The following is a 113,355-nucleotide window of genomic DNA, read 5'->3' as shown; positions in this document are numbered from 1 at the left end:
GTGCATATCGCGAACAAATCACCTGCGTTCAGCACAGATTGTGAAGATGCGGGTCGCGTTCACATCGCCAATAAATCGCCTGCGTTCGACATTGCTGCGTAATTACCGCAATGCATGACGGTCAAAAGACCACTGACACCAGCGTGCTGCCTGACAGCGCGCTGGCGACGTTTTACAGGATGGTGCCAAGCGCCAGCCAGCCTGTACCAGCCGATCAGGCGGCCGGTGGCACGTTGCCACTGCGTGCCTATCGTTACTGCGAACCGATCCGGGTTGCGTCTGGTTTGGGATGGTATGTTTTTCCACCTATTGATTTTTCCCTGACCTGGGACGGAACACAAATTTTCTGGACCTATGATGGCGCATCAGACTGGATGCCCTTGGATGCTGCTCAGTTCCCAAAGTTTGCGGCCGAGTTTGACGCCAATTGTCCCGAAGATATTCGCGGGTATTCCCCACCCTTTCTGGCATCCGTTCTACAACCGGGGGTATTGCAGATTTGGTCCGGTCTGATCGCGCGTACAGCACCAGATTGGTGCCTTTTGATCCGCGAACCTGCCAACCTTCCAAAGAATCAGCACTTCCAGGGATTCGAAGGCGTGGTTGAGACAGATCGCTGGTTTGGCCCTCTTTTCACAAACATACGGCTGACAAAAACCGATACCCGCGTTGACTTTAAGCGCGATCACCCACTTTTTACGATTCAACCCTTGCATCGCAGCCATCTTAATCCGAAAATCAACCAAAGCGTGAATAAGGTTGGCGCAATGAGTGAACTTTCAGAGGAAGACTGGAATGATTATCGCGCGACCATAGTTGAGCGCGTGGGTGATAAACGCGTGCCGGGTGATTATGCCAAGACCGCGCGCAAAAGACGAAAGAGCGATCCAAGTGCGCCTTAATGGTATTCCAGCTTACGGCATCATGCTGGCCAGCATTGCCTATGTGATCGAAATCACCACCTTTCCGATGATTTTGAATGGTATGGCCGCGTCCATTGGTGTTGATGAAAATACAGCGCCTTGGTTGGTCAGCGTTTACAGTGTTGCCCTTGTCATATCTGTTGTCATCGGCGGATGGCTTGGCGATAAACTGTCACGCGAAGTTGTCTTTGCGATCGGGACGTCATTGTTTTGCGGTTCTGCAATTGCCGTGCTGTTTGCCCAGACAATGGACCAGGCATTGATATTCAGGATCATGCAAGGCGTGGGTGCAGGACTGTTTTCACCTATGGTGCCTGCCCTTTTGGCCGCACGAAAGCCGAATGATCCAATTGCCGCCTTAGGGTTTTGGGGCATGCTAACGGGTGCGGCAGCAGCCTGCTATCCCTTTATCGCGTCGCTTTTAACGGAAGAGTTCAGCTGGCACGTTGGCTGGATGATGGTTCCGGCTGCGGCTGCATTGGCCTTGTTTGGGCTGCCATCACCACGCGATGTGACAGATTATAGTTTGGTCAAAGACACTGTGGCCGAGACAAAAGAAAAGCCGCGTAAGATGGGCCCAAAGGTATGGGCCATTATGGTTTATGTCTTTTTGAATTACGGAATGACAACGTGGTTTATCGTGGCGCTGTCTTTAACGTTTGATGGCGAAAGCGGCAGTTTCACCACGCTTGGATTCATCCTGTTTCTTTTGTGGGCTGTCTTTAGCTTTGGAAATTATATCATCTCACGTATCGGGCGTCGCACGAATATCGCGGCGTTTCTGAATATTGGCGTGATTTCCAATCTGATCGGCATTGTTATCTTTTGCGGATTTGATGCATCTGTCATGACCGACGCATTGGCTGCGATTTTCATCGGTGCGGGCATGGCATTGAACAATGCACCCACAACAGACTTTGCATTTCGTCTAAGCCACAAGGCCCAGCACGGTCGCATCGCAAGCATGGACATTATTGCAGCCCGTCTTGGCGGTGCCTTGTTTATTCTTGTTATTCCAGCGTCCGGACTAACCGGATTTTACGCGGCAATTGTCGCAACAGTGCTGTCACTTTTATTGACAGCCTACTGCGTTAGGCCTCGCAAGAAATCATCCATAGTAACACTGCAGACAGATCAGGCGTACGCGGGCAGATAATCCGACGCAGCAATCGTTTGATAATCTGCTGCGGGGAACGGATCTTTCTTCTTTTTCAGGATTGGAAAGCGCGCTTGGATTTCTCGTCGTGCGTCTTCATCGACGTGCGATAGAGCTTCGACTGTTGGATGGAACGTTTCCACCGGCAGGCCGTTGGCAAAAATGATCTCGTGACAATCAAACACCAGATTATAGAACTCAATCTTTGTTTTGCTATTGTCGTAAAACGCGTCCTTGCTGCATCCTGCCAGACCGCTTGCCGCAAGCAAAGATCCCTGATCGGTTACAGAACTGGCCACCAGATAAGATGGTACCAAAACCTTGTGATCCGGCGCCAACACAAGACTACGAGATGGCATCATAGGACCAATGGCACGGGTGTTCAGGCAAACCGGCACACGTGGTTTTTCAGTTGGATGCTGGACATCTTCCAGACAATAGCTCCAGACCATTCGAACAGGTTGCAATCCACGATCACGGGTGATGATCAAATCGCCCGGCCGTATGAATTCGATCCGGCGTGGACCACAAGGTGTCCGCACCTGTGCATCCGATGACAGCCCCGGAAGTAGTCTGTTTGATGTCAACTCAATTTTAGACATATGCATTATGTCATGCCCCCACTTATCCCCAGTGGAATCAACGTTACCATAGATTAAGGCAAAATCAGGGAGAAGGCTTGGCAATTGCTTACTTATTTTGATCCGATCATCCGATATCGACACGAATTGTTGCGTTTTTGGGGTCATATGGGCTGTCTTCTGCCACTTCTGCGTCCCAAAGCTGGTCAAACATCTTAACCTTCATCCTGGTGCCAGGTACGGCCAGATCCGGTGTGACATAGCCCATCCCGATGGATTTACCGAAATGCACCGAATACCCTCCCGAGGTCAGGCGCCCGACGCGCGTGTCGCCATGATAAAGCGCCTCACGCCCCCAGGGGTCCGCATCCGATCGGCCATCAATCAGGAACGTCGCGCATTTGAACCGTACCCCGATGTCCAGCATCGCCTGCTTGCCGTGGTAGTCCTTGTCCAGATCCACAAAGCGGTCCAAGCCAGCCTCAAGCGGCGTCGCGTCGCGGCCCAGTTCTGTACCAAAAGCGCGATAGCTTTTTTCCTGCCGCAACCAGTTTTGCGCCCGCGCGCCCACCAGCTTCAGCCCATGGGGTTCGCCTGCGGCCATCAGCTGATCCCAAAGATAGTTCTGCATCTCGATCGGGTGATGCAGTTCCCACCCCAACTCGCCCGTATAGGCCACACGAACCGCACGCACCGGGCACATACCCAGTTCGATGTTGCGCATAGACAGCCATGGGAAGCGCTTGTTGCTTAACACAGTTTCGGGGTCAGCATCCCTGACCAGGCTTTGCAGCACATCCCGCGACTTTGGCCCTGCAATTGCGAAGACGCCCCATTGGGTCGTCACGTCCTCTTCGTTGATGCGGCCGAACTCGGGTTCCTTATCCATGATCGCGTTATAGAGATAATCCTGATCATAGGCATGCCATGCGCCTGCGGAAATCAGGTAATAATCATCCTCCGCAACCCGCACGATGGTATATTCAGTGCGGGTCGTGCCATGACTGGTCAGCGCATAGGTCAGGTTGATCCGCCCGACCTTGGGCAGACGGTTGCAGGTGAACCAATCCAGAAACGCCGTCGCGCCCGGGCCGCTGATGCGATGTTTGGCAAAGGCCGTGGCATCGATCAGACCAACACCGCTGCGGATCGCTTTCGCCTCGTCCACAGCATATTGCCACCACCCGCCGCGGCGGAAGCTGCGGCTGTCGTGGTCATTGAACCCGTCAGGTGCATAATAATTCGGCCGTTCCCATCCGTTGACCTGCCCGAACTGAGCCCCCGCCGCTTTTTGCCGGTCATAGGCCGGGCTGGTGCGCAGGGGGCGACAGGCCGGGCGTTCTTCGTCCGGATGGTGCAGGATATAGACGTGCTCATACGCCTCTTCATTCTTGCGGGCGGCGTATTCGGTGGTCATCCAGGGCCCATAGCGTTTGGGATCAAGGCTGGCCATGTCAATCTCGGCCTCGCCCTCGACCATCAGTTGCGCAAGGTAATGCCCTGCCCCACCCGCGGCAGTGATGCCAAAACTGAACCCCTCGGCCAGCCACATGTTCTGCAGCCCCGGCGCAGGCCCCAGCAAGGGATTGCCGTCGGGCGTATAGCAGATCGGACCGTTATAGTCGTCCTTCAGCCCCACGGTTTCCGAGGATGGAATACGGTGGATCATGCTTAGGTATTCTTCCTCGATCCGCTCAAGGTCCAGCGGGAACAGATCGGCGCGGAAGCTATCGGGCACAGCATATTCAAACCGCGCAGGGGCATTGCGTTCATAAGGGCCCAGGATCCAGCCGCCGCGTTCTTCACGTACGTACCACTTGGCGTCGGCGTCCCGCAGCACAGGGTGTTCAGGGTTGGATTTGCGCCACTCAACCAGCGCCGGATCGGGTTCGGTGACGATATATTGATGCTCAACCGGAATGGCCGGGATTTTCAAACCCAAAAGCTGCGCCGTCCGCTGCGCATGGTTACCCGTGGCCGTGACCACATGTTCGGCGGTGATAACCGTCTGCTCGTCCGAGGGCACAAGGTTGCCGCCCTTTTCCACCATCTTCGTGACCGTCACCCGCCACTCAGACCCGGTCCAGTCATAGCCATCCACCTGCCATTTGCGTTCAATCACCGCGCCGTGCTGCCGCACGCCCTTGGCCATGGCCATGGTCACATCGGCGGGATTGATATAGCCGTCGGTCGGATGATAGATCGCGCCTTTCAAGTCCTCGGTCCGGACCAGCGGATAGCGATCCTTGATCTGCGCAGGTGACAGCCATTCATATGGCACACCGCATGTTTCAGCCGTGGACGCATAAAGCATATATTCATCCATCCGCGCGTCGGTTTGGGCCATCCGCAGGTTGCCCACGACATAGAAACCGGCGTTCAGACCGGTCTCAGACTCAAGCCCTTTATAAAACTTGATCGAATAATCGTGGATGTGGGTCGTCGCATAAGACATATTGAAATACGGCAAAAGCCCCGCCGCATGCCAGGTCGACCCGCTGGTCAGCTCATCCCGTTCCAGCAGCATCGTGTCCCAACCTGCGCGGGCCAGATGATAGGCAATCGAGGTCCCCACAGCGCCCCCACCGACAACCAGGGCTTTGACATGTGTTTTCATGGGACGACTCCGCTTTATGTTTTTCACAGTTTGGCGCAATTCCAGAGGGTAAGACCAGTCTATCCGACATAAAACGATATGAAACCGACCAGGCCATCGAACAAAAATGAAAAATCAATGAAGAACCCATGAACCATACTGATATTCGACCTCACAAACCATAGATCATAATCGGGTATTTCGCCCCTCTTAACTGGAAAGGACTATTGATGAAAATATCGCTTCATTTCCTTGTGTTCGGATTGTTTGTTTCCACTGTTCCCGCCATTGCCACATCTTGGAGCTATGAAGGCGACACTGGCCCGGACAAATGGGGACATATTCATGAGGATTTCAACGTTTGTGCAGACGGTCGGCAACAGTCGCCTATTGATCTGCACAGCGCCGTATCGACCGATCTGGGTGAGATCACGCTGAACTGGACGCCCGCTGATTGGATCGTTAAGGACAAGGGCTATACTCTACAGCTTGAAACGGACAACGCAGGCGGCATTCAAATCGCAGGCGTAGACTATAGTCTGGTACAATTTCATTTCCATACGCCATCCGAACACGCCATCGAAGGGGAACGTTTCCCGATGGAGGTGCATTTTGTCCATCAGGCTGAAAACGGAAACTTGGCTGTGATCGGTGTGATGATGACAGGTGGTGGCGAAGCTGGGGTGTTCGACACAATCTTGCAGCGGTCGCTTGAAAAAGACAGCCCGATTCAAATGGACGCAACAGATGCATCCAGCCTGTTGCCGGCCGATACATCCCACTGGCGTTATCAAGGGTCGCTGACGACGCCACCCTGTTCAGAAATCGTTCTGTGGTCTGTTATGGAAAAGCCAGTCGCCGTCTCGGATGCGGCACTTGCGGCATATCAGGATCGTTTCCCGGAAACAGCACGCCCTTTGCAGGATCACAATCGTAGGTTCATCCTGACGCAATGATGTCTGCACCCGGCGGGTTGCTTGCCGCCCGCCGGAATGCCCGCTAAACCATGGCGGCACAGAATAAGACAAGGACAGCAGATGCAGATCTGCCGAACGATTTCAGATATCCGTCAAGCTATCACGGATTTCCGTACAAATGGCGAAAGCGTTGGGCTGGTCCCCACTATGGGATTTTTGCACGCAGGTCACATGTCGCTTGTGAACCGGGCCACGCAAAACGCAGACCGCGTCATTGTAACTATCTTTGTGAACCCCACCCAATTTGGTCAAGCCGCCGATCTGGATGCTTATCCCCGCGATGAAGCACGCGACCTGGATATGCTGCGCGCGGCCGGTGTGGATGCGGTGCTGATCCCCGAGGTCGCCGATGTCTACCCCGAGGGCGATGAAACAATTGTCGAAACCACCCGCATGGCCAATATGCTGCACGGGCAGGTCCGCCCCGGCCATTTTCGCGGGGTGACAACCGTTGTCGCGCGGCTGTTTAACATGGTGCAGCCCGATATCGCTGTGTTCGGCGAAAAGGACTATCAGCAACTGCAGATCATCAAACGAATGGTCCGCGACCTGCATTTTCCGATCCGGATCATCGGCGTGCCAACGATGCGCGAAGCGGGTGGCTTGGCGATGTCATCGCGCAACGTGCGCCTGTCAGACCCGGACCGCGCTGCGGCGACCGTCTTGTCGTGCGCTTTGGATGCGGCCGAAAACACCGATACTATAGAAGCAGCCGAAAAAACGATCCGCGACACCATCTCCGCTGAACCACGCGCCACACTCAAAGGTCTTGATATCGTCCACGCCGAAACGCTGGCCCCTCTGTCAGGTCCGCTGTCACATCCCACCGCCATCATGCTGTCGGCCGAATTCGGCGGCATTCTGTTAATCGATCAAAGGGTCATCACACCATGAGCGTCCAGAACAAAATCCGCCGCAACACCGTTCCCCAGATTGCCGCGCGCAAGGGGGGTGATCCAATTGTCTCGCTCACGTCCTATCACGCCCACACCGCGGCAATTGTCGATAAATATGCCGATTTCATCCTTGTGGGTGACAGTCTGGGTATGGTGATGCACGGGATGGAAACCACCGTGGGCGTGCCGCTTGATCTGATGATCATGCATGGCAAGGCCGTGGTGCGCGGCACGCAGAAAGCGCTGATCGTCGTGGACATGCCCTTTGGCACCTATGAGGAAAGCCCGAACATCGCCTTCCGCAACGCGGCCCGCATCATGAAGGAAACCGGCTGCGGTGCGGTCAAGCTGGAAGGCGGCGAACGGATGGCTGAAACGATCCACTTCCTGACCGAACGCGGCATTCCGGTGATGGCGCACACCGGCCTGACGCCGCAATCCAGTCACGTGATGGGCGGCTTCAAGACCCAAGGTCGTCAGGAAGACACCTGGCCCGCCCATGAAGCCGACGCCAAAGCCGTGGCCGAAGCGGGTGCCTTTGCCGTTGTGCTGGAAGGTATGGTTGAACCCCTGGCCGCGAAAATCACCAAACAGATCGATATCCCCACCATCGGCATCGGCGCCAGTGCCGACTGCGACGGCCAGATCCTGGTGCTGGAGGATATGCTGGGCATGAACCCCTGGACCCCGAAGTTCGTCAAGGTCTACGGCACCCTGGGCCCGATGATCGAAAAAGCCGTCAGCGACTACGCCGATGAGGTCAAATCGCGCAGCTTCCCCGGCGAAGATCAGGTCTATCGCTGATCTGTTATCAACACTAAGACTGCAGTTAAACCATACGCAAACCTCCTTGAAATACAGGTGGTTTGCGACTCGTCACGTAATCACGTGACAGGATAGGTAAGGCATTCCATACTATTTACACGGACCTCAAAGCGCTTTGAATTTAATAATGTTGCGTGGAGCTGCATTAACGAATTATTAAAGTTTCGTGACAGTATGTTTGACGCGGCGTAACCTTTACCTAGACGTCAACAAAGGTTGCCAGAATGGGTCGTGATCCGCATTTCACGATCATTACCGAAACAATGTGAAGAGTGAATGTTATGACCGAAGCAACCATGAATATTCGCGAAATGTGTGATGCGTTTCAAGTGACACCTCGTACCCTGCGCTTCTATGAAGCCAAAGAATTGCTGTTCCCGATCCGTGAAGGCCAGAAGCGTCTGTTCACACGTCGTGATCGCGCCCGTCTGAAATTGATCCTGCGCGGCAAGCGCTTTGGATTTAGCCTGGAAGAAATCCGTCAACTGTTGGATCTGTATGATATAGACGACCAGCAGCAGACCCAACTGACCAAGACCCAAGAGATCGCTCAGAAGCATCTTGTGGACATGGAACGTCAGAAAAGCGAGTTAGAGCTGGCGATTTGTGACCTAAGGGAACAACTTGTTTGGGTTGATCAGATGGTTGATTCCCTGCAAAAACCTTCGGCAGCTTAGGTGACAATACTTTAGGGAGAGAGAAATGCCCCATTACACTGCCCCGACCAAAGACATGCAGTTCGTACTTCATGATGTACTGAAAGTGTCTGAACAGAAAACCCCCGGCTATGATGAGTTGGACCGCGACTTTACAAACGCGATCCTCGAAGAAGCTGGCAAGGTCTCGGTCGAGGTACTGGCACCGCTCAATCCCGTGGGCGATGAAGAAGGCTGTCATCTGGAAAATGGCGTTGTGCGTACGCCCAAAGGGTTCAAAGCCGCCTATGACCAGATGCGCGAAGGTGGCTGGATGGGACTGGACGCCGATCCCGAATACGGTGGTCAGGGGATGCCGTTCGTGATGGGATCGGCCGTAAGTGAAATGTTTTCGGCCGCTAATATGGCCTTTAACATGTACCCCGGCCTAACCCATGGTGCCTACTCCGCGATCCATGAACATGGGTCAGAGGACCAAAAAGCAATGTATCTGCCCAATATGATCGAAGGATCATGGACCGGTACGATGAACCTGACCGAACCGCACTGCGGCACTGATCTGGGTTTGATCCGCACCAAGGCGGAACCACAGGATGATGGCACCTATAAGATTTCAGGTCAAAAGATCTGGATATCGGCGGGCGAACATGACATGTCTGACAACATTATCCACCTGGTTCTGGCAAAAATTCCGGGCGGCCCTGATGGTGTCAAAGGTATATCGCTGTTTATCGTGCCAAAATTCATGGTGAACGAGGACGGCAGTCTGGGGGATCGCAATGCATTGTCTTGCGGTGGCCTTGAGAAGAAAATGGGCATCCACGGCAACGCCACTTGCGTGATGAACTATGACGGCGCGACCGGCTTTTTGATCGGTGAAATGCACAAAGGCATGCGTGCGATGTTCACAATGATGAACGAAGCCCGTATCGGTGTTGGTATTCAGGGGTATTCTCAGGGTGTCGTCGCCTATCAAAACGCGCTTGCATTTGCGCAAGACCGCCTGCAAGGGCGTGCTGTCACGGGCACTGTTGCCGAAGACAAACCCGCCGATCCGATCATCGTGCACCCCGATGTACGCCGCAATCTGATGGATCAAAAATCCTTTATCGAAGGGGCACGCGCTTTTGCATTCTGGTCGGCCAATCTAATTGACAAAGCCCGACGCGATGAAGACAAAGCATCCGATGATTTGGTGTCTTTGTTGACACCGATTGTAAAAGGTTTCCTGACCGACAAGGGTTTTGAAACCACCGTGCTGGCCCAACAAACTCTGGGCGGCAGTGGCTTTACCCAGGAATGGGGCCTGGAACAGTTTGTGCGCGACAGCCGGATCACCATGATCTACGAAGGGACAAACGGCATTCAATCGCTTGACCTTGTGGGTCGCAAACTGGCGATGAATGGCGGCCAGACCTTCATGGGCTTTTTTGAGATGATCAAGACGTTCATCAAGGAAAGCGAAGGGAACGACACACTGAAAGCTGATTTCCTTGAGCCGCTGAAAAAAGCATCGAAAGATCTGCAGGCAGCTGGCATGTATTTCATGCAAAACGGTATGGCGAACCCCAATAACGCGCTGTCTGGCAGCTATGATTTTATGCATCTGTTTGGTCAGACCTGCATGGGCTATATCTGGGCACGTATGGCCAAGGCATCTTATGAAGCACTGGACGCAGGAGCGTCGGACAAAGAGTTTTATGAGACGAAGATCGCGACGGGGAAATACTATATGGCTCGCCAACTGCCCGCGACGGCCCTGCACTTAAGCCGCATCGAAAGCGGCGGTGATCCGGTGATGCAACTGGATGCCGCGAACTTTTAATCAGTATGGTTTAATTGAGTTTCAGGCGCCCGCAAAACCGGGCGCCTTTTTATATGGTTTTAAGTGCGCGTTTATGACGATTATTGATCATAAGACCACATAATGCACCTTATTCTTCTGATTTCGATTTATTGTAAAGATTGACCAGCCAATCAGGTGACTCGGCCTTGAGAGACTTCCGATCTGCATCAGAGCATTTGTATTCTGCTGGATCAAAACCAGATAAATGCCCATTCAACCTAGTGCTACTTACGCCATAGAACGTGTTTCCGGCAAAACGCCGACCCACATCATCATCCGGTGCAAATTCGTGAGAGTGACGGAAAGTGATAACACAACTCACCCCCATGAAATTCTCTGTTTCATAATAGATGCTACAGCGTACATCCCGGTTTACGGTGAGAAATGCGAGAGTTGCTGGAGGCACGTCAAGGCCTGCTATCCTTGCTCGAACCAACCCTTTTTCAGGATCTTCATTTGGTAATCTTTCAGGGGTGCCTTCTGGCCGGATCAACATGGTGCCATCGGCAGTGACATACATCACACGACCTTCAAGTTGCGGATAAGGTGACGGGATTGCTTTAGCCATCGACTGGTTAGCTACGCAAAATAAAGCTGTAAGTGCCAAAAATGCACTAAGACCACTATTCATTTGCTTGCACTCCTCACGTTTCTTCTGAATACACCTGCAGGTTCTGCAACATGCTTTATAAACACTGGCTGCCGAAACGATACATTTTTATCATGTGCCTCGAATCTAACAGCACGCCTGATATCATTATTCTCAGATCAATGATTTTGAGTGGTGGGTGATGAGAGACTCGAACTCCCGACATCTTCGGTGTAAACGAAGCGCTCTACCAACTGAGCTAATCACCCGACTGGCGTGCTTCTAATAGAAATCAGTGGGAAGATGCAAGAGCTAATCCAAGATATCGTGATGTCCGTTTTGGACGTGGTAAACGATCCCCTGCCCACCTGGCAAATCGGCCATATCCTGAACATCGCGCCCCATTGCAATGCACCGCAAAAAGCGTGACGTGATGCCGTGGGTGACAAGAACGGCGGGTGTTTCCAACGCATCCAGAAACGATCTGCATCGCGCCTCAAGTCCGGCGAAGCCTTCCCCACCGGGGGCTTTGTCATACCAATCAAAGGGTCGGGTGTCGTCAAACAGATCAGGGTGTGAAATCTTTATTTTGTCACGCAGTTCCCCGTTGAAGTTCCCCACATCAATTTCGCAAAGCCGCGCGTCGGTCTCTATGGTTTGAAAAAGCGCCTCAAGCGCGAGTGCGGCGGTATGAAGCGCACGCACTTGCGGACTTGCGATCGCGTTAAATCCATTCAAATCCTGTCTTTGCAAAATCATGCCTTGCGCGATGGCTTGGGCTTTGCCCACTGCGGTCAAGGGCGAATTCAAACGGCCCTGCATCCGATCAGCTGCATTCCATTCAGTCTGACCATGACGCAAAATGTAAAGGGGTGGATACACGCCCCTAGGACGCTGAACCGTCGATCACACGGCGCCGGCGTAGCTTACAAATATAGATATCAGCGTTATCAAGGTGTTTTTCGCGGTTGATTTTCAGCTTGCCAAAGGGCGGAAGGTTCAATTCATCCCCGCGGGCAATCGCATCACCCAGCAAGGCCAACATCGTTTCAACGACAGGCTTGGCATCTTTCTTTTTAATGCCTGATTGTTCGACAACTTCATTCAGAAAATCGCGTTTACGCAGTACTGTCGCAATTTTTTCGGGGGTGCTGATCTCTTTTTCTTCAGGGGTAGCAGTCTTTTTCATCGAAACCACTTTAGGCTTTGCTGTGGTCTTTTTCGGGGGGGTGGTTGTATTTTTGGCCATTGTTACCTTACCTTTTGTCAAGTTGCTGGCATTCTAATCGTGAATGGTATGACTGACCAGCACCATAAGCCCTTGCCCCCGGCATTCATTCAGGCAATCTGACAGGCATGCAAAGCCTTAGCCAATCGCCATCCGATCCTGACTTCGTTCAAAATCCTTACGATTTCTATAATCGTGCCCGTCAGACGGGGCCGATCTTTTTCTGGCAAGAGTATGATATACCTTGCATTTTATCCTATGCAATGGTGTCTGCCGTCCTGCGCGACAAACGCTTTGGCCGCGAAACCCCTGATGATAAACGTGTGCGACACCCCGGTCATCAGGCGGCATTTTGGGCGGTCGAGGATCATTCCATGCTGGAACTTGAACCACCCCGGCATACGCGGTTGCGCACATTAGTTCTGCGCGCTTTTACAAGCCGCCGCGTCACCGCCTTGCGTCCTGATATTGAAGCCCTGGCCAACAACCTGATTGATCGGATTGAAACCAGCACCTTTGATCTTATCCACGCGTTTGCACAACCCCTGCCCGTCATTATCATTGCCCGCCTTCTGGGGCTGCCGGATGAAGACGCCGATCAGCTTTTAGGATGGTCCAACGCGATGGTCGGTATGTATCAGGCCAACCGTACCCACAAGACCGAGGTCACAGCCGCCCAAGCGGCACAGGCGTTCAGCGATTATCTGCAGCAGCATATCAAGTACCGCCAGAAACACCCCGGGGATGATTTGATAACACATCTGATCAATGCCCAGGATCAAGATGACCAGCTAACCTTGGCCGAGATCACATCAACCTGCATCCTGCTTTTGAACGCCGGGCACGAAGCCACCGTTCATACCACTGGCAACGGGGTAAAGGCACTGCTGGATCATAACCTTCAGATCATCCCTGACAACACTCAAGCCACCGTCGAAGAAATCCTGCGGTATGATCCGCCTTTGCATATGTTTACCCGTTGGGCATACGAAAACGTTGAATTAGGCCGTCATACGATTGCCAAAGGCACCAAAGTTGGTCTGCTTTTGGGCGCCGCCAACCGTGACCCTGACCGGTGGGATGCGTCTGACAGGTTCGATCCCGATCGACCTCAGGCTGTCAATACCAGCTTTGGCGCCGGGCTGCATTTCTGCCTTGGCGCACCGCTCGCCCGGTTGGAACTTCAGACCGCCCTGCCCATTCTGTTTGATCGCTTTCCAAATCTGCAGTTTGAAAAACAGCCTGAATATGCGAATATTTACCATTTTCACGGACTGAAAAACCTTTGGCTCACGCGCTGACATATTCATTATTCTCGAAAACACTCTCGCCAAAGGCCTCGCGGTTATCTACCGAAAACCTCGATCTGCGGTAATCCACCCAAAGGCGCTTCCAGCACACGCATCGCGGCTAACGACAACAGACTGCCAGCCGTTTTGGGTCCATCCATGGGACGCAGTTCAACAACAGCGGATTTGCCAGTCACATCATATAACACGCGACCCGCACGCGCTTTATCCACCAAAGGCGTTTCAAGCCAGAAGCCCGGATCAGATGGATCGCCAAGAGATGCAATGGTGACACCCAGGCTTTGTTCTGCTGTCTGCTGATTTGCGGCAGCCACAACCTTGGCCCGGTCTTGGGCTGTTGTGGTATCAAACTGATCCACCGTGCGTGCATTGGATGACGGTACAGGTGCTGCGGGTACATTCAAATCAACAGGGCGGGTTTGCGGCCGCTTTTCAGAACCCTGCTTCATTGCGCCGGGAAATATATCAGCACAGGCTGACAGGCTTAGAAACAAAATGCAGACTGTAACAGCTTTGATCACGCCGGTTTTCCCTTCTTGCAATCACTATTCAACATATGGCTTACTAAGCAAGCGATGCAATGCGTTAGACACCGGTGCTGTATTTCAGCACACCAGCAATTCACGACTTGCTGCGCGCTGCACAAACACTTACCTTCCTAATTATGAAAACGCCCCTGATTGATCCGTTCCAACGCGCCATCAGCTATCTGCGTGTGTCTGTCACAGACCGCTGCGATTTCCGCTGTGTCTATTGCATGTCTGAAAACATGACCTTTCTGCCCAAGAAAGAGCTGCTGACGCTGGAAGAACTGGACCGGCTTTGTACGAATTTTATCCGCCTTGGGGTGGAAAAGCTGCGGATCACGGGGGGTGAACCCCTGGTGCGACGCGGGATCATGACGTTCTTTAACGCCATGACGCGCCATCTGGACAGCGGCGATCTAAAGGAGCTGACGCTGACAACCAACGGCAGCCAGCTGGAAAAATACGCGGGCGATCTTTACGCGGCGGGCGTGCGGCGGATCAATATTTCAATCGATACGCTGGATGAAGGTAAATTCGCCGAAATCACCCGCTGGGGGCGGTTGCCTCAGGTCCTGCGCGGTCTGGATGCGGCACAAAACGCCGGACTGCGGGTCAAGATCAACACCGTCGCGCTGAAGGATTTCAACGAGGATGAGCTGTTCACCCTGACCCAATTCTGCGCCGACCGCGGCATGGACCTGACGTTTATCGAGGTCATGCCGATGGGCGATATCGGCAACGAAAACCGTCTGGGGCAATACTGGTCACTGAAAGACTTGCGCACGCGGTTGGCCGAGGAATACACCGTCACCGATCTGGCCGAGCGCACCGGCGGCCCCGCGCGCTATGTGCGGCTGGAAGAAACCGGGCAGAAGATCGGGTTTATCACGCCGCTGACCCATAATTTCTGCGAAAGCTGCAACCGGGTGCGGATCACCTGCACCGGTGAAATCTATACCTGTCTGGGGCAAGAGGGCAAATCCGACCTGCGCGCCCCCCTGCGTGCCCATACCGATGACGATGCCCCGCTGGAAGACGCCATCCGCGCCGCGATTGCCCTGAAACCCAAGGGCCACGATTTCGATTATTCGCGTCAGGAGTTGGGCGGCCAGATGTCCCGCCATATGAGCCATACGGGTGGGTGAGTTATTTAGGGTAATGTCCTAAAAACTCTGCAGTATATTCATGAGTGCTAAGGGCAGCGCCGACCCGAGGGTGGCGCAAACGCGCCGCCGTCGTGCTGTAAGCACGCCTTTGGCGTGACGGGGGCGGGTCGGGCGCTGCCCGGTGGTGCCCACCGGGCGGTATAGATGGATGCAGTGTTACAGATTATTATGACGTCGCCTGGCTTTACGGCATACGCTCAAAGCTTGGTATGCCCTCATCGATATGATGATAGGGCTGGCGGTCTATTGTAAAGATCGCGATTTTGGGGCCGCGAAAGCGCGCGGGATCATCCAAAGTCCCGATTTTCAGAACGACATCCGTCATATCAGAGCGGCGTGTCAGAATATGCGTGCCGCAGGTTTTGCAGAACTCGCGAACGACCGCGTTTTCCAGATCATCCCGTTGAAAGAACGCCGGCTGGCCGACCGTATAGTGAAATCCATCCGCAGGCATCAACATGAATAGATTGGGCGCACCACCCGAGGTATACTGGCATTCGCGACAGTGACACTGCCCTTTGACCCGGGGTTTCCCGGCAGCCTTATACCTGAGCGCCCCGCAATAGCATCCACCTTCAAAAACCAGGGCATCTGTCATCATCTGTTCCTCTTTGACAAGAAATCTGAAACATCTTGCCGCGCCTGATTATGCGGACAGCGAATATTCTACCTATAAACAATACGTCCAGCGAGGCACACACAAAACCATTGCAACATAGTGCTCTTCAATCTGATGGTGTTGCAAGGGTATGCATTAAAAGCACCAGAACAAGAATAGACAGAAACAGCCAGGGCAGCACAAATATCCATCCTGAGTTTGTCACAAAGCCATCAAATGGCACCTGTGACGCGAAATCTCCCAATAAACCGGGGCAGATTTCTGAGCCGAGAAAGACGCTGATTAAGCTAAGGCTTTTCCACAGACCAAACAGCCCCCAAATGACACGACGCAGAAGTTTGGACTGGTCACGCAACAATATCCAGATGACGACAAAACTTCCGACAAGTGTGACGGCCCAATCTTCCAGTTCAGCCCAGCTTCTATGCTGTGTGCCAAACCCCAAACGGCTGATTTCACGGCAGGTATCGTCCCATTCAAGCGGCCTAAATCCAAAGACGACTGGCAGGATCATTACGAATAAAACCGTAGACACCGCCAGTAAAACATTTGAAACCAGAGCGTTTACAGATTTCATAGCTATTTCGCGTGTCGTTTGGATAAAAAGGCCGACACTTCCGTTTTGGCTTCATCACTATCCCACCGCTGCACCAGCGCCCGGATCGTATCATCAATCACCCCGTAATCCACCACCGGCCCCAATCGCGCGATCAGTGCTTTGGTGTCGGCCACGGCGCCCGGCAGAGCGTGCAGATGCGCCACGACCTCGGCCTCGACCGCTGCATCCAGATCATCTGACACGCGGGCCAGCAGGCCCATTGCGACGGCCTCATCCGCCTCAAAAAGCCGCCCTGACAGCATGACGCGCCGGGCGTGCGCGGCCCCCATGCGTGCCACGACATAGGGTCCGATGGTGGCAGGGATCAGACCCAGACGCACCTCGGTCAGGCCCATCTTCAGCCCCGACACCCCAATCGCGATATCGCAAACCGCGGCCAGCCCGACCCCGCCCCCAAAGGCATTGCCCTGCAGCCGCCCGATCAGCGGTTTCGGCATGTCGTTCAGCGCTTTCAACATCAGCGCCAGTTTGCGCGCCTCGGTAAACCGCGTGTCGGCATCCGCGGCCATCTGCGCCTGCATCCAGGCCAGATCACCGCCCGCACAAAAGCTTTTGCCCTGCCCCGTCAGCACCACCACGCGCACCGCCGGATCAGCGCCCAGATCCCCCGCCGCCTGCGTCAGGTCCGCAATCATCTGCGCCGACATCGCGTTGTGCTTGTCGGGGCGCGCCAGCGTCAGTGTCGCGACACCCCTCGCATCGGTCTGTACCTTGATCGTCTGAAAACTCATGTCGTCCCTATCCCCGGAATCGGTTGGCCCTGCCGCACCCAGCCGTCATGGAGCCACACCATTCGATCACAAAACCACGCCTTGGGCAGGATCGCCAGAGCCGTGCCGAACAGCGCGGCCTCCCACCATAAAACCACCAGGCCCCAGATCATCAGGATCGCGCCGGGGATGCTGAGCAGACTGAGCAGTTTTCCGGCGGTGACATGGTGCGCGGCAATATCGGCGCGGTGTTCCAGAAAGATACGCTCGCCCAGGACCGCGCGGCTCATCCAATGGTCAAGGCGCTCGGGTTCGGGAAACAGGCGCGGGTTCAGCCAGATCCAGATCGCCGCCAGGCCGATGGGGATCAGCGCCCACCAGCCCAGCCACACACGGCTCCAGATCGCCAGAACCAACAGCGGCAGAACCGTGCCAAATCGCGTGATCCCCGACCACGGGTTGGCGTGACGTCGCCAGGTACAGTCGTCCATGGCCAACAGCCGCTCGGCGCCTTTGAAGATATCCACCCTAGTCCCCCCGCATCGCAAGCGCCATTTGCGCGGCGTGGGCCAATACACTTGCATCCAGACCAGTATCATAACCCAGTTGGACCAGCCGCGCATGCACCGCCTCGGTCGCGACATTGCCCGCGGCACCGGGCGCATAGGGGCAACCGCCCAGGCCACCCACAGCCGCATCAAAGACCCGCAGACCGTGATCCAGCGACACCTCGATATTTTCCAAGGCACGCCCGCCTGTGTCGTGATAATGCCCCGCCAATCGATCCGGCACCGCCACGTCCAGCACGGCCTTCAACATGGCCTTGATCCCGTCGGGCGTGGCGCGACCAATCGTGTCGCCCAACGATACCTCATAACATCCCATATCGAACAAGGCCTTCACCACCCGCGCCACATCACCGGGCGCGACCGCGCCGTCATAGGGGCATTCGACCACACAAGACACATAGCCGCGTACGGGCAAGTCCACCGCGCGCGCGGCGTTCATCACGGGGCCGAAACGGTCCAGACTTTCGGCGACCGAACAGTTGATATTGGCCTGTGAAAACACTTCTGACGCGCTGGCAAAAACCGCAATCTCATCAGCCTCCGCCGCTACAGCGCCTTCAAACCCACGCATATTCGGTACAAGCGCGGCATAGCGCACACCGGGTGCGCGGGTGATCCCGGCCAAAACCTGGGCCCCGTCGGCCATCTGGGGCACCCACTTGGGGCTGACAAAACTGGCCACCTCAATCCGGTCAAAGCCCGCCTGACTGAGACAATCGACCAAGGCAATCTTCTCGGCCGCCGGAATGATCCGCGCCTCATTCTGAAGCCCATCCCTTGGTCCGACCTCGAATATTCTGACCCGCTCGCCCATCTTTATTGTTCCCTAAATACTCACGATCCCGCTGGCTGATCCCAGGCGGGATAAAACGGCTTCTCGTAAAGTCCCACCGCATCCTCAGGTGGCAAGGACGCTTTGAAAGCAAGGCGTTCCGTGATGCGCTGATACCACGCGCTGACCTGCTCAAACGGCTCAATCTGCGCAAAATGCCGCGCCATATAGATGGCCTGCCCCACACTGATGTCAGCCGCCGAAAACCCGCTGGTCAGGATGTAATCGCGCGCCTCAACAGGCGGGCTAAGACGGGCCTCTAACGCCGCATAGCATTTTTCAAGCCGCTTCGCTTCCAGCTTCATGACAATGGGGCTGCGCATGTGGTCCGCATAAAGCGCGACATGTTGCTGCGTCAGCGCGGCAGAGTGCTGGCTGATGGTTTCGGCAAAATGGACCCAGACCAGCCAGTCCATGCGGTCCATGTCGCCCGGCATCCGGCCCAAACCGCGTTCGGGGAAGCGTTCACACAGGTATTCGGTGATCGCACCGGTTTCGAACATGACCTCGCCATCGATTTCCAGCGCGGGCACGCGGCCGGCGGGGTTCAGCGTCAGATAGGCGTCGCTGCGCAGCGTCTTGTCAAAGGGATAGACGGCCAGTTCGAATTCGATTTCCAGCTCATTCAGCAGCCAGAGCGTGCGCATGGACCGGGTCTGGTGACAGTGATGCAAGCGGATCATGCGTCTTCCTCTAGCCGGATCAGCGCCTGCCCGGCCTCGACCTGGGTGCCCTCGGTCACTAGAACCTCGGCCACTTTACCTGACCTTGGGGCGGTCATGCTGTGTTCCATTTTCATCGCCTCCAGAATGGCCAGTCGGTCGCCCTCAGACACGTCGGCCCCTACGGTGACGCCGACCATTTTCACGAGGCCCGGCATGGGGGCTTCGATCACGTTACCGCCTGCCCCAGCCGCCGTGTCGCGGGCCAAGGGGTCGATCAGGTCGAAGGTATAGCCGTTACCCCAGAAGACACTGACGTGACTGTCGTGGGTTATGACGTCGGCGCGAACCGACTGACCGTCAATGCGCCAGCCTTCGGCGGTCTGCTCAATATGGTGGGTTATCTCACCGATAGTGACATCAAATACCCCGCCCGGTGTGAAACACCGGACAGCGCCCGACCCGCCCCCCAAGGCGGGCGCTTCTCGCCCACCCTCGGGCCGGGCGCTGCCCTTTGTCTTTATTATAGCAACTATTTGCCTGTCCTGATGGCCAAACTCCACCGTCTGCGCCACCGGTCCCCACAGCGAAAAGCCTGCAAACTCAGGCACGCCCTGATGCAACCCCATCGCACCCAAAGCGGCCAGCGACTGCGCGCGGCTGCAGGGTTCGGGCTGCACCGACAGCGCCTCAAGATCACGATCAATCAGCCCCGTGTCGACATCCCCCGCCTTGAAACCCTGATGCCGCGTCAGCGCACGCAAGAAGGCCAGATTGGTCACCGTGCCGCCTACCTGCGTCTGCGACAACGCGCGGTCCAGCTTTGCCAGTGCCACGTCGCGCGTGTCACCCCAGACGATCAGCTTGGCGATCATCGGGTCGTAATAGGGCGAGATCACATCGCCCGCCCGCACCCCGGTATCGGCGCGCGTGCCCGACGGAAACTGCAGATGTTCCAGCGTACCCGTGGCGGGCAGAAAACCCTTGGGCACGTCCTCGGCATAAAGGCGGGCCTCAAACGCATGACCGGTCAACGTCAGATCGTCCTGAGCGACCGGCAGCGGCTCCCCCGCCGCCACGCGCAATTGCCAGGCCACCAGATCGATGCCCGTGACATATTCTGTCACGGGGTGTTCGACCTGCAATCGCGTGTTCATCTCCATAAAGTAAAACCGGTCGGGGCGCAGACCCTGGCTGCCATCGACGATGAACTCAACCGTGCCTGCACCGGAATAGCCAATCGCCTCGGCGGCGCGGACGGCGGCCTGACCCATGGCCGCGCGCATGTCGTCGGTCATGCCGGGTGCCGGCGCTTCCTCGATCACCTTCTGATGGCGGCGTTGCAGCGAACAGTCGCGTTCGAACAGATGCACCGCACGGGTGCCATCACCAAAGACCTGAACCTCGATATGCCGGGGCTGGCTGACGAATTTTTCGATCAGAACGGCGTCATTGCCGAAAGCACCCTTGGCCTCGGCCCGTGCGCTGGCAAGGGCGGCCTGAAAATCGGCCGGGCGGTCCACTTTGCGCATCCCCTTGCCACCACCGCCCGCGACGGCCTTGATCAGCACCGGATAGCCAATCGTGTCAGCCGCGCCGGACAGATGTTCAGGATCCTGATTGTCACCGTGATAACCCGGCACGACGGGCACGCCCGCCTGCTCCATCAGCGCTTTGGCAGCATCTTTCAGACCCATCGCGCGGATCGCATCGGCGGATGGCCCGATAAAGACCAGGCCTGCGTCCTGTACCGCCTGCACGAAATCGGGGTTTTCCGACAGAAACCCATAGCCCGGATGGATCGCCTGCGCACCGGTGTCGAGTGCTGCCTGAATGATCCGATCACCGCGCAGATAACTGTCGGCCGGGGCCGCACCGCCAATATGCACGGCCTGATCAGCCACCTGCACATGCAAGGCGTCGGCATCGGCATCGGAATAAATCGCCACCGTGCGCACACCCATGTCCGCCGCCGTCCGCGCCACCCGCACCGCAATTTCCCCGCGGTTCGCAATCAGGATTTTGTCAAACATTTTCGCCCCTTGCGCCCTGAACCCAACCGTTGTCCGGATCATAGGTAAACGGCGCAAAGTCCCGCACCTTAATCTGTTCATCCGTTAAATGCAGATAATCAAATCCATACCCAGACATTATGATTTGAAGTCGATTATGCGTTTTCTGTATATTGAACCCATGGCAAAGGCTGGAAAACTGAACCGTCAATTTACCATTATTATAGACCTTGAAATCTGCCTGCCCCGCGCCTTGGCAATTTGTACCAGTAGGCCAGTTTCGAAACCCAGTCTGCACCAAAACGACAGAAGCGGAATCGCAATCTGCTAATATGTAAGGTTGTTCAAAATCTTCGATATCCGTTCGTAATGGCGTGCCGCCACGTCCCCCGGGGAAATCGGGGCGCAAACGATGCGATGATACACCAACTGTCGCAGAACAATCTTCCAGCACTGGGTCGCATTGCGTTATGATCATACGATCCCGATCTTGCGGAAAGATGATGTCCGCATGAATCGCGACAAAGGGCAACATCGCAAAAATCGAAGCCACAAAAAATATAAGATATCTGAAATTTGTCATTCATCACCCTTTTTGAAACTGCGATAGCGGTGGCGGTAGATCAGGTTGGGACGGTCGCCGTCGAGGATGTAGAAGATGATTAGAATATGAATGGCGGCCAGAAAAACAGTCACAATATCAGCACTCATCATTAGTAACAAAATCTGAAGACCCCCGGAAACTGTAACCAGCCAAACGCTGACAGGGGCGCGCAAAACAAGCGCCACAGCCGTCAAAAGATAAAGAAAAAACAGTGCCAGAAAAAGAAATGAAAAGCCAAGCGTAAACAGAAAACCCAACTGCCCCATCGCGCCAAGCGCAAACCACGCGGCAATCAGATAGATCAACAGCCCCGGTTTACCCAAAGGATGTGCGCGCGCCATCTCGGGCGTTACGTTGACCCATTGCGCACCGGTTTCCTTGTCGTACTGTCCACGCTCTGCGCCCTCTGGCAGGTCGTCGTCATCCATTTTTCAAATCCTCGATCAGTTTGAACCGTTCGCAGACCAGCTCCATATCTGGTGCAAAACCTCCGTTCCGTTCAAAATAGGTCTGATGATCGCGCCGCCAGCCGTCAAGGCTGTCATTTTCGCCCTCTGCCAGTGCAAAGTCTGCAGTAACGTCGCAAAAGCGGGTGATTGTGACGTCGACGGTTTCGATGACCAGGGCCGGTGCGCCATCCCATTCCAGCGCGATGTCCTGCCGACCGACTACGGGCATCGCGTCACCCCCTGGCCCAAAATCCCGCAACGCGCCGCAGGTGGCGGTTTTCTGACCGGCACGGACCAGCGCCAGCAGGTCATCACAAAGCGCTTTTCTATCACCGAAGGTGAAGCTTTCGGCGCCGGGGTATTGAGAAAGGCAGTCGTCAAGGGTCATTGGTTATTCTGCACTACAGCGGTGAGGGCAGCGACCGGCCCGAGGGTGGGCGAGAAGCGCCCGCCCTGGGGGGCGGGTCGGGCGCTGCCCGGTGGTGCCCACCGGGCGGGATGTACTGATCGAAACGACGGAAAAATCTGTTGAGTTCTCTTCATGACCGTTGCTGCCCTACATCCTGAACACGCCAAAGCGTGTTTCTTCGATGGGTGCGTTCAGTGCGGCAGAAAGCGACAGCTCCAGCACGTCGCGGGTTTTGCGGGGGTCGATGATACCATCGTCCCACAGGCGCGCGCTGGCGTAAAGCGGGTGGGATTGGCGGTCGAACATCTCGATCGTGGGGCGTTTGAAGTCGGCCTCGTCCTGGTCGGACCAGCTTTCGCCCGCCTTTTCCATCGCCGCCCGCTTGACCGTGGCCAGCACGCCCGCGGCCTGTTCGCCGCCCATAACACTGATGCGGGAATTGGGCCAGCTGAACATGAAGCGCGGCTGATAGGCGCGACCTGACATCCCGTAGTTGCCCGCGCCGAAAGACCCGCCGATGACCATGGTGATCTTGGGCACGCTGGTTGTGGCGACCGCTGTCACCATCTTGGCCCCATGCCGCGCGATACCTTCGTTTTCGTACTTTCGCCCGACCATAAAGCCGGTGATATTCTGCAGGAAAACCAAAGGTATACGGCGCTGAGAACACAGTTCCACAAAATGCGCGCCCTTGATCGCGCTTTCGGAAAACAGCACGCCGTTGTTGCCGATGATCCCGATGGGGCAACCGTTAACATGGGCGAAACCGGTGACCAGCGTTTCGCCAAACCGGGGCTTGAATTCGTCAAAGCGCGACCCGTCGACCACCCGCGCGATCACCTCACGAATGTCATAGGGCGTGCGCAGGTCGGCGGGGACGACGCCCAGCAATTCCTCGGGGTCATAGGCGGGGGCCTGCGGCGTTTCCCACTGCACGGTCGGGGGCTTCGCGCGATTGAATGACCCAACCGCCCGCCGCGCCAAAGCCAGCGCATGGGCGTCATCTTCGGCTAGGTAATCAGCCACACCGGACAGGCGCGTGTGAACATCGCCGCCGCCTAGGTCTTCGGCCGTCACGACCTCGCCCGTTGCGGCCTTGACCAGGGGCGGACCGGCCAGAAAGATCGTGCCCTGTTCCTTGACGATGATCGTGACATCCGACATCGCGGGCACATAGGCGCCGCCCGCGGTACACGACCCCATGACAACGGCGATCTGCGGGATGCCCTTGGCCGACATCCGCGCCTGATTATAGAAGATGCGGCCAAAGTGATCCCGGTCGGGAAAGACCTCGTCCTGATTGGGCAGGTTCGCACCACCGCTATCGACCAGATAAATGCAGGGCAGATGGCATTCCTCGGCGATTTCCTGGGCGCGCAGGTGCTTTTTGACGGTCATCGGATAATAGGTGCCGCCCTTGACCGTGGCGTCGTTGCAGATGACCATGACGTCCTGCCCTTGAACCTGCCCCACGCCTGCGATGACGCCTGCGCAGGGGGCGGCCCCGTCATACATCCCATGCGCGGCCGTCGCGCCGACCTCAAGGAATGGGGACCCCGGATCCAGCACATTCGCCACCCGGTCCCGCGGCAACATCTTGCCCCGGCTTAGGTGCCTGTCCCGCGCCCGCTGACCACCCCCCGCCGCGGCCTGAGTGGCAACCTCTTGAACAGCGGCCAACGCTGCCAAATGCGCCTCGCGGTTCTGGCGGGCCTGATCGGAATTGGCGATAAAGGCAGAGTTTAGTTTCATGGATGACCTGCTATAGGGCTATATTTCATTGGGCTGTCATTTCTGAACTGATAATTTTATCGCGGAAATCTTCGGCACTGGACCAGAAAAATATCGCCGTAATTGCTTGACAATGCAGGTTATCGGGAATGGCCAAAGCTTTTTCTACAGCTGAATATAATGACGAGCAAAATGTTGGATCATAGAAGTCATCATTGAATGAGTCATTTAATAACTCGTGTTCTTGGAAGAGATTATTCTTGGTTAAATTTCCCAAACCCATTGCCGCCGCGCTGACACGGTCGGCATCAATATCTACAGCGATACCCTCGCGAAGATCCAAAAGTGTTTGGGTGAAATTGCCAAGACACCCCTCAATATCACTGCTTACAATGCATCTTTCCATCTGATCTTGCCCACAACTCAACCGAATAAACGAATAAAGAAATGAAGGATCACCGATAATTTTTTCAGTATTGCAGCTTTCACTTTCGCCACACATTAAAAATCCATGATACCGCGCGCGTCCTTCCAATTCCGTGCCGATACAGGCATGAAATTCATCAAATTCCTGCGCATAGGCAGCGTTTACAAAGAACAAACTAGCGATGAAAAAGATGTGCCTCATCATAGGTTTACCTTTCGAAGGTAGTGTTTTAAAAACATAAAAATCACGTAAAACCTTGCCTGATTATAAAGTCCGTATTGCATGATCTTTAAGGCATCTTTCGCAATGCAATCACACGCTCAACAGTGGTTTCAAGAAGGCAATAGACCTCAGATGGCCCCTCACCCGACCCGCCGAACATAGATTTCATAACCGCGTGACATTGCGCATCACGATAGGCTTCCCAAGCGGTTTGCGAATTCAATACGGCCTGTGTAAAACTGTACTCCAGCGGCGTTTCCTTTTCCATTTCAGTGCCATAGCCGGCCACCTTAATGACGTCCTGCGCCATGACGCCGTTCCAATATTCCAACTCACGCGAGGCGCATATAACGAACGGTTCTTCGGCCTCACATTCGCGCGTCGACAACAGGAAACAGTCGCGCAGTTTTGTGGGATTCGCATCCAGCCCAGAGTGTTGCTGAACGCAGCTTTGAGTGGCTAGCGGGAATGGCGGGGGTAGGTCGGCTTGTGCAGAGTGCCCAATAAGAATTCCAACGCTCAAAAAGATGCTAAAGAATCTCATGTTTTAATTCTTTATTCCGAGACTGATTGCAACCCGACGTAGATAAATCAGTTCTTTTGCTAACTTATGATCATTACAGTTTGCGTAATGCGTCCCGTGGAGTTCACACACTATTTTTGTTTGAGACATCGTGAATCGAGCTTCAAAGCGATCAAATGTATCACGACGAAAGTCCGTCGTTCTGTTTTGCCATTTAACTTTTTCGCGCAGTACAGAAACTTCGTTATGCATATAATCGAACACATCGTGCTTGCAGCGATTGACCATAACCAACTCTGTCACGCCATCAGTATCTTCACAAACTTGCGAAGCCCCTTCTATACATTGAAGCTGAAGAAGATGAACCAAATCTGGGTGATTATTAGGTACGGAGTGGTCAAAACATTCTTTAAGCCAAGGAACGACATTTGCGCTACCTTGCATAAAAACTTCAGTACGACCGGTCGTCGCCACACAGGTCACAAGGACGAAGTATAACGCGAATACAGCTCTCACACCATCGCCCCCATCAGCTCGCGGCCAATCAACATACGGCGGATCTCAGACGTGCCGGCGCCGATTTCCATCAGTTTGGCGTCTCTGAAAAGGCGGCTGACGGGGGTATCGTTCATGAAACCGGCGCCGCCCATGGCCTGAACGGCCTGATGGGCCTGTTTCATCGCCTCTTCACTGGAATAAAGCACACAAGCTGCTGCGTCCTGGCGGGTGACCTGCCCACGGTCGCAGGCTTTGGCGACCTCATACACATAAGCGCGGGCGGTGTTCATTGCGGTGTACATATCGGCGATCTTGCCCTGCATAAGTTGGAAGCTGCCGATGGGTTTGCCGAACTGTTTGCGTTCAGCCATATAGGGCATAATCTCGTCCAGACAGGCGGCCATGATGCCGGTGCCGATGCCCGCCAGCACGACGCGTTCATAATCCAGCCCCGACATCAGCACCTGAACGCCGCGGCCTTCCTCGCCCAACACATTTTCAAAGGGAACCTCAACGTCTTCAAACACCAGTTCAGCCGTGTTTGACCCGCGCATGCCCAGTTTGTCGAAATGGGGGCTGGTGCTGAAGCCCTTCATGGTTTTTTCGACAATAAAGGCGGTGATGCCTTTGGACCCCGCATCGGGGTCAGTCTTGGCGTAGACGACAAGCGTGTCGGCGTCGGGGCCATTGGTGATCCAATATTTCGTGCCGTTCAGGCGATAGTGATCGTTGCGCTTTTCGGCACGCATTTTCATGCTGACGACATCGCTGCCAGCGCCAGCTTCGCTCATCGCTAATGCACCCACGTGGTCACCGCTGATCAGACCGGGCAGATATTTTTGCTTTTGTGCATCACTGCCGTTCAGTTTGATTTGGTTCACACACAGATTGGAATGCGCCCCATACGATAGCGAAACCGAGGCGGAGGCCCGCGCGATTTCTTCAACGGCGATCGTATGGGCCAGATATCCCATACCCGCGCCGCCGTGTTCTTCGTCGACGGTGATGCCAAGCAGGCCCAGATCACCCATTTCGCGCCACAGCTCGGGCGGAAAGCTGTTGGTTTTGTCGATATCAGAGGCAATGGGTTTCACACGGTCTTGCGCCCAACGGTGGACCATATCGCGCAGAGCATTGACGTCCTCGCCCAAATCAAATTGCATGGATGAATTGAACATTGGCCCTTCGCCCCTTTATTGAACACTTGTTCAATATTTAGCGAAAGCAATGACAGCTGTCGAGTCTGATATAGCAGTAATCGCTTTCAGAAAGAAAAGCTAAGCCCGACCAAACCGCTGAAAATCTGATCGTCTTCGACGATTGGGCTGTCGGTGATTTCATCGCCCAGAAATTCCGCTTTGACCGACGCAATCACACGTGACGTGTCGGACAATGGAAACCCCGAAGATACACTGAAATATGGAGTTAATGTGCTGTCCAGATCATATTCGGGCCGATCAGATCTGGCCTCGCCCGATGTGACGCCAAACATATAGCTACTTAGTTCTTCACTTTTCCAGCTAAGACCTGTACCAAAAATCAACGGCACTGGCCCAAAATTGGTGCGATTGGACAATTCCAGCAGAAACTCCTGACCGTCATGTTCGCCCGTAATCTCTTGTAAAAGCGTGGCGGACAGATTTGACCGATCTGTCAACGAATAGCTCAGCTTGCCGCCTGCGTCCAAAGTGACTTCACGATCGATACCATCCAACTCATCCGCATCCGGATCCCGCAATGCGGTAAAACGGGGACGTGCCAGAAGCTCAAACCGCAATGCATCAAGGGAATAAGCCGTCACCGTCGCACCATCTGCGCCAAGCGAAAACCCATCGCCTTTATAGCGAATTAGAGGAACGGCAGAAAAAGAAGTATCTTCGCCCTCATAAGGATTTGTCGAAAACCCTGCCCCAAGACCAAGCGAAAACCCTGTTTGTTCATCCTGAGCATATCCCATCGATGCGATGGAAACAGCTGCGCACCCAATTGCAAAAAAGATCGCAGATTTCATACGACTATACGCCCTTACCAACTACGCCAGATATTTTACGACTTCGATCAGCAACAACAAAAGCTGCCAAATACAAAATCAAAAAATGTCTGAAGTTCCCCAATATATGGATCACTAAAGCGGAACTTCTACAGTTTGGATAGAATTAAAATTAACCTCGATCGGATAACGCCTTGCAACGGCGTAAAACGCGCAATTTTCCGCTTAAGGTTGTGCGTTCATGCAACAGTTAAAAAGCTGCAAAAGCTATTCTTGCACAGTTTCAGGGCTATGGATCAAGAATCAGGCGGTCAAAGCATCCACAGTTGCGCCGTACCCGCCCTCTTGGATAAAGGCCATTTCTGGCGCAGTGCTTGTGCGATCCAAAGCTTCATTACGAAATGGAAACCGTCCAAAGCGACGAATGACTTCTCGGTGGGCTTTGGCATGCAACAGATTGCTTGCGCCCGTCTCTGGCATCCGTGTCAGAATCAAGCGCACGGCGCGTTCCTGATCGCACAGATTTTCCGAATGCATCATCGGAAGATAGAAAAACTGCCGGGCTGGTTCGTCGATCTTCATATCCCAACCGCGGTCCACAGCAACCTTTGCCGCGGCCAGCGCGGGTTTATCACTGGAAAACGCCTTGGCCGTATCACGAAACATGTTGCGAGGGAATTGATCTGTCAGAATGATATAAGCCAGCATACCAGTTGGATAGGTCAGCCAAAGGCCGAAATTACCCTCCATCGCCTCATGCCACATCGGTTCAAAGCGGTTGCGAATATCTGTATCAAGATCATCACTGGATGTGTACCAGGCCGACGGATCAACCTCGTCCAACCAATAGGACAATACATCTTCTGGTCTAGCCATAAATTGGCCTCCTTAACTCAGCTTACCCCAGTGCACATAGGAAGCGTTACAGAAGACGAAAAGGCACGCAACTGGTTTGCGTTAACACGTTTGCAATATTCATGCCTGTGTTTCATTTTCGCTTATTTCATCCTCAAGCGATGTTTCGATGAACACTTCTTGGGCAACTTCAACAGCCACGGGCGACGCCCCCGGTGTGATTTGCGCATAGGATGTCGTTTCTTCGATCGTGATGCTGCTGGCCCGCTGTGTCATGCGGTAAATGGCATAACCCGCCATGCCGATCATCAAAAGCGCGACATACGCAAAGAAGCCTTCGGGACCGATCACTTGCATCATCCACCCAGTAATCAACGGCCCCGCAATAGCCCCCAGACCATTGATGAAAATCAACCCCCCCGACGCCGCCGCCATATCCTCATATTCCAGGAAATCATTCGTATAAGCTATCAGCAATGCATACAGTGGCGTCGACGTCCCGCCGATCAGAAATGCCGATGTTAAAAGCAGTGGGTAATACCCGCCAAACATGAACCCAACACACCCCCCGAAACCACCAATCGCGGATATAACAAAGATCAGTTTTCGCCGATCCACTCGGTCTGAAATCCACCCGATGGGGTACTGTAAAACCAAAGCGCCGATATAAAACGTCGACACCAGAATTGAGATCTGTGTCAGCGATAATCCCGACAACGTGCCGTAAACGGCAGACATCCCGAACTGTGCCGCAAACACCCCGCCCAACAGGAACATACCCATACAACCAAGCGGTGATGTTTTAATAAGTTTCCTTATTGTCATGGGCTTAGAAGTATCAAACGCAGGTGTCGGGCTGATCGACAGCAAAATCGGCGCAAATGAAATTGAGACTAAAACTGACGGGATCACAAACAGCAAATAGCCGGAATTGTCTGGTAAAATCAGCAGCCCTTGCGCTGCGACGACGCCTGCCATTTGCACGATCATATAAAGCGATAACGCCTTGCCGCGGTTTTCATTGGTGACCGCATTGTTCAGCCAGCTTTCCGCTGTGACATAGACCCCCGAAAAGCAGAACCCGATGATCACCCGGCCAAGGCTCCAACTGGCCAGATAAGGCAAGGTGGGATATAGGATCAGAACGGCCGAAATGAACGATCCAAGGGCTGCAAAAACACGCACGTGTCCCACACGGCGGATCATTTCGGGGGCCAGTTTGGAGCCCCCCAAAAAGCCTAGAAAATAGGATGACATGATGATCGACATTTCAAATGTCGAAAGACCTGCCGCAGGCCCACGGATACCTAACAGCGAACTTTGCAGCCCGTTGCCCACCATCAAAAGCATAACGCCAAGCAGCAATGCCCACGAGCTTCTTAAAACCTGAATCATCGCAGCCTCCTACTGTATGTTTTGGATACAGGACAGGAAGTCAGCATTTTTTACAACGCCCAAGGGCGACGCAATCAGGTCGTTATCGACCTTTCGGTATCAGCAACGAAGAATCTCCGTACGAAAAAAAACGGTAACATTTGTGAACAGCATGGGCGTAAATCTGCCGGATTTCATCCACCCCCATCAGGGCCGAGACCAGCATCATCAGGGTGGATTTGGGCAAATGGAAGTTTGTCATCAATGCATCGGTCACACGAAATCGGTATCCGGGTGTGATGAAAATATCGGTATTCCCCTGCCACGTCTGCATCGTCCCATCTTCGCAGGCGGCACTTTCGATCAGGCGCAGCGCAGTTGTACCCACAGGAATGATACGACCACCTGCAGCTTTGGTGTCGTTAATTTCATCTGCGGCCCGCTGTGATACCTCACCCCATTCGGCGTGCATCTTATGATCACGGATATCATCGACCTTAACGGGCAAAAACGTCCCCGCACCAACATGCAGCGTGACATGTGTAAATTGCACACCTTTTGCAGCAATCTGATCCAGCAAATCCCGATCGAAATGCAGGGATGCCGTGGGCGCCGCAACAGCCCCGCTTCGTTCTGCAAAGACGGTCTGATAATCGTGACGGTCCTGGTCATCAGCCTTGCGCATCGCCTCAATATAAGGCGGTAAAGGCATGGCGCCGGCATCGGCCAGAGCTGCGTCAAAATCATCCCCCGTCAGATTGAACCGCAACATGGCCTGCCCATCTTGACGACTTTCGACAGTGGCACTTAAACCAGCGGCGCACACAATGGTTTCGCCATCCTGCACCTTACGCAAAGGCTTAATCAACGCAGCCCAAGTCCCATCAGTTTGAGGGGTCAGCAATGTGATTTCAATCTTGGCCGTGACATTCCCCTGTCCGATCTTACGAGTCCGCACCCCGGTCAGCCGTGCTGGTATCACGCGCGTGTTGTTCAGAACCAAACGATCCCCAGGGCGCAGAATATCGGGTAGATCATAGACATAACGATCTTCGGTCCGATCCCCCTGCGCCAATAATAAGCGTGCCGACGTCCGCGGCTGCGCAGGTCGTGTTGCAATTAAATCATCTGGCAGATGGAAATCAAAATCACTTAGCTTCACTGTGGCACACTTGGTGGAGGGCGTCGGAAAATTTCACGGAACATGCCAGGGGTCAAGGCAGACAACGGATTGACGACCACACTTGGATCAGACGCCGTGCCGCGCATATTAAAGTTGAAGCCGATCAAACCTTCGCCCCGTCGCGTCAGAATGGATCCAATCGAATTGACCATATAGATTGGTGATAAAACACCCTGCATATCCATTCGACCAGTATTCAGATTGTAGATGCCATCCATTGAAATCCCCATCGAAGGGCCCACGGCACTGCTTTGCGTCAGAATGACCTGATTTGGTGTCAGAACGAAATTCGCTTCGACCTCGGAAAACAATATGCCGGAATTGGCCATCTGGTCCAACAGACCCACGATACTGACCGCGCTTAAAATACCTGCAAGGGCAGGTGCATTCTGAATACGTGTGTCTGTCACCAAAAGGCGCCCGTTATAACGGCCGTCCTGACGTGCCGGACGCAGTGTCAGGTCCAGATTTCCCCGCCGCGCCTGTTTTAGCAATCCGGCCGAGCGTAGAACGCCCCCAGCATCATCAGAAGTGACACGAATGGCCGTTCCTGCTTCACTTGGTGCCAATATACCGTTAATCGGTGCCCCACCGTTCACTTTTGCGGAAAAGCGTCCGTTAAATGCGCCTTGGGCACTGAAGTTTCCACGCAGATCGGTCAGGCTTATGCTGTCACTGACAACCAGTTCATCCAACGCCAATCGCATTGGGCCGCCTTCGCCAGTACCGCCCTGATCGCCGAATGTTGTTTTGCGCAAATCAATGCGCCCGCTGCTGATGACGATTTCAGGAACCTGCCTTACCCCACGTCCATTCAGCGTCACAGGTGCATCCAGCCAGTCTTCGACGCGGACCCGCGAAAAACGCGCGGCTGACATGGTGCCATTTTCATTCAACGCAACCGATCCACTGGCAAAAAAGCCATCGCTTTCAATCTCGATCTGATCAATTCGTGCAGGGTTTCCCAAAACACCTGCGACAGCCAGACGGCCGGAGCGATTTTGCGGTTTGCTCCAACCCAGATCACGCAATTGCAGGCCCAGTCCCTGAAGATCCGATGTGACCTGAAACTCAACCGGCCTGCCTTTTGGAATATTCAGACTGAAACGGCCCAGCCCTGCGCCATTCAGACTGCCGGCCGGCAAGGCGATACCGAATTCATCGCTGAATCTTTCTGACAATTCGACTGTACCATCCACACGGCTGCCGGCGGCGCGATTGTCGGGACCAAGCGGCAAGGCCCACGTCGCATCAACGGGTACTTGCCCCAACCGCGCACGTCCGAATACCTTTAGACTGTTGGGCGTGACTGACACTGACAGGTTTTGCGAGGCCAGAATACGGTCCTTAATCAGGTGATCCGAACGAACAGACGTCAGTGTGCCGCCTGCGCTATAGATTACATCATCAATAGTCAGCCCTTGCTTTAACCTTAGCGCAATATCGATTGCCAATTTGGCCCGCCCATCGGCAAGATCAACAGGTTGATTTGCTTTGGTCAGAAATTCGAACGGCTTTTCATCTAAAACAGCAAGGGCTGCAGTGATGGTGCTGTTCGTGCGTATCATAATATTTGCTGGGGGCTGTTTGATCCTGACATCGGGGATTTCAAAGACTGTTCCCGCCGCCGAGATCCGCCCGCCCTGGGGTGCAATCACCTGGCCCTGATCGGCAATAATGACCAGCCTGTAATCTTTCAGCGTCATGTGGCCTTTGGCATTTTGCACGACAGGCAATGTTTTCATGTATCGCAGTGATGCCTGATCATAATCACCGCTGAACGTGAAAACGCGGGCTTCGTTCGGTTTAACTCGCAAGGCCGCATGACCATCTGACAATCGCCCCGCCAGAACATTATTTTCGAACCAATTGCGTGTCTTGGGTTTAAACGATGTTGGCCAATAGCCCAGAATTTCGTCAGGTGTCAGTTGTGTCACATTGGCATCCAGCGACACCTGCCAGCCATCTTGTGCAGCCTTTGCCTGGCCATTGGCCTGAACTGTTGTGTCGCCCTTGTTCAGAACGATTTGACCGAAGTCCAAAGTAAAGGGATCAAGCTTCAGACGAAAATCCATGGCAGCGCTATCAATACCGACCATATCGTCAAATACCCCGTCCGGGTTCACACCCAGATCCGAAAAGGCAAACTGCCCCAACATGCTTTGCGGCAATCCGTTTTCAAAATCCCGCAAATAGGCTTTGCCTTCTGCCAGCGCGGAAACCGTGCTGCTTTTTACGACAACTTCATCAAAGCTGATCAGCTCTTTCGTGGGATCATAGGTGAAATAAGTCTGGGCCGTTTGAAATTTGATAGGACGCGTTTCAAGCGTGGGTTGCAATGCACCCTGCCCGATTTCTAATCGGCCAAACAACGGCCCAAGTGTCGCGTCATCATTTATATCAAACCGCATTGATCCGGAAATAGGGGCCTCAAGCGCGGATAACCATGCCAATGCTGGTGCCTGTAACGCGATATCTTGGGCGGGTGCATTTTCCAGCTGAACCCCGATCTGAGCGCCGATTGACCCCTTGCGACTTTCATAGGTCATTTCCAGACTGGTAACACTGGATCCGCCACCAAGAACCGCAAAATCTGTGCGAAGTCGCAGGTTTCGATCATTTTGCGTCAACAAAATGCGCCCGCCATCCGCAATCCAGACGCGTCCCGACCGGAAATCATCGTATCGAAGCGTCAGACCGTTTACCGCGATATGCCGGATTGAGGCATGCTGTGGCTTTTGAAACAGCGTATCTATGCGTGTCAGAAGTTCGGCCATTGTGGCCGCCTGATCAACGGCCATAGCACCGTCAGCAAAAGCCACATCAAAAGACCCATCCTGATTACGGCGCAGTTTGACCAGCAGCCCCGTGATATCAACCCGATTTATCTGCAATTGGCCTTGCATCAACGCATTACGGGACATCTGGCCCTGAATATCCTCAAGTTGTGCGATGCGTGATCCGTTCGCATCCAGCAATGTCAGATCGCTTAACCGCACGATGGGCGCAAATGCTTCTGTTATTTCAACTTCAACCCGGCCCAGGCGCAATGACCCATCTGGCAGCATGGCTGATACGCGTGCCTCAACCTCGGTCCGCACCCAATCCGGCGCTTGTACAGGTTTACCAAGCATCAAAGTCACTGTGATCACCAGTACGCCACATATGATGACCACAAGACTGGCAACATAGATACAAAACCGCCTGAAGCGGCGCTTTTTTATGGGTTTGGGTTGTGGATCAGGTGCCGGTGCGTCAGCCATTTGTATCCGTTAAGTATGGTTCGATCTTTATCTTCCTATTATCGGCACTAAAACGAAAGTCACAACAGTTTGCAGCAAGGATACAGATAAAATGACTGACATCGGCCAAGACGCTCCGGATTTCACTTTGCCACGTGATGGCGACGGCATGGTAAGCCTGTCTGATCTAAAAGGCAAAAAAGTGGTTTTGTTTTTCTATCCCAAAGATGACACCTCGGGGTGCACCAAAGAAGCCATTGCGTTTACCGACCATCTTGCCGCGTTTGAAGCTCAAGGCGCTGTCGTTCTGGGTGTCTCAAAGGATAGCGTGAAAAAACATAATAAATTCCGCGACAAGCATAATTTAAAGGTCATTTTACTGTCCGATGAAGAAAATGATGTTTGTGAACGCTATGGCACCTGGGTTGAAAAGCAGATGTATGGCAAAAAGTATATGGGCATTGAACGGTCGACATTTCTGATCGGTGCCGATGGCAAAATCGCGCAGATCTGGCGCAAGGTCAAAGTGCCCGGTCATGCCGAAGCGGTGCTGGACGCGGTCAAAAGCGCGTGACGTTATCACTGGCCCAGATGGCCTGTGCGGTGCTGGAAACGGCAGATGCACATGCCAAAACGAAACTATCGCGTAAATATGCCGCACAGTGGTTTGCAGATCGCGCCGCAGATCAAATGATCGAAATCGGCACGGCAAACCCACCTTTGCAGCCTGCACGACCAAACAAGCCAGACCTGTTATCACCGCGCGAGGTTCCAAAGCGCAAACCTGGCACACCCCAAGGCCGCATTGCCATTCTGCACGCCGTCGCACATATCGAGCTGAATGCCGTTGATCTGCATTGGGACCTGATTGCACGGTTCAGCGATGTGCCAATGCCCATTGGATTTTTCGACGACTGGGTCAAGGCGGCGGATGAAGAATCCAAGCATTTTGGCCTGATTTCTGACTGCCTGATACAGATGGACAGTCATTATGGCGCTATGCCCGCACATGCTGGAATGTGGCGTGCGGCCGAAGATACGACGCAGGATTTTATGGGCCGTCTAGCCGTTGTCCCCATGGTGCTTGAGGCGCGCGGCTTGGATGTGACGCCCGGTATGATCGACATCTTTCGCAAGGCCAAGGATGATCAGGCAGTATCAGCGATGGAAGTCATCTATAGCGAAGAAGTTCACCATGTTGCCTATGGTTCAAAATGGTTTCACTTCTTGTGTGGCCGCCATGACAAGGATCCAAAGGTTGTTTTCCATGAATTGGTCCGGCGCTACTTTCATGGGGGGCTAAAACCGCCTTTTAATGAAGAAAAACGCGCTGAAGCTGGGATTCCACCCGATTTTTACTGGCCTTTGGCAGACGAATTGACTTATAGTAAATAAGCAGGTTTCCGCCCGGCTGCAGGCGGAAATGCAACGTTACGGGAAGTAAGCAATGCTAAAATGTTGCGATATTTCCAAAGGACGGCTAAGGATCGCTATCGCTGCGTTGGGGGACGTACGACAACATGTACCGGTCTTGGTCGGTCAGTAAACAATAAGGCAGTAGACGTGAAGCCACCACTTCGAAACAGATTGAACCACGCTCTTGAGCGTATCTTTCCCGAACGGCGTCTTTTTCTAAGATCCGACTCGGATACTCGTTTTATCTTGCTTAAACCTACATCTCAGCTGCTTATTTGGGTTGGCGGATCCGCATTGATCGCATGGTCAATCATTTCCACTGCGATCCTGCTGATGGACAACATTGGCGCTGGTAATTTCCGCGAACAAGCCAAGCGCGACATGCACGTATATCAAGCCCGTCTGAATGCTTTGGCCTCTGAGCGTGATTTGCGCGCGGCGGAAGCACTTGCAGCTCAGGAACGCTTTAACGCTGCTCTTGATCAGGTCTCGCAGATGCAGACCCAGCTTTTAGTGTTGGAAGACCGACGCAAGGAACTTGAAACCGGAATGGAAGCCGTTCATGCCACACTGCGACGTGCGATGCAGGAACGTGATGAAGCCCGGTACGAAGTCAGCACGCTTACGACAGAACTTCAGGACGCTGAAGTCGGTGCAAATGGCAATGCAGGATCGCGTGAAATGGATGGCGCTGTCGGATTCCTAAGCTCGGCGCTTGAGCAGACCGCGAAAGAACGTGACACCGTTATCGCAGACGCGGCACATGCATTGAACACCGCTGATGACCTAAAACACCGCATCCAGCAAATGGAAGATCAAAACGATGCGATTTTCCGCCAGCTTGAAGAAGCCATGACCGTTTCCGTTGAACCGCTTGAGAAAATGTTCTCGGCCGCAGGTATGGATACTGACAGCCTGTTGCGTCAGGTGCGCCGGGGCTATTCTGGTCAGGGCGGCCCACTGACGCCCTTGTCATTTTCGACACGCGGTGAAGAGCACAGCGCAAATACGATCCGTGCAAACCAGATCCTGAACAAGATGGATCAGTTGAACCTGTACCGGATTGCCGCAGAAAAAGCGCCTTTTGCACAACCTGTGAAATCTGCATTTCGCTTTACAAGCCCGTTCGGCTTTCGCCGCGATCCAAAGACAGGCGGGCGGCGCATGCACAATGGTGTCGATTTTGCCGCAGGCACAGGTACGCCGCTTTATGCAACGGCTGACGGAGTTGTGACCCATGCAGGCTGGCAGTCGGGTTATGGCCGATTGGTCAAAATCAAACATGAATTCGGAATTGAGACGCGCTATGCACATTTATCCGCTCTTAACGTGAAGGTTGGCCAAAGGGTCTCGCGTGGCGACAAGATCGGTGGTATGGGAGCGTCTGGACGTGTAACGGGCGTGCACCTGCACTATGAAGTGCGCGTCGGAGGTAAACCCGTAAATCCCATGACTTATATCAAGGCAGCAAGAGATGTTTTCTAAAAGCAAAATGAACGAACCTGCACAGAAACCGGCCGATGCGCCGAAACCGACCGAAGACAAGGCTGCAAAGCCTGCGTCATCATCAGCGCCAGCGCCGGACTTTAAGCCATCAGCGCCAAAGCCAAAAGCACCAGCATCGCTGGTTTCGGCCGATCTGCATGTGAAGGGTAACATCAAGACCCCTGGCGACATTCAGATTGAAGGCCGGGTTGACGGCGACATTCGCGCGCATCTTCTGACAATCGGCGAAAGCGCAATGATCAAAGGTGAATGTATGGCGGACGACGTTGTAGTTCATGGTCATGTTGTGGGCCGCGTACGCGGCTTGAAAGTGCGCCTGACATCAACGGCCCGCGTCGAAGGTGATATCATCCACAAGACAATCGCCATTGAAAGCGGTGCGCATTTCGAAGGGTCCGTCCAACGTCAGGACGAACCACTCAGCACATCCGGGGCACCAACATCGAAAGCAGCCCCAGCAAAAGCAACGACATCTGTCGCTGATAAAAAAGCCTAAAGGTCTATTGTTTTGAATGATTCACAGGCGCCGGGGCAACCTTCGGCGCCTGTTTTCTATGAAGGGCTCTGTGATCCAAAGGCACGGCGTTTTCTGCTGATCTCGGCCATTCTTGCATCGTCGATGGGGTTCATTGACGGTACTGTCGTTGCGATTGCCCTGCCCGCGATACGCAACGGGCTTGATGCCACACTTCCACAGGCGCAATGGATTTCAAACGCTTATATGCTGACATTGTCAGCCCTGTTATTGGCGGGTGGCGCGTTCGGGGATCGCTTTGGTTTGGCGCGTGTCTTTGCAGCAGGCATTGTTATTTTTGTGCTGTCTTCCATTCTATGTGCCATCGCCATAACGCCAGAAAGCCTGATCGCCGCACGCGCGGTCCAAGGGATTGGCGCAGCTTTGATGGTGCCTGGTTCACTAGCGCTGATATCACGTGCTTATCCGCGTGAGGAACGCGGGCGGGCGATTGGCATATGGGCGGCTGCATCCGCACTGACCACAGCACTTGGCCCGATCATCGGCGGTTTGGCTCTGACCTATGGCGGGGATGCGATGTGGCGACTGATATTCGCGCTGAACCTGCCGTTGGGCATTGTGGCTTTGTGGCTTTTGTACAAAAATGTTCAGTCAGACCCATCATCCCTTAATAAAGGTATCGATATTTCTGGTGCGCTTCTTGCAACGGTTGGTCTGGGGCTTTTGGCCTATGCGCTGACACAGGCCGAAAGCAGAGGCTTGGTAAGTGTCGCGCCTTACATCGCTGCCGGGTTTGTGTGTGTCGGTCTGTTTATCTGGGTTGAAACCAGGTCCCCGCACCCGATGATGCCCCTTGACCTTTTTCGCCTGCCAGGTTTTTCCGCCGCAAACATATCATCGTTCTTTCTATATTTTGCGATGACTGCCATTTTATTTTTTCTGCCCATGACTGTGATTTCCGGTTGGGGCAAAAGTGAAATTGTCGCCAGCGCTGCCTTTGCACCGATCCCTATTTTCATGGTGATGCTTTCGACTTATGTCGGAAAACTGGCTGACCGTATCGGCGCGCTATACCCCATTGCCACGGGATCATTACTGACCGCAATCGGCTACGCCATAATAGCAGCCACCTTTCATGAACAGAACTTCTGGCTTCGTGTCTTGCCAGCCATGGCGCTAGTGGGTATCGGCATGTCTTTGGTTGTGGCGCCCTTGTCAGCGGCGATCATGGGTGTGGTCGATAATGATCAGGCCGGGGCTGCATCGGGCGTCAACAACGCAATATCCCGTATTGCAGGCCTTATGTCAGTTGCCGCAATGGGCAGCGTGTCAGCCTATGCTTACGGCACCTATGGTGGCGGCCTGAGTTTCGGTATCGAAGCAGACACACCAGGACATGTCGAAGCTATGAACCGCGCATTTGCCGTTGTCGCATGGATTTGTGCCGGGTTGGCCGGATTGTCATGTCTAACAGCCCTAGTTGGGCTGCCTCGTCATATGATCAAAGAACGGTAAAGATGCCACGTCGCGTGACCAAAGAGCGGCAAGACGATAAAAAGCCCCAAAAACGCAGGCACCAGCGCAATCAAAGTTATTACGGCGATAAAGACGGCCCACAACAACATTGGAACCGGGTTTTGGCTTACGACGTTGAAGCTCGTGATCATTGCGGTGACGAAATCGACCTCTCGGTCCAGCAACAAAGGCAATGCCACAACGGTGATTGCATAAAGCAGCAACGCGATCAGCCCGCCGACAACCGTGCCGAATCCAAGCATCATCAGACCGTTCGGGGTCAGGTAAATCTCAATCGAGCTTGAGACATTCGTCATGGTCGACAGCCCCATGAACAACGCGAAAATCAAATGGGCCAGAAAGAACCAGAACAGGAAAACGATGACGATGATTGCGCAAAGCCATGGCAGTTGGCGGTTGCGCTGCCGTATCACCACACCCAATATACCGCCCCATTCCAAAGGTGTGCCATTTTCCAACCGACGGCTGACTTCATACAGACCAACGGCCGCAAACGGACCAACCAGCGGAAACCCAATTGCCGCGAATACAAGCCAATAGGTTTGGCCCGTGATTTGCGTGATCCAGAACATGAAAAGTCCAATGGCGATGTAAACACCGGCAAAAAACAGACCAAACAGCGGGGCTTTTTTGAAATCAGACCAGCCCCGCGCAAGCGCGTTTCGAAGAACGCCAACCTGAACATCTCGAAGATCGGGTGCCCCCAGAATTGGCGTGTCTGACATTGTTTTCACTCCATATTTTTCAGTTACATATCACATGGAAACGCATTCGACATTAGCCCTTTAATAGCATCCTCCGGTAACTCTGTGCATAAAAATGCATGTAAATTTTCTTGATTTCGATCACAGTCATTGAGATTGCGCGCTTGCAGTGTTATTTTAAGACTATGCCCAGCGCCGGGGCTCTGACGGCGTCTTATCTGGAGGACAATGAACTGTCTTTTACCCCGCAAGCGACCGGTGTCGCTGAAACGGTCAGCCTAGTGGCTGGCAAGATGGATCTGACAAGCGAAGAATTGCTGTCAGCAATCCTTAAATCTCTTGATGATGATAAAGCTGAAGATGTGGTACAGATCAATCTGCGCGGCAAGTCTGAAATGGGTGACTATATGGTCATTGCATCCGGACGATCTTCGCGACAGGTTGCTTCCATGTCTGAAAAGCTTGTGGATCGTCTGAAACAGGACTTTGGACGTTTGTGCAAAGTTGAAGGCAAAGATACGGGTGACTGGGTCTTGATCGATAGTGGCGATGTCATCGTGCATATTTTCCGGCCCGAGGTGCGCGAATTCTATCAGCTTGAAAAAATGTGGCTTAGCCCCGCTGAGCAGACCAAGCAAGGATAGATGAAGGTTCAGATTTGTGCGGTGGGCCGGTTGCGGACCGGCCCCGAGAAAGATTTGCTAGATGACTATCTGACACGATTTGAACGCAGTGGCCGCGCCTTAAGCCTTGGACCATGCCAAATGCTTGAAGTCGAAGATAAAAAGGGCGGTGGAATGTCTGCCGAGGCAGAGCTTCTTGGCAGTATCATCCCAGATGGTGCGCATATTTGTGCCTTGGATGAACGTGGTAAACTGATGTCTTCCCCCGATTTTGCACAGTTTATATCGACACTACGCGATGACGGGTGTCGCGATCTGGCGTTCGTGATCGGTGGTGCTGACGGATTGACACCAAACCTGCGTAACCGCGCAAACAGTCGTCTGTCATTTGGTAAAATGGTCTGGCCCCACATGCTGGCCCGCGTGATGTTAAGCGAACAGCTTTATCGCGCAGCCTCAATTTTGGCCGGATCGCCTTATCACCGTGTGTAAGACCACTGATGGGGTTCAATCGGCTGCCATTGCAGGTTAGATAGCGCTAAAAGAATATAGGAACAGTCTTATGTCCACTCCGAAGCCTGTCGTTTTATGCATCTTGGATGGTTGGGGGTTGCGCGATACATCTGACGCGAATGCCCCTGCCTTGGCCCATACCCCTAATTTTGATCGTCTGATGGCAAATTGCCCAAATGCAAAACTGATCACGCACGGCCCGGATGTGGGTCTGCCAAGCAATCAGATGGGTAATTCCGAGGTTGGCCATACAAATATCGGCGCAGGTCGCGTGGTGGCGATGGATCTTGGTCAGATTGATCTGGCGATTGAGGATGGATCGTTCTTTGAAAACGACCAGCTAAAGCAGTTTATCACAACGCTAAAAGACAACAGGGGCCGCGCACATCTGATGGGGTTGGTGTCTGACGGCGGCGTACATGGGCACACCAGTCACATGATTGCAGCCTCAAAGACATTAACTGATGCCGGGGTGGAAGTTGTCATCCACGCGATCACAGATGGGCGCGATGTGGCGCCGAAATCTGCCGATAAGTTTATGGCTCAACTGAACGACAACCTGCCCGATGGCGTTATAATCGGCACCGTCATCGGCCGCTATTACGCCATGGATCGCGATAACAGATGGCCGCGCGTAAAAACCGCTTTTGATGCGATTGTGCACGGCCAAGGTGCAACGGCAGATACAGCGGATAAGGTTATTAAAGGTGCTTATGCCGATGGTGTCACAGATGAATTCATCAAGGCGACTGTTCTTGGCGATTATTCCGGAATTGCAGCTGGCGACGGCTTCTTTTGCCTGAATTTCCGTGCAGACCGCGCCCGTGAACTGATGCGCGCCATGGGTGAGCCAGGGTTCAAAGAATTCGACATCGGGGACATGCCTAAGCTGGCCGCACTGATGGGCATGGTACAATATTCGCAAGATCACAGCACCTATATGACAACGGTTTTTCCCAAGCGCGATATCGTCAATACGCTTGGTGAATGGGTCGCCAAACAGGGGCTGACACAGTTCCGGCTGGCGGAAACCGAGAAATACCCTCACGTCACGTTCTTTTTGAATGGCGGTAAGGAAACGCCCGAAGATGGCGAAGATCGGTTTATGCCGAAATCGCCCGATGTTGCGACCTATGATCTGCAACCCGAAATGTCTGCGCCAGAAGTCACGAAGGCTTTTGTTGGAGCGATTGAAAAGGGCTATGATCTGATCGTCACCAATTACGCCAACCCCGATATGGTCGGTCACACCGGCGATCTGGATGCTGCGATAAAAGCATGCGAAGCCGTGGATCAGGGTTTGGGTGATGTTATGGAAGCCCTGAAAGTCGCTGGTGGCGCGATGATTGTCACAGCGGATCATGGCAATTGCGAAACCATGGTTGATCCCGAAACGGGCGGGCCGCATACGGCCCATACGCTGAACCCAGTTCCTGTGATCTTGTTTGGCGGACCAGATGACGCACAACTGCGGGATGGTCGGCTGTCAGATTTGGCACCCACACTTCTTGACCTGATGGGACTAGACCAGCCGGACGAGATGACGGGGCAAAGCCTGATCTCATGATTTTACGCACGCTCTTAATCGCCACATGCCTTTTTCTGGCGGCCCCAGTTCAAGCCGATCCTGCACTTGAAGCTGAATTGGCGGCCCTTCAATTGGCCGAAGCTGCCACAGCGTTGCAAGATGCCGAAAATGCTCAGGACCGGGTAACGGCTTTGACCCGGACCGTTCAGGCTTATGAACATGGGCTTGCAGCCGTTCGGGCCAACCTCCGCGACGTTGGTCTGCGTGAACAATCCGCACAAGATAAATTTGACACTGCGCAACAAGACTTGGCCATCATATTGGGAACAATGCAACAAATGGGTCAGACGCAAAAGCCCGTCGGCTTAAGCCATGTCAATGATCCTGTGGCAACGGCCAGGGCGGGTATGTTGCTTGTTAGGCTGACACCAGGTTTACAGTCGCAGGCGGATATGCTGCGCAGTGATCTTGAACAGATATCGATCCTTCGGCAATTACAGGCCAGCGCGTTGCAAAAGCTGGAAACCGGTTTGATCGAAGTACAACAGGCGCGCACCCAGTTGGCGTTGGCCATTTCAAACCGCAACGATTTGCCAAGCCGGTTTACAGAAGATCCGGTTCGCACAGCCATCCTGCTTGATGCCAGTGAAACGCTTGATGCTTTTGCCAGCGGATTGATTGATGACGCCACTGCATCCTCGGGTTTACCCGATTTTAACGTGCGACGCGGCACCCTGCCCTTGCCTGCCACTGGGGAAATCCTGCGCGGCTTTAATGAACCTGATGCCGCAGGCGTCGTACGGCCGGGAATATTGATACAAACCGATCCGCGCGCGCTGGTCACAACGCCAACTGCAGCTACCTTGCGATATAATGGTCCATTGCTGGACTTTGGTAATGTGGTCATTCTGGAACCGGCTGCGGACACACTTTTGATTCTGGTGGGCCTGCATCAGGTCTATGGTCGCGTCGGTGATGTGCTTCCTGCAGGGGCGCCCGTTGGCTTTATGGGGGGAAATGACATATCTGGTCGCGAGAATTTGAGCCGAAATGACAAACCAAGTAGCGTCAGACGCAAAGAAACGCTTTATATAGAGTTGAGACAGGACCAAACTCCGGTTGATCCCGGTCAGTGGTTTCAAGTGGTAAAGGAATAAAAGAATGAAGAAATTTTTCATGGCAGCGGCAGTTGGTACGATTGCAGGCGCAATTTGGACCACGCAGGTTGCAGGCCCGCTTTTGGCGCAAGAAACCCAAGATAGCGTGAATGTGTATGAACAGCTTGACCTGTTCGGCGATATTTTCGAACGCATTCGCGCACAATACGTTGAAGAGGTTGACGAAGCTGAACTAATCGAAGCAGCCATTAACGGCATGCTGACATCGCTTGATCCGCATTCCAGCTATTTGTCGCCAGAAGATGCCGCAGCGATGCGCGTACAGACCCGCGGCGAATTCGGCGGTTTGGGCATCGAGGTGACGCAGGAAGAGGGCTTTGTCAAAGTCGTCTCACCCATCAGCGACACCCCCGCCGAAGCCGCAGGTATCGAATCTGGTGACTATATCACGCATGTAGATGGCGAAAGTGTTCTGGGTCTGACACTGGACGACGCAGTTAAATTGATGCGCGGCCCTGTCGGATCTGAAATTGCAATCACAGTGGTGCGCGAAGGCGAAGCGGAACCATTCGATGTCATGATCGTCCGCGATACAATCAAACTGACCGCTGTTCGTACACGAACAGAAGGTGAAACCGTTATTTTGCGGGTGAATACATTCAATGATCAAACCTATCCAAATCTTGCAGAAGGTCTGAAAGAACAGATCGAAACTGCAGGCGGCATAGATAACGTCAATGGTGTTGTTCTGGACCTGCGCAATAATCCTGGTGGTCTTTTGACCCAAGCGATCCGTGTGTCTGATGCGTTTCTTGAAAAAGGCGAAATCGTTTCGACACGCGGCCGCAATTCGGGTGACGGCGACCGTATCAACGCGACACCTGGCGATCTGATCGAAGGAAAGCCAATCGTTGTTTTGATCAACGGCGGATCTGCTTCAGCATCGGAAATTGTTGCAGGCGCGTTGCAGGATCATAAACGTGCTATCGTGATCGGTACAAAAAGCTTTGGTAAGGGATCGGTTCAAACCGTTATGCCCTTGCGTGGTGACGGGGCGATGCGTTTGACGACATCACGTTATTACACGCCATCTGGCCGGTCGATCCAAGCGCTTGGTATTTCACCAGACATCATCGTGAACCAGCCCCGCGCCGTACCTGTCACAGAAGAAGATGAAGAAGAAAATGCGCGCCCCAGCCGGTCTGAGGCTGACCTGCGCGGACGTCTGGACAATGACAGCCTGACAGAAGAGCAGCGCCGTCAGATCGAAGCAGAACGCGCCCGCGCCGAAGAGGCCGCCAAACTGCGGGACGAAGACTATCAACTGGCCTATGCCATTGATATCCTGAAAGGTCTGTCCGCACTGTCGCCTGCAGCTATGACGCAAGTTCAATAAATTCGTCATTATGACATTTAAGGGCCAGCCGAAACGCTGGCCCTTTTTGATATGAACCGCTTGTTTGGCATTGGATTACGTTTTTTCTACATTGGTACGAAGGACTTGAATGGACCATCTTCAACAATTTCATGCGCGACATGTTTTGCCTTTGCCCTTGGCGAAAGACCACGGATGGCAATTAAAAAGATACGCAATCCTTGCCAATGGACGAGATTTCGACGACCACATCGCATCCGCGGCTGTGGCAGAAGCATTCAACAGATTACCAACCCCCGGCAGTTTAAAAGATGCGACTGGCAACCATGGCGTTGGGTTTCAAATCGTTCATTTTGCAGAAATTGCCGTGGTATCGCCAGTGTTCTATTGGCAATGGGGCAGCGTTCTGTCCAACATTAGGCAAATTCGGGCAAAATGGGAAACACCGACGATATTTGAGAATGGCATAGAAGAAATCGTCGGCTGTATCTGGGAAATGGACGTTGTGAGTTTTGAAATTAATGCTTGGAAGAATACACTGTTAACCGGTGCAGGAACCCCAAAAGAAAGACTTTCGGCCTATATTGAACGCCGCTTGATCTGATATACTTTTCTTCGTCAGTTCCAAACTGGTCTCTGGTAAAGCAAACATATTTATTTGACCGATGACCATCCGTGGCTATCTGATGACTGACAACATAGGAGAGCCTGAATGACCCGGATCATTTTGACGATTGCGCTTTGTTTATCATTGATAACGACAAGTTTTGCACAAGAAACACGTGAGCCTGGCATTGAGCAGATTATCTCAAACCAACTAGAAGCGTTCAAACAAGATGATTTTGAAACGGCTTTCACCTTCGCTAGCCCCAACATTCGCAATCTTTTCCAGACGCCTCAAAACTTTGGCAGTATGGTACGCCAGGGCTATCCGATGGTGTGGCGGCCGTCTGATGTGACCTATCTTGAACGGCGCACAATCAGTGGCGCGATTTGGCAAAAAGTACAGATCAAAGATGCTGCAGGTGCGACCCATCTGTTAGATTATCAAATGGTCATGACAGAAAGCGGATGGCGCATTAACGGTGTGCAATTGTTACAAAAACCTGATGTTGGCGTCTGAATTCACACATCCGCATGATCAGCTGTTTCAATTTTAAAATATACATGACAGGCATATGATAAGCCGTCATTTCCTATAGCTAACCCGTCTGACTATACAAGAAATGTACCTGAATGACGGAGAGCCCCACATGTCCCTACTTAAGATAACCGTGGCAACATCAGCTTTATTTGCTATTTTTCTAACTGGTTTTGCAATTGCACAAGACGCCCCTGACGCCATGCCCGAGACAGCCATGGAAAAACTTGACGAGGTGATGCAGCCATCAGAAACACCACCTAGTCTAGAAGATATCGCGGCGTCCGATCCGGCATTGGCGATGCGTAAAGGGGAAGACGGCGAAGCCGATGCAATGGTCATGTTGTCAGATGTGCTGTTTGGGTTTGGAGACGCGCAACTGGAACCTGCGGCCCTGCAAACTTTGCAAACCGTGGCAGATAAACTGTCAGGCGTGGAAAAACTGGAAATCAAAGGTCATACTGACGCCATTGGCAGCGATGCCTATAATCTGGACCTTGGTCAGCAACGCGCAGATGTTGTTCGGAACTGGTTAATCGAGAATAGTGATCTGACAATTGATTCAGTTTCAGCCACGGGTGTGGGTGAAGCCGAACCAATTGCAACAAACACTAACGCCGATGGCAGCGACAATCCCACAGGCCGCGCGCAGAACCGACGGGTCGAATTTATCTTGCCTAAGTAGAGCGCGCACAAATTAATAAACCCAAGGCGGATCAGCAAAATACACTGATCTGCCTTTTTTGTAAGCATCCGGCACACAGGTCACATAGCCGCAACAATATGCGACACTTTGCAGGGCTGTAACGTGATAGTTTCGTGACACCGCCGGTTTAAGTCTCTAAACAACGCACATCACTTCAACTGGATTCGGAGCTGCCCACCTTGTCCAAGACCTTGCCCCTCGCGCATCCATTTGACGACGACAAGTTGAAAGAAGAGTGCGGCATATTTGGCGTCATTGGTGCCAGTGATGCAGCTAACTTCGTAGCCCTTGGTTTGCACGCCTTGCAGCATCGAGGTCAAGAAGCGGGGGGGATCGTATCCCACGACGCGGATCAAGGTTTCAATTCAGTGCGACGCTTCGGCTATGTCCGTGATAATTTCACCGATCAAAACGTGATGAAAACCCTGCCCGGCCTGTTGGCGATCGGGCATGTGCGCTATTCTACGACAGGGTCCAAGGGGCAGACTGCAATCCGGGACGTGCAGCCGTTTTTTGGTGAGTTTTCCATGGGCGGTGCTGCGATTGCACATAACGGTAACATCACCAATGCCGATGCGCTGCGGCGTGAACTGATTGAGCGCGGATCGATCTTTCAGTCGTCTTCCGACAGTGAGTGCATCATTCATTTGATGGCCAGATCTCTGCAGCGCAACATCCCCGAACGGATGGAGGATGCCCTGCGCCGTGTCGAAGGCGCTTTTTCCATCGTTGCCATGACCCGTACCAAACTGATCGGCGTACGTGATCCTCTTGGGGTGCGACCGCTTGTTCTGGGCAAAGTGGGTGATGGCTGGGCGCTAAGTTCGGAAACCTGCGCACTGGATATTATCGGCGCCAGCTTTGTTCGCGAGATTAAGCCAGGCGAAATGGTGGTAATCACCGAAAAAGGTGTTGAAAGCATCTTTCCATTCCGCCCCGCAAAATCACGCTTTTGCATATTCGAACACGTTTATTTTTCGCGCCCAGACAGTATTTTGGGTGGGAGATCTGTTTATGAGACACGCCGTGAGATCGGGGTGGAACTGGCGCGCGAAACGCCTGTGGATGCTGATATCGTGTGCCCAGTACCCGACAGCGGAACGCCTGCCGCAATTGGTTATAGCCAAGAAAGCGGCATACCTTACGCGATGGGGATCATCCGCAATCAATACATGGGTCGCACATTTATCGAACCGACCGAGCAGATCCGGAATATGGGCGTTCGGCTAAAACTGAATGTGAACCGTGCATTGATCAAGGGAAAGCGAATTATCCTTGTGGATGACAGCGTTGTACGGGGCACTACCAGCCGTAAGATCAAGGAAATGGTGCTGGATGCAGGTGCCGCCGAGGTACATTTCCGCATCGCGTCCCCACCGACCGCGTGGCCTTGTTTTTATGGCGTTGACACGCCGCAGCGCGAAAAGCTTTTAGCGGCCACCATGAGCGAAGAAGAAATGCGCCAACATTTGGGTGTCGACAGTCTGCGTTTCATATCACTGGATGGCCTTTATCGTGCGGTCGGCGAAGCAAATGGCCGTGATCCTGATGCACCTGCTTATTGTGATGCATGTTTTTCCGGTGAATATCCTGTTGAGCCTGCGGATATGATCAGCAAAGGGTTTGAGTTAAAGCCCGCCGCAGAGTGATCCGTTTAGGATGGGACCATCATATGAAAGATGAAAACCCCCACCTGCGCTTTCGACCACACCATTTTCTGTGTTCGCTTGGCTTTCAAGGCAAAGGTTATTCCAATGACTTTACCGCCAATATGACGGCGATTGTTATGGGAAAGTTGCGATCAGTCGGTGGTGATGATGTCATGATCAAAGTCACAGGCCAGGCTGACGATATATGCGCGCCCTGCCCCAAAAGACGTGACACGTTTTGTACGTCACAAGATAGAATCGATGCGCTTGATGCACGTCACTCTGCAGCGTTGAATTTACGAAACGGTGATCAGTTGACCTGGGCCGACGCAAAGTCACGGATCAGGGAAAATGTAAGACCTGACGATCTTGATCAGATTTGCGCAGGCTGTGAATGGCTGGGGCTTGGTGTGTGCAAAGCAGCCGTTAAGCGCCTGCATGAAAAAGAAAAAGCCGCCCGGTCATAAAGGGGCGGCTTTGATTTTTTTAAGCTGAGCGCTTAGCGTTTGATTGACCGAATGGCGGCCCATCCGCCTGTAACAATCATCGCCGCAATCACGGATTTGACCACATCACCAATCAGGAAAGGTGCGATAAACCCAGCCCAGATACCGCTGGCTGACAGACCAACCCATCCAGCTTCAATGCCCATAGCGCCGGCGATGAACATCGGCCAGATCGCACCGGGAATGTAAAGCAGCGCAGATATCACAACTGCTGCCAATACGGTTGTAATCGGCCCTTTGGCCCAACCTTTTTCAACGACAAGGCCAGCCAACCAAGCCATTGCGACAAAGCCAATCAAAAATCCGGCGGTGGGTCCGAAAAAGGCTGCACCATTCATTCCGAATGTAAATACTGGAAGACCCATCGCGCCTTGGGCCAGATATGTCACCAATGTCGCGGCCCCAAGCCGGGATCCAAGTGTCAAACCCACCATCAAAACGGCCAAAGTCTGTAATGTCATCGGAACGGGGATCATCGGCACGCTGATCTGCGATGCAAGTGCTATGAAAAGCGATCCCCCCAGGACCAGCCCGGCTTGCTTCAAAAGCGTGTCTTGACCAACGATGGCATGTGACAACGTATTTTCCTGGGCCATTTTGGCCTCCCTTCCGGTTAAACTTATTGTTTGTTTTCCCGTTCACCCGGGGGAAAGTCAAGTCGGTGGTCTTGTCAAAGATACGTTTGCCTGCCTAAAGGGATATATGACTGATGCATCCTTACGTCCCATTGCCCTGATCACCGGCGCATCGCGCGGGTTGGGTGCCGCTTTGGCTGAAGAACTGGCCCCGACTCACCATATTGTTGCCGTTGCCCGCACGGTTGGTGCCCTTGAAGAACTGGATGATCGTATGCGCGCTTTAGGGGGCGAAGCGACATTGGCCCCTATGGATATCACTGTGGACGCCGCGATGATGCAGCTGTGCCGCAGCATCTTTGACCGTTGGGGCAAGGTTGATCTGTGGTGTCACACAGCCATTCATGCAGGGCCATTGTCACCATCAGCATCGCTGGTTGAAAAGGATCTGGACAAAAGCATCGCGATCAATGCGCGCGCCACTGGCCGGTTGATCCCCTTTGTCGCACCGCTTTTGCAGGCCGCTGAAAACGGACAGGCCGTGTTTTTCGATGATCCACGCGCAGGTGAAAAGTTTTTCGGATATTACGGCGCAACAAAAGCCGCACAGATCGCTCTGGCCCGCAGTTGGCAGGCCGAAACGGTCAAGACAGGCCCAAAGGTGCATATCGTGACGCCTGATCCGATGCCAACAGCAACGCGCGGGCGTTTCTTTCCCGGTGAAGATCGCAGTGTGTTGGCCGCGCCCAAACATCAGGCAAAGCGGCTGCTGAGCGGTATTATCTAAGCGGTGCCGCTTGCCGCCCCCCGCGCCCTGCAATAGGAAGGGAAAAAAGGGGACATCATGCGTATTCTGATCACCAACGATGACGGCATCAATGCACCGGGTTTGACGGTGTTAAAGGCGATTGCCGATGATATCGCTGGCGCAGATGGCGAAGTCTGGACCGTGGCGCCCGCCTTTGAACAATCAGGCGTGGCGCATAAGATTTCCTATACCCATCCGATGATGATTGCCGAATTAGGACCACGCCGTTTCGCCACCGAAGGATCACCTGCCGATTGCGTGTTGGCAGGCCTTTATGATGTGCTGGATGGTCAGCGCCCCGATCTGGTGTTGTCTGGCGTGAACCGCGGCAATAATTCGGCTGAAAATGCGCTGTACTCCGGCACGCTTGGCGGCGCGATGGAGGCCGCGTTGCAAGGCCTGCCCTCCATCGCGCTGTCGCAATATTACGGCCCTGCCAATCTGGACGCTGATAACCCGTTTGAGGCGGCGGCGGTTCATGGTGCGGATCTGGTGCGCAAACTGCTGGATCATGGGTTTAACGACAGCGACGATTACCGCTTGTTTTACAACGTGAATTTTCCGCCTGTGATGGCCGCCGATGTCAAGGGTACGCAAGTCACCGCACAAGGATATCGCAAAGATACCAACTTCGCCATTGAACCGCACCAGTCACCGTCAGGTCGACGATTTCTGTGGATCAAAGGCGGGCCGCAGCATACGCCAAGCGCGCCCGGTACAGATGCAGCGGCCAATCTGGACGGATATATCTCGGTCACGCCCATGCGCGCGGATCTGACGGCCCATGATGCGCTGGATGGTCTAAGGTCAGCATTCGAATGACAGACGCCGAACGCAAAATGCAATTCCTGTTCGCGCTGCGATCACGCGGTGTCACCGACGGGCGTGTGCTGACGGCGATGGAAAAGATTGATCGTGGGCCTTTTGTGAAAGGCATCTTTGCGGACCGCGCTTATGAGGATATGCCCCTGCCGATTGCATGCGGGCAGACGATCAGCCAGCCATCAGTGGTGGGCCTGATGACCCAGGCGTTGAACGTGCAGCCCCGCGACAAGGTGCTGGAAGTTGGGACCGGGTCAGGCTATCAGGCCGCGATCCTTAGCCAGCTTGCGCGGCGCGTCTATACTGTTGATCGCCATCAGCGTCTTGTTCAGGAAGCACGCGCCGTGTTTCAGGCGCTTGATCTGACCAATATCACAGCCTTTACTGCGGATGGCAGCCACGGTTTGGCTGATCAAGCACCCTTTGATCGGATTATTGTAACGGCCGCTGCCGAAGACCCCCCAGGTCCGCTCTTGGCGCAGCTGAAGATCGGGGGTATTATGGTTGTACCGGTCGGGCAGTCGGACGCTGTCCAAAGCCTGATTCAGGTCAAAAGAACGGATAAGGGGTACGATTATAACGAACTGCGCCCTGTCCGTTTCGTTCCACTTCTGGAAGGGGTGGGGAAAGAGTAATGGAGCCCGGCAAACGGGCCCGCGACGTTGAGGAATGAGCTATGGCCTATATGTGCCGAACCAGTTTCCGTGCAGTTTTGCTGGGAGGTGCCCTGTTGGCATTGACAGCCTGCGACGAACCATTTGATTTTGATTTACGCGATTTGGCGAACAGTGATGCAGATACATCCGAGGCTGCGCGCCAGTCTTCTGCAAGCCGTCCACCAGCTGATGATCGAGGTATTATTTCCTATCCGAACTATCAGGTCGCTGTGGCAGAACGCGGGGATACTGTGGCAGATGTTGCCGACAGGATTGGCGTATCCGCAGTCGAATTAGCCAATTTTAATGGCATGCAGGCGAATGATCGCCTACGCCCCGAAGAAGTTTTGGTCTTGCCGCGACGTGTCACCGAACCATCACCAGCGACCGGGTCAGTTATCACAGGACCAATCACACCGGAATCCGTTGATGTCACCACCTTGGCAGGAAACGCAATCGATAGTGCGCAATCCCGTGGCGGGCCGATCATCACGCCAGCCTCGGAACTTCCCGAAACAGGGATTGAGCCGATCCGCCATCAGGTTGAACGCGGTGAAACGGCTTTTTCTATTTCGCGGCTTTATAATGTTTCTGTGAATTCTTTGGCAGAATGGAATGGGTTGGGATCTGATCTTGGCATTCGGGAAGGACAATATTTGCTGATCCCGGTTGCGGCCCCCGTTGGCATCGCACGCGGAACGGCGCGCCCCGGTGTCGGATCGCAAACACCCACGCCCCCAAGTGCGGCCCAGCCTTTGCCGGCCCAGAACACACAAGCGGCTTCTGCCAAGCCGAACACGCCGCCTTCGCCAAATTTGGGCCAGCAGCGCACAGCAGCATCTGACAGCAATGCGCGCATGGTCTATCCGGTCACGGGTAACATTATCCGCGCGTATCGCAAGGGCAGCAACGATGGGATAGATATCGCCGCACGCGCAGGAACCCCCGTCAAGGCTGCCGCCGCAGGCACAGTGGCGGCGATCACGCGCGACACTAATCAGGTGCCGATCATCGTGATCCGTCATTCTGGTGACATTCTGACGGTGTATGCGCGCGTTGATAATCTTAAGGTCAGCAAAGGCGACCGCGTCCAACGCGGGCAAACCATAGCCGAAGTACGCAATTCAGACCCAAGCTTTCTGCATTTTGAAGTGCGCGAAGGTTTGGACAGCGTCGATCCGACACGCTATTTGCAATAACAATGAAAATACCGGGCAAGCAATACAGTTTGCCCGATATTTTGATCAATCAGAACTTGGCATTTTCAAGATGTCCAATGGTTTGATCCAGGTCTTCCAACGCTTTTTGCATAACCTCTTTCAATTCAACAACCGCTTCAAGTTGTAGCTTGCGATCCCGAAAAACAGATGGTCGGTTTGGCTGTGGCGTTGGATCACCTGCCACGCGGATAAGTTCGGCCGTGATCCGCGGTGATATGGTTTGTCTGCCCAAACGATCTTCGTATGAAACAGGACCAATAGGATCGGGCCAGGGAAATGGCCATGGTCTGGGATATGGGCCTTCTGGGTTGGGGTAAAACCCGCCAACACCCAATGCCGCATCCATATGCATCAATTCCCAAGCAAGCTTGGCCTTTCGGCGTGCCTCAGCACTTACGGTTGGAAATCCTTCTTCCAATGCTTCATCAAACAAACGCAAAGCAGACTGCTGTAATATCGCAGAAATCATATTAATTTTCCTTATAAAATAAATAAATAAAGTTTATTAAAACATAACAATAATATCATAAATACATGATTGTTGCAAAAAATCTTTTATATCTAATTTCAGATTAACCCCGTCAGCGTATTAGTTTAGATACAATTGGTGCGCCGATGATAACGATCAGGATCCGCACGACGTGATGTGCCACGATCACTGCAACCTCAGCACCTGAAGCCAAAGCAAGGATCGCCATTTCAGCTTGTCCACCAGGGGCAAAGGCCAAAATAGCCTCGACTGGGGGTAAAAGGCCAAGTTTCAAAACGGCGTTCACGAACACAAACGAAACCAACCCCAAGACCACGCAATATCCGACCGAAGCCGCAACAACGCGGCGCAATTCGCCAAAAGTCAGACCTACATATTTCACGCCAACGGCCATTCCCACGAAAAACTGTGCCAACAGGATCGCTTCGTTTGGGGGACGATGGGTTACGATCCCGCCAAGGGATAAGGCCGCTGCAAAAACCATTGGTCCAAGGATCGATGCACCGAATACACCCAGCATCAGAAAGATCCGCCAGCCCAGCAGGCCAGCCGCAAACATCAACCCCAGTTCCCAAAGAGGAAGGGTTATGATCGGCGCGCCAAGGGGTTGATCCAGCGTTTGCTCCATACCCAATGTCAGGATAATCGGCAAAAAACTAACGATGATCATAACACGCGTGGCTTGCATCAGCGACATGGCCCGGACGTCGCCCCCTGCCTCTTCGCCAAAGACAAGCATGTCCTGCAAGCCCCCGGGCATCGCGCCATAGTATGATGTCGGGCGATCAAAACCCAACCACCGGAAATAGGGAACCCCCACTAAAGCAATGACGATGATGAATAACGGTACCAAAGCAATAGACCCCGCCAATGCAGGCAATTGCGAAAACAGGGCGGGCGTGATGGAAAACCCGATAGCAAGCCCCAAAATTGTACGCATAGTGTCGCCCAAAGGCTTCCACACGGTCAGTTTCACACCTGCCAATGCTGCAATCAAACAGCCAAAAAGCGGCCCCAACAACCACGGTAAGGGAAGGCTAAGCAAATAAAAGACACCGACCCCACCAGCAGCAACCGCATATGTAACTGCAAGTGCATATTTGTCGGGTGTCTTCAATCAAATGATCCTAAAACATGGTGTCGAGAAAGACTAAATACAGAATAATCAGTCACATGCATGCCCCGATGACTTTGGCGGCTTTGCCTGATGTTGTTAGAAACCGGATCGTTCCAAAGCGCAATATCTGTCGCCGACAAATGATGTGCGCCGTGCTAAGCATCCAACACCCGACAGGCCGCAGCAGGCCGGACCACTGGATGTGTTGTCGTGCCTAGAAATCCGCCATCTTAGTGCTATCGTCATAGGCTGACTGCATATATGTGCTATCGTTGACTTTTGGTCCTTCGGTATGACGCCATGATCGTATCATATAGAAAGATATAAAATAGTTTTGGACACCCCACGCTGTAATCAGAAAGAATGATGTCAGAATTGATTGTTTTCACAGATTTAGACGGCACGCTTCTGGATCATGACAGCTATTCCTTTGCAGCCGCCCTGCCTGCGCTTGATCGACTGCGCGCAGCCAATATCCCTGTGATATTGGCCAGCTCAAAAACTGCGGCTGAAATTACACCGTTGAGAGAGGAGTTGGGCCTTGCTGCGTGTCCGGCGATTGTTGAAAACGGCGCAGGGCTTATGGCCGCCTATTCATCAAATGTCGAAGGCAGCGATTATTCAAATCTGCGCAGAAAACTGGATGAGCTGCCCGCAAATTTACGGCGTTTATTTGTAGGGTTTGGGGATATGAGCACAGAGCAAATTGCACAAGATACCGGACTGCCTGACAAAAGTGCCCAAGACGCAGCTAATCGTCAGTTTTCGGAACCCGGTATTTGGCATGGAAGCAGCGCCGAACTGGATACATTTACAAACCAACTGGCCGCGCGTGGGATCAGCGCACGACGTGGTGGGCGATATCTGACATTATCATTCGGCAAAACAAAAGCGGATCAGATGCAAAGTATCCTTGGACAGTTCAGTACCCCAACATCGATCGCGCTTGGGGATGCCCCAAATGATATTGAGATGATAATGACAGCCGATATCGGTGTGATTGTCCATAACCCGCACCACGATGCCCTGCCCGATATCGATGGCGAACGCGATGGGCGCATTATCCGGACCAAATTATCTGGCCCTGCCGGTTGGAATGCCGCGCTGCAGCAGATACTGTCAGATCATGGCATCGACTAAAGGAACCTGATCTTGGCTGATTTTCACCAGAACGGAAACATCGCAACCCTGCATAATCTTCGTACGACAAACCTTGATGCGATGACCCATGAGCTGACGACATTTGCGCAAAGCCGTAAGATCAGTCTGATCCTGCCGTCCCTGTTTTCCGAATTGGAGGGCGATGCATTACCCAAGATATTAGATGAACTGGCGCAGGTGCCATATCTGAACCGAATTATCATCGGGCTGGACCGTGCCGATGCAGATCAGTATCGCCATGCCCGTCAGTTCTTTTCACGACTTCCGCAGGATCATGTCGTTATCTGGAACGATAGCCCGCGCCAAAAGGCTATCGGGGACCGGTTGAAAACACTTGGTCTTTATACCGAAGAAGCGGGCAAAGGCAAAAATGTTTGGGGATGTCTGGGCTATCTTATGGCCTGTCAGGACAGTGCCGTTGTCGCCATTCATGATTGCGATATTGTCACGTATCATCGTGAAATGCTGGCACGGCTGGTTTATCCCGTGGCAAACCCTGCGTTCCCCTATCAGGTGGCCAAGGGGTATTATCCGCGGATTGGTGAAAACAAAATCAACGGCCGTGTCACGCGTCTGTTGGTCAGCCCGTTGTTGATCGCCCTGAAGCGCGTCATCGGGGATCGCGACTATCTGGATTATCTGCGCAGCTTTCGTTACCCGCTATCAGGCGAATTTGCGATGCGCACTGCGATATTGCCTGACCTTCGCATACCGTCTGACTGGGGGCTTGAGATTGGCGTGTTATCCGAAGCCTGGCGCAATTTGGCCCCTAAATCCGTTTGTCAGGTCGAAATATCTGACGCGTATGACCACAAACATCAGGACTTATCTGCCGAAGATGCCTCGACCGGGCTAAGCCGTATGTCCACCGATATCTGCAAGGCGATTTTTCGAAAACTTGCAGCGGATGGTACGGTGTTCACGACCCATGTTTTCCGCACTTTGAAAGCAACCTATTATCGCACTGCACTTGATCTGCTGGACAGCTATTACAATGATGCGAAAATGAACGGTCTGTCGATTGATCGCCACCAAGAAGAACGCTCAATCGAATTGTTTGCCGAAAACATCATGCGCGCCGGTGCCATCTTTCTGGACAATCCGTCAGAGACACCGTTTATCCCCACCTGGAACCGTGTCCATTCGGCCGACCCCGACCTTATGCGCGAAATGCTCAAGGCCGTTGCCGACGATTGCAAGGAATATCAGTGATCTCTTTATCAGTCATCAGTATTCATAAACACCTTTGCGAAACTTCACCTCGGGCGTATTTGCGAACCGGCTTTGCCAAGATTTTCGCGTCACGCGGCAATCCATTACTATGTCCTCGGCGCTGTCATTTTCACTGACTTTGTTGAAAAACATAAGGTTATTGGTCAAAACTGTCCGACCTGAAAAGACGCGCGCATCTCGCAAAAGTTGACGATCAACACCACCCGGAACTTTGCCGCGATTCATATATGCACCGCACACCAAAGCTTTGCCCCGATGTTCAATAACTTTGTAAAAAAGGATCGTATCGCCGCCGCGTTTCCATCCTGCGCCAGTCACTTCGTAATCGTCACCCAATGGCGTCTGGACCGTAACGACAGGCGTCACTGACGTATCTGGAACAGTATCAATTAAATCAAATTTAGGCGTTGCGGATGCGATACCCAGCATAAAAATCGCACTTAAAAATGTGCTTAGAACGAATTTCATATTTCACCTTTATCTTTTGTATCTGAGCAAAGCGAATAAACCTAAGATCGTATTTTGTACAAAAAAATATATCTATTTCGTTAGAAAATTAATTAACATTTGAGTTGATCCATCCTTGTTCTTGCTGCTTTGTTCTCCGGACAAAATTGGACCAAGTGCTGTTGCCAGCTCTTTACCTAACTCAACACCCCATTGGTCATAGGAATTGATGCCCAAAATTGCACCTTCGACAAACACGCGGTGTTCATACAAGGCGATGATCTGCCCCAAAACAAAAGGGGTCAGTTGTACATAGGCCAAAGTTGTCGATGGACGATTGCCCGCAAAAACGCGGTGCTGTGCCTGACGCTCTAGCTCGGGCCCTTGCAAGCCCTTGGCAACCATCAGGGCGCGTGCTTCGTCCAAACTGCGGCCCCTCAAAAGTGCCTCGGATTGGGCCAGACAATTTGCGACAAGCAATTGATGCTGATGCGCCAGATCAGGTTCATGCCCCTTTGCAGCAACAAGAAATTCGCAGGGCACAATACGTGTACCTTGGTGGATCAATTGATAAAAGGCGTGTTGGCCGTTTGTGCCGGGTTCGCCCCAGACAATAGGACCGGTATGGGTTTCAGCAGCGCTGCCATCCATTGCAACAGACTTGCCGTTCGATTCCATTTCAAGCTGCTGAAGATAGGCAGGCAGACGGCTAAGGCGTTGATCATAAGGCAAAACAGCCCGTGTCGCATAGCCGCAAACTTGATTATGCCACAGGCCAATCAAAGCCAGAAGAACCGGCATATTTTCCGCAAGATCAGCGGTTTGGAAGTGTTGATCCATCGCCTGTGCGCCACTAAGGAAATCGCGAAACCGGTCTGGCCCAATCGCGATCATCAGACTAAGACCAATTGGGCCCCACACTGAATATCGACCACCGACCCAATCTTCAAAGCCAAAAACACGCGACGGATCGATACCGAATTCAGCCGTTTTTTCCGTGGCCGACGACAGCGCTGCGAATTGCGCGCCCGGGTCACCCACCTGCCCTGCCATCCATCCCCGCGCAGTTTGAGCATTTGTCATTGTCTCGATTGTTGTAAATGTTTTTGATGCCACGATCACCAATGTCGTTTTGGGATCAAGGTCTTTCAAGGTATCCGCGATATGCGCCCCATCGACGTTGCTGACAAAATGGCATCGCGGACCATCGTGAAAGGGCGCAAGGGCCAAAACAGCCATGGCAGGCCCCAGATCAGAGCCCCCGATACCGATATTAACCACATCTGTGATCTTACCGCCCTGCCCTTTAAAACCGCCATTGCGAACCAGTGTCGCGAAATCTTCCATCCGGGATAGCGTCTGCAAGACATCGGGCATGACATCTTGGCCATCCACAACTATGGGGTGTGCATCCAGATTTCGCAAAGCAGTATGTAAAACAGCCCGCCCTTCGGTTTCGTTGATTTTTTCGCCTGCAAACATAGCTGTACGACAATCTTTCAGACTTGCGTCTTGCGCCAGCTTGATCAACATATCGCGTGTTTGCGTATCAATATTTGTCTTGGAATAATCAAACAGCAAGCCACCAATATTTACCGAAAAGTCCGCTGCCCGATCATCATCGAACAAGTCCAGAATGGACCTATCCGCTATCTTTGACTGATGCGCCTTAAAACTTTCCCACATCGGGATACCTCATGTTGAAAATACATGCCTGCACTGTGGCTGTTACATTTACCCAAGTAATCTGATCACACTACTCCGCCCAATGCACCTTTGCATTTTGTAATACGGCGGCAACTGGCGCAGAGCCTGGATCCATCCTTTGCGCACGTTCAAGTGCGGCCCGTTTTTCAGCGCCCGTGATCACAATATGAGTGCTCATCGCGTCTTTCAGCACCCTTGCAGTCAATGTGATACGCAGCTCAGGTGCGCCGGGCGCGCGCATGGGCATTAGGATCGGCGCATCATCTGCCATTGCGTCAGCCAAACGGTCAGCGCCGGGAAACAGCGATGCAGTGTGCATGTCAGCGCCCATTCCCAACAGCAATACCGATAGCGGTAATTCGGGCGACAGCATTGCTTCAAGTTCCGGCAGCACGTCTTCGGGCTGATCAGACTTGGCATAAAGTGGCAGATACTTTGCAGCAGCAGCCCGTTCGACCAACAACCGTTCGCGTAACAGCCGCGTGTTGGATCGTTCGTGATCTTCGGGCACCCAACGTTCATCTGTCAGCATCACATGGACACGGTCCCATTCCAGATCCGCCGCACAAAGCACATCAAAAATCGGGCCTGGCGTCGTGCCGCCCGGAACAGCAAAGGATGCCCAATCATGGTTTAAAAGACAATTTTTCAGCTCACCCGCCAACTGATTGCCAAGATCCATCATCATCATTTCGACGTCGGGATATTCGATCAGTTCCATCGGTTCAGCCTTTCCTAAGTCTTGATTTCGCGCCAGCGGCGGTCATCGCGATGCATCAGCATCATGGCATCTTCCGGACCCGCACTGCCCGGCTCGTATGGTTTTGGCACATCATTTCGTGCCTCCCATTCGGCGATAACAGGATCAGTCCAGGCCCAGGCCGCCTCGACCTCGTCTCCGCGCATAAACAGGGTTTGGTTGCCCCGGATCACATCCATGATCAAACGCTCATACGCATCGGGTACATCTTCTGCATCCGGGCCAAGGGCGTCAGCAAAGCTCATGTCCAGGGGAACATCCAACAGGCGCATTCCGCCTGGGCCAGGTTCCTTAATCGTTACATCCAATGTCATGCCTTCGTTTGGTTGCAAACGGATGGACAACATATTGCGATGCCGTCCCTCTTCGGCCCCGAAAATCGAATGCGGCGCATCTTTGAACACAACGGTGATTTCTGAACTGCGCGCTTTCAGCCGTTTGCCAGTGCGTAAATAAAACGGGGTTCCTGCCCATCGCCAATTGCTGATATTCAGACGCATGGCGATAAAGCTTTCGGTAAAGCTGCGTAGGTTTTCCGCATCATCGCGATAGCTGTGACCATCAGGACCGTCAGCATACTGACCTCGCACGATATGATGATGATCAACTGGATCCAGTGCGCGTATCACTTTCAGCTTTTCATCCCGTACAGCATCAGGTTCGAATTTGCTGGGGGGTTCCATTGCGATCAGACACAATAGCTGCATCAGATGATTTTGAACCATATCACGCATCGCACCAGATTTATCGTAATACCCGCCACGTCCAGCCACGCCCACGGTTTCAGCAACCGTAATCTGAATATGATCAACATATTGGCTGTTCCACAACGGTTCAAACAGCATGTTTCCAAAGCGCACGGCCATCAGATTCTGGACAGTTTCTTTACCAAGATAATGATCAATCCGGTATACTTGGCTTTCGTCAAAATGTTCGGCCAAGGCTTGGTTTAAAGCCTTGGCAGATGCCAAATCACGGCCAAAGGGTTTTTCGACAACTATACGCACCGTATCATCTGCAAGACCGTGCTTTGTCAGACGTGCGGCAAGATCACCAAACAGTCCCGGCCCAACCGAGAAGTAATAGGCGCGCACAACATCTTTTCGTACCAGTTTGGCCAGATCAGCCCAGCCCCCATCACCGCGCGCGTCAATAGGAACATAATGAAGACGCTGCAGAAATTCTTCCAGCACATTCGCTTCACTGGCCGTTTTACCGCCAAATTCCGTCACAGCCACGCGAACAAAATCACGATAAGCGTCATTGTCCATCTCAGATCGTGCAGCGCCGATGATCCGTGCTTTTTCTGGCATCTGACCTGCACAAAATCGACGATACAATCCCGGCAGTATTTTTCGACGTGCCAGATCACCGGTTCCCCCGAAAATAATCAGGTCAAAGTTTTCGACGGGGATAACGCGTGAAACCATTCTGATCGGCCTCCGATGACTGTTAGCGATAACAAAACTGGCATACCCGGATCGTCACAGTTAGTCTAGCACCGGTTTTTGTCAGAACAACCACACATGTAAGAAATGCTTTGCGCAGACCTGCAAGCACTCCGCAATCTAAGGTAAAATCAACAATTCACAGAGGTACAAAGAAAAATACCGCGCAACAGGTGCGCGGTATTTCAAAGTGTTAGCGTCCCAGCGACCACCATCCCCGACGTTTGGGTTTGGAGGGATCTTCCGCTTTCGGCTGTTCCGCCGATGCCTCTGCAGGTTCTGGTGTCGCAGCCGCAACAACTTCGGCAATCGCAGCTTCGACATTTTCTGGCTCTTTACCAGGTTGCGATGCCAATTCAGTCGGAGTTTTCTTCCGGCCACGTGCCGGTTTCGCAGGCGCGGCGTCTTCCGGCGTCAGCTCCAGTGGCTCTGCTTTTTTAACAGTTTTTGCTGGTTTGTCTTCAGCATCAACTGGCTTTTCTGCAGTCTTGCGACGACGCGTTGCCGTTTTTCTAACCGGCTTCGCCTCTTCTTCGGAGGCAGCTTCCGTTGACGGATCTGCTGACACCTCAGCCTTCACCTCAGGTTCCGGCTTTTTACGGGGGCGGCCACGGGCACGCGGTTTTTTAGGCTTTTCTTCTTCAACCGCAACTAGTGCGTCTGGCTCAGTAACAGCGACGTCTTTCACATCAGACGCATCACTGACTTCAACAGGTTCAGCCGCAGGCTTTTGCGCCTCTTGATCCGCTTGAACAGCGTCAGTATTGCCCTGTTCCGTATCAGAAGATTGACTTTCACCATTGTTCCCGCGGCGGCGCCGGCGACGACGGCGGCGCTTTTTGGGTTGGGGCGCATCTTCTTCGGCTGTTTGTTCTGCAACCGCGACGACGGCGTCATCCTCTCCTTCTTCGACCGCATCATCAATATCTGCCATCAAAGACGCATCAACTGACACCACATTCGTTGCGGCAACGGCGACACTGCGGGTGGCCGTTTTGAATTTCTCAATCTCGAAATCAGGGCTGATCAGATGTGGATCACCTTCCACCCGAACCGAAAGCCCATAGCGACCTTCAATCTGGGCAATGTGTTCACGTTTCTGGTTCATCAGGAAGTTCGCAATCAGGACCGGGCATTTAACCAGCACTTCTTTCGAACGACCACGAACGCCCTCTTCTTCCAACTGACGCAAGATAGACAGACCAAGACTGTCAGCCGACCTGATCAATCCCGTTCCATGACACGACGGACACGGTTGCGTCGTCGCTTCGATCATGCCAGGGCGCAGACGCTGACGGCTCATCTCCATCAGGCCAAACCCGGAAATGCGACCCACCTGAATGCGCGCACGATCTGTTTTCAGCTTATCTTTCATCCGTTTTTCGACAGACGCATTGTTTTTACGTTCGTCCATGTCGATGAAGTCAATGACGATCAGACCGGCCAGATCGCGCAGACGCAATTGGCGCGCAACCTCTTCGGCGGCTTCCAAATTGGTTTTAAGTGCGGTTTCTTCGATCGAACCTTCCTTTGTCGCCCGGCCAGAGTTGACATCAATCGCCACAAGCGCCTCGGTCACGCCGATCACAATGTAACCGCCTGACTTGAGCTGAACGGTAGGATTGAACATCGCCGCCAGATAGCTTTCAACCTGAAAGCGCGCAAAAAGCGGCAGCGCTTCTGCGTATGGCTTTACGTTCTTGGCGTGCGACGGCATGATCATCTTCATAAAGTCCTTGGCCGTGCGATAACCAAGATCGCCCTCCACCAGAACTTCGTCAATCTCGCGATTATAAAGATCGCGGATCGAGCGTTTGATCAGATTACCTTCTTCATAGATTTTCGCAGGTGCGGTCGACTTTAAAGTCAATTCACGGATCTGTTCCCAAAGGCGCTGCAGGTATTCATAGTCGCGCTTAATTTCGGACTTGGTCCGTTTGGCCCCGGCCGTACGAACGATCAAACCGGCACCATCAGGCACATCAATTTCGTTCGCAATCTCTTTTAGCTTCTTGCGATCAACGGCATTGGTAATTTTGCGGGAAATTCCGCCGCCACGCGCCGTATTGGGCATCAGAACACAATAACGTCCTGCCAGACTAAGATATGTCGTCAGGGCCGCACCTTTATTGCCGCGCTCTTCTTTGACAACTTGAACCAACAGAACTTGGCGAACTTTTACGACTTCTTGAATTTTATACCGTCTTGGACGTGGCTTGCGCACGGGACGCATATCTTCAACATCATCGTCATCAGCAACGGATTCTATGCTGTCATCCTTTTCAGATGCATCTTTGACATCAGGCTGATCATCTTCATCATTCTGATCGTCTTGCACCTGTTCAGATGTCGTATCACCGCTTTGCACGTCTTCTGCATCATCTTCACTGCTTAAAGGCGTTTCAACGGGCGTTTCTGATACCAGCTCCATAGGAGAGCTGCCTTCGACGTCATCACCAAGATCGATTGTTTCCATACCAGAAATACGATCATTCTCGCCAGAAACATCTTTCGTTTCAATGGCATCGTCGCTTTTTACATCTTCGGCCTTGGTTTTAGAACGTGATCTGCGCCGACGTTTTGGTGCCGGCTTCTCATCCTCATCATCCTGCGCTTTCAGACTTTCAGCATAGGCCTTTTCTTCAGCCATCAAGGCTTCGCGATCAGCGACTGGAATTTGATAATAATCCGGATGAATTTCTGAAAACGCCAAAAATCCATGACGATTTCCACCGTAATCCACAAAAGTCGCCTGAAGCGACGGTTCAACCCGCGTGACTTTGGCTAGATATATATTACCAGCTAGCTGGCGTTTATTTTCAGATTCAAAATCGAACTCTTCAACTTTGTTTCCGTCCACCACCACAACGCGCGTTTCCTCGGCGTGGGTGGCATCGATAAGCATTTTCTTTGGCATGTTTTCCGTTCGCACCGCACAGCACATCTGTTCCCAGGGGGTGACAAAGCTTGTGGGTGACTATTTATGGCGATGCGCGTCGATCTACATACAGGAATGGGGAGGCCCGATAAGGCCTTCGTCCACTCATCCCGTCTTGTCGCGCGTGTCATCGCGTTTCTTCTCCGACGCCAGCAAAAGCTGCGGCGCCCATTTCTGGCCTGGACCTATTAGACTGTCGCAAGCACATTCTTTGGACCATAGGTCCGCTATCAATCTGTTCAGAGTGTCGTGATCATTTTGATCGGACGAAGTGTTGAACAGTGAAACTCAGTGTCGGTCACGTGTTTCGTCACCGATACGCTACACTAAAGCGAGTGCTGTCCGAATTACAATCACTATCTGTAAGCTATAGCACCGAAACGCCCAATTCGTGCCAACCTACGGAACAACAATTATATCGTAAGGCCATTGTACTTGATTTGTATATTAAGAATTTTGTTCAAAACTATTTTTAACCAAGACATTTGAAATGACCCTAAAGTTGTTAATTTACAATTTCTTGCTACCTAGGGGATTTTAAGGTAAGCTATCTTAAAGTTTTTAGTGGAGGCTTTTGCAATGCCAACAACGGTAAACGATCAGTCTTTTGGTGGTAATTTTGATCCGGGCTTTCCGCCAACATTTCCCGCAAATGTAACTGTTATTTCAATAACGATACTGGATTCAAATGATGATGGCCTTGTTACTTCAGGTAGCGGTGACCAAGTGAACGGCAGCGATGTCATCGCCGTTTACAATGGTGATACAGTTACAATTGGTGGCATTATAATCACCGGCGCAACAATCTATACTGCTGATGGTGGTCGTTACTTCACCCCAACAGATGGCACTATTCTAACTGATAGCACCGTAACAGACACTGGTTTTGTTACTGATAATACACAACTAACGTTACCAGAACTCCAGCCCCCATGCTTTACCGAAGATACTTTGATTACAGTTACGAATGGTTTCAAAAAGCTGGTGCAAGACCTAAAGGTCGGAGATCTGGTCAAAACAAAGGACCATGGGCTTCAACCAATAAAATGGATCGGCCGCAAAACAGTAAAAGGCACCGGCACCTTTGCGCCCGTGGTTTTTGAAAAAGGAGCGGTTGGAAATTCAAGACGGCTTGCCGTTTCGCCGCAGCATCGCATGCTTATATCTAGCTGGCAGTGTGAATTGCATTTTGGTGAATGTGAAATGTTATGCGCAGCGATCCATCTTTGCGATGATTTTATGGTTTGGCGTCAAGAATGCGAAGAAATCACATATTTTCATGTGCTTTTCGACAAACATGAAATTATCTATGCAGAAGACGCTGAGGCTGAAAGCTTTTATCCCGGTGAATATATTTGCAAGGCAGACCGCGAAACGCATATTGAGTTATACAACTTATTCCCTGAAATACCCTTTTGCTTACAAGACCATTATACAATATCCCGGCCTATTTTAACCGGACATGAAGCATCGCTAATAAATAGAAATACAATGCACTAGTATTGCGATACTTTTGGGATGATCACGATATAGAGAAGTGCTAATTCAGCTCTCTTGCACAATCCCGCTGCTCTGGGGTCTGACGGTGTTTTCCACAAAACGCATCTATCGTTTCCCGCCTCAGATCATAATAATCCAGTCTTTCAGGATACATTGTGTTTTCAGGGAATAGCGGCGGAAGAACCGCTTTACGTTGCATTCGGTATGTAAGGTAATCCGGCTTTAACTGATTCAATATGAGTTTTTGATCCGTTAAAGGCGCAGCCATCACATTAAGGATAAGCTTATCTTTCATCCCAAGTATAGTCGGAAACACCGGTAAATTTGGTTCAATTGACGACGTCTTAGTCAGATAATACGGTTGGCGCGCCAAAATCACGTAATCAAAAACCGGGCGCGCAGGAAGTTGATTTTTTTCTATAATATTAAGCGAATGACCATTCTCAACATGCCGCCATTGCACCAAATCTATAGTCGCTAAATCAATTGGTTCGCTAAAATCCAGCTCTACGACAACATCAGGTGGCATAACCCAAACCGCTGATCTGTTTTTCAAAGCGCTAATCGCATCGCAAATATCGCTCCAACAGCGATCCGATGTCGTAATGTAAAGGATTTGCTTTTCTCTCAGATCGGGCAGATCCTTTTTGATTTCAGCGCGTTCGACCTGGGGCGTCTGCCATGACATCAGTGTGACATCGATCAGTGGATACAGGATTGTAAGTACAAAAACCAAACCACCCCAAATCGAAAATGCGCGCCACATTCCTTTGATGGCAAAAACCAGTAATGCGACTGCCGTCACCAGATACAAAATCAGCATCGCCAAAGCCATCATAATGAAATCGCCAAGACCGCTATAACCGCCTGTCGCCTCAGCCAAGACTGCAACAACAGAAAGGAAAAGAAGGAAAACAGCTAGAAAATAACTGAAAAAATGCTTCATCGTTAAATAACTCCAGACATGTTAATAAAGAGATTAACGCACCAAGTTTGGTATATTAAAAGCAAAATGTCGTAAAATCGTTTGGTATAAGCGACAAAGTTGCGTGGATTTCAGCGAATAACGACTTCATCCGTACGGATCAAACCAAGCACGTTACGCGCCTGTTCATCCAATAAATCAAGATCCAGAAAATCATCTGACAATCGGCGTGTTTTATTTTCTAAAACCGCCAGTTCCGACTGCAAAATATCCAATTGTCCTTGCAATATTGCAGCATCCGCATCAATTTCGGCCCTTTGAAACAGCCCATAATCGCCCTGAACAGCGGCAAAGGTGAAATACAACCCAAGCGAAAACGCAACGGTGAAATATATAAATACGCCCAAAGCCGGGCGGCTGCGGTGGGTCATCTTTTCTGCCTCATCCCGCCTCTTGCGGACGGATAAATAACGTTATGCCACAGCCGATTCCGCATGTGAATCCCCTAAATTTAATAAGCAAAAGCGCGCTGTTGTAAAAATACCGTCAGGAGTAATGAGCATTGGGCGCTTTGAGCGATGCCATCACAGTCTGCAAATCACCGTACCCTGTCACGCGATGTTCAAAGGTAAGATCAAGCCGATCTGCACAGTCGCGCGCCTTTTCGACCAATTTCGGATCATTCGTCTGCGCCTGATACACCAGTTTTTCATAATTCCCGAAATACGTATCACGCAACTCGGGATGTCGGTCCAACCCCAAAGGCTTCCAGACAAACGCATCAAACTGACGCACCAGAAAGTCGGTCAGATAAAAGGCCGTAAATTCCGTTTCTGTACGTTCCGCAAACTGCGCATTCCCTTCGAAAAAGGAATAGCAATGTGGTCCGGGCACCATTTCGACGCCCAACGCATCGCAGGTCGCGGCCAACTGCCCCCCTGTGCCGCAATCGGCATAGACGACAAAAATCTGATCATATTGCGACCTGTGACGCAGAACAGCATCAGACACAGCATCCGGAATGCGATCGGGATGATTGTGCAGAATGGCGGGCAAACAGGTCAGATCAAGGTGATCCCAGGCGTTGATGCGTTTCAGGGTCAGAATTTCATGGGCCAATGCACCGCAGGCAATCAGCAAAACCTGCCCTGCGGACGGATCAAGCGCCAGCCCGTCGGTTGTCAGTTGCTGATCATCAAGGGTCATTTTAGCCGGACTGCGGTGCCATAGCACATCACCTCGGATGCGCCTTGCTGAATGGTGGATGTTTCCATGCGCACCGCCAGAACAGCGTTTGCACCGAACAACGCGGCCTGATCAATCATGCGATCATAGGCTTGTTCGCGCGCGCCCGCCAAAAGGGCTGCATATTCTTTGACCTCACCGCCCACAAGGCTGCGCAGGCTGGCGACTATGTCTGATCCAAAATGTTTCGCGCGCACAGTGGATCCGCGTACAAGACCAAACACTGCCTCAACCTCGCGTCCAGGAACGCTGTCGGTTGTGACGACTAAAATATCATTTTTCGATACTGTCATAATGATCTTCCTCAGCATTTCCGACCCGGTCCGCAACAACACGCCAGATAACATATCCAACAAGAATAGCAGGGATCAGGACGACAGGCCCAATAAACGGAATTTGGAACATCGCGATCAGCAACGTACCAAGCCAAATAGTTACAGCTGCACCACCAATGACGCAGCCGAGAATAAGAACAAATTTATCCAAAGGCATCTCAGTCTCCTTACCCAAAACATATGGGGGCAGATCTGCCCGGTTTGAAGATGTATTGCCCCGGATTACCCTGCAGATAGCTGGTTGTGCTTGCGGGCCATAAAGCTTTTCGCCGTTTCCACAGCCACAGCCGCATCACGACAATAGGCATCCGCCCCAATCGCCTTGCCAAACTCTTCGTTCAGTGGCGCGCCACCCACAAGCACCGTATAGTCGTCGCGGATACCTTTTTCGACCAGCGTATCAATAACGACCTTCATGTAAGGCATGGTTGTGGTCAACAGGGCGGACATGCCCAAAATATCGGGTTGTTCTTTTTCCAGCGCCTCAAGATAGGATTCAACGGCGTTGTTGATGCCCAGATCGACGACTTCAAAACCAGCACCTTCCATCATCATCGACACAAGGTTTTTACCGATGTCATGAATATCACCTTTGACAGTTCCAATCACCATCTTACCAACACGCGGCGCACCGGTTTCAGCCAGCAATGGCTTGAGAATTGCCATGCCGCCCTTCATCGCACCAGCCGCCAGCAGCACCTCAGGGACAAACAGAATACCATCGCGGAAATCATTACCCACGATTGTCATGCCGCCCACCAAAGCTTCGGTCAGAATACGGTATGGTTCCCACCCGCGTTCAAGCAGGATATTGACGCTTTCCTCAATCTCTTCCTTCAGACCATCGTAAAGGTCGTCAAACATCTGCTGAACAAGGTCTTCATCATTCAGTTCAGACAGGATGATTTCATCATCTTCTTCAGACATGGTCTAATCTCCAAGCGGGTCTCTTACTGTAAGATTTGGTCGCAAAAGGTATATATAACCTTTCCAATTGCGACATCAGTCGCGTCATCACCGACGAAAGGTGATGATGATTATGGTAAATGTTCTCTTTATGTTCTATATTTGCTGTATGAGCCAGTTTGACCCTTATCGCCTGCCGAACCTGCGCCGCCGCGGACGCGCATCTTTGACCAACAAGCCCGGTCGCTTCGAAGAACACAGTCGCGAAGCGGTGGATGACGGCTGGGACAATCCCGATGATCTGCCCCCCCTTCGAACCGAAGTGCGCATTGAAACGCCGCGCACCGTGATCAGCCGTAATACATCGCCCGACATACCGTTTGATCGGTCGATTAATCCTTACAGAGGGTGCGAACATGGGTGCATCTATTGTTTTGCGCGACCCACGCATGCCTATCTGAACATGTCGCCGGGGTTGGATTTTGAAACCAAGCTGATTGCCCGGCCCGAAGCGCCAGAGCTTTTGGAAAAAGAACTGTCGTCCAAACGATATAAGCCCCAGACGATTGCGATTGGTACGAATACCGACCCCTATCAACCGATTGAAAAACAGCACGAAATTATGCGGCGCATTCTTGAAGTGCTGAATGATTTCAATCACCCCGTTGGCATTGTGACCAAAGGCATGCTGATCGAGCGCGATGCCGATATTCTGGGCGAAATGGGGCGCAAGGGATTGGCTAAGGTTGGCATTTCCGTCACGACGCTGGACCCGAAACTGGCCCGCCTGATGGAGCCGCGCGTGCCTTCCCCCGCCCGCCGTCTGACGACAATCCGCAAATTGACCGACGCAGGCTGTCCGGTGCGCGTGATGGTGGCGCCAATCATTCCGGCGCTGACAGATCATGAATTGGAAGCCATTCTTGATGCAGCCGTCGCAGCCGGGGCCGAGGCTGCAAGCTGGGTTATGCTGCGCCTTCCCCGCGAAGTCAGCGGACTGTTTCGCGATTGGCTGTCCGAACATTTTCCAGATCGTGCTTTGCGCATCATGGGCCACGTTCGCGCGATGCACGGCGGACAGGATTACAGCGCTGAATGGGGCAAACGGATGCGCGGCGAAGGGGCCTATGCCAACATCATCGCCCGACGTTTTCGCGTGGCGTCCAAACGATTGGGATTGGACCGCGAAGTTTCGCCATTGCGCACGGATCTGTTCGCCATTCCGCCGCGTTCGGGTGATCAGCTTTCGCTGTTCTAACATTTTACCCGCGCGCCCGACTGCGGCGTGTGGTACGCGCCGGTGGCGCCTTGCCATCGGTCCCGTCCGAGGCCGATGAAAATCCACCAAGAGCTTCGGTAATTTGATCAAGCGTTGGACGTGGGCCTTTTGGCCGCGTCTCTAATGCCGCGCGCATCTTTTGCAGATGATCCGGCATTGTTCCACAACACCCGCCAATGATCGTTGCCCCGCAATCGCGTGCCAGACAAGCGTAATCAGCCATGAGATCAGGTGTGCCGTCATAATGAATATGACCGTCCACGTATTTCGGGATACCTGCGTTGCCCTTTGCGATCACGGGCACTTCTGGTCCGCGCGCGCTGAAGCCCAAAATAGTACGCAACAAATCAGATGCCCCAACCCCGCAATTGGCGCCGAACGCAAGTGGTGCATTCGGGATTTTACCGACCAGATCCACCAAACCTGAAGATGTAAGTCCCATCATCGTGCGTCCGGCGGTGTCGAAACTCATTGTTCCGCACCACGGCATGTCGGCCAGTGCAAAGGCTTCGGCGGCAGCTTTATATTCTTCGGGCGCTGAAATCGTTTCGACCCAAAGCACATCTGCGCCGCCCTCTTTCAGACCTTCGGCCTGTTCATGAAAAATCTCAACTGCGGTTGCATGGGTCAGACTGCCCATTGGTTCCATGATCTCGCCCGTAGGGCCAACAGACCCCGCAACAATCACTGGATGATCTGCTGCGTCGGCCACATCACGACCAATTTCCGCTGATATGCGGCTTAATTCACGCGCCCGTTTTTCCGCACCATGCAATTTCAGTCGCGATGCATTCCCGCCAAAAGAGTTCGTCAGAAACAGATCACTGCCTGCATCAACAGCCCCCTTGTAAAGCGCCTTGATCCTGTCAGGGTGTTCTTCGTTCCACATCTCGGGCGCATCGCCGGATGACAGGCCCATGTTGAACAGGTTCGTCCCCGTTGCGCCATCAGCCAAAAGCCAGTCGCGAGTTTCAAGAAGGCGGGTCAGGGCATTGGTCATCGGTGGCTCTTTCACATATTAATAAGCGGGATACAGTCGCCCATATCCCGATTGGGCGCTTGTGTCATGACGACAAACAGCAAGCAAATGCAATGTCGTCATAATGATAATGAATTATAGTCAAATTGAGGCACGTTTCAGTGCCTTTTTATGGTATGTTCGCCTGAACTGTGTAAGGTAAATCCCAAACGGCAGCGATCAGCTGACTTCATCCATGATCTGACCCTTGGCGACGGCCATCAGTTCAATCATCTTTGTGCGAATGGTGGCTTCATTAGCTTTGTCGCCAAGATCGCCGGACACTTTGCGATACACATCTTCATCGCCAATCTCTTCCATATCCGACTTCACAACTTCCTGCGCGTATGCAGCAGCCTCATCACCCGATTTCCCCATTAGTTCTGCTGCCCAAAGGCCCAACAATTTATTGCGCCGTGCATCGGCTTTAAACTGCATATCTGCATCATGTGCGAATTTGTTTTCAAATGCGCTTTCGCGATCGTCAAAGGTGGTCATGCCATCATTCCCTTAAAGGTTCTCGTTCTTTTTGTGATATGCCCTTCCCAAAGCTGTCTCGCAACCCCTTGGCTGTATCTTGCGAGACCAACGCGCTTGCCGTATGACAACATCAGCCGCATTGGGACTCGCCCCGGCACGGCAAGATCGGAGTAATGATGGCACGGCGTAAGAAGATTTATGAAGGCAAAGCTAAAATTCTGTATGAAGGCCCGGAACCGGGGACTTTTGTGCAGTATTTTAAGGATGATGCCACCGCCTATAACGCGGAAAAACGTGACGTGATCGAAGGCAAGGGCGTGTTGAACAACCGTCTTAGCGAATTTTTCATGACCGGTTTGAACCACATTGGTGTGCCCACGCATTTTCTGAAACGCATCAATATGCGTGAACAGCTGATCCGGTCGGTTGAAATTATTCCGCTGGAAGTCATCGTGCGCAATTTTGCCGCCGGAACAATCTCCAAGCGTTTGGGGCTTGAGGAAGGCACCGCCCTGCCCCGCCCCATTGTGGAATTCTGTTATAAAGACGATGCCCTTGGCGATCCATTGGTTAGTGAAGAACACATCATCGCCTTTGGCTGGGCCAGCCAGCAGGACATGGACGACATGGTAGCGCTTGCGTTGCGGGTAAACGACTATATGTCCGGCCTGATGTACGGCGTCGGCATCAAACTGGTGGATTTCAAGATTGAGATCGGTCGCGTTTGGGAAGGCGACTATCAGCGTCTGATCATCGCCGATGAAATCAGCCCCGACAGCTGCCGTTTGTGGGATATTGAAACAGGTCAAAAACTGGACAAAGATGTCTTTCGCCGCGATTTGGGCAATCTGACCGATGCCTATACCGAGGTCGCGCGGCGTCTGGGCGTTATGCCCGCGAATGCGACCCATATGCCAAAACCAACATTGATTAACTGAAAGCCAAGGATCCTGGAATGAAAGCACGTGTCCATGTCATGCTGAAAAACGGCGTTCTTGATCCGCAGGGTGAAGCGGTACGTCACGCCTTGGGATCGCTTGGGTTTGACGGCGTCAACGGCGTGCGTCAGGGCAAAGTGGTTGAGCTTGATCTGACCGAAAGCGATGCGGCCAAGGCCGAAGCACAAGTCAATGACATGTGCGAAAAGTTGTTGGCGAATACTGTCATCGAAAGCTACCGGGTCGAGATGATTTGATGCGCGCAGCCGTCCTGCGCGCATATAACGAAGATTTGTCGCTGGAAACTGTGGCCGATCCTGTCTGCCCCAAAGACGGGGTTGTGTTAAAAGTCGAAGCCTGCGGCGTGTGCCGATCAGACTGGCATGGCTGGACTGGTGAACACCCGCGTGTAAAGCCTGGGCAAATTCAGGGTCACGAATATTGCGGAACCGTGGTCGAAGCGGGACCATCCGCGCGTTACAAAATTGGCGACCGGCTGATTGCTCCTTTCATTCTGGCTTGCGGCAGTTGTCCGTCGTGCCAATCAGGCCATCAACCGACCTGCCCCAATCAGCGACTGCCGGGCTTTGTTGAACCGGGGGCTTTTGCTGAATATATCCCCGTACCTCTGGATCATAATCTGGCACTTTTGCCCGATAGCATATCCCCAAAAATCGCTGCAGGCCTTGGGTGCCGTGTGACCACAAGCTGGCATGCGTTGACTGGGCGCGCCGCTTTGCAGGCCGGCGAATGGCTGGCCGTGCATGGCACAGGCGGCGTTGGACTGTCGGCAATGCTTCTTGGCCGTACCCTCGGCGCGCATGTCATCGTCGTGGATATCGTGCAGGAAAAGCTGGATCATGCGATGTCACTGGGGGCCACGGCTGCTGTGAATGCAACCGATGGCAATGTGGCGCAAGCGATCAAGGACATCACAGGCGGCGGCGCGCATGTGTCTGTCGAAGCTTTGGGAATTGCGCAAACAGCCAACGCATCCATTGAATGTCTGCGCCCCATGGGACGGCATGTGCAAGTGGGTATGCCCGTCGGCCACACCGCCCGGATGGAGATCAACATGAGTGCTGTTTATCAGGGCAATCTGGCCCTTTACGGCACACGTGGCATGCCCCCATGGCGCTATCCCAGTCTGCTTGGGCTGATCGAACGCGGCGACGTGGATATGGCCCCGCTTGTTGCACGCGAAATCCCTCTGTCAGGTGCCAGCGATGAACTGCGCGCCTTTAACGGCCCCATGCCGCCCGGCGTTGCCGTCATTACCGATTTTCAGAATTAGGAGTATCCCATGAAAGCTGCCGTCGTCGTTTTTCCCGGATCAAACTGTGACCGCGACATGGCCGTGGCACTCAAGGCCGCAGGTGCTGATGTCACTATGGTCTGGCACAAAGATGCAGACCTACCTGACGGTACAGACTTTGTCGCTATCCCTGGCGGATTTTCCTTTGGCGATTATCTGCGCTGCGGTGCGATTGCCGCAAAATCACCGATCTGCAAAGCAGTGATCAACCATGCAAACCGTGGCGGATATCTTTTGGGGGTTTGCAATGGCTTTCAGATTTTGACCGAAACCGGCCTGTTGCCCGGTGTTCTGATGCGCAACGCAGGCCTGAAATATATCTGCAAATACATCGGGCTTGAGGTTGTGACTTCAAACAGTGACTTCACCCATGGCTATAATGCAGGCGATATTCTAAGCATTCCGATTGCCCATCATGACGGCAATTATGTCGCCGATGATACAATAGTGGCGCAGCTGAAAGATCAGGATCGCGTGGCCTTTAGCTATACGGACAATCCGAATGGATCAGTCAGCGATATCGCAGGCATTTTATCAGAAAACCGCCGTGTGCTTGGCATGATGCCCCACCCGGAACGCGCCGCAGATGATGGCCACGGCGGCACCGACGGCAAAGCAATGTTTCGCGCAATTGTTGATGCGGTTGTCACGGCCTGACTTGGCATCGCGCGCACAGCAATCTAAGCTTGATGCATGGTGATACAGGTCGATCAGGATCAAGGCGACGGCGACAGAACATTTTCCTGGCGGATCAGAATCGCGCTTGGCGTTCTTGTCACGCTGGCTGTCATCACAGTCTGGATGACAAATGTTCTGCTGACGGAACGGTTCACAGAAAATACGCGCAACCGGGCCGATGTGCGTCTTGCCCTTTACACCGGCAACCTGATTGCCGAGCTGGAAAAGAATGCGATCATGCCAGGGTTTCTTTCGACAGATCCATCATTGATCAGCGCACTGAATTCGAAAAATTACCGGCACACATCACAGCGTCTGCTTGAACGTGTCGAAAATACAGGCGCTGCATCTGCGATGTTGCTGGATTTGGATGGACGTGTTGTTGCATCGACAGATCGCGGCCAACTTGGATCGTCCTTTCGGACAGAGCCTTTTTTTCTGGATGCCCTGCGTGCCAATGACACCATTTTTAAAGCTGAAAGTCGCGAAATCGGCGGCTTTCGGTTCACGCATTCATTGCGGATCGAACAGCGTGGCGCGGTCATTGGTGTGATCGTTGTCGAAGCTGATTTACAAAAATTCGAACGCAGTTGGGCAGGCATCACAGATGCCGTGATGGTGACGAACAGCTCAGGTCAGATTGTTCTTTCAACAGAACCCCGATGGCGTGGCCTGCAAGTGGATGAAGCGCTTGATCGCCAAACACCGCCCTCGGCCATTGCGCGCGCCATTCAGGCCACGACAGACTGGCCATCAGCCGATACCTTTATCGCAGGAGAGCCAGTGATGCGCATGCAATCGCGTGTCCCGTTTCAGGGATGGCAGATCACAACATTCACCAGTTATAATTCGGTGCGTGAACGGGTTAACGGCGTTCTGGCGCTGGAAATCATGGGCTTTGCGATTCTGTTGGCGCTGACGTTTTATGCCGTTAGCCGAAAATCTGCGACTCTGGCGCGGGTTTTCCAAATGGAAACAGCACAACTTCGTCGGCTGAATGACCGCTTGCAGCGGGAAGTTGCCGAACGTGAACGAGTTGAAAAAAGCTTGGATGCAGCCGAACAAACCCTTGCCCAAAGCTCTAAGCTTGCCGCCCTTGGCGAGATGTCAGCAGCGGTCAGTCACGAGTTGAACCAACCTCTGGCGGCGATGAAAACATATCTGGCCGGTGCCAGCCTTTTGCTGCAACGCAAACGCCCCGATGAAGCCCTGTCATCATTCCAGCGGATCGACGATCTGATCGAACGAATGGGGGCGATCACAAAGCAGCTGAAAAGCTATGCGCGCAAGGGCGGTGATGCGTTTGAGCCTGTAGATACAAGGTTTGCGGTGTCTTCTGCACTGTCCATGATGGAACCGCAGCTGAAGACCCGTAGTGTGAAAATCACCAAAGCAATGCCATCTGATCCCGTCATGGTCATGGCCGACCGGCTGCGTCTGGAACAGGTGATCATCAACCTGTTGCGCAACGCATTGGACGCCACAAAAGGCGAAGATGATCCGACTATCGACATCCTGCTTAGCGCCGGTGATACAGTCGTTCTGAGTGTGCGTGACAACGGCAGTGGGATCGAAGATCTAGAGTCCCTGTTTGAGCCATTTTACACCACAAAGCAGCCAGGCGACGGTGTGGGCTTGGGTCTTGCCATATCCTCTGGCATCATAAATGACTTAGGTGGGCGGTTGACTGCAAAGAATGCCGCCACAAAGGGGGCAGTTTTTGAAATACAGCTGCCTATTTTAACTGAAGACATCGCAGCAGCGGAATGAGGCCCCATATGGTCCGACCTATGAAAATCGCAATCGTGGACGACGAACAGGATATGCGCCAATCCATCAGCCAGTGGCTGGCGCTTTCAGGATACGAAACCGAAACCTTCAAAAGCGCAGAAGACGCGCTGAAAGGCTTGGGAAATGATTACCCAGGTGTCGTCGTTAGTGACATCAAAATGCCCGGCATGGACGGCATGCAATTTTTGAAACGACTGATGAGCGTCGATAGCGCATTGCCCGTCATTATGATCACTGGTCACGGCGATGTGCCCATGGCCGTGGAAGCCATGCGTGTGGGGGCTTATGATTTTCTTGAAAAACCATTTAACCCCGATCGCATGTCCGAACTGGCCAAAAAGGCCACGCAAGCCCGTCGTCTGACATTGGATAACCGCGCTTTGCGGCGTGAACTCTCAGATGGATCTGCGCTGATCAAAAAGCTGATCGGTGCATCCCCAATTATGGAGCGTCTGAAAGAAGACATTCTGGATTTGGGTCAGGCTGATGGGCATGTTTTGATCGAAGGAGAAACCGGCACAGGTAAAACGCTTGTGGCCCACGCCCTGCATGCGGTTGGCGCGCGGGCGACAAAGAAATTCGTGCTGGTCAGCTGTGCTGCCTATTCCCAAGATGAACTGACCAAAAAGCTTTTCGGTCCGATGGAAGATGGCGACAGCCTGCCTGCCATTGAAGAGGCCCGCGGCGGCACATTGGTGCTTGAGGATATCGAGGCACTGAGCGAACCACTACAAGCCCGCTTGCTGAACATTATCAATGACCAGGGCACGCCTGCCGAAACCCGCATAATCGCGATTTGTAATTTGCAGGAACAGGGGCGCACGTGTGAAGATACTCTGCGTCCCGATCTGTTTTACCGCCTTGCCGCTTTGCGGATTACGGTGCCACCCCTGCGGCAGCGCGGCGAAGACATCCTGTCGCTGTTCACACGGCTTAGCGACCAGTTTGCAGATGAATATGGCTGTGATGCCCCACAGGTCAGTGCCCAGGAAGCTGCACAGTTGTTGCAAGCCCCCTGGCCCGGAAATGTGCGCCAACTGATCAATATCGCCGAACGCGCCGTTCTGCAAAACCGGCGCGGATCGGGATCGATCACTTCGCTGCTGATGGCCGATAATGAAGAAGCCCAACCCGTCATGACGACCGAAGGCAAACCGCTGAAGGAATATGTTGAGGCATTCGAACGCATGCTGATCGACAACACCATGCGCCGTCACAAGGGCAGCATCGTCAGCGTCATGGAAGAACTGTGCCTTCCGCGCCGGACCTTGAACGAAAAGATGGCAAAATACGGCCTGCAACGGCCTGATTATCTTGGTTGAAATCATTGCTGGCATCTTAGGGTGCCAGCATTCCTGCTGACAAAATCACTGCACGACAATCAGTAATCTGGTATGCCAAAATGGCTATATCAAAGGGGTCGTGATGATACAGACTTTGACAAGACGCCACATTATAAAGCTAAGCGGCGCAAGTGCGATTGGCACAATGGCCGCGCACGTTTTGACCGCAGAAACATCTCAAAACTCTTTGAACATCGGCAAACGCATTGATCTGGCCTATCAGTCAGGTGTTTTACAGGATTTGCATGCGGTACTGGTCTTGAGCGGGAATGAAACGGTAACGGAACGGTATTTTAGCGGCACAGATGAAAACTGGGGCCGTCCTTTGGGCAAAGTGACCTTTGGCCCCACGACTTTGCATGATCTGCGGTCTGTCAGCAAAAGTATCACCAGTCTGCTATACGGCATCGCGCTGGATCAGGGCAAAGTCCCCGCGCCCGATACACCCTTGTTGACTGCGTTTTCTCAATATTCGGACCTTACCAATGACCCAAAACGCGCAAGCTGGACCGTCAGCCACGCCTTGAACATGATGCTTGGAACCGATTGGAACGAAACCATTCCCTATGATAATCCGGCCAATAGTGAAATTGCGATGGAACGTGCGCCTGACCGGTATCGCTTTATTCTTAGCCGCCCGATAATAGCTGACCCGGGCACACGCTGGAATTATAACGGCGGTTGTACAGCCCTTATTGCATATCTGATTGAACAGGGTACTGGACAGTCATTGGACGAATTTACCAAACAGCATTTATTCAGCCCGCTTGGTATCACACAGTTTGAATGGAACCGCGGGGATGATGGCGTTATTTCGGCGGCATCCGGTCTACGCATGACGGCCCCTGATCTTGCGCGGATCGGTCAGATGATCCTGGCGAACGGACGTTGGAACGACCGTCAAGTCGTACCAGAGCAATGGATCAAAGCGTGCCAGACACCGCAAGCCACTTTGCCATCAGGGATGCGCTATGCGAACCAATGGTACCTGTCCCGACAACCTGCAGTCGCGCCCGATACAGCCCGCCACAGCATGATGTCAGCGCATGGAAACGGTGGGCAAAGATTAATGATTTTTCCTGATCTTGATCTGGTCAGTGTCATGTATTCCGGCAGATATAATCAGGGGGATGACTGGATAAATCCAACGCTGATCCTTTGGCGGATTATACTTGAAGATGTAAACCAACAACGCTAACGCGCTAAAACCAGATCCGCCTTTAGACCGCCCAGTGTTTCACTTTCGCCAAGTCGAAGTGCGCCGCCGTGTACACGTGCAATATCATTGGCGATCGACAGACCAAGGCCCACGCCAGATCCCTTGTTCTGATTGCGCCCCGGTTCAAGCCGCGTAAAGGGCTTGACCGCATCCTTACGATTGGCGCTTGGGATACCGGGGCCGTCATCTTCGACAGTGATACGCAGCGCATTATCCATCAATGCGACCGATACATCGGCACGGGTTCCATATCGCACGGCATTACCAATCAGATTGTCAATGGCCCGCCGCACAGCCGTCGGGCGCATCATCACATGACCTTGACCACTGACTGATATCAACTGGACTGCATTGCCCGATCTTTTCGCATCTTCAACAATTTGCCGGGTCAAGGCGATTGGATCGGTTTTCTCAGGCGCATCACTGGCATCATCACGGGCAAAATTCAGGAATTCATCCAACATCCGTTGCATATCACTGATATCACGCTGCATTGCCTCCACCTCTGGGTCGTCAATCATCGACAGCCCCAGCTTTAATCGCGTCAATGGGGTACGCAAATCATGGCTAACCCCAGACAGCATTAACGTGCGCTGTTCGATTTGCCGTTCAATCCTGTTGCGCATGTCCAGAAATGCATTTCCCGCAACACGAACCTCTGCTGCACCCGACGGCTTATAGGTCTGCACTTGCCCTTTCCCGAATGCCGTTGCCGCATCCGCCAGCCGTTTGATCGGGCGCAGCTGGTTGCGCAAGAAAATAAAGGCAATCACCGTCATCAGGATTCCGGTAAACACCATCCAAACCAATAACTGGTGCGGGTTAGACGCAGACACGCGCCGCCTGTCAAAATTAACCAGCAGTGTGCCGTGTCGCGTTTCAAGCTCAACCAGCACACGGCGGTTTTGACTGGCCAGATCAATTGTACCAACCTCAGGTCGGTTATTGCGCAGAGTGGAAATCACCGTTAGCCCTGTGAAATCATACCAAAGCCGCGCAGGCGAAAGTGCAGGCGCATCAAACTGAACCCGCAACGCCAATGGATCCGCAAGCCGTGCGGCTGCAATCATTGCAGCTTCTTTGTTTGGCGCCTGCTGAACTTCCTGTAAAAGATAATCAACTTCAAGCCCAATATTTCGGGTCATCTGGTTGGTCACATCTGCAAAGTGACGTTGAATAAACCCAATCGAAAAGGCAATCTGCAACACAAGTATAGGCAGCACCAAAATCAAGGCGGCTCGGCCATACAGGCTGCGCGGTAAATAATTTTTAAGCCAACCAAACATGGATCGCACCCTAGCGGCGGCCTTTGAAAGAGGAAAGCGCGATGATGATGCAGCTACAAGATGGCCTTCGGGCAATTCGCGCACCCAATCCATCACCGATGACGTTTAGCGGCACGATGACCTATGTGCTGGGTCAGACCGATTTAACTGTGATTGATCCGGGGCCCGATCTGCCGCAGCATCTTGATGCAATTTTAGACGCGCTTGGCCCTGAGCAACGCATCACTCATATCTTGGTTACACACAGCCACGTCGACCATTCTTCCCTTGCGCCCGCCCTGGCTGCGAAAACCCGTGCGCCAATTATTGCCTTCGGTGACAGTCGCGCTGGCCGCAGCGATATCATGTCTAAGCTGCACAATATTGGGGGTGGCGAAGGAATTCATGATGGTTTTCAGCCCGATATAACAGTGAAGGACGGTGAAATCATTCAAACTGCTGCAGGTGCTATCCAGGCCATCTGGACGCCAGGACACCTTGGCAATCACCTGTGTTTCAAATGGCAAGATGCTATCTTTACAGGCGATCATGTCATGGGTTGGGCCACATCTCTTGTGTCGCCGCCAGACGGCAACCTGACCGATTTCATGACATCTTGCCGAAAACTGCAAACGATACCCACGCAAGTCTTTTATCCTGGTCACGGAGATCCGATTGAAAATCCAATGGCAAGGCTGACTGACTTGATCGCCCACAGACAAGGACGAGAAGACCAAATTAAATCAGCCCTTGGTCATGCCGACGCGACGGCACGTGAACTGGCCCGATCCATCTATACCGAGGTCGCGCCAGCCTTGTTGCCCGCCGCAGAACGCAATGTTCTGGCGCACCTGATTGATCTTTATGAAAGAAATATCGTCACTTGCCAATTACCACTGACCCAAACAAGTAAATTCAAATTGATCAATTAAGTCATAAAAAAATTGTTTTTACAGAATATCCTCTGGACGGCCAAATAGTTGATCGTTATATCCACGTCAGATTCCGGCGTAGCTCAGCGGTAGAGCAGTTGACTGTTAATCAATTGGTCGTAGGTTCGATCCCTACCGCCGGAGCCAAAATTTATCAGCAAAATCAGTGCATTGCGTCATTTCACCAAATGACTGCGGCGCTGATTTTCTGTACCTAGGTACTTATCTCCACCTTCTCAGCCTTTCTTGAATTGTGATCGAATATTAATGGGCACTTTTCACAAATCAACTTTCCACCCCACTTTGAAGGAAGTTCCACCAGAAGGCGGGGATTGGTACATTCTCTTGGAGCCCAACGAAGAGTGTGGAATTGCGTCTGTTGATAGGGGTGACCGACAAGTCGGAATCATGTTGCCCAAGGGCGCAAGTGAAGAGGAAGCGCGGGCCTTACGGAATGCCTTGAGTGTCAAAGGTTTGCGACTTCCTCTGATAGAGTAGCTCAGGCGTCCGACAGCTCATCCATCCGCAGCTCTCGTCCTGTGGAATCCACGAATCGATCAAGGCTCATGTCCCCAGATAGGAAGATGTCAGCCTTGCGCTTGCCCATCACCTCTTCGACGAAACCACGTGGTTGGCGGCGCATGCCCGAACAAAAGCACAACGATACGGTTGGCGATGAACCCATTGCGATAGAACAAAAAAGAACCGCGCCTCAATGAGACGCGGCCCCGGCGCGGTCCATGTCGCGCCTAAGCATTGAGGGTTCGGTGTGGGTCAGAAATGCTTGACATTTGGGGTGATATTTCGTGACGCGGCCTCTTGATAGGATTCAGAAAATCCGTTGCATCGAGTCAAGGGGACGCGACGTTCCACAAAATTTTACGCAAAATTACTCAAATGCAAAGCACCGACATGGTGCTTTGAGAGTTCCCTATTATCGCCGAAACTGATCCCACTGGCGACGCGACATCAGTCAGCGCCGCGCACCTGGATTGTTGCGTCGGGGGCGGGTTTCAGGACCTTTTGCACAAAAAACAGCACAACAGCCGCTCCAAACCCAATCAAGTCAGACACCAGCCCGCCTTCGATCATGAACAGCGCTGCAACGATTAGCCCCACGCGGATGAACCACGCTGAACGGGCGCCCACGAACCAGCCCTGCACGCCCGAGCTAAGCAGGAACACCCCAAAGATCGCCGTGACCGCTGCGCGCAGAATTTCGAATGTGGTGCCATCCATCAGAATAGCCGAATTGTAAAAAAACATGAACGGCACGATGAACGCGGCGATCCCGATCTTGAACGATGCTACAGATGTTTCCATCGGGTTGGCCCCCGATATGCCCGCGGCCGCATAACTGGCCAAGGCCACAGGCGGCGTGATGGCGGACACAACAGCGAAATAGAACACAAAGAAATGCGCGGTCAGCGGCGGGATGCCCAAGTTAACCAATCCCGGTGCCACAACTGATGCGGCCACCGCATAGGCGGCTGTGGTGGGCATGCCCATCCCCAGCAAGATCGCGATGCACATCGCAAATATAAGCGCCAATAGCTGGCTGACCCCGGCCAGGCCCAGCAATAGGCTAGAAAACCGTGCGCCAACCCCGGTCAGGCTGATGACACCCACGATAATGCCCGCACAAGCACATACAGCGATGATCTGGATCGACATCACGCCCGCAATCTCAAACGCTTTGACACTGGATTTAATGCCCATTCGGTAAGGCGTCAGCCAACTAACAACCGCAGCCGAAACCGTGGCCAGTGTACCAGCCCGGATCACCGAATACCCCATGAACAGCGCTGCAATCAGAATGATGATCGGTAAAAACAAAAAGACCCGGCGCGCCATATCGCGGAACTTGGGCAATTCATCTTCGCGCATACCGCGCATACCCAGTTTAGCGGCCTCAAAATCGACCATGAAATAAATCGAAACAAAGTAAAGTATGGCCGGGATGATCGCCGCGATCGCGATTTCCTGATATGGGATACCCGTGATTTCAGCCATGATAAAAGCCCCGGCCCCCATGATCGGCGGCATGATCTGACCACCGGTCGATGCTGCGGCCTCAATAGCGCCTGATGTTTTCTTATGATATCCGACCTTCTTCATCAGTGGAATGGTCAGTGATCCGGTCGCTACCACGTTACCCGCTGACGTACCATTGATCATACCCATCAACCCAGATGCGAAAATCGCCACTTTTGCTGGCCCACCACGCGCACGGCCTGCCATCGCAAAAGCGAAATTGACGAAATAATCGCCCACTTTCGATGCCTGAAGAAACGCTGCAAAGATGATGAACAGAATGATATAGGTCGACGACACTGCCGTTGTTGGCCCCAATATACCCGCATCAGAATAGACATGCCCAAAGAACCGTTGCCATGAATAAGGCCGATCAACGGCCAGAATACCAGGCAAAAGATGCGCGGTGAACGTATAAAGCAGAAATATGCCCGTAATCACCACCAGCGCCAGACCTGCCACACGGCGTGTCAATTCAAGGATTAGAGCAGCCCCCGCTGTCGCCGCAAAAGCCACACCAATCGGCACAAAGGGCGTGCCAACCGAATTGCGCACAGCCGTCGAATAAATCGGGATCAGATACATTGCGACCGCAATGGCGCAAACTGCCAGAATAACATCGCTGACCGCAAATTTATGGCGCTGGCGATGTTCGAACCAGCCCAAGACAATTGCGCCCAAGGTCGCCACCAACAGCGGCAAACCGTACCAGTAAATCTCGTAATTATATAGTGCTGCCCCTTTAAAGGCAGGCCATGTGGTCAGGCCACTCATCACAGGCAATTCGCCGCTATTGATCAGGGTGATGAAATAGATCGTCGTGCCCGCCGCACAAAGGGCCGGGAAAATCAGCAAAGATCCCAGCATCGACAGCATCTTGGTTTCAGCCCGGTCGTCATCGGTGAAACTGCTGGCTGAAAACAGCATGAACCCCAGTGCCAAAGCCCCTGCGATGTGGATGATCCGGAAGTTCCATGTTTCAAGCGGGAATTGCGGCAACAAAGGGATGCGGATGCCAGTCCAAGATTCAATCGACACACCATTCAGTGCGATCATATGAAACCCAGCATAGATCGCCGCAAACGCCGCAATAAAGATATAGGATTTGCCTTCAAAAAGTCGGCGATTGCTTTCAACGGCTTCTTCATCAACCCCTTCGGCAATTACGGGACCTTCATCAGTCAGCTGGCTGGTCATTCATTATACCCTGTCGGTGCGCCGCACGAATGGCGGTCGTCTTATATATTTTTGGCAGTTTGGCCGCGCGCTCCTTTTGAAGCGCGCGGCCAATTTTCAGCAGATCAAGCAAAGCTTACATATCGCCGTGGATCATATCCGCTGCGATTGTGGCACCTGCATTTTCAGTGAACCACTTGGCCGCACCAGGGTGCCATTTCATAACAGTGTTCTTATCCCAGTTTTCAGGCAGGGTTGAACGCGCCGCACGATGGATATTTACCATACGTTCATTGTCCGACATCACCACGTCCACAACCGCTTCGACAAAGCTGGCGGGCAGATCGCAGTTGGCAATCGCGAAGTTCCACATGGACACAGACCGCGCATCCGCTTCAAGCGTTGTGTATGTGTCAGCCGCGATGTTGAACTGGGATACCGGAAAGGCTTCCATGATCTGCATCTGCTCTTCTTCGGTAAACTCGATAATGTTCACATCAGTCTGCACTTCCAGCTGGCTAACGGCTGGTACCGGAACACCGGCGGCAAACGCGATCACGTCCAGAAGACCATCCTGCAACTGACCACCAAGGTCAGACCAACCGCCGTTGCGGCGTTCAAAATCGACGCCCAGTTCTTCCATCATGCGCGGAAAATATGTGTCAGATGTCGACCCAGCAGGGCCAAATCCAATACGCGCGCCCGCAGGAATATCTGCAATCGATGTGATACCGGATGATGACAGGACCGTCACTGAAAACGGTGTCTGATACATCGGGAACATCGCACAGGCGTTGGTCATTTGCAGGCCAGGTGCGATCGGGTTGGTGCCGTTTAGCGATTCCGCCGCAGGGCCCATTGTGGTCATGCCGAATGCCGCGTCGCCTGTGTGAACCAGCGCCATGTTTTGCATTGGCCCGCCCGTGACTTCGCCACCGCCTGAAATCTCAAGCTCTTCTGCTACCAGGTTTGCCCAGCCAGACCCATAGGCGAAATATGTGCCGCCCTGTGATGCTGTGCCGACCGTAAAGCTGGATGGCCAGTCGCTTTTGTCAGCATGCGCGTCCGCGAAAGCTACAGTCGTCGTTAATGCAACCGCAGCCATTACGCCTGCGCATTTTTGCATGGATACCATGAAATTTCTCCCTATTCTGCTTTTCAGCAGATCTGTTTATATCTTATCCTGGGCATTCCCCCAAGTGTCGGAACATATAGAGAGTAAATTGAAATAAGTTCAAGAGCCAAGCAACGATAAATCGCTTCATTTCTTGTTCAAAACATCGAATTTCAAAAATAAAAACTACGTTAACACTAACGTTTTTGAAATAACTGATACTTCCTACCCAAGGGTTGCCATTCAAATAGGGTTGCCATTCAAATACGGTGCATCATCCTTAAAAATATGCTATGCTAGTGAATATTATTTAATACAATTTATGAGGATATTATGCGATTTTTTATATTTGCTCTTTTAGCTATTGGAATTTGGGTTTTTATTAATCAGAACAGTCAGATCAGCACCGAAAATACAATCACACCGGTTGATATATCTGGTCAGACACCAATGGATACATATACTGATATCATTTTTTACGGAACTTACGCCCCTGCTATTTCAGCCGGGTGTACAGCACAGGAAGTTAATGCATACCGCCCTTTGATGAAGTTAACGGTTCAAATGATGGCCACGCTGGATTTGTCTTTGCAAAAGCAACTTATGGAAGAAGCGCTCGCGCTACAGTCGAAAGTCTCACAGCAGTGTCTGAAAACAGCCGAAGCGGTTGGGGCTCAGCTTTCAAGTATCGATCACAACCGCGTCACGTGCTATAATAGTGTATGCTGTTCAGCCTATAGGTGCACCCAATAAAATTGCAGACATTGATCCAAACCAATGCACTCAGAAACATCACTCAGGTAACCGTCTGCGAACCTTCAGGTATATTCCGTCGCGCGACCGCACGGTCAGATGCGCGACAGGCACGGGATCACGCGCCTTTACACGTTCAAATCGGAAATGCTTGACCAGCAGCGCCAGCAACAACACACCTTCGATCATCGCAAACCCCGCCCCCGTACAGACCCGCGGCCCGGCGGAAAACGGGATAAAGGCGCTACGCTGGCACGTCTTGCCGTTCTCGGTCTGCCACCGTGCCGGGTCAAAATCATCGGGCCGGTCCCATAACCGTTCGTGCCGGTGCAGATGCCAGGGCGACAGCACGATCTGTGCACCGGGTGCAACTGTGCGGTCGCGCATCACTTCTGGGCATGTATTTTCCCGCACCATCATCGGCACGGGCGGATACAGTCGCAGCACCTCGCGGAAGACATCGCGCGTCACCGTCAGTTTTGACACGGTCGCGAAATCATTCGTCAGCCCTGCGGCCTCTGTCGCAATACGATCCTGCCAGTCAGGATACAGCGCCATCAGATACAGCGCCCAGGCCAGCGCCGACGCACTGGTTTCATGACCTGCCAAAAAGAAGATCGCCACCTGATCGACCATCTCATCGACCGTGAATGTCTGCCCGGTTTCAGGATCAGCCGTTGTCATGATCTTGGTCGCCAGATCATCAGGTGCCGTGCCCGCCGCAATGGCTGCGCGGCGATCATCGGTCAACTGCCGGATCAATCCACGAATGGCCCGCGCCGTCTGCACCGTCTTGCGCCGAAACAGACGCGGCATCCAGCGTGGTCCCGGCACAAAGGCCGCCAAGTTCAAAATCGGTTGGCTGCGTTGATACTCACGAAACTGCTCAAAAACCTGCGTGGCCAGATGATGTTCAATCGGAATGGAAAACAACGTTCTGAATATCACATCCGCCGCCAGATGGCTGGTTTCCTGTTCCACCTCGACCGGATCGTCCGTCGCCAAGACGCCCATCCGCGCCACGGCTGCCTGCCCCGCATCCCACATCGACGGGAACGTATCGCGCAGACGTCCACCTTCGAACGCAGGGTCAATAATACGGCGCTGACGTTCCCAAACCGCACCGTTGGTAACGAAAACACTGTTGCCCAACAACGGGCGCAACCCGGCGCCGATCCGATCAGATTTCGGAAAATCACCAGGCCGCTCTTGCAACACACGTTTGATCAGGTCGGGCTGGTTCACCAGATAACTACGGAAAAATGGCGTGCGAAATTCGGCCATCCAGGCGCGATACAACCGCGCTGGCTGCGCCGACAGAATATCGTGCCGAAACAACCGAACATAGCGCCACAGGCTGACGTGATCCGCGCGCGCTTGGGGTTTGGGCGGCCGCGTCACGGGGCCACCGATGTGTATTTCGACGCCACGCGTGTGATCTTTGATCGCGACGGCGTGCGCCCCTTGAACCGCTGCGCCAACGTCATCGGCCCAGCTGTGATCTGAAAATAATCATAGGCCCCGGGCCGATCAAAGGCACATAGATACTGAAAATGCAGTGCAAAGAATTTCCACCGCAGTGCCGCCCATGTGTCTGGCTGCAAGGTTTTGGTGAATGCAGCTGACATGATCAGCGGCCATTTCTGCGCATCAGTCGCCGCGCCAGATACCGCCACCGGATCGCACAGCGCAAAGGCGCAGCCATCGCCCGGTGCGGTCACATCGACCCATGTCAGCGCGTCCGATACGCTTAGCTGTTGCAGATCGCGGCGCAATTCACCCGCATCGGGCAGAAACGAAATCATCGGCACCACCTGTCCCAATGTCAGCAACCCCAATGCAGGCCCTGCCCCGCTTTGCCGCCGAATAAGATCGGCTAAAATCGACACCGCCAAATGTGCGCCAGATGAATGACCGACCACCAGAACCTCGTCCACATCGTCGTGCATTGCCTGCGCAATTCGGTCGCGAAACTGATCCATTCGCGCCTGTAATTCAGGCGGCACAGCCCCGCGTGATTGCGCCGAATAGGCATAATCATGCATCAGATAATACGCATAAAGCCGGTTGTCCCATGACCGAAACACCATCAGAACCAGTGGCACAACGATAACTGCCACCCACCCGGCCAATGGATGGAGCATCGCCAAAAGCCGCCCCGCGCCATAGGCCAGAAAAACTGCCATGATCAGCTGTGCCAACAGCATGCCAATCGGATAAAGCGCTGCAATCACCGGACCCTTGCGCAACCATGTCAGCCGCCGCAATGCTCCAGACCCGATATAAATCCAGGCCGTGCGCACCAACTGGACATAGGTCGCCCAAATGCTTTGCGTCATGGACGACCTGACCAAATCGGTCCAGACCAGCACCTGAATATCCGATGTCACGGCCGCCCCGTCGATCACACTGTCCACATGCCAGCCGTAAGGTTTGCCCGCAGCCCCCGCGGTCTGGCTGATCTGATATCCAGAAATCGCCGCCTGTTTGCCGCTTTCCTCGCGGTACAGCTCGCGATAGCGGCGCGGCGGAAACGGATCATAGCCGGGAATATAAAACACCCGCCGCCGTTTGACCGCCTGACCTGATACCTGATGCATTCGCTAACCCTTTGTCGGGTAAGCATAACGCAGATAAATCCTAATATTAAGTGCAGCTTTAGCCGAAGGTCTGTAAAATCGGAAAACGTTCATTCAGCCACAGACTAAAATCAGTGAATTTGCCGGTTACCATCATCAGCCCCACGATTAACAACAGCGCACCCATGGACCGCTCGATCCACTTCATATGCCGCTTGGTCCAGTTCATGACACCTGTCAGGCTTGGCAAAAATGCTGCCACCAATAGAAACGGAATGCCAAGCCCAATGGCATAAACGGCCAGCAATGTGGTGCCGCGGGCCACGTCGGCCTCGGATGCGGCAAGCCCCAGAATGGCACCCAGTTGCGGCCCTATACACGGTGTCCAGCCAAAGGCAAACGCCAACCCCAAAACATAGGCGCCAAAAGCAGATCCGCCCCGGTCGCCCGCATCAATCCGCATGTCCTGATCTAGAAACGGAATGCGATAAACACCGATAAAATGCCCGCCAAAGATCATAATCACCACACCTGCCGCCATGGTCAGCTGTGTCTGATAGGTCAGATAAAGTGTGCCCAAAAGCGATGCCGTGAAGCCCAGCAACAGGAATATCGTCGACAGACCCATCACGAAAAACAATGCTGAAAACAATGCCTTGCGTCGCGCGACGGTGGTTTCGTTCATCTCAGACAACGACGTCCCGCTCATATACGCCAGATAGGGCGGCACGATCGGCAAAACGCAAGGGCTGAGAAACGAAAAAAAGCCTGCGATCAGGGCGATCAGCAGGGCGGTGGCAAAAGAAGCATCGATCAGGGATATCTCAAACATAACAACCCACATAGCGAAGCTTTGCGCGCCCGTCACCCATCTGTGTGCTCACATATGCGTGGACAAACTGTAACAGGACACCTAACTCACGCCTATGACCTATGATGATGACCTTGATGCGTTGGGCCTTCTGTGCCCCCTGCCCGTTCTGAAAATCCGCAAACGCCTGCAATCCATGGCTGCTGATGCCATCCTTCGCGTTCAGGCCGATGACCCCGCCGCCCTGATCGACATCCCGCATTTCTGCATGGAAACCGGGCATCAGTTAATCGAACAAACCGATCACATCTACTTCATCCGCAAAAAATCCGCATAATCCAAATACCAGCCATGCAATAAAGTCGCGGGACATTTCGCAAAACATCCCCTATCTATTTGACAACGAAAGGGCAAAACCATGCGCGATCTCAAAATTCCTGAACAGCGGCACCCCGAAAAGGCCCGTCGCCCGGACAATGCCCAGCCCAAAAAGCCCAACTGGATTCGCGTCAAGGCCCCCACCAGCGACGGCTATAAACAGACCCACGCGATCATGCGCGAACATAAGCTGGTCACCGTGTGTGAAGAAGCGGGCTGCCCGAACGTCGGCGAATGCTGGTCCCAGGGCCACGCCACGATGATGATCATGGGCGAGGTCTGCACCCGCGCCTGCACCTTCTGCAACATCGCCACCGGCAAGCCGCCCGAGGATCTGGACGTTTTTGAGCCCGGCCGCGTCGCCGATGCCGTGAAAAAGCTGGGGCTGAACCATGTCGTGGTCACCTCGGTCGACCGTGACGATATCCAAGACGGCGGGGCCGAACACTTTGCGCAGACCATCCGCGCCATCCGCCGCCAGTCGCCCGGCACGACGATCGAAATCCTGACGCCTGATTTCATCAAATGCGACCCTGCGGTGCTTGATGTGGTCGTGGCCGCCAAACCCGATGTCTTTAACCATAACCTTGAAACCGTACCTGGCCTCTACCCCGAGGTCCGCCCGGGTGCACGGTATTTCCATTCGCTGCGCCTGCTGCAGCGGGTCAAGGAACTGGACCCATCCATGTTCACCAAATCCGGTATCATGGTGGGGCTGGGCGAAGATCGTCAGGCCGTATTGCAAGTCATGGACGACATGCGCGCCGCCAACATCGATTTTCTGACCATCGGCCAATATCTGCAGCCCACCCCCAAACACCACGCCGTCGACCGCTTTGTCACGCCCGACGAATTCGCGGCCTATGAAAAAGCGGCCTATGGCAAGGGCTTCCTGATGGTATCCGCCACCCCCCTGACCAGATCCAGCTATCACGCCGGCGACGACTTCGCACGGCTGCGAGAGGCACGGCTGAAAAAACTGGCACAGGGGTAAATATTTCCGTCGTTGTAAATTTGACAACAAGCCACCATTTGCCAACCTAAAGACAAAGACCAAATATTTTATTGTTACAATTTCAAAGTTTTACTGAACTGACCAAGTTATTCAGAAGGATAAACCATGTTTTTGAACGGCAAACCGTATATTGTGAAAAGAGGCGATACACTTTGGTCCATCGCAAAAAATCATTTCGGATCTGGTTACCAATGGCGAAACATATTTGTTTTCAATAATGGCCCAATAGCACAAAGTCATGGCGCAGTTTGCATCAACGACCCTGACATTTTACGACCCGGCGATTGCATTATGTTGCCACCTAGATCACCACTGACAACAATCACTTCGAATAGTACTGGACAAGACGATTGCGAACCAAAATCACTAAAGCAATACCATCTAGAAAACCCCAATCCGAAGAAAGATGACAAACTTGTCTCGTATTCATTTAATGTAGCTGATTTACCGGTTCAGACTTTCTATGCTCCAGGATTAACAATTACATTTAAGTTAACGGGGACAATTGTTTTAAGCCTTTTCTCAAAAGGCGAACTTTCCTATGCGCACAAAGATGGTTACAGCTATAAACATAAGAAAGATATTTCTGCAGCATTAATGGAACTGACAGGTGTAGCAAGTGTCAATTATGACCCCAAGACCGAACAGGTTACTTTTAAAATAGGCATAGCAAAATATCTGCCTGATGGCATCTTCTTTCGGTCTCTTTATTCTGGTCTAAAAGTCACCAAAGAAGCGATAAGCGCTGAACTAGTTGCAGAGTTTCCGGACTATAACGGCAAGATCAGAGATATCTTTTTTGCAACCGCCGGATTAAAAGCCACGCTCGAAGCCAAGGTTGATCCTAATTATAAGCCAATAGTTGATCCCTATCTTGATCCCCCCAAACCACCTTATGAATTCACACCTTGGCGGCACAATGTACGCGCAACACCATATGACGGCGACGAAAGCCCGGTCATGCAGCAGCGGCGGCGGCGCATCGCAGCAGAACAAGGTGTGATATTTGCTGGCATAACAGTCACTGCTATTGCAATAGCATCTACAGGACCTGTCATCATTGCTGCAGGTGAAGGATCTGCAGTCACATTTAGTCAATGGCTTGCACGATCCGCTGGTGCTGGCGGTGCCAGTTTCAGACCTGCAACCGGAGCTGCAATTCCAATAATGCTATCGCCCGACTAGGGATGTTTTGCAAAATTGGGTGAGCCAGTAATGATATTGAATTCCAAAGTCAGGTATTCCAGCCATCGTTTAGCTGACTTTTAGAGCAGGTTTGTACATAATATTTGGTACAAAACCCGTGTACAAAATATACAAAACTGTGTGCGCATGGGGTCCGGGGCCCCACCTCGCGCAACGGTCGGCGCGTAAAGCTCTTGTGCTGCAGAACACACCACGCGTAAGTTTAAACACTCAACAAATAATTCACCTTATTCAAAATGGGATGTTGGTTGCGTTTGCAGTCGTCCTGCGACGGAAAGTGTTCCCAACGGCGGGCTCACAAGCAGCCTGTGATCCGTGACGAACTCTTGAAACGTAATTCTGTGATCTTCCACCCAGTCACATCTATTACGGGTTTTCTGAAAGCTTGCCTGATCCGGCTCTGTAATTGCAATCATCCACCTCAGATCTTCGGCCTCAAGAACATCCGTAATGTCGCGCAGAATATCTGTCCGAAGGTGATGCATTTTGTCGAAAGAAACTTTGACGATTGCATTCGTTTGCTTAAACGTCTGGATCCAGTCACGTCTTCTGTCATCATTCACAGCCAACCATCGGGCATGAGTTTCAACCCAAACCGTTTCACAAACATCCGCCGAAACACGTATCAGATCAGCCAATAAAGGATGCCGTGATGGCTCTCCTCCACGAAGTGACAGGCTTCGTGGCGTGGGATTAAGATTAGATAGCGCCTTAGCTAACGCGGCGGGCTGCATGAACATATCAGGATGTTGCGCCAACGTGATTTCAGGCTTTTCCGTTGTGCGAAGCGTCGGCGAATAGCATCCCGGGCAGTTCAAATCGCAAACACTTGTAATTTCAACAATCAATTCAGGATCAAAACAAAAAACTTCAGTCTTCCGTATATCATTTTTGGCTTTATCCAGCATGAGGCCCCCGCGGTTTGAATTTAGCGTTACAGATCTGCCCAACTTGTCATCTTAATATCACTCGAATATCACTTAATGTACTTGATAAATTTTGTTTTAGAAAAGACATGGGCGCACAATCCACGACTAGCCAGAGCGGTACGAATGTCAAATAAAAACACCTAATTACGGAGAAAAGATGCCCACGCCGACCGAAAAGATCAAGCTTGTGAACTATCGGCATATTATTCCAGCAATAGGTGTTTCAGTTCTGTCTTGGGCTGCGGCCTTTCCTGGCATCCGATTTGCCCTGAACGAATTAGAGCCGATCCCGCTTGCCAACATTCGTTTTTTAATCGCGGGTCTTGTTGCGACCGCATGGCTTGTTTGGACACGTCCAAACATACCGCGTCTGACCGATGCTGGCATTTTTCTTATCTGTGGCGCGTTGGGAATTGCTGCATATAATATTTTTCTTAACCTCGGACAAGTCACGGTCAGTCCAGGCGCTGCAAGCTTTATCGTCAATATGTTGCCTATAATCGCATCAATCATTGGGTTTTTCGCATTGGGCGAACGGCTTCCGCTTCGGTCATGGATCGGCAGCCTGATTTCATTTTTTGGTATGGCCCTTATTGCGCAGGCGCAACCGGGTGGTTTGGCATTCGGCTCTGGGGCGATGCTTGTTTTTATAGCTGCCTGCTGTGCAGCAATACTATTCGTTCTACAACGTCCGCTTGTCGCACGTTACGGGGCTGTGACATGTACAGCCTATACAGTCTTGGCTGGACTTATATTTTTGCTGCCATGGTCCGGCGAAGGCATCCAGCAAATCGGTAATGCCTCATTCAAGACAACAGTCATCGTCGTTTTCCTTGGTATATTTCCATCCGCACTGGCGTATGCATCCTGGGCTTATTCCATCGGACAAATTGGACCTGGGCGTACCGTCAACAGCCTATATCTTGTCCCACCGATATCGCTTACTCTAAGTTTCATTCTATTGCGTGATATTCCATCTTTTCAGACGATTATCGGTGGTTCAATCGCAATTTTCGGTGTCTATATTTTCCATAGCACAAACAAAATCATGCGTCGTGCGAAGACTGAAGAATAAGCATGCCAAGACAATTCGCTTTATGTTACCCAATCACTTTCTTTCGGCTTCAGCGACGAAGTGCATGTAAGCTCAAAACTAAAATCAACACATCCTAAATCTTCGTTGACAGTCCCACACCTCTTACCAAGGTCTGCCCCTATCGCACGGATTGACAGATCAAAATCCATCTATTTTTCTATGGAAATCAAAGTTTTGTACAAAACTTTATGTACAAAACCCGTGTACAAATTATACAAAACTTACCGCGCTTGGGGCCCCGGGGCCCCACCTTGCGCAACGCGCGCAGTGTTAAGATCTTGCGGCATGACTTTCGGCGCGGGCAGAAAAGCCCTTGTACCATTGAAAAACCTTCGCTATATGGCAGCTTCAATTCACAGGTGGGGTTGGGTTTATTTGGGGAAAAATCCCTTTTAAATCCGCCGGTTGGATGAAAATCCTGATGCCCCGCCGAGGCACAAACCGGAAAGGATACGGACATGGCCGTCGATTTTACCATGCGTCAGCTTCTTGAAGCAGGCGTTCACTTCGGGCACCAGACCCAACGCTGGAATCCCCGCATGCAAGAGTTCATCTACGGCTCACGCAATGGCATCCACATTATGGATTTGACACAGACCGTTCCAATGCTGGACGCGGCTTTGCATGTCATTCAGGAAACCGTCGCCAAGAATGGCCGCATTCTGTTTGTTGGCACCAAGCGTCAGGCGCAGCGCCCGATTGCGGAAGCCGCTGAAAAATGCGCGCAGTATTACATGAACCACCGCTGGCTGGGCGGTACGCTGACGAACTGGAAAACGGTTTCTCAGTCAATCAATCGTTTGCGCGAAATTGACGAAAAAATGGAAACCGGTGCAGAAGGTCTGACCAAGAAAGAACGTCTTGGTATGGAACGTGAGCAGGCTAAATTGCAGGCGTCCCTTGGTGGGATCCGCGAAATGGGCGGTGTTCCTGATCTGTTATTCGTTGTTGATGTGAACAAAGAAGATCTGGCCATTGCCGAAGCGAAAAAGCTTGGCATTCCCGTGGTTGCGATTGTTGACACGAACTGTTCGCCTGATGGTGTGGATTACATTATCCCCGGCAATGACGACGCAGCCCGTGCGATCAGCCTGTATTGTGACTTGGCCGCACGCGCCGCCCTTGAAGGGATGAGCACACAGTTAGGTGCCGCAGGTATCGATCTGGGTGAAATGGTTGATGCCCCTGTTGAAGAAGCTGTTGCAGAAGACGCGGCGGCCGAAGAGGCACCCGCTGCGGAAGCACCTGCTGAAAGCTGAAGCTTTACAAAATTGACATTGGTTGCGGGTTAATCCCGCAACTTATCTTCATGATAAACCAAGGAGATCCCAAAATGGCGATCACAGCTGCATTGGTGAAAGAACTGCGTGATTCAACTGGCGCAGGTATGATGGATGCGAAAAAGGCGTTAACCGAAAGCAATGGCGATATGGAAGCCGCTGTAGACTGGCTGCGCACAAAAGGGTTGGCCAAAGCTGCCAAGAAATCAGGCCGTACAGCGGCCGAAGGTCTGGTTGCGGTCAAAGTTGATGGCGGCAAAGGCGTTGCGGTTGAGGTAAACTCTGAAACCGATTTTGTTGCGAAGAACGCTGATTTTCAGGGCATGGTTTCCGACATCGCAGATGCGGCAATGACTGTATCAGATATCGATGCGTTGAAAGCTGCTGAAATTGGCGGAAAAACCGTAGAGGCAACGATCACAGACAAGATCGCTACAATCGGTGAAAACATGTCTGTGCGTCGTATGTCGACTTTGGAAGGCGGTAGCGTTGTGTCTTATGTACACAACCCTGCTGTTGCCGGTATGGGCAAGATTGGCGTTCTGGTTGCGATGAATGGCGATAACGAAGCGTTTGGCCGCCAAGTCGCGATGCATATTGCTGCGATCAATCCAGCATCGTTAAGTGCTGAAGATCTGGATCCGGCACTTGTTGATCGTGAAAAACAGGTTTTGACTGAACAAGCTCGCGAAAGCGGCAAGCCAGAACAGGTTATTGAGAAAATGATCGAAGGCCGGATGAAAAAATTCCTGTCCGAAGTGACTTTGCTGGGGCAGGATTTCGTGGTGAACCCTGATTTGACTGTAGCTGCAGCTGCAAAAGAGGCAGGAGTGGAACTGACAGGCTATGTGCGTCTGGAAGTCGGCGAAGGCATCGAGAAAGTCGAAGAGGATTTTGCAGCAGAAGTTGCGAAAGTCGGAAAAGCATAAAAAGACAGCTGATTCTTTTTAGTAAGACAAAAATAAACCCCAGAGTTTCCTCTGGGGTTTTTCGTTTTAAAAAGGCTTTGATTTGAAAGTCTTGGGGTCTTTCAAAGTCCTCTTTTAAAACGATGTCGTCGGGCGCTGACGACACCGTAACCTTTGCGCCCATCTTGGGGATGAGAACAGACGCAACGGGTTGCTGACATACGGATAAAATATACCGCCGCAGTCAGCCACCGGTTTAACCGGGTGGGCCGCATTGCCCTGAAATCTCAGGGGGTACGGCCCCGTTCCTAAGGCTTAGCCTCCACTCACGGAACATATGTAGAATGCAAATTTACGTCGCGTTAAGGAAGTGCGGAATTCCTTACCTTTTGACGAAAAAAAGGGGAATTTTACGGTTTTTTTACCCTTTTTTACAGGCTATTTACCCATATTTACTTTTATTTTCAATACTTTACCCAAAAATTCGCGCTGCAAACATGGCATTTAAAAAAAATTATACGATTATAAAAAAAGCTTTAGCGCACTTCAGGCTTCCAAAATGAAAATCTGATTTTGCATGTTGGCTTTCAAAACGGCCTGCGCTGTCGTTTCAACATCCAGCGCTTCACGCGCAAGGCGCAAGTGTTTTTCAATCGTCGCCGCAGTCAATCCCATGATTTCAGCGATATCCTGAGTGGTCTTTCCATCGCCCACCCATTCCAATGCTTCGCGCTGGCGCTTTGTCAAAGTGCGTCGCACACCGAAGTATGGCATGTTGATAATTTTCAAATGTGCCACATTATTCATGATGACAATATCACGGCCATGTTTGCTCCAGACAGCATCAATATCGTCTTGTGTCATACCTTGTTTTGCAGTCAGCGCGATGGCCCCCTTGGACCGGATAGACACCGACTGAAAACTGACTGAATACCCGACTGTGACTCCCATTTCCTGATTGAACTCAAATACCCGCTTTTCACTTGGTGTCAGCACATTTGACTGAAACATCTGGCCGATCAAACTCCAGCTGCAAGCCCCTTCGTTTTCACGCGCCCACCGCATCATGGGGGCATGGAAATAATGCCCTTCGTTGACGAACCGGTCCACGTATTCTGATTTATGGTTGGTCAGAACAAGCAGATCTTCCGGATCCCCCAAGGAACTAGGCGTCAAAAAACGGGTGTAACCATACATAATACGATCAAACCCGTATTCCGCCATTTTTTCAGTGTGCAAAGCCCAGATTTCTTCGATTGCCGAGGCTTCAGTCACAGCTTCCAAATAGTCGCGGTCCATCATGTATTTTGCTCCAGGTATGATAACAGTGCATCTATGGCCAAGGAATATCCATATGCGCCAAATCCACAGATCTGACCAATAGCAACCGGTGCAATATAAGATGTTTTTCTGAATTCTTCGCGGGCATGAATATTGGATAAATGCAGTTCAATCACTGGTACATTGACAGATGCGATGGCATCCATCAGGGCAATCGATGTATGCGTATAAGCCCCTGCATTCAGAATAATACCTGCATGCGACGCAGACGCCTTGTGGATTCGATCAATCAGCGCGCCTTCGTCATTACTTTGCAAAAACTCAAGCCCGATCTTAAGATCATGCGCCTTGGTTTCACATTGCGCCTTAATATTATCTAACGTGACGGTGCCGTAGACATCAGGTTGGCGTAAGCCAAGCAGATTCAGGTTTGGACCGTTCAGGACCAAGATCGATTTCATCTGATTTTTCCCCATTTCTATTAGGGGTTTAAAATAGGACGTAGGACGTGTCTATCTTTTGATACCGATATTCGACGACATAACGCAGATAAGTGCTTAAGAATGATAAAATACGACGTTTTGATTATTGGCGGGGCGATCACGGGCAGTTCTGTCGCCTATTGGCTGTCGCGTCTTGATCCCAATTTACGTATTTTGGTGGTTGAAAAAGATCTTCAGTATCGGTTCGCATCGACCGCATTGTCGGTGGCCTCAATTCGTCAACAATTCACAACAAGGGTGAATGTTCAGATTTCCCAATTCGGAGTTGCATTCCTGAAAGATATTCAGACTTATCTTGGCTGTGATCCTATTCCAGTTACGGAAAACGGATATCTGTTTCTTACTTCAACCCGGTCTGGTGCCAGCACACTTAGACAGGTGGCGGATATACAGAATGATCTGGGTGCCGAAACAGCGCTTTTGTCACCCAGAGATCTGTCCGCGCGTTTTCCTTGGATGACCTTTGATGACATCACACTTGGGTCATTAGGTCTGCGGGATGAAGGTTGGTTTGATAACATGAGCCTTCTTGGCGCGTTCAAAATGGCGGCCAAGCATCAAGGGGTGGTAACTGTTCAAGATACCGTCTGCGGGTTGTACCATAAACAGGGGCGCATCACCGAAGTGACCCTGCAGCATGCAGGCGTCGTACAAGCCGGGGCGTTCGTGAATGCAGCAGGCACGAGTGCCGCCAGTATTTTACAGATGCTGGGTGACACACTGCCCGTTGAACCACGCAAGCGCACTGTTTTCCTGATTGATGCCCCCAAGGCACGTTATCCGAACGCCCCGTTGATGATTGATCCCCAAGGATACTATCTTCGGCCTGAACATGATCGCTGGCTATGTGCGGTCATTCCAAAGGATGATCAGGCAACGCATCCAGATGATTTTGAACCAGAGCATCAGCAGTTTGAAGGCGATATTTGGCCCGCCCTTTACGCCCGATCATCCGCGTTTGAGCAGGCAAAAGTGGTTGGGCTTTGGGCGGGGCACTATGCCTATAACACACTGGATCAGAACGCGATTGTTGGCCAGCACCCCCATTGGTTAAACCTGTATCTGGCCAATGGCTTCAGCGGGCACGGCCTGCAACAAGCCCCCGCAATTGGGCGCGGTCTGGCAGAACTGATCTGCCATGGCACATTTCGCAGTCTTGATCTGTCAGACCTTGATGTTGAAAGGGTGTTGTCAGAAACGCCATTTCCGGAAATTGCGATTGTCTAGACCGGCACTGTAAAAGCCAAACCATAGATCGCGTGTGCAATCAAACCCAACGCCAACAGAACCAAAACCAGCATTGTCAGCATCGTCCCGACTGTACGCTGCCACCCCGGTGCATCTTGTTTTACAAAATGCATCCCGTGCAAGATGCGGCCAACTGTCAATGCCACGCCTAAAACGTGAATGGCCCATGCAGGCGCCCCAAGTGCAGCCATCGCAAGCATTCCCAATAATGCAAGCGGGACCAGTTCAACAAAGTTTGCCTGCCCTCGCATGGCGCGGATCAGATGCGGGTTGCCACCGTCACCAATAGATATTTTTTGTTGCCCACGCACCTTGCCGACATTCATCGCAAGCCAAAGCAGGATCAGAATGCTCAGTCCAAGATAGATTGAAAAAGCGTAATATTGTTCCAACATCATAAAGTCAGCCCCATGAGTTATTATGCCGCTGTGGAACGCTATGATGATTATCAGGCGATAACAATGCCGATCAAACGGTTTGCGCCGCCCCCGATAGGACGGCGCATTATTCTGTGGATGTCTTATTAACCGATCATCGGGCCGTAAGGACCATACCGTTCTTCGTAATGACGTTTGAGCCGCTGAAGCGCGATCCGCAGGACGATCTTGCCAGAACGGGCTGACCACCCCATGCGTTTTTCGGCAGTTTCCATACCCTCCAAAAAGCAGCAGCAGCGCAGAACAACATCGCCCAAACCCGGCCCCAAATCGCTAAGCGCTTCGGCGACACGATCACGGGCATCAGCAGGGCCATTGCCAAAACCACTGTCAGGATTAAAGCCGCCGCGATCACCACCGGTCAGAAATTTATCCCAGTTCTGCGCAACCCGTGGCCCCATTTGCGCCAGTTCAAAATCTTCGCGCAAACGTTCGCCTGCGGCAACTAGATCCTCGGATAAGAAAGGTTCGCCATTTTTGTCTTTACGACGCGCCAATCCCGCCAGTGGCGATTCTGCAAGATTGTAACGCACCCGCTCTGACTGGCCGGAAACAGACTTTTCGCCCCATTCACGGTGCTGGTTGGCATATTGGCTGTCGGCATCGTCATCATCTGCCGGAGCAGTTTCCAGCAGACGTTTCAGGGCAGCCCGACCAACGCTGGTAATTTCATATCGTGAAATACGGCCTGATTTATTGCAACTGATCCATTCTTTAAGTGCCATCGCTTGTGCAATTGAACGGTCCACGACGGCTGTTCGTGTACTGGATCCATCTGCGGCTGTGCGCATTACGACAGCTTTTTCCATATCGGCAGCAACGGCCAGAACGGCACCCGTTTCACACAGACGGCGCAGAATACGGCGGCCTTCGCGACTAATGGTTTCATCGTCAGTTTTAAGGTCAGAAGGGCTAAATTGAGCAGTCATCGTTACTTGATCCTTATCATCCCGAGGCGTTTTACCCCTGAAATGCGCTGCGCCAAGATTGCGCAGAGCTTCATCGATAAGCGGATCGTCACGACGGTTTTCGAACCGACGTACTTGTCTGAGAACAGTCGAGGCATGACACCCCGCGCCGCGCGCCAAAGCACGAATAGAGCGACCGGTCTCAGTATGGATCAGGTAATGCTGCGCCGCCTCAGGAACCCAATTGGGCAAAGCATTTTGACCGCATGGGCCAACCAATTGAAGCATTTTATCCTCCGAGGAACTTTTCATAAGGCTTATTTTTCAGCCCTAAAAAATTTTCCACAACCTAAGAGTGCGTTTCTTACCAGATCGTTAAAATCCGCTACGAGGCGATAATGGTTCGTAAATAATAACCAAAGTTAACAGGTGCGTACGGTGACTCTGGCTTTGCGCAACACACGAAAAAGTTGTGCAATTTTCCCCGCTGCAATTAACACAAATTCAGGAATAGACCTATGACAGACTTACTGACACTGCTTGAAACACTGCGCCGCCCCAGCTTGCTAATTACAGCAGCCCAACACGGCGTAAGTTATTATATTCGTGAAAAAACCTTGGGGCGTCTGTTGAAATCGGACACCCGCATATCACATGGCGCGGCCATCGCAAAACTTATGGCGATTGAGGCTGATATGAACGCGCGTCGCAAAGACAAGAATGCAGCCTATAGCTGCGTATGCCACGTTGAAGTGCTGATCGCGATGCTTGCCGAAGCCAATTTTTTGCGCGCAAACTGTCGTTAATCAGCCAATCGCATCTGGTTGCGACGCTTTCTTCTTCGTCACATATTCTTCCAACGCTTGCGTGATTGCAGGATCAAGCATCGGTTGTTGATAGTCGTTCAGTAACTTAGCGACACGGTTTGCGGCAAGGGCGACAGTATCCTGTGCGCCCTCTTCCTCCCATGTTTCAAATGGCTTGTAATCAAGAAGTTCAGTGCGCCAAAACGCGTCTTTGAAATTGGCCTGCGTATGCGCGCAACCCAGATAATGCCCCCCGGGACCCACCTCGCGAATGGCATCCATCGCTTGGGCGTTTTCATCAGCACGTACCCCTGCGGCCATTTTATGCAACGTGCCAAGCTGATCCGCGTCCATCACGAATTTCTCAGGGCTGGCGACCAGACCGCCTTCCAACCAGCCACAACTGTGCAGCATGAAATTCACGCCCCCCATCAGTGCCGCATTCAGCGTATTTGCACTTTCATAAGCGGCTTGCGCGTCGGGCAGTTTTGACCCGCAAAGCCCGCCACCGGATCGAAACGGCAGCCCCATCCTACGCGCCAATTGACCAGCGCCATATAAAATCTGGCTTGCCTCAGGCGTACCAAAGGTCGGGGCACCTGAATTCATATCAATCGATGTCACGAAGGTGCCAAAAATCACAGGCGCACCGGGGCGGATCAGCTGGCTGTACGCAATACCTGCCATGACCTCGGCCAACACTTGCGTCAAAGTTCCGATCACACTGACGGGGGCCATAGCACCACCAACAATAAAGGGCGATACGATGCAGGCCTGACCAGCTTTTGCATAGACTTCAAGCGCACCCATCATTGTGGCATCAAATGTCAACGGAGAGTTGATGTTGATCAGCGATGTCATGACCGTGTTATTTTGCACAAAATCTGCGCCAAACAGAATTTCACACATCTCAACGCTGTCTTGTGCGCGGGTGGGGTCGGTCACAGACCCCATAAACGGTTTATCACTTAACGTCATATGCGCAAACAGCATATCCAGATGGCGCTTGTTTACGGCCACATCTGTGGGTTCGCACACTGTTCCACCGGAATGATGCAGCCATTTGGACATATATCCCAGCTTCACGAATTTGCGGAAATCATCCATCGTGGCATAGCGGCGGCCACCGTTCACATCGCGCACAAACGGCGGGCCATAAACAGGGGCCGTGACTAAATTTTTACCGCCAATCACAACACCACGGTCCGGATTTCGCGCATGCTGCTTATATTGCGATGGGGCTGTTTCACATAACTTGCGCGCCAAACCTTTGGGCAGACGGACACGTTCACCGCTCATATCTGCGCCTGCCTCTTTCCACACATTCAAAGCATCAGGATTGTCAGTAAAAGCAACTCCGATTTCTTCTAGAATAATTTCGGCATTCGCCTCGATAATTTGCAGGGCTTCTTCGTCCAGAAGTTCAGTCAGAGGGATGTTGCGTTCAATATACTTCGCAACCTCGAAACTCACACTAGTGCGCTCTGCACGCCTTGCAGCACCGCCGCCGCCACGTGTTCGTCTGCGTGCGCTTGTGTCCGACATAGTGATCCCTCCGAAAGTCTTTGGCATACATTAACGGCGGAATTAGGTTTCACATAAGCAAATTGCGCCCTTTCCGACTGGAAAGCGACATTCATTTCAGTAACCTTACCTCTTGCACAAAAACGGCGAAGCCCATACGAGGCTGATATGACCGAGATATCCCATGACCGCCTTCTGATTATCGACTTTGGCAGCCAGGTGACGCAGTTGATTGCACGCCGATTGCGCGAGTTGAATGTCTATTGTGAAATCCATCCCTATCAGAATGTAACGGATGATTTTCTAAGCGAATTCGCCCCCAAAGCAGTGATTTTTTCGGGAGGCCCGGCCAGTGTGTTCGACGATGGCGCACCGCAGCCGCCTGCCCATGTTTTCGATCTGAGTGTGCCGATCCTGGGCATTTGTTATGGTCAGCAGGTGATGATGCATATGTTGGGCGGCAAAGTCGAACGCGGCCACGGCACAGCTGAATTTGGACGGGCCTATGTAACCCCCGGCGACGACCGTATCGATTTGCTGAACGGTTGGTTTCTGGAAGATCGCGAACAGGTCTGGATGTCACATGGAGATCATGTCAGCCAGATCGCACCCGGCTTTCAGGTCTACGGGACATCACCTAATGCGCCCTTTGCCATCACCGCCGATCTGTCACGCAATTTCTTTGCTGTACAATTCCACCCCGAGGTTCACCATACCCCGAACGGCAAAACACTGTATGAAAATTTTGTGCGATTGGCTGGATTTACCGGTGATTGGACGATGGGGGCATACAGAGAAGAAGCCATTCGGAAAATCCGCGAACAAGTCGGCGATAAAAAGGTCATCTGTGCATTGTCAGGTGGCGTCGACAGTTCTGTCGCGGCTGTTTTGCTTCACGAAGCCATTGGTGATCAGCTAACTTGCGTTTTCGTCGATCACGGTTTCTTACGTATGAACGAGGCGGCCGAGGTCGTCACCATGTTTCGCGAACATTACAATCTGCCACTGATCCACGCCGATGAAAGCGATCTGTTTCTGGGCCAACTTGAAGGCGTGTCAGACCCCGAAACCAAACGTAAAATCATCGGCAAGCTTTTCATCGACGTCTTTCAGAAATATGCCAACGACATAGAAGGTGCTGAATTTCTGGCTCAAGGGACCCTTTACCCGGACGTCATTGAATCGGTTAGCTTTTCCGGCGGACCTTCGGTAACCATCAAGTCGCACCACAATGTTGGCGGCTTGCCCGAAAAAATGGGTCTGAAACTGGTGGAACCGCTGCGCGAGCTGTTTAAGGATGAAGTGCGCGCTTTGGGGCATGAACTTGGTCTGCCTGCCAGTTTCATTGGTCGGCATCCTTTTCCGGGTCCAGGTTTGGCCATTCGCTGTCCTGGTGAAATTACGAGTGAAAAACTAGATATCCTGCGCAAGGCAGATGCGGTTTATATCGATCAGATCCGCAAACACGGGCTTTATGACGAAATCTGGCAAGCCTTTGTCGCCATTCTTCCAGTACGGACCGTCGGTGTCATGGGCGATTACCGCACTTATGATTATGCCTGTGCTTTGCGAGCTGTCACATCGGTTGATGGTATGACTGCAGATTATTATCCGTTCACCCACGAATTTTTGGGTGAAACTGCCACACGGATCATAAACGAAGTCGGTGGCATCAACCGCGTGACGTATGATATCACCTCAAAACCCCCCGGCACGATTGAGTGGGAATGATCCGACGTATTAAACGCTTGATCCTTTGGTGCGCGATTATCTTCACTAGCACCTGCATTTTCATTTGGATTTTTGCGCATTTACAAGCTGCTTTTGAACCTGATCCTTTTGCAACAGCAGATGTTATCGTCGTTCTTGGCGCAGGGATGAGTGCGGACGGAACGTTGCACAGCTCGACCAAGGGGCGAATTGAAAAGGCTGTTCAGCTTTATCAGACAGGTGTGGCCCCGAAGATGCATATGACAGGTGGCCGTGCTGTTCCCGATGGCCCCAGTGCTGGGGATCAGATGGCAGATTACGCAATTCAGTTAGGGGTACCCAGATATGCGATTACGGCAGAAGACGCATCGCTTTCAACATTGCAAAACGCTTTATTCTCAGCCCCCTATCTGATGTCAGCTGATCGCTTGATCCTTGTGACCGAAGGGTTTCACTTACCGCGCGCCTATCTGTCTTTTGCATGGGCCACTGATGCCGATATCGCACTGGCCCATTCATCAAAATTCAGAACAGGATCGTCTGTTAAACTGATCATCCGGGAAGCCGCTGCGTGGTGGTTTAACTTGGGTCGGTTGGGTTTGTGGTACATCGCTGGCGTAACAACGCCAGAAAACCGGGACACTATTTTACAGTAAGAATTTGTGATCGTCGTCTTTCGACGCAATTTTAGTGATCAATTTACATTAAAAACCAGGCTAATATTCGTATTAATGTTCAGCATGTGCGCAATTTTTGTGCAAATAATGCCCTGTGATCGAAATATTAATCCCAAATACAATCCAAAATGGTTAACATAAATCCACGCAGAGCACAGAACGGCCGTGATGCGCAATGTACTGGCGGTCTGTGCCATCTGAATGCTTTCGGGTGTTCTGACAGGGAAGAAAGGAAAACGAATGACCACAACGTTGGTAATTGGCCTTGATGGCCAAGGGTCGGGGGACCGTGCACTTGCTTTCGCAAAAGACTTGGCAATCAGGATCGGGGATTGTGAACTTTTAGTTGTCTATGTAATCGAATGGTCGCCATTTTCATTTCAGACCGCTGAAGAAAATGCACTACGTCACAAAAGACGAGAGGCCGAGATCACGACAGCGCATGAACGTGTCGTTGATCCAGCTGTTGAAACCTTGACCAGCGCCGGCCTAACCGCCCGCGGCAAGGTTAGGCATGGTGATGTTGCAGATACATTGAACCGGATTTGCGAAGAAGAAAAAGGGCAGCAAATCATCGTATGCCGTGCGTCCGAAGGTGGATTTGCAAAACGTATCTTTGGAAGTTCAACTGCGAACCTAGTCATGAGTGCAACCGTGCCTGTCACGGTCATCGCCTAAGGAGTGAACCCATGAAATTAATAAGCAAACTTATCTTCACAGTTGCACTGCTGATCACCGCAATGCCTGCGGTGGCACAAGAAGAAGCCATGTCGTTGGATGAAACGGTCAATGCTATATTTGCCAAAGTCACTGGGCCATTCGTAAACCTGATTTTTGCCCCCCTGCCCGGCACAAGTTTTCCTTGGATTGTTTTGTGGCTGGTTGTGGCGGCTTCTATCTTTACCATTTACTTTGCCTTTGTTCAGCTACGCTTTTTTGGCCATGCTATTTCATTGGTTAAAGGCGACTATTCAGACCCAAATGACGCGGGCGAAGTCAGCCACTTCCAGGCGCTTGCAACCGCACTGTCAGGCACAGTTGGCCTTGGGAACATTGCAGGTGTCGCGGTGGCTGTGGGAATTGGCGGTCCGGGTGCGACATTCTGGATGATTTTGGCAGGTCTATTGGGTATGGCTTCAAAATTCACAGAATGTACATTGGGTGTAAAATATCGAAACGAATACCAAGATGGATCCGTTTCGGGTGGCCCGATGTATTACATGTCAAAGGGTTTTGAAGAACGCGGGTTGCCTGGTGGTAAGGTATTGGCCATCTTATTTTCAGTTTTCTGTATCTTAGGTGCACTGGGTGGCGGGAATATGTTTCAGGCCAATCAGGCCCATGCACAAATTGCAGGGATTACAGGCGATTACCCCGGGTGGATTACCGGTTTAGTCTTTGCGGCCGTCGTCTTTGCTGTGATCATTGGTGGCATTAAATCAATCGCAAATGTCACTGAAAAGATCGTGCCTTTCATGGGTATTCTTTATGTTGGTGCTGCCTTGATCATCATCCTTGTGAACTATGACAAGATTGGTTGGGCTTTTGGTCAAATCTTTATGGGGGCCTTTACAGGTTTGGGCGTTGCTGGCGGTTTCGTCGGCGCTTTGATCCAAGGCTTTAAACGGGCTGCCTTTTCAAACGAAGCAGGCGTTGGGTCAGCGGCCATCGCACACTCGGCCGTCAGAACAAAAGAGCCAATCACCGAAGGTTTCGTGTCATTGCTAGAGCCTTTGATTGATACAGTTGTCATTTGCACCATGACAGCATTGGTGATTACGATCTCAGGGCAATTGCTGATTGATGAAAGCACTGGGCTTTACATGCTTGATGGGTCATCAATTGCGACTGTCGACGGCAACAGCGGTGTTTCACTGACATCCGCCGCCTTTGGATCTGCGATCAGTTGGTTTCCCTATGTTTTGGCTGTTGCAGTGGTGATGTTTGCCTTTTCCACAATGATTTCATGGTCCTACTATGGGCTGAAAGCATGGACATACCTGTTCGGTGAAGGCGAAAAATCAGAACTGACGTTCAAGATAATCTTTTGCATTTTCATCGTGATTGGTGCTGCTGCAAGTCTTGGCCCAGTGATTGATTTTTCAGATGCTGCGATCTTTGCTATGGCTGTCGTCAACATCACTGCACTTTATTTTCTGATGTCGATCGTCAAGCAAGAGCTGAAATCATACAGTGCGCGTCTTGCGTCAGGTGAAATCAAAAAATTTAACCATTAGAAGCATTTGGAAAGGCGGCAATGTCGCCTTTCCCACCCACTCCGCTTCGACGCCCTTTCGTAATTATCTTGCTAAATAATATGTCTCGGCAGATAATTATTTCTAATATTGTGCAGGGGAGGGCCCAATATGTGTCAGATATTTGCGGGACAAAATCCAAAAAATTATGAACCGGAAACGCGCAGACTTCGGTTAAACGGACAAAGTACCAGTATTCGGCTTGAACGATCTTTCTGGGAAATCATCGATAATATTGCGCAGGGTGAAGGACTGACAACGCCTGCTTTTGTTTCAAAACTTCATTCTGAGGTCCTTGAACTAAGGGGCGAGGCTGCAAATTTTACATCGTTGCTCCGGTGTGCCTGCCTAATCTGTAAAGAACAGCAAAGCACCGCAATCGCCGCCGAGTGACGGATGTGTAGTATTCGATTACTACCATCACCCTGAACTGGACCGCTAACCTGACCAAAGACGATGGATCGCAATTGGGAGGTATGCGATGGCCAAAGCCATTCACATGATGATCCGTGTTCTTGAGGAAGAACGCTCGGTCGCGTTTTACAAAGACGCGTTTGGATTAACCAATGTTGAACGTTTGGATTTTGACGATTTCACCCTTGTTTACCTAAGCAATGAGGACGCCGATTTTGAAATCGAACTAACAATCAACAAAGACCGCAGTGATCCCTATGATCTGGGGGATGGATACGGCCATATCGCGTTTTGCGTCGATGATCTGGATGCCGAACATAAACGGTTTCAGGATGCGGGCTTTGCCCCCCGCAAGGTCGTGGAATTCAACCGCGACGGCGCACTTTTGGCGCGGTTTTTCTTTGTTGCCGACCCTGACGGCTATCAGATCGAAGTCTTGCAAAAACACGGGCGTTACCGCTGACGCCATACTGAAAAGAGGCGTTGCAAAAACGCCCAATGACGAAATGGGAGGAACCATAATGTTAAAACAGAAAGCCACCTTGACCAGACGGCAGCTTCTGTCAGGAAGCGCCAGTATCGGTACTGCGTTCGTAATCGGCATTGGCTATGTCGCGGGAAGTTCGGCCGCATGGGCGATGGAAGTCACGCATCTGAAGCCGCAGACGATGGCCACATTGATCCAGATGGCGCGCGATATTTATCCCCACGATCATGTCGCCGATGAATTCTATGCCGCCGCCGTCAAAGGATATGACACCGAAGAACAGGCTGACATGATCGAAACCGGTATCGCCGGTCTGGACGCAGCAGCGCAGGGCAAAGGGTTTGCAAACTATGCTGAAACCGGGTGGGAACGTCACCGCGTAGACATTCTGCGCAATATGGAAAATTCGCCGTTCTTTCAGACCATTCGCAGCGGCCTTGTGACCGGGCTTTATAACCAGAAAGCCGTCTGGCCGCTGTTCGGATACGAAGGCGAAAGCTATTCGCAGGGCGGTTACATCGACCGCGGGTTTGACGATATCAACTGGATCTGAGGGAGGACGGAACAATGGCTGCACCATTTGAACTAAGCGACGACAGCGTTGTCGTCATCATCGGAACCGGCGCTGGTGGCGGGGTTTTGGCGAATGAACTCGCCCAAAAGGGCGTCAGCGTTGTAGCGCTGGAAGCAGGCGGGCGATATCTGCCCGAAGATTACATCAACGATGAATGGGAAAGTTTCGGTCAACTGGCCTGGCTTGATGCGCGCACAACATCTGGCGATTGGCGTGTGGCAAACGATTTTTCCAGCTTGCCAACCTGGATCGTCAAGGCCGTCGGTGGCACGACAACACACTGGGCGGGGGCTTCCTTGCGCTTTCAGGATCATGAATGGAAAGCTAAAACGAACTACGGCGATGTGCAGGGTGCGAATCTTTTGGACTGGCCCATAGATCCGCGCGAAATGGATGATTACTATACCAAAGCCGAAGACAAGCTTGGGGTCACCCGCACAGGCGGACGCGAAGGTTTACCCGGCTGTAATAACTATAAGGTGTTTGAGGCTGGCGCCAAAGCTATTGGTTACAAAAATGTTAGCACAGGTCGTATGGCGATCAACTCTGCCGAAGGCGACGGTCGTCCAGCCTGCCAACAAACCGGGTTTTGCTTTCAGGGCTGTAAATGGGGGGCCAAATGGTCATCGGCCTATACCGACATTCCACGCGGCGAAGCGACCGGCAATCTCGAGGTCCGATCGCAAGCCCATGTACTGCGGATCGAACATGATGACAGTGGCAAAGTCACTGGTGTCGTTTATGCAGACGCAGATGGCAATCAGCAGCTGCAAAAAGCACGGATCGTTTGCGTTGCAGGCAATTCTATCGAAAGCCCACGCCTTTTGCTGAATTCGGCGTCGTCCATGTATCCGGACGGGCTGGCGAACAGTTCCGGCCAAGTCGGGCGGAATTATATGCGGCATATGACTGGATCGGTTTATGCCGTCTTCGATAAGCCCGTCAAGATGTGGCGCGGTACGACTATGGCTGGCATCATTCAGGATGAAAGCCGTCACGATCCGTCGCGCGGTTTTGTCGGTGGATACGAATTGGAAACCCTGGCGCTTGGCCTGCCCTTCATGGCTGCGTTTCTTGATCCCGGCGGATGGGGCCGCGAATTCACGACGGCGCTAGATAGCTATGAAAACATGGCGGGCATGTGGATTGTGGGCGAAGATATGCCCCAGGAAACCAACCGCATCACGTTGAACCACGATGTGAAAGACCAGTACGGGCTGCCTGCTCCGAACGTGCATTTCGATGATCATCCCAATGATATCGCCATGCGCAATCACGCTTATAAACAAGGCATGGCAGTATACGAGGCCGTGGGTGCCACGCGCGTTTTCCCCACACCGCCCTATCCGTCAACGCACAATCTGGGCACCAACCGCATGTCGGAAAACCCACGCGATGGCGTGGTAAACGGGTACGGACAAACCCATGATATTGCGAACCTTTTCGTGTCAGACGGATCGCAGTTCACGACGGGTGGCGCAGAAAACCCAACGCTTACGATTGTCGCATTAGCCATCCGACAAGCCGATCACATCGCAGCCGAGATGAACCGCGGAAACCTGTAGTTTCTGGCAGGAATTAAATCAGCGGGCGCAAACAGCCCGCTGATTTCATAACAGCAGCACCCGCAGTCTATTCACTTGAACAGCTGCGTACGTTCAGGGTTAAGTGCATCCATGTACTTAGGAATTGATCTGGGCACGTCTGGCCTAAAAGCGCTGTTGATTGACAGCAACCAAAGAGTAGTTGGCCTGGCAACTGCACCCCTTAGCGTGAACCACCCGCACTCTGGGTGGTCTGAACAATATCCGGCCATCTGGGTGCAGGCAACATCCGATGCACTTGATGGGTTGATGGAATCCCATCCCAAAGACTTGGCCGCCGTCAAGGGTATCGGCCTGTCAGGCCAAATGCATGGCGCAACATTGCTGGACAGATCGGCCAAAGTTCTGCGGCCCTGCATGCTTTGGAACGATACCCGCAGCCATGCAGAAGCCGCCAAGATGGATTTAGATCCAGCATTTCGTGATATCACGGGCAATATCGTCTTTCCCGGCTTCACAGCGCCCAAGATCAAATGGCTGCAAAGAAATGAACCCAATATATTCCAACAGATTGATAAGGTCTTACTGCCCAAGGATTATCTGCGCTTTTGGCTGACGGGTGAATATGTATCAGATATGTCCGATGCTTCGGGCACATCGTGGCTGGATGTCAAAAACCGGCGCTGGTCAGACGGTCTTTTGGCCAAAAGCGATTTGTCATCTGCACACATGCCATCTTTGGTCGAAGGCACCGAAATTTCAGGCTATGTACAGGCGCCGCTTGCCGAGCGGTGGGGCATGTCAAAGGATGTTGCTGTTGCCGGTGGTGCGGGCGACAATGCAGCGTCGGCCATAGGGCTTGGCATCGTCAATGCGGGCGCGGGCTTTGTATCACTTGGGACCTCTGGCGTGGTGTTTGCGGCGACCGATACGTATTTACCAAGCCCAGACACTGCGGTTCATACATTTTGCCATGCCTTACCAAATACATGGCATCAGATGGGCGTCATTCTGGCGGCGACTGATGCTTTGAATTGGTGGGCCCGCATTTGCAAAACCGGTGCTGCTGAACTGACGGCAGAAATCGACACGGTGATCACAGGCCCTGAAAGCACAGTGTTTCTGCCATATCTATCCGGCGAACGAACGCCTCATAATGATGCCGACGTTCGCGGGTCTTTTCATAATCTATCAATGGCAGACAGCCGGGCTTCGATAACGAAATCAATTTTAGAAGGTGTGGCCTTTACCCTTCGCGATGCGCTGGATGCCTTAAGATCGACAGGGACAAAGCTGCAAAGCGTTCTTGCTGTTGGCGGTGGTACACAATCGACAGCATGGTTAGATATTCTGGCCAATATACTGGATATTCCTATCGAGATCCCAAAGGGCGGTGATATTGGTGCAGCCTTCGGGGCGGCACGTTTAGGGCTGATCGCATCCGAAAATATCAGCTTTAAAGACTGTTGCCAAAAACCAGACATTGCGCGGGTGTTTGAGCCGCATCCCGACACGGCGCACGCTTATGCAGAGAAGCACCGAGTATTCAAAGCGC

113 protein-coding genes and 2 tRNA genes (1 of these 115 cut by a window edge) are annotated in these 113,355 nt (G+C 52.4%); 59 read left to right on the top strand and 56 right to left on the bottom strand.

What is annotated here, in order from left to right:
- Positions 1–110 precede the first annotated feature (110 nt).
- Both HRQ87_RS13925 and HRQ87_RS13920 read left to right on the top strand, forming a co-directional pair.
- Positions 111–902: a DUF6065 family protein gene (locus HRQ87_RS13925; RefSeq protein ID WP_174139044.1), complete on the top strand. Its 792-nt coding sequence runs from the start codon at positions 111–113 to the stop codon at positions 900–902.
- Positions 853–2,079 carry an MFS transporter gene (locus HRQ87_RS13920; protein WP_174139043.1) on the top strand — a complete coding sequence of 409 codons (1,227 nt, stop codon included), beginning with the start codon at positions 853–855 and terminating at the stop codon, positions 2,077–2,079. Before HRQ87_RS13925 ends, HRQ87_RS13920 begins: the two co-directional genes overlap by 50 nt.
- Here the strand turns inward: HRQ87_RS13920 and HRQ87_RS13915 are convergent.
- On the bottom strand, positions 2,058–2,687 hold the full coding sequence (locus HRQ87_RS13915; RefSeq protein ID WP_174139042.1) for a Hint domain-containing protein: 630 nt from the start codon (positions 2,685–2,687) through the stop codon (positions 2,058–2,060). The genes HRQ87_RS13920 and HRQ87_RS13915 overlap by 22 nt on opposite strands.
- A 100-nt stretch (positions 2,688–2,787) precedes the next feature.
- Complete coding sequence (locus HRQ87_RS13910) at positions 2,788–5,277, bottom strand: GcvT family protein (RefSeq protein WP_174139041.1); 2,490 nt, start codon at positions 5,275–5,277, stop codon at positions 2,788–2,790.
- 209 nt (positions 5,278–5,486) lie between these two features.
- Between HRQ87_RS13910 and HRQ87_RS13905 the strand changes: the two genes are divergently transcribed.
- The 5 genes from HRQ87_RS13905 (at position 5,487) to HRQ87_RS13885 (ending at position 10,435) form a co-directional block, all read left to right on the top strand.
- Positions 5,487–6,212, top strand: a complete 726-nt coding sequence (locus tag HRQ87_RS13905; protein ID WP_174139040.1) for a carbonic anhydrase — start codon at positions 5,487–5,489, stop codon at positions 6,210–6,212.
- An 81-nt stretch (positions 6,213–6,293) separates the two neighbouring features.
- Positions 6,294–7,127, top strand: a complete 834-nt coding sequence (gene panC, locus HRQ87_RS13900) for a pantoate--beta-alanine ligase (protein WP_174139039.1) — start codon at positions 6,294–6,296, stop codon at positions 7,125–7,127.
- Positions 7,124–7,933, top strand: a complete 810-nt coding sequence (gene panB / locus HRQ87_RS13895) for a 3-methyl-2-oxobutanoate hydroxymethyltransferase (protein WP_174139038.1) — start codon at positions 7,124–7,126, stop codon at positions 7,931–7,933. The genes panC and panB overlap by 4 nt, the downstream gene beginning before the upstream one ends.
- 302 nt (positions 7,934–8,235) lie before the next feature.
- Entirely contained in the window at positions 8,236–8,631 is a 396-nt protein-coding gene (locus HRQ87_RS13890; protein WP_174139037.1) for a MerR family transcriptional regulator, read from the top strand.
- A gap of 25 nt (positions 8,632–8,656) precedes the next feature.
- The gene (locus tag HRQ87_RS13885) at positions 8,657–10,435 is read left to right on the top strand and encodes an acyl-CoA dehydrogenase C-terminal domain-containing protein (RefSeq protein ID WP_174139036.1); all 1,779 of its coding nucleotides are present in this window, start codon (positions 8,657–8,659) and stop codon (positions 10,433–10,435) included.
- Between the two features lie 109 nt (positions 10,436–10,544).
- On the opposite strand, the gene HRQ87_RS13880 is transcribed toward HRQ87_RS13885, so the two are convergent.
- The 4 genes from HRQ87_RS13880 to HRQ87_RS13865 form a co-directional block, all read right to left on the bottom strand.
- Positions 10,545–11,087: a hypothetical protein gene (locus tag HRQ87_RS13880; protein ID WP_174139035.1), complete on the bottom strand. Its 543-nt coding sequence runs from the start codon at positions 11,085–11,087 to the stop codon at positions 10,545–10,547.
- Positions 11,088–11,238: 151 nt separating this feature from the next.
- Positions 11,239–11,314, bottom strand: a tRNA-Val gene (locus HRQ87_RS13875).
- Positions 11,315–11,357: 43 nt separating this feature from the next.
- The gene (locus HRQ87_RS13870; RefSeq protein ID WP_174139034.1) at positions 11,358–11,927 is read right to left on the bottom strand and encodes a histidine phosphatase family protein; all 570 of its coding nucleotides are present in this window, start codon (positions 11,925–11,927) and stop codon (positions 11,358–11,360) included.
- A 4-nt stretch (positions 11,928–11,931) separates the two neighbouring features.
- The gene (locus HRQ87_RS13865) at positions 11,932–12,234 is read right to left on the bottom strand and encodes an HU family DNA-binding protein (RefSeq protein ID WP_174139033.1); all 303 of its coding nucleotides are present in this window, start codon (positions 12,232–12,234) and stop codon (positions 11,932–11,934) included.
- A gap of 167 nt (positions 12,235–12,401) precedes the next feature.
- Between HRQ87_RS13865 and HRQ87_RS13860 the strand changes: the two genes are divergently transcribed.
- On the top strand, positions 12,402–13,574 hold the full coding sequence (locus HRQ87_RS13860; RefSeq protein ID WP_174139032.1) for a cytochrome P450: 1,173 nt from the start codon (positions 12,402–12,404) through the stop codon (positions 13,572–13,574).
- A gap of 44 nt (positions 13,575–13,618) precedes the next feature.
- Here HRQ87_RS13860 and HRQ87_RS13855 read toward each other — a convergent pair whose 3' ends face one another.
- The gene (locus HRQ87_RS13855; RefSeq protein ID WP_343035284.1) at positions 13,619–14,104 is read right to left on the bottom strand and encodes a hypothetical protein; all 486 of its coding nucleotides are present in this window, start codon (positions 14,102–14,104) and stop codon (positions 13,619–13,621) included.
- A gap of 143 nt (positions 14,105–14,247) precedes the next feature.
- Here HRQ87_RS13855 and moaA point away from each other — a divergent pair, with 143 nt between their 5' ends.
- Positions 14,248–15,255 carry a GTP 3',8-cyclase MoaA gene (moaA, locus tag HRQ87_RS13850; RefSeq protein WP_174139031.1) on the top strand — a complete coding sequence of 336 codons (1,008 nt, stop codon included), beginning with the start codon at positions 14,248–14,250 and terminating at the stop codon, positions 15,253–15,255.
- A gap of 205 nt (positions 15,256–15,460) precedes the next feature.
- On the opposite strand, the gene HRQ87_RS13845 is transcribed toward moaA, so the two are convergent.
- From HRQ87_RS13845 to HRQ87_RS20600, 20 genes are all read right to left on the bottom strand, one after another.
- On the bottom strand, positions 15,461–15,874 hold the full coding sequence (locus HRQ87_RS13845) for a GFA family protein (RefSeq protein ID WP_217430457.1): 414 nt from the start codon (positions 15,872–15,874) through the stop codon (positions 15,461–15,463).
- Positions 15,875–16,001: 127 nt separating this feature from the next.
- Complete coding sequence (locus HRQ87_RS13840) at positions 16,002–16,472, bottom strand: hypothetical protein (RefSeq protein ID WP_174139030.1); 471 nt, start codon at positions 16,470–16,472, stop codon at positions 16,002–16,004.
- A gap of 2 nt (positions 16,473–16,474) precedes the next feature.
- Complete coding sequence (locus tag HRQ87_RS13835; protein ID WP_174139029.1) at positions 16,475–17,245, bottom strand: crotonase/enoyl-CoA hydratase family protein; 771 nt, start codon at positions 17,243–17,245, stop codon at positions 16,475–16,477.
- Positions 17,242–17,751, bottom strand: coding sequence for a DUF6653 family protein (locus tag HRQ87_RS13830; RefSeq protein ID WP_343035282.1), 510 nt, complete (start codon positions 17,749–17,751; stop codon positions 17,242–17,244). The genes HRQ87_RS13835 and HRQ87_RS13830 overlap by 4 nt, the downstream gene beginning before the upstream one ends.
- Position 17,752: 1 nt before the next feature.
- Positions 17,753–18,607, bottom strand: a complete 855-nt coding sequence (locus tag HRQ87_RS13825) for a hydroxymethylglutaryl-CoA lyase (RefSeq protein WP_174139028.1) — start codon at positions 18,605–18,607, stop codon at positions 17,753–17,755.
- 20 nt (positions 18,608–18,627) lie between these two features.
- Complete coding sequence (locus HRQ87_RS13820) at positions 18,628–19,308, bottom strand: glutathione S-transferase family protein (RefSeq protein WP_174139027.1); 681 nt, start codon at positions 19,306–19,308, stop codon at positions 18,628–18,630.
- Positions 19,305–21,320 (bottom strand): acetyl/propionyl/methylcrotonyl-CoA carboxylase subunit alpha, encoded by a 2,016-nt coding sequence (locus HRQ87_RS13815; protein WP_174139026.1) that lies wholly within the window; start codon positions 21,318–21,320, stop codon positions 19,305–19,307. The genes HRQ87_RS13820 and HRQ87_RS13815 overlap by 4 nt, the downstream gene beginning before the upstream one ends.
- Positions 21,313–21,882, bottom strand: a complete 570-nt coding sequence (locus HRQ87_RS13810; RefSeq protein ID WP_174139025.1) for a hypothetical protein — start codon at positions 21,880–21,882, stop codon at positions 21,313–21,315. The genes HRQ87_RS13815 and HRQ87_RS13810 overlap by 8 nt, the downstream gene beginning before the upstream one ends.
- Positions 21,879–22,331, bottom strand: coding sequence for a hypothetical protein (locus HRQ87_RS13805; RefSeq protein WP_174139024.1), 453 nt, complete (start codon positions 22,329–22,331; stop codon positions 21,879–21,881). The genes HRQ87_RS13810 and HRQ87_RS13805 overlap by 4 nt, the downstream gene beginning before the upstream one ends.
- Positions 22,324–22,740 (bottom strand): ASCH domain-containing protein, encoded by a 417-nt coding sequence (locus tag HRQ87_RS13800; protein WP_174139023.1) that lies wholly within the window; start codon positions 22,738–22,740, stop codon positions 22,324–22,326. Before HRQ87_RS13800 ends, HRQ87_RS13805 begins: the two co-directional genes overlap by 8 nt.
- Positions 22,741–22,908: 168 nt before the next feature.
- Entirely contained in the window at positions 22,909–24,513 is a 1,605-nt protein-coding gene (locus tag HRQ87_RS13795; RefSeq protein ID WP_174139022.1) for a carboxyl transferase domain-containing protein, read from the bottom strand.
- A 25-nt stretch (positions 24,514–24,538) separates the two neighbouring features.
- Positions 24,539–25,120, bottom strand: a complete 582-nt coding sequence (locus HRQ87_RS13790) for a hypothetical protein (RefSeq protein ID WP_174139021.1) — start codon at positions 25,118–25,120, stop codon at positions 24,539–24,541.
- Between the two features lie 88 nt (positions 25,121–25,208).
- Positions 25,209–25,685 carry a lysozyme inhibitor LprI family protein gene (locus HRQ87_RS13785; RefSeq protein ID WP_174139020.1) on the bottom strand — a complete coding sequence of 159 codons (477 nt, stop codon included), beginning with the start codon at positions 25,683–25,685 and terminating at the stop codon, positions 25,209–25,211.
- Between the two features lie 3 nt (positions 25,686–25,688).
- On the bottom strand, positions 25,689–26,180 hold the full coding sequence (locus HRQ87_RS13780) for a hypothetical protein (RefSeq protein ID WP_174139019.1): 492 nt from the start codon (positions 26,178–26,180) through the stop codon (positions 25,689–25,691).
- Positions 26,177–27,340 (bottom strand): isovaleryl-CoA dehydrogenase, encoded by a 1,164-nt coding sequence (locus HRQ87_RS13775; RefSeq protein ID WP_174139018.1) that lies wholly within the window; start codon positions 27,338–27,340, stop codon positions 26,177–26,179. Before HRQ87_RS13775 ends, HRQ87_RS13780 begins: the two co-directional genes overlap by 4 nt.
- Before the next feature lie 86 nt (positions 27,341–27,426).
- Positions 27,427–28,173, bottom strand: a complete 747-nt coding sequence (locus HRQ87_RS13770; protein ID WP_174139017.1) for a MipA/OmpV family protein — start codon at positions 28,171–28,173, stop codon at positions 27,427–27,429.
- Between the two features lie 282 nt (positions 28,174–28,455).
- Entirely contained in the window at positions 28,456–29,028 is a 573-nt protein-coding gene (locus tag HRQ87_RS13765) for a DUF924 family protein (protein WP_174139016.1), read from the bottom strand.
- A gap of 99 nt (positions 29,029–29,127) precedes the next feature.
- Positions 29,128–30,402 carry an MFS transporter gene (locus tag HRQ87_RS13760; RefSeq protein ID WP_174139015.1) on the bottom strand — a complete coding sequence of 425 codons (1,275 nt, stop codon included), beginning with the start codon at positions 30,400–30,402 and terminating at the stop codon, positions 29,128–29,130.
- An 82-nt stretch (positions 30,403–30,484) separates the two neighbouring features.
- The gene (gene queA / locus HRQ87_RS13755) at positions 30,485–31,543 is read right to left on the bottom strand and encodes a tRNA preQ1(34) S-adenosylmethionine ribosyltransferase-isomerase QueA (RefSeq protein WP_174139014.1); all 1,059 of its coding nucleotides are present in this window, start codon (positions 31,541–31,543) and stop codon (positions 30,485–30,487) included.
- Positions 31,540–34,827, bottom strand: coding sequence for a YhdP family protein (locus tag HRQ87_RS20600; protein WP_174139013.1), 3,288 nt, complete (start codon positions 34,825–34,827; stop codon positions 31,540–31,542). The genes queA and HRQ87_RS20600 overlap by 4 nt, the downstream gene beginning before the upstream one ends.
- Before the next feature lie 91 nt (positions 34,828–34,918).
- Here HRQ87_RS20600 and bcp point away from each other — a divergent pair, with 91 nt between their 5' ends.
- From bcp to HRQ87_RS13725, 5 genes are all read left to right on the top strand, one after another.
- Positions 34,919–35,380, top strand: a complete 462-nt coding sequence (gene bcp, locus HRQ87_RS13745; protein WP_174139012.1) for a thioredoxin-dependent thiol peroxidase — start codon at positions 34,919–34,921, stop codon at positions 35,378–35,380.
- Between the two features lie 17 nt (positions 35,381–35,397).
- Complete coding sequence (locus HRQ87_RS13740; RefSeq protein WP_174139053.1) at positions 35,398–36,201, top strand: ferritin-like domain-containing protein; 804 nt, start codon at positions 35,398–35,400, stop codon at positions 36,199–36,201.
- A 168-nt stretch (positions 36,202–36,369) separates the two neighbouring features.
- Complete coding sequence (locus HRQ87_RS13735) at positions 36,370–37,707, top strand: DUF5930 domain-containing protein (protein ID WP_343035281.1); 1,338 nt, start codon at positions 36,370–36,372, stop codon at positions 37,705–37,707.
- A complete protein-coding gene (locus HRQ87_RS13730; RefSeq protein ID WP_174139010.1) occupies positions 37,697–38,224 on the top strand; it encodes a bactofilin family protein in 528 nt (175 codons plus the stop codon). The genes HRQ87_RS13735 and HRQ87_RS13730 overlap by 11 nt, the downstream gene beginning before the upstream one ends.
- 12 nt (positions 38,225–38,236) lie before the next feature.
- Positions 38,237–39,718: an MFS transporter gene (locus HRQ87_RS13725; protein ID WP_246252270.1), complete on the top strand. Its 1,482-nt coding sequence runs from the start codon at positions 38,237–38,239 to the stop codon at positions 39,716–39,718.
- On the opposite strand, the gene HRQ87_RS13720 is transcribed toward HRQ87_RS13725, so the two are convergent.
- Positions 39,697–40,464, bottom strand: a complete 768-nt coding sequence (locus tag HRQ87_RS13720) for a DUF2189 domain-containing protein (RefSeq protein ID WP_174139009.1) — start codon at positions 40,462–40,464, stop codon at positions 39,697–39,699. The genes HRQ87_RS13725 and HRQ87_RS13720 overlap by 22 nt on opposite strands.
- A 164-nt stretch (positions 40,465–40,628) precedes the next feature.
- Here HRQ87_RS13720 and rsfS point away from each other — a divergent pair, with 164 nt between their 5' ends.
- The 10 genes from rsfS (at position 40,629) to HRQ87_RS13670 (ending at position 49,563) form a co-directional block, all read left to right on the top strand.
- A complete protein-coding gene (gene rsfS, locus HRQ87_RS13715; protein ID WP_174139051.1) occupies positions 40,629–41,087 on the top strand; it encodes a ribosome silencing factor in 459 nt (152 codons plus the stop codon).
- A complete protein-coding gene (gene rlmH, locus HRQ87_RS13710; protein ID WP_174139008.1) occupies positions 41,088–41,558 on the top strand; it encodes a 23S rRNA (pseudouridine(1915)-N(3))-methyltransferase RlmH in 471 nt (156 codons plus the stop codon).
- A 70-nt stretch (positions 41,559–41,628) separates the two neighbouring features.
- Positions 41,629–43,146 carry a 2,3-bisphosphoglycerate-independent phosphoglycerate mutase gene (gene gpmI, locus HRQ87_RS13705; RefSeq protein ID WP_174139007.1) on the top strand — a complete coding sequence of 506 codons (1,518 nt, stop codon included), beginning with the start codon at positions 41,629–41,631 and terminating at the stop codon, positions 43,144–43,146.
- Complete coding sequence (locus HRQ87_RS13700) at positions 43,143–44,264, top strand: murein hydrolase activator EnvC family protein (protein WP_174139006.1); 1,122 nt, start codon at positions 43,143–43,145, stop codon at positions 44,262–44,264. Before gpmI ends, HRQ87_RS13700 begins: the two co-directional genes overlap by 4 nt.
- A 4-nt stretch (positions 44,265–44,268) precedes the next feature.
- On the top strand, positions 44,269–45,621 hold the full coding sequence (locus HRQ87_RS13695) for a S41 family peptidase (RefSeq protein WP_174139005.1): 1,353 nt from the start codon (positions 44,269–44,271) through the stop codon (positions 45,619–45,621).
- Positions 45,622–45,865: 244 nt separating this feature from the next.
- Positions 45,866–46,204 carry a hypothetical protein gene (locus HRQ87_RS13690; RefSeq protein WP_174139004.1) on the top strand — a complete coding sequence of 113 codons (339 nt, stop codon included), beginning with the start codon at positions 45,866–45,868 and terminating at the stop codon, positions 46,202–46,204.
- 108 nt (positions 46,205–46,312) lie between these two features.
- Entirely contained in the window at positions 46,313–46,723 is a 411-nt protein-coding gene (locus HRQ87_RS13685) for a DUF4864 domain-containing protein (protein ID WP_174139003.1), read from the top strand.
- 130 nt (positions 46,724–46,853) lie between these two features.
- Positions 46,854–47,426: an OmpA family protein gene (locus HRQ87_RS13680; RefSeq protein WP_174139002.1), complete on the top strand. Its 573-nt coding sequence runs from the start codon at positions 46,854–46,856 to the stop codon at positions 47,424–47,426.
- A gap of 200 nt (positions 47,427–47,626) precedes the next feature.
- The gene (gene purF / locus HRQ87_RS13675; protein WP_246252268.1) at positions 47,627–49,096 is read left to right on the top strand and encodes an amidophosphoribosyltransferase; all 1,470 of its coding nucleotides are present in this window, start codon (positions 47,627–47,629) and stop codon (positions 49,094–49,096) included.
- 23 nt (positions 49,097–49,119) lie between these two features.
- On the top strand, positions 49,120–49,563 hold the full coding sequence (locus tag HRQ87_RS13670; RefSeq protein ID WP_174139001.1) for a DUF1284 domain-containing protein: 444 nt from the start codon (positions 49,120–49,122) through the stop codon (positions 49,561–49,563).
- Positions 49,564–49,595: 32 nt separating this feature from the next.
- On the opposite strand, the gene HRQ87_RS13665 is transcribed toward HRQ87_RS13670, so the two are convergent.
- Positions 49,596–50,198, bottom strand: coding sequence for a biotin transporter BioY (locus tag HRQ87_RS13665; protein WP_174139000.1), 603 nt, complete (start codon positions 50,196–50,198; stop codon positions 49,596–49,598).
- A 106-nt stretch (positions 50,199–50,304) separates the two neighbouring features.
- Here HRQ87_RS13665 and HRQ87_RS13660 point away from each other — a divergent pair, with 106 nt between their 5' ends.
- From HRQ87_RS13660 to HRQ87_RS13645, 4 genes are all read left to right on the top strand, one after another.
- Positions 50,305–50,964 carry an SDR family NAD(P)-dependent oxidoreductase gene (locus tag HRQ87_RS13660; RefSeq protein ID WP_174138999.1) on the top strand — a complete coding sequence of 220 codons (660 nt, stop codon included), beginning with the start codon at positions 50,305–50,307 and terminating at the stop codon, positions 50,962–50,964.
- Between the two features lie 57 nt (positions 50,965–51,021).
- Entirely contained in the window at positions 51,022–51,807 is a 786-nt protein-coding gene (gene surE, locus HRQ87_RS13655) for a 5'/3'-nucleotidase SurE (RefSeq protein WP_174138998.1), read from the top strand.
- A complete protein-coding gene (locus tag HRQ87_RS13650) occupies positions 51,804–52,442 on the top strand; it encodes a protein-L-isoaspartate(D-aspartate) O-methyltransferase (RefSeq protein WP_174138997.1) in 639 nt (212 codons plus the stop codon). The genes surE and HRQ87_RS13650 overlap by 4 nt, the downstream gene beginning before the upstream one ends.
- A 95-nt stretch (positions 52,443–52,537) precedes the next feature.
- A complete protein-coding gene (locus HRQ87_RS13645; protein ID WP_343035280.1) occupies positions 52,538–53,662 on the top strand; it encodes a peptidoglycan DD-metalloendopeptidase family protein in 1,125 nt (374 codons plus the stop codon).
- Positions 53,663–53,711: 49 nt separating this feature from the next.
- On the opposite strand, the gene HRQ87_RS13640 is transcribed toward HRQ87_RS13645, so the two are convergent.
- Both HRQ87_RS13640 and HRQ87_RS13635 read right to left on the bottom strand, forming a co-directional pair.
- Positions 53,712–54,152 (bottom strand): hypothetical protein, encoded by a 441-nt coding sequence (locus HRQ87_RS13640; RefSeq protein ID WP_174138996.1) that lies wholly within the window; start codon positions 54,150–54,152, stop codon positions 53,712–53,714.
- Between the two features lie 112 nt (positions 54,153–54,264).
- Positions 54,265–55,290, bottom strand: a complete 1,026-nt coding sequence (locus HRQ87_RS13635) for an AbrB family transcriptional regulator (RefSeq protein WP_174138995.1) — start codon at positions 55,288–55,290, stop codon at positions 54,265–54,267.
- Positions 55,291–55,656: 366 nt separating this feature from the next.
- Here HRQ87_RS13635 and HRQ87_RS13630 point away from each other — a divergent pair, with 366 nt between their 5' ends.
- Positions 55,657–56,430: an HAD-IIB family hydrolase gene (locus HRQ87_RS13630; RefSeq protein ID WP_174138994.1), complete on the top strand. Its 774-nt coding sequence runs from the start codon at positions 55,657–55,659 to the stop codon at positions 56,428–56,430.
- A gap of 12 nt (positions 56,431–56,442) precedes the next feature.
- A complete protein-coding gene (locus tag HRQ87_RS13625; RefSeq protein ID WP_174138993.1) occupies positions 56,443–57,663 on the top strand; it encodes a glycosyltransferase family protein in 1,221 nt (406 codons plus the stop codon).
- Between the two features lie 15 nt (positions 57,664–57,678).
- On the opposite strand, the gene HRQ87_RS13620 is transcribed toward HRQ87_RS13625, so the two are convergent.
- The 5 genes from HRQ87_RS13620 to HRQ87_RS13600 all read right to left on the bottom strand — a co-directional run bounded on the left by HRQ87_RS13620 (position 57,679) and on the right by HRQ87_RS13600 (position 64,963).
- On the bottom strand, positions 57,679–58,152 hold the full coding sequence (locus HRQ87_RS13620) for a hypothetical protein (protein ID WP_174138992.1): 474 nt from the start codon (positions 58,150–58,152) through the stop codon (positions 57,679–57,681).
- A gap of 72 nt (positions 58,153–58,224) precedes the next feature.
- Positions 58,225–59,817: a glucose-6-phosphate isomerase gene (gene pgi / locus HRQ87_RS13615; protein WP_174138991.1), complete on the bottom strand. Its 1,593-nt coding sequence runs from the start codon at positions 59,815–59,817 to the stop codon at positions 58,225–58,227.
- Positions 59,818–59,887: 70 nt separating this feature from the next.
- Complete coding sequence (gene pgl, locus HRQ87_RS13610) at positions 59,888–60,559, bottom strand: 6-phosphogluconolactonase (RefSeq protein ID WP_174138990.1); 672 nt, start codon at positions 60,557–60,559, stop codon at positions 59,888–59,890.
- Between the two features lie 14 nt (positions 60,560–60,573).
- A complete protein-coding gene (zwf, locus tag HRQ87_RS13605) occupies positions 60,574–62,028 on the bottom strand; it encodes a glucose-6-phosphate dehydrogenase (protein WP_174138989.1) in 1,455 nt (484 codons plus the stop codon).
- Between the two features lie 211 nt (positions 62,029–62,239).
- Positions 62,240–64,963 carry an Rne/Rng family ribonuclease gene (locus HRQ87_RS13600; RefSeq protein ID WP_174138988.1) on the bottom strand — a complete coding sequence of 908 codons (2,724 nt, stop codon included), beginning with the start codon at positions 64,961–64,963 and terminating at the stop codon, positions 62,240–62,242.
- Between the two features lie 600 nt (positions 64,964–65,563).
- On the opposite strand from HRQ87_RS13600, the gene HRQ87_RS13595 reads away from it, so the two are divergent.
- Positions 65,564–66,484 (top strand): Hint domain-containing protein, encoded by a 921-nt coding sequence (locus HRQ87_RS13595; RefSeq protein ID WP_174138987.1) that lies wholly within the window; start codon positions 65,564–65,566, stop codon positions 66,482–66,484.
- 40 nt (positions 66,485–66,524) lie between these two features.
- Here HRQ87_RS13595 and HRQ87_RS13590 read toward each other — a convergent pair whose 3' ends face one another.
- From HRQ87_RS13590 to HRQ87_RS13565, 6 genes are all read right to left on the bottom strand, one after another.
- Positions 66,525–67,430: a hypothetical protein gene (locus HRQ87_RS13590; protein ID WP_174138986.1), complete on the bottom strand. Its 906-nt coding sequence runs from the start codon at positions 67,428–67,430 to the stop codon at positions 66,525–66,527.
- A 110-nt stretch (positions 67,431–67,540) separates the two neighbouring features.
- The gene (locus HRQ87_RS13585) at positions 67,541–67,840 is read right to left on the bottom strand and encodes an FtsB family cell division protein (RefSeq protein WP_174138985.1); all 300 of its coding nucleotides are present in this window, start codon (positions 67,838–67,840) and stop codon (positions 67,541–67,543) included.
- A gap of 115 nt (positions 67,841–67,955) precedes the next feature.
- Positions 67,956–68,615 (bottom strand): DUF1638 domain-containing protein, encoded by a 660-nt coding sequence (locus HRQ87_RS13580; RefSeq protein WP_174138984.1) that lies wholly within the window; start codon positions 68,613–68,615, stop codon positions 67,956–67,958.
- Positions 68,612–68,947: a YbjQ family protein gene (locus HRQ87_RS13575; RefSeq protein WP_174138983.1), complete on the bottom strand. Its 336-nt coding sequence runs from the start codon at positions 68,945–68,947 to the stop codon at positions 68,612–68,614. Before HRQ87_RS13575 ends, HRQ87_RS13580 begins: the two co-directional genes overlap by 4 nt.
- The gene (locus HRQ87_RS13570) at positions 68,928–69,146 is read right to left on the bottom strand and encodes a hypothetical protein (RefSeq protein ID WP_174138982.1); all 219 of its coding nucleotides are present in this window, start codon (positions 69,144–69,146) and stop codon (positions 68,928–68,930) included. The genes HRQ87_RS13575 and HRQ87_RS13570 overlap by 20 nt, the downstream gene beginning before the upstream one ends.
- A 65-nt stretch (positions 69,147–69,211) precedes the next feature.
- Positions 69,212–69,916: a corrinoid protein gene (locus tag HRQ87_RS13565; RefSeq protein WP_174138981.1), complete on the bottom strand. Its 705-nt coding sequence runs from the start codon at positions 69,914–69,916 to the stop codon at positions 69,212–69,214.
- A 148-nt stretch (positions 69,917–70,064) separates the two neighbouring features.
- Between HRQ87_RS13565 and HRQ87_RS13560 the strand changes: the two genes are divergently transcribed.
- Complete coding sequence (locus HRQ87_RS13560) at positions 70,065–71,153, top strand: PA0069 family radical SAM protein (RefSeq protein WP_174139048.1); 1,089 nt, start codon at positions 70,065–70,067, stop codon at positions 71,151–71,153.
- 4 nt (positions 71,154–71,157) lie between these two features.
- Here HRQ87_RS13560 and bmt read toward each other — a convergent pair whose 3' ends face one another.
- Both bmt and HRQ87_RS13550 read right to left on the bottom strand, forming a co-directional pair.
- Positions 71,158–72,174 (bottom strand): betaine--homocysteine S-methyltransferase, encoded by a 1,017-nt coding sequence (bmt, locus tag HRQ87_RS13555; protein WP_174138980.1) that lies wholly within the window; start codon positions 72,172–72,174, stop codon positions 71,158–71,160.
- A gap of 198 nt (positions 72,175–72,372) precedes the next feature.
- A complete protein-coding gene (locus tag HRQ87_RS13550) occupies positions 72,373–72,690 on the bottom strand; it encodes a DUF1476 domain-containing protein (RefSeq protein ID WP_174138979.1) in 318 nt (105 codons plus the stop codon).
- A 158-nt stretch (positions 72,691–72,848) separates the two neighbouring features.
- On the opposite strand from HRQ87_RS13550, the gene purC reads away from it, so the two are divergent.
- From purC to HRQ87_RS13515, 7 genes are all read left to right on the top strand, one after another.
- The gene (gene purC, locus HRQ87_RS13545) at positions 72,849–73,610 is read left to right on the top strand and encodes a phosphoribosylaminoimidazolesuccinocarboxamide synthase (RefSeq protein ID WP_174138978.1); all 762 of its coding nucleotides are present in this window, start codon (positions 72,849–72,851) and stop codon (positions 73,608–73,610) included.
- Between the two features lie 17 nt (positions 73,611–73,627).
- Positions 73,628–73,867, top strand: coding sequence for a phosphoribosylformylglycinamidine synthase subunit PurS (gene purS, locus HRQ87_RS13540; RefSeq protein WP_174138977.1), 240 nt, complete (start codon positions 73,628–73,630; stop codon positions 73,865–73,867).
- The gene (locus HRQ87_RS13535) at positions 73,867–74,904 is read left to right on the top strand and encodes a zinc-dependent alcohol dehydrogenase family protein (RefSeq protein ID WP_174138976.1); all 1,038 of its coding nucleotides are present in this window, start codon (positions 73,867–73,869) and stop codon (positions 74,902–74,904) included. The genes purS and HRQ87_RS13535 overlap by 1 nt, the downstream gene beginning before the upstream one ends.
- 9 nt (positions 74,905–74,913) lie before the next feature.
- Positions 74,914–75,582 carry a phosphoribosylformylglycinamidine synthase subunit PurQ gene (gene purQ, locus HRQ87_RS13530; RefSeq protein ID WP_174138975.1) on the top strand — a complete coding sequence of 223 codons (669 nt, stop codon included), beginning with the start codon at positions 74,914–74,916 and terminating at the stop codon, positions 75,580–75,582.
- A 36-nt stretch (positions 75,583–75,618) separates the two neighbouring features.
- Complete coding sequence (locus HRQ87_RS13525) at positions 75,619–77,373, top strand: sensor histidine kinase (RefSeq protein ID WP_174138974.1); 1,755 nt, start codon at positions 75,619–75,621, stop codon at positions 77,371–77,373.
- 8 nt (positions 77,374–77,381) lie between these two features.
- Positions 77,382–78,716, top strand: a complete 1,335-nt coding sequence (locus HRQ87_RS13520; protein WP_174138973.1) for a sigma-54-dependent transcriptional regulator — start codon at positions 77,382–77,384, stop codon at positions 78,714–78,716.
- Positions 78,717–78,819: 103 nt separating this feature from the next.
- On the top strand, positions 78,820–79,935 hold the full coding sequence (locus tag HRQ87_RS13515) for a serine hydrolase domain-containing protein (RefSeq protein ID WP_217430456.1): 1,116 nt from the start codon (positions 78,820–78,822) through the stop codon (positions 79,933–79,935).
- On the opposite strand, the gene HRQ87_RS13510 is transcribed toward HRQ87_RS13515, so the two are convergent.
- Complete coding sequence (locus tag HRQ87_RS13510) at positions 79,932–81,242, bottom strand: ATP-binding protein (protein ID WP_174138972.1); 1,311 nt, start codon at positions 81,240–81,242, stop codon at positions 79,932–79,934. The two genes, HRQ87_RS13515 and HRQ87_RS13510, sit on opposite strands and share 4 nt — an antisense overlap.
- Positions 81,243–81,283: 41 nt before the next feature.
- Here HRQ87_RS13510 and HRQ87_RS13505 point away from each other — a divergent pair, with 41 nt between their 5' ends.
- Both HRQ87_RS13505 and HRQ87_RS13500 read left to right on the top strand, forming a co-directional pair.
- On the top strand, positions 81,284–82,153 hold the full coding sequence (locus HRQ87_RS13505; RefSeq protein ID WP_174138971.1) for an MBL fold metallo-hydrolase: 870 nt from the start codon (positions 81,284–81,286) through the stop codon (positions 82,151–82,153).
- A gap of 72 nt (positions 82,154–82,225) precedes the next feature.
- Positions 82,226–82,300, top strand: a tRNA-Asn gene (locus HRQ87_RS13500).
- Positions 82,301–83,122: 822 nt separating this feature from the next.
- Here HRQ87_RS13500 and HRQ87_RS13495 read toward each other — a convergent pair.
- Both HRQ87_RS13495 and HRQ87_RS13490 read right to left on the bottom strand, forming a co-directional pair.
- Positions 83,123–85,384, bottom strand: a complete 2,262-nt coding sequence (locus HRQ87_RS13495) for a TRAP transporter permease (RefSeq protein ID WP_174138970.1) — start codon at positions 85,382–85,384, stop codon at positions 83,123–83,125.
- Positions 85,385–85,499: 115 nt separating this feature from the next.
- Positions 85,500–86,489 (bottom strand): TAXI family TRAP transporter solute-binding subunit, encoded by a 990-nt coding sequence (locus HRQ87_RS13490; protein WP_174139046.1) that lies wholly within the window; start codon positions 86,487–86,489, stop codon positions 85,500–85,502.
- 321 nt (positions 86,490–86,810) lie between these two features.
- Between HRQ87_RS13490 and HRQ87_RS13485 the strand changes: the two genes are divergently transcribed.
- The gene (locus HRQ87_RS13485; protein WP_174138969.1) at positions 86,811–87,230 is read left to right on the top strand and encodes a hypothetical protein; all 420 of its coding nucleotides are present in this window, start codon (positions 86,811–86,813) and stop codon (positions 87,228–87,230) included.
- Between the two features lie 39 nt (positions 87,231–87,269).
- On the opposite strand, the gene HRQ87_RS13480 is transcribed toward HRQ87_RS13485, so the two are convergent.
- From HRQ87_RS13480 to HRQ87_RS13470, 3 genes are read right to left on the bottom strand one after another with little or no spacing between them, the layout of a single operon-like run.
- Entirely contained in the window at positions 87,270–88,631 is a 1,362-nt protein-coding gene (locus HRQ87_RS13480) for a cytochrome P450 (RefSeq protein ID WP_174138968.1), read from the bottom strand.
- The gene (locus HRQ87_RS13475; RefSeq protein ID WP_174138967.1) at positions 88,628–89,830 is read right to left on the bottom strand and encodes a hypothetical protein; all 1,203 of its coding nucleotides are present in this window, start codon (positions 89,828–89,830) and stop codon (positions 88,628–88,630) included. The genes HRQ87_RS13480 and HRQ87_RS13475 overlap by 4 nt, the downstream gene beginning before the upstream one ends.
- A gap of 58 nt (positions 89,831–89,888) precedes the next feature.
- Complete coding sequence (locus tag HRQ87_RS13470; protein WP_174138966.1) at positions 89,889–90,641, bottom strand: cytochrome c biogenesis CcdA family protein; 753 nt, start codon at positions 90,639–90,641, stop codon at positions 89,889–89,891.
- Positions 90,642–90,735: 94 nt separating this feature from the next.
- On the opposite strand from HRQ87_RS13470, the gene HRQ87_RS13465 reads away from it, so the two are divergent.
- The 3 genes from HRQ87_RS13465 (at position 90,736) to HRQ87_RS13455 (ending at position 93,198) form a co-directional block, all read left to right on the top strand.
- Entirely contained in the window at positions 90,736–90,957 is a 222-nt protein-coding gene (locus HRQ87_RS13465; RefSeq protein WP_174138965.1) for a sulfurtransferase TusA family protein, read from the top strand.
- Positions 90,958–91,038: 81 nt separating this feature from the next.
- Positions 91,039–91,992, top strand: coding sequence for a lipoyl synthase (gene lipA, locus HRQ87_RS13460; RefSeq protein WP_174138964.1), 954 nt, complete (start codon positions 91,039–91,041; stop codon positions 91,990–91,992).
- 126 nt (positions 91,993–92,118) lie between these two features.
- The gene (locus tag HRQ87_RS13455) at positions 92,119–93,198 is read left to right on the top strand and encodes a LysM peptidoglycan-binding domain-containing protein (protein WP_174138963.1); all 1,080 of its coding nucleotides are present in this window, start codon (positions 92,119–92,121) and stop codon (positions 93,196–93,198) included.
- Between the two features lie 248 nt (positions 93,199–93,446).
- Here the strand turns inward: HRQ87_RS13455 and HRQ87_RS13450 are convergent, their stop codons facing one another.
- A complete protein-coding gene (locus HRQ87_RS13450; RefSeq protein ID WP_174138962.1) occupies positions 93,447–94,127 on the bottom strand; it encodes a 4Fe-4S cluster-binding domain-containing protein in 681 nt (226 codons plus the stop codon).
- Between the two features lie 178 nt (positions 94,128–94,305).
- Between HRQ87_RS13450 and HRQ87_RS13445 the strand changes: the two genes are divergently transcribed.
- The 3 genes from HRQ87_RS13445 to tsf all read left to right on the top strand — a co-directional run bounded on the left by HRQ87_RS13445 (position 94,306) and on the right by tsf (position 97,453).
- Entirely contained in the window at positions 94,306–95,223 is a 918-nt protein-coding gene (locus HRQ87_RS13445) for a DMT family transporter (protein ID WP_174138961.1), read from the top strand.
- Positions 95,224–95,702: 479 nt separating this feature from the next.
- Positions 95,703–96,503, top strand: a complete 801-nt coding sequence (rpsB, locus tag HRQ87_RS13440) for a 30S ribosomal protein S2 (RefSeq protein ID WP_174138960.1) — start codon at positions 95,703–95,705, stop codon at positions 96,501–96,503.
- 74 nt (positions 96,504–96,577) lie between these two features.
- Positions 96,578–97,453 (top strand): translation elongation factor Ts, encoded by an 876-nt coding sequence (gene tsf, locus HRQ87_RS13435; RefSeq protein WP_174138959.1) that lies wholly within the window; start codon positions 96,578–96,580, stop codon positions 97,451–97,453.
- A gap of 525 nt (positions 97,454–97,978) precedes the next feature.
- On the opposite strand, the gene HRQ87_RS13430 is transcribed toward tsf, so the two are convergent.
- Both HRQ87_RS13430 and aroQ read right to left on the bottom strand, forming a co-directional pair.
- Positions 97,979–98,734 carry a helix-turn-helix transcriptional regulator gene (locus tag HRQ87_RS13430; protein ID WP_174138958.1) on the bottom strand — a complete coding sequence of 252 codons (756 nt, stop codon included), beginning with the start codon at positions 98,732–98,734 and terminating at the stop codon, positions 97,979–97,981.
- The gene (gene aroQ / locus HRQ87_RS13425; protein ID WP_174138957.1) at positions 98,731–99,174 is read right to left on the bottom strand and encodes a type II 3-dehydroquinate dehydratase; all 444 of its coding nucleotides are present in this window, start codon (positions 99,172–99,174) and stop codon (positions 98,731–98,733) included. Before aroQ ends, HRQ87_RS13430 begins: the two co-directional genes overlap by 4 nt.
- 102 nt (positions 99,175–99,276) lie before the next feature.
- On the opposite strand from aroQ, the gene HRQ87_RS13420 reads away from it, so the two are divergent.
- Positions 99,277–100,443, top strand: a complete 1,167-nt coding sequence (locus HRQ87_RS13420; protein ID WP_174138956.1) for an NAD(P)/FAD-dependent oxidoreductase — start codon at positions 99,277–99,279, stop codon at positions 100,441–100,443.
- Here the strand turns inward: HRQ87_RS13420 and HRQ87_RS13415 are convergent.
- Positions 100,440–100,862 (bottom strand): MAPEG family protein, encoded by a 423-nt coding sequence (locus tag HRQ87_RS13415; RefSeq protein ID WP_174138955.1) that lies wholly within the window; start codon positions 100,860–100,862, stop codon positions 100,440–100,442. The genes HRQ87_RS13420 and HRQ87_RS13415 overlap by 4 nt on opposite strands.
- A 125-nt stretch (positions 100,863–100,987) precedes the next feature.
- Positions 100,988–102,097 (bottom strand): DUF6456 domain-containing protein, encoded by a 1,110-nt coding sequence (locus tag HRQ87_RS13410; protein ID WP_174138954.1) that lies wholly within the window; start codon positions 102,095–102,097, stop codon positions 100,988–100,990.
- 230 nt (positions 102,098–102,327) lie between these two features.
- Between HRQ87_RS13410 and HRQ87_RS13405 the strand changes: the two genes are divergently transcribed.
- The gene (locus HRQ87_RS13405; protein ID WP_174138953.1) at positions 102,328–102,615 is read left to right on the top strand and encodes a DUF6477 family protein; all 288 of its coding nucleotides are present in this window, start codon (positions 102,328–102,330) and stop codon (positions 102,613–102,615) included.
- Here the strand turns inward: HRQ87_RS13405 and HRQ87_RS13400 are convergent, their stop codons facing one another.
- A complete protein-coding gene (locus HRQ87_RS13400; protein ID WP_174138952.1) occupies positions 102,616–104,160 on the bottom strand; it encodes a trimethylamine methyltransferase family protein in 1,545 nt (514 codons plus the stop codon).
- A gap of 147 nt (positions 104,161–104,307) precedes the next feature.
- On the opposite strand from HRQ87_RS13400, the gene guaA reads away from it, so the two are divergent.
- The 9 genes from guaA to xylB form a co-directional block, all read left to right on the top strand.
- Positions 104,308–105,870, top strand: a complete 1,563-nt coding sequence (gene guaA, locus HRQ87_RS13395) for a glutamine-hydrolyzing GMP synthase (RefSeq protein ID WP_174138951.1) — start codon at positions 104,308–104,310, stop codon at positions 105,868–105,870.
- Positions 105,867–106,505, top strand: a complete 639-nt coding sequence (locus HRQ87_RS13390) for a YdcF family protein (protein ID WP_174138950.1) — start codon at positions 105,867–105,869, stop codon at positions 106,503–106,505. The genes guaA and HRQ87_RS13390 overlap by 4 nt, the downstream gene beginning before the upstream one ends.
- A gap of 261 nt (positions 106,506–106,766) precedes the next feature.
- Positions 106,767–107,204 (top strand): universal stress protein, encoded by a 438-nt coding sequence (locus tag HRQ87_RS13385; protein WP_174138949.1) that lies wholly within the window; start codon positions 106,767–106,769, stop codon positions 107,202–107,204.
- Positions 107,205–107,215: 11 nt separating this feature from the next.
- A complete protein-coding gene (locus HRQ87_RS13380) occupies positions 107,216–108,763 on the top strand; it encodes an alanine/glycine:cation symporter family protein (RefSeq protein WP_174138948.1) in 1,548 nt (515 codons plus the stop codon).
- A gap of 129 nt (positions 108,764–108,892) precedes the next feature.
- Entirely contained in the window at positions 108,893–109,174 is a 282-nt protein-coding gene (locus HRQ87_RS13375; protein WP_174138947.1) for a ribbon-helix-helix domain-containing protein, read from the top strand.
- An 88-nt stretch (positions 109,175–109,262) separates the two neighbouring features.
- Positions 109,263–109,658 carry a VOC family protein gene (locus tag HRQ87_RS13370; protein ID WP_174138946.1) on the top strand — a complete coding sequence of 132 codons (396 nt, stop codon included), beginning with the start codon at positions 109,263–109,265 and terminating at the stop codon, positions 109,656–109,658.
- A gap of 58 nt (positions 109,659–109,716) precedes the next feature.
- Complete coding sequence (locus HRQ87_RS13365) at positions 109,717–110,235, top strand: Twin-arginine translocation pathway signal (protein WP_174138945.1); 519 nt, start codon at positions 109,717–109,719, stop codon at positions 110,233–110,235.
- Positions 110,236–110,249: 14 nt separating this feature from the next.
- Positions 110,250–111,821 carry a GMC family oxidoreductase gene (locus HRQ87_RS13360; RefSeq protein ID WP_174138944.1) on the top strand — a complete coding sequence of 524 codons (1,572 nt, stop codon included), beginning with the start codon at positions 110,250–110,252 and terminating at the stop codon, positions 111,819–111,821.
- Between the two features lie 111 nt (positions 111,822–111,932).
- Positions 111,933–113,355, top strand: the 5' portion of a protein-coding gene (xylB, locus tag HRQ87_RS13355) for a xylulokinase (RefSeq protein WP_174138943.1). 20 nt of this gene lie beyond the right edge of the window; the window shows 1,423 of its 1,443 coding nt (coding positions 1–1,423); its start codon is at positions 111,933–111,935; its stop codon lies beyond the right edge, outside the window.

This window comes from Parasulfitobacter algicola (assembly GCF_013315265.1).
Taxonomy (GTDB): Bacteria; Pseudomonadota; Alphaproteobacteria; order Rhodobacterales; family Rhodobacteraceae; genus Parasulfitobacter; species Parasulfitobacter algicola.
This window is presented reverse-complemented; position numbering and strand designations above follow the sequence as displayed.

Coding starts and splice junctions, on each gene's coding strand:
- HRQ87_RS13925 (WP_174139044.1), top strand. CDS start 111: ATGCATGACGGTCAAAAGACCACTGACACCAGCGTGCTGCCTGACAGC.
- HRQ87_RS13920 (WP_174139043.1), top strand. CDS start 853: ATGCCAAGACCGCGCGCAAAAGACGAAAGAGCGATCCAAGTGCGCCTT.
- HRQ87_RS13915 (WP_174139042.1), bottom strand. CDS start 2,687: ATGCATATGTCTAAAATTGAGTTGACATCAAACAGACTACTTCCGGGG.
- HRQ87_RS13910 (WP_174139041.1), bottom strand. CDS start 5,277: ATGAAAACACATGTCAAAGCCCTGGTTGTCGGTGGGGGCGCTGTGGGG.
- HRQ87_RS13905 (WP_174139040.1), top strand. CDS start 5,487: ATGAAAATATCGCTTCATTTCCTTGTGTTCGGATTGTTTGTTTCCACT.
- panC (WP_174139039.1), top strand. CDS start 6,294: ATGCAGATCTGCCGAACGATTTCAGATATCCGTCAAGCTATCACGGAT.
- panB (WP_174139038.1), top strand. CDS start 7,124: ATGAGCGTCCAGAACAAAATCCGCCGCAACACCGTTCCCCAGATTGCC.
- HRQ87_RS13890 (WP_174139037.1), top strand. CDS start 8,236: ATGACCGAAGCAACCATGAATATTCGCGAAATGTGTGATGCGTTTCAA.
- HRQ87_RS13885 (WP_174139036.1), top strand. CDS start 8,657: ATGCCCCATTACACTGCCCCGACCAAAGACATGCAGTTCGTACTTCAT.
- HRQ87_RS13880 (WP_174139035.1), bottom strand. CDS start 11,087: ATGAATAGTGGTCTTAGTGCATTTTTGGCACTTACAGCTTTATTTTGC.
- HRQ87_RS13865 (WP_174139033.1), bottom strand. CDS start 12,234: ATGAAAAAGACTGCTACCCCTGAAGAAAAAGAGATCAGCACCCCCGAA.
- HRQ87_RS13860 (WP_174139032.1), top strand. CDS start 12,402: ATGCAAAGCCTTAGCCAATCGCCATCCGATCCTGACTTCGTTCAAAAT.
- moaA (WP_174139031.1), top strand. CDS start 14,248: ATGAAAACGCCCCTGATTGATCCGTTCCAACGCGCCATCAGCTATCTG.
- HRQ87_RS13845 (WP_217430457.1), bottom strand. CDS start 15,874: ATGACAGATGCCCTGGTTTTTGAAGGTGGATGCTATTGCGGGGCGCTC.
- HRQ87_RS13840 (WP_174139030.1), bottom strand. CDS start 16,472: ATGAAATCTGTAAACGCTCTGGTTTCAAATGTTTTACTGGCGGTGTCT.
- HRQ87_RS13835 (WP_174139029.1), bottom strand. CDS start 17,245: ATGAGTTTTCAGACGATCAAGGTACAGACCGATGCGAGGGGTGTCGCG.
- HRQ87_RS13825 (WP_174139028.1), bottom strand. CDS start 18,607: ATGGGCGAGCGGGTCAGAATATTCGAGGTCGGACCAAGGGATGGGCTT.
- HRQ87_RS13820 (WP_174139027.1), bottom strand. CDS start 19,308: ATGATCCGCTTGCATCACTGTCACCAGACCCGGTCCATGCGCACGCTC.
- HRQ87_RS13815 (WP_174139026.1), bottom strand. CDS start 21,320: ATGTTTGACAAAATCCTGATTGCGAACCGCGGGGAAATTGCGGTGCGG.
- HRQ87_RS13810 (WP_174139025.1), bottom strand. CDS start 21,882: ATGACAAATTTCAGATATCTTATATTTTTTGTGGCTTCGATTTTTGCG.
- HRQ87_RS13805 (WP_174139024.1), bottom strand. CDS start 22,331: ATGGATGACGACGACCTGCCAGAGGGCGCAGAGCGTGGACAGTACGAC.
- HRQ87_RS13800 (WP_174139023.1), bottom strand. CDS start 22,740: ATGACCCTTGACGACTGCCTTTCTCAATACCCCGGCGCCGAAAGCTTC.
- HRQ87_RS13795 (WP_174139022.1), bottom strand. CDS start 24,513: ATGAAACTAAACTCTGCCTTTATCGCCAATTCCGATCAGGCCCGCCAG.
- HRQ87_RS13790 (WP_174139021.1), bottom strand. CDS start 25,120: ATGAGGCACATCTTTTTCATCGCTAGTTTGTTCTTTGTAAACGCTGCC.
- HRQ87_RS13785 (WP_174139020.1), bottom strand. CDS start 25,685: ATGAGATTCTTTAGCATCTTTTTGAGCGTTGGAATTCTTATTGGGCAC.
- HRQ87_RS13775 (WP_174139018.1), bottom strand. CDS start 27,340: ATGTTCAATTCATCCATGCAATTTGATTTGGGCGAGGACGTCAATGCT.
- HRQ87_RS13770 (WP_174139017.1), bottom strand. CDS start 28,173: ATGAAATCTGCGATCTTTTTTGCAATTGGGTGCGCAGCTGTTTCCATC.
- HRQ87_RS13765 (WP_174139016.1), bottom strand. CDS start 29,028: ATGGCTAGACCAGAAGATGTATTGTCCTATTGGTTGGACGAGGTTGAT.
- HRQ87_RS13760 (WP_174139015.1), bottom strand. CDS start 30,402: ATGATTCAGGTTTTAAGAAGCTCGTGGGCATTGCTGCTTGGCGTTATG.
- HRQ87_RS20600 (WP_174139013.1), bottom strand. CDS start 34,827: ATGGCTGACGCACCGGCACCTGATCCACAACCCAAACCCATAAAAAAG.
- bcp (WP_174139012.1), top strand. CDS start 34,919: ATGACTGACATCGGCCAAGACGCTCCGGATTTCACTTTGCCACGTGAT.
- HRQ87_RS13740 (WP_174139053.1), top strand. CDS start 35,398: ATGGCCTGTGCGGTGCTGGAAACGGCAGATGCACATGCCAAAACGAAA.
- HRQ87_RS13730 (WP_174139010.1), top strand. CDS start 37,697: ATGTTTTCTAAAAGCAAAATGAACGAACCTGCACAGAAACCGGCCGAT.
- HRQ87_RS13720 (WP_174139009.1), bottom strand. CDS start 40,464: ATGTCAGACACGCCAATTCTGGGGGCACCCGATCTTCGAGATGTTCAG.
- rsfS (WP_174139051.1), top strand. CDS start 40,629: ATGCCCAGCGCCGGGGCTCTGACGGCGTCTTATCTGGAGGACAATGAA.
- rlmH (WP_174139008.1), top strand. CDS start 41,088: ATGAAGGTTCAGATTTGTGCGGTGGGCCGGTTGCGGACCGGCCCCGAG.
- gpmI (WP_174139007.1), top strand. CDS start 41,629: ATGTCCACTCCGAAGCCTGTCGTTTTATGCATCTTGGATGGTTGGGGG.
- HRQ87_RS13700 (WP_174139006.1), top strand. CDS start 43,143: ATGATTTTACGCACGCTCTTAATCGCCACATGCCTTTTTCTGGCGGCC.
- HRQ87_RS13695 (WP_174139005.1), top strand. CDS start 44,269: ATGAAGAAATTTTTCATGGCAGCGGCAGTTGGTACGATTGCAGGCGCA.
- HRQ87_RS13685 (WP_174139003.1), top strand. CDS start 46,313: ATGACCCGGATCATTTTGACGATTGCGCTTTGTTTATCATTGATAACG.
- HRQ87_RS13680 (WP_174139002.1), top strand. CDS start 46,854: ATGTCCCTACTTAAGATAACCGTGGCAACATCAGCTTTATTTGCTATT.
- HRQ87_RS13670 (WP_174139001.1), top strand. CDS start 49,120: ATGAAAGATGAAAACCCCCACCTGCGCTTTCGACCACACCATTTTCTG.
- HRQ87_RS13665 (WP_174139000.1), bottom strand. CDS start 50,198: ATGGCCCAGGAAAATACGTTGTCACATGCCATCGTTGGTCAAGACACG.
- HRQ87_RS13660 (WP_174138999.1), top strand. CDS start 50,305: ATGACTGATGCATCCTTACGTCCCATTGCCCTGATCACCGGCGCATCG.
- surE (WP_174138998.1), top strand. CDS start 51,022: ATGCGTATTCTGATCACCAACGATGACGGCATCAATGCACCGGGTTTG.
- HRQ87_RS13650 (WP_174138997.1), top strand. CDS start 51,804: ATGACAGACGCCGAACGCAAAATGCAATTCCTGTTCGCGCTGCGATCA.
- HRQ87_RS13640 (WP_174138996.1), bottom strand. CDS start 54,152: ATGATTTCTGCGATATTACAGCAGTCTGCTTTGCGTTTGTTTGATGAA.
- HRQ87_RS13630 (WP_174138994.1), top strand. CDS start 55,657: ATGTCAGAATTGATTGTTTTCACAGATTTAGACGGCACGCTTCTGGAT.
- HRQ87_RS13620 (WP_174138992.1), bottom strand. CDS start 58,152: ATGAAATTCGTTCTAAGCACATTTTTAAGTGCGATTTTTATGCTGGGT.
- pgi (WP_174138991.1), bottom strand. CDS start 59,817: ATGTGGGAAAGTTTTAAGGCGCATCAGTCAAAGATAGCGGATAGGTCC.
- pgl (WP_174138990.1), bottom strand. CDS start 60,559: ATGGAACTGATCGAATATCCCGACGTCGAAATGATGATGATGGATCTT.
- zwf (WP_174138989.1), bottom strand. CDS start 62,028: ATGGTTTCACGCGTTATCCCCGTCGAAAACTTTGACCTGATTATTTTC.
- HRQ87_RS13600 (WP_174138988.1), bottom strand. CDS start 64,963: ATGCCAAAGAAAATGCTTATCGATGCCACCCACGCCGAGGAAACGCGC.
- HRQ87_RS13595 (WP_174138987.1), top strand. CDS start 65,564: ATGCCAACAACGGTAAACGATCAGTCTTTTGGTGGTAATTTTGATCCG.
- HRQ87_RS13590 (WP_174138986.1), bottom strand. CDS start 67,430: ATGAAGCATTTTTTCAGTTATTTTCTAGCTGTTTTCCTTCTTTTCCTT.
- HRQ87_RS13585 (WP_174138985.1), bottom strand. CDS start 67,840: ATGACCCACCGCAGCCGCCCGGCTTTGGGCGTATTTATATATTTCACC.
- HRQ87_RS13580 (WP_174138984.1), bottom strand. CDS start 68,615: ATGACCCTTGATGATCAGCAACTGACAACCGACGGGCTGGCGCTTGAT.
- HRQ87_RS13575 (WP_174138983.1), bottom strand. CDS start 68,947: ATGACAGTATCGAAAAATGATATTTTAGTCGTCACAACCGACAGCGTT.
- HRQ87_RS13570 (WP_174138982.1), bottom strand. CDS start 69,146: ATGCCTTTGGATAAATTTGTTCTTATTCTCGGCTGCGTCATTGGTGGT.
- HRQ87_RS13565 (WP_174138981.1), bottom strand. CDS start 69,916: ATGTCTGAAGAAGATGATGAAATCATCCTGTCTGAACTGAATGATGAA.
- HRQ87_RS13560 (WP_174139048.1), top strand. CDS start 70,065: ATGAGCCAGTTTGACCCTTATCGCCTGCCGAACCTGCGCCGCCGCGGA.
- bmt (WP_174138980.1), bottom strand. CDS start 72,174: ATGACCAATGCCCTGACCCGCCTTCTTGAAACTCGCGACTGGCTTTTG.
- HRQ87_RS13550 (WP_174138979.1), bottom strand. CDS start 72,690: ATGACCACCTTTGACGATCGCGAAAGCGCATTTGAAAACAAATTCGCA.
- purC (WP_174138978.1), top strand. CDS start 72,849: ATGGCACGGCGTAAGAAGATTTATGAAGGCAAAGCTAAAATTCTGTAT.
- purS (WP_174138977.1), top strand. CDS start 73,628: ATGAAAGCACGTGTCCATGTCATGCTGAAAAACGGCGTTCTTGATCCG.
- HRQ87_RS13535 (WP_174138976.1), top strand. CDS start 73,867: ATGCGCGCAGCCGTCCTGCGCGCATATAACGAAGATTTGTCGCTGGAA.
- purQ (WP_174138975.1), top strand. CDS start 74,914: ATGAAAGCTGCCGTCGTCGTTTTTCCCGGATCAAACTGTGACCGCGAC.
- HRQ87_RS13525 (WP_174138974.1), top strand. CDS start 75,619: ATGGTGATACAGGTCGATCAGGATCAAGGCGACGGCGACAGAACATTT.
- HRQ87_RS13520 (WP_174138973.1), top strand. CDS start 77,382: ATGGTCCGACCTATGAAAATCGCAATCGTGGACGACGAACAGGATATG.
- HRQ87_RS13515 (WP_217430456.1), top strand. CDS start 78,820: ATGATACAGACTTTGACAAGACGCCACATTATAAAGCTAAGCGGCGCA.
- HRQ87_RS13510 (WP_174138972.1), bottom strand. CDS start 81,242: ATGTTTGGTTGGCTTAAAAATTATTTACCGCGCAGCCTGTATGGCCGA.
- HRQ87_RS13505 (WP_174138971.1), top strand. CDS start 81,284: ATGATGATGCAGCTACAAGATGGCCTTCGGGCAATTCGCGCACCCAAT.
- HRQ87_RS13495 (WP_174138970.1), bottom strand. CDS start 85,384: ATGACCAGCCAGCTGACTGATGAAGGTCCCGTAATTGCCGAAGGGGTT.
- HRQ87_RS13490 (WP_174139046.1), bottom strand. CDS start 86,489: ATGCAAAAATGCGCAGGCGTAATGGCTGCGGTTGCATTAACGACGACT.
- HRQ87_RS13485 (WP_174138969.1), top strand. CDS start 86,811: ATGCGATTTTTTATATTTGCTCTTTTAGCTATTGGAATTTGGGTTTTT.
- HRQ87_RS13475 (WP_174138967.1), bottom strand. CDS start 89,830: ATGCATCAGGTATCAGGTCAGGCGGTCAAACGGCGGCGGGTGTTTTAT.
- HRQ87_RS13470 (WP_174138966.1), bottom strand. CDS start 90,641: ATGTTTGAGATATCCCTGATCGATGCTTCTTTTGCCACCGCCCTGCTG.
- HRQ87_RS13465 (WP_174138965.1), top strand. CDS start 90,736: ATGACCTATGATGATGACCTTGATGCGTTGGGCCTTCTGTGCCCCCTG.
- lipA (WP_174138964.1), top strand. CDS start 91,039: ATGCGCGATCTCAAAATTCCTGAACAGCGGCACCCCGAAAAGGCCCGT.
- HRQ87_RS13455 (WP_174138963.1), top strand. CDS start 92,119: ATGTTTTTGAACGGCAAACCGTATATTGTGAAAAGAGGCGATACACTT.
- HRQ87_RS13450 (WP_174138962.1), bottom strand. CDS start 94,127: ATGCTGGATAAAGCCAAAAATGATATACGGAAGACTGAAGTTTTTTGT.
- HRQ87_RS13445 (WP_174138961.1), top strand. CDS start 94,306: ATGCCCACGCCGACCGAAAAGATCAAGCTTGTGAACTATCGGCATATT.
- rpsB (WP_174138960.1), top strand. CDS start 95,703: ATGGCCGTCGATTTTACCATGCGTCAGCTTCTTGAAGCAGGCGTTCAC.
- tsf (WP_174138959.1), top strand. CDS start 96,578: ATGGCGATCACAGCTGCATTGGTGAAAGAACTGCGTGATTCAACTGGC.
- HRQ87_RS13430 (WP_174138958.1), bottom strand. CDS start 98,734: ATGATGGACCGCGACTATTTGGAAGCTGTGACTGAAGCCTCGGCAATC.
- aroQ (WP_174138957.1), bottom strand. CDS start 99,174: ATGAAATCGATCTTGGTCCTGAACGGTCCAAACCTGAATCTGCTTGGC.
- HRQ87_RS13420 (WP_174138956.1), top strand. CDS start 99,277: ATGATAAAATACGACGTTTTGATTATTGGCGGGGCGATCACGGGCAGT.
- HRQ87_RS13415 (WP_174138955.1), bottom strand. CDS start 100,862: ATGATGTTGGAACAATATTACGCTTTTTCAATCTATCTTGGACTGAGC.
- HRQ87_RS13410 (WP_174138954.1), bottom strand. CDS start 102,097: ATGCTTCAATTGGTTGGCCCATGCGGTCAAAATGCTTTGCCCAATTGG.
- HRQ87_RS13405 (WP_174138953.1), top strand. CDS start 102,328: ATGACAGACTTACTGACACTGCTTGAAACACTGCGCCGCCCCAGCTTG.
- HRQ87_RS13400 (WP_174138952.1), bottom strand. CDS start 104,160: ATGTCGGACACAAGCGCACGCAGACGAACACGTGGCGGCGGCGGTGCT.
- guaA (WP_174138951.1), top strand. CDS start 104,308: ATGACCGAGATATCCCATGACCGCCTTCTGATTATCGACTTTGGCAGC.
- HRQ87_RS13390 (WP_174138950.1), top strand. CDS start 105,867: ATGATCCGACGTATTAAACGCTTGATCCTTTGGTGCGCGATTATCTTC.
- HRQ87_RS13385 (WP_174138949.1), top strand. CDS start 106,767: ATGACCACAACGTTGGTAATTGGCCTTGATGGCCAAGGGTCGGGGGAC.
- HRQ87_RS13380 (WP_174138948.1), top strand. CDS start 107,216: ATGAAATTAATAAGCAAACTTATCTTCACAGTTGCACTGCTGATCACC.
- HRQ87_RS13375 (WP_174138947.1), top strand. CDS start 108,893: ATGTGTCAGATATTTGCGGGACAAAATCCAAAAAATTATGAACCGGAA.
- HRQ87_RS13370 (WP_174138946.1), top strand. CDS start 109,263: ATGGCCAAAGCCATTCACATGATGATCCGTGTTCTTGAGGAAGAACGC.
- HRQ87_RS13365 (WP_174138945.1), top strand. CDS start 109,717: ATGTTAAAACAGAAAGCCACCTTGACCAGACGGCAGCTTCTGTCAGGA.
- HRQ87_RS13360 (WP_174138944.1), top strand. CDS start 110,250: ATGGCTGCACCATTTGAACTAAGCGACGACAGCGTTGTCGTCATCATC.